Source organism: Levilactobacillus tongjiangensis (assembly GCF_003946345.1).
In the GTDB taxonomy this organism is placed as follows: domain Bacteria; phylum Bacillota; class Bacilli; order Lactobacillales; family Lactobacillaceae; genus Levilactobacillus; species Levilactobacillus tongjiangensis.
On record NZ_RHNY01000003.1, the window covers coordinates 1 to 115,343 of the forward strand.

Here is a 115,343-nt window from a genome sequence, read left to right on the forward strand (position 1 = left end):
TTTTTCCAGGCTTCAAACCGAGCCGAAGGACCGCTTTTCAGGCCGCAGGCGTTCCCCACAGCAGGCGGAATCTCTGAGCACCGCAGGTGGCTGAGTGAGACTAATTTTAAGTCTATAACGTCTGATTATTCTTGGTTCGATAATGGCTTTCGAACTTTCAACCTTTAATTCACTACAAAACGCACGGACACCAGCTAATCTTAGCGGTGTCCGTGCGTTTTTGTAGTGAAAATCGATTACTGTTTTCTCAAAAAGGGGGTGACAAATTCCAACTGAGTTTCGTTAGTAAGAGTAAGGACTAAATTTCCGAGATATCCATGGCGTTGATCCGACCGTGGCGGCGCGCGTAGAACAAGATGGCCATACCTGAGAATACCAAAGCAATCAGCAGGAGCACGCCTATTTCTGTTAGGGCGGAGTCTCCGATCATCAGCGTTTCACGCAACCCCGCGACTGAATAACTCATTGGCAACCAGGGATGAATGGCCTTGAAGAAACCGTTGGTCAACTGGAGGGGGTAGGTGCCAGCCGACCCGCCTAACTGGAGGACCAGGAGGACCATGCTAAAGAAGGCCCCTGGTTTACCAAAGACAAGATTCAGCCAGTAGACGATACTCATGAACGCGGCTCCGGTGATGACTAGCATCAGGAACGTTGCCCACGGGTGGATGGGGGCTAGACCATCAATGGCTGCCATGAGTCCTGTCATGAAGAGGGCTTCACCTAGAACAAAGGCACTCATGATGGACGCTTTGCCTAGCCACCAACGCCAACCGCTCCGGGGGTATTTACGTGGGGTGTACATGTCAAACATCAGGTTGAAGGCTAATGCGCCTACAAAGAGGGAGACTGACATCATATACGGGGCCATCCCCGTTCCGTTGTCTGGGGCGTCGTCGTGGTCACTGTGCTGGGTGGTGGTTGGCTTAGCAAATTGACGGTAGGTCAACCGGGACGGGTGCACGGCTGCCTTACGCCCCGCAGTGTTGAGTGATTTGGCCAGCTTCGCATTGCCCGCAGTGACCTTGGTAGCTCCGGTCGTGGCTTGACCCGCACCAGTTGCCAGTTTTTGCGCCCCCGCGGAGACTTGACCACTACCGTTAGCGACCGTTTGCAGGGCCACCGTCAATTGGGGCCCGCCGGTAGCCAACTTGGTGAGACCGCTGTTTAGCGTGGTCGCCCCGTCTGCCAATTGGGTGACGCCAGCGGTTAGGCGAGGGGTCTGGCCATTGAGTGTGGTGAGACCGGACGCGACTGAAGTAGCACCGTTGGTGAGGGTGGCATTTTGCGCGGTTAATTTTTGACTACCGTCTGTGAGTTGGGTGGCACCAGCCGCTAATTTAGCCGTACCAGTCGTCAGTTTCGAACCACTGCGATTCAGCTTCGCCGTCCCCGTGGCCAGGCTAGTTGCGCCGGTGGCAAGGTTAGCCGTGCCAGTGGCTAGGACGGGGGTTTGCTGGTGTAAGGTTTGGAGGCCATTATCCAGGCTGGTGAGGGCAGTGTTGGCCTTCTGCAAGCCAGTCGTCAGCGACTGGGCGTTGGTGGTCAGGGTGGTGATACCGGTAGTTAGTGCATCCTGCGCGCTAGTGGCCGTGGCCAGTGACTTTTGCAGCTGGACTGCGGCAGTATCGGTGTCCAGGTCGGTCAAATCACTGCTGAGTTGTTGGGCGGCCTTTTGTGCAGCACCAACAGAACTGCTAGTGCTGTCGTCAGCCGCTTTTAGCATGGCGGCCTTCTGCGAGGCGGTTAACCCTTGCGCATTAGCGGTGCTGGCTAATTTGGATTGGAGAGCACCGCTGTCCGTGTCTGCCAGAGTGGTTAGCGCGGCTTCAAGGGCGGTGGCGTCGGTTTTGACCGTTGCGGAGCTTTGGGAACTAGTGGCCAATTTTTCGGTAGCTTGCTTGAGGGCGGCCTGTTGTTCTTGCGACGTTTTCAATCCGGCTTGGACCTTCTGTAGACCGCTAGTGAGGGCGGCGGATCCGGTGGTGAGCTGGTCAAAATTGGTTGCCAGTTGCTGACTACCATCTGCTAATTGCCCCACACTGGTATCGAGCGTCTGGGTGCTGCCCGCTAGTTTTGTTAGATTACCCTTAAGCTGTTGGGCACCAGTGTTGGCAGTGTGTACACCAGCGACGTAGGTTTGCGTGCCGTTCTGCACGGTATGACTGCCCCGTGTGAGTTGGCCACTGGCAGCGTTGAGTTTGCTGGCGCCTTGCGTGTAGGCGGCCACTCCGGATGCTAAACGCTCGCTACCAGTCTTGAGTTGGCCGATACCACTTACGAGTTGGTGGGATTGGCTGAGTAACTGGTCGAGGCCGGTGCTGATTTTTTGACTGCCGGCTTGGGCCTGTTTTACGCCTGTGACGTAGGCGTCTAATTTGGTCGTGATGGTCGTTTCACCGTTGGTCAATTTGACGTTGCTGGTAGCTAAATTGTTGAGGCCCTGGGTAATTTTGCGGTCGGCACTGGTGAGCTGCTGGCTCCCGGTGGCCAGTTTGTGACTGCCAGTTCCGGCGGTCGAGAGCCCCGTGCTGAGGTGCTTAATGCTGGTAAAGAGGGTCTTGGCGTAGCTTTGGGTGACCACATCGCCGACGGACTGAGCGGCAGTTTTGGCAGCCGTGGTGGTCATTTTAGCGGCGGTGAAATTGTGGCCGGCACTGGTTTCATAGTGCAGGACCATCTTGTGTGGTGCCCGTTGCATCAAGGTGGTGGCGTTGTGCGAGAAGTTTTTAGGGACAGTAATGACCATGTAGTATTTCCCGTGTTGCAGACCGTGCTTGGCGGTGGCTTCACTGGCAACTGGGGTGAATTTCATGGCATCGGAGTCCGCTAAATTGTGAACCAGGCTTTGACCGGCAGCGAGGTGTTGCCCCTGATAGGTGACGGGGTGGTCCTGATTGACGACGGCAACGGGAAGGTCAGCAAGCTTGCCGTAGGGGTCCCACATGGATTTTAAAAAGGTGACTGCGTAGATTGATGGGATCAACATGATCACAATCAATACAATTAATAACAGTTTATGTTTAATTAAATAACGCCATTCGGCTCGAATCATCGGTAACTCCCCCCTGAACTGTGGTATGCTGTGAGCAAATATTTTATGCCTCACGTGTGGTTAAAGGATAAGGACTTGGGAACCAGCCGTCCACAACAAAAAGGGGCAACCTGAGGAGTAAACCACACTTCTGCCACATCTGGGGTCTAACTGGAGGGATACCATGACTGATCGACGCGTTATCAGAACTAACCAAGCACTGCGAGCGGCGTTTAGAAAGTTGGCGCAGCAGTATCGTTTTCGTGAGCTGACGGTGCAGCAGTTGACGGATGAGGCCAATATTAACCGCAAGACGTTTTACCTGCACTATGACTCGATCGATGACTTGGCGGATAGTTTTACGGCGGAGATTGCGGACCAATTGTTAGAGTTGCTACTGCGAGAACCGGCTAATCATGATCCGTTGCACCATCCAGGGGTCTGGTTTGACCGGCTGGACGCCTTCTTTGAGGAGGCCCCGACCTTCTACACGTTCATTCTAAATTCGGATGAGTATAGTTTTCTTTCGCGGCGGGTCAAATACCGAGTAGCAGCGGGGTTAGCGGCTAGTTTTGAAACGGACTACGGTCTGAATACGACGGATGCCAAACTCGCTGTGACCTTTTTGATCGACAATAGCCTCACCTTATTTCGGTTGTACATCACTGGTCAGTTAGACTTGTCAGTAGCGGCATTTCGCGAGCGCATCGTGACGCTTAATCTTCGGGGGATGCAGGGGTTCTTGGCGGAAGTTAAGGGCTAAAAGAAAAAGGTATGAAAACGATTACACAGATGGTATACTATCCCTAAATTAGTAAGTACGGGAAAACTATTATGGGGGTAATGATTATGCGTGGAAATTGGTGGCGTTTTATAATGATTGTTGTTGGAGTGTCGTTATTTAGTTTGATGGCAACGAACGAAATGCATGATGATGTTACAGCTAAGGCGGCTGACGTGACGGTTAGCTTTGATATTTATACGCAAGAAATGAATGATCCGGAAGACAAAGTGGCTGGTGGCTCAACTAGCGTAACCCTCCCGGAGGAAGATGTAGCCAGCTTGACTTACGGTGACGCATTTAAGCTAGCTAAAGATCAGGTAGGGTACGATTTTAGTGGGATGTTTGAGACCCTTTTTGGGGCTGTGAATAATGTTTTAACACCAGAAGAAGCTCTCGGACAGTTGACTCTTCAGTCAGGAATGACGGATTTGAGTCAAAGTCAGGTTGACGATGTAATTACGAAATATCAAGAAGCGTTTAAAAATTCATCAATAAGTTGGGAGACTTATCAGAAACGGTTGGCTCAGAATATCACCCCGCAACGCATAGGGGATAGTAATGATTATGAAGGGGAAGCCTTTTATGTGCCACTAGTTGAGAATGACGTTACCAACACCATCAATTACGTTCTTCCAGATGGTAAGACAGCAGCCAAGAGCCGACAAGTAACGGGCTACGCCGGCATGGCGGCTGTCACGATTAAAAGTCCGTCCGTTCCGGGATACGTTCCTAGTCAGTCGCAGGTGGCATTGAAGTTTACCAAGGCGGGAACTTACACGACAACGGTCAACTATGCTAAACCCAGTGTGGCTGACCAGGCGACGTTGACTGCAGACCCAACCGCAACGGTTACTGCGGGTGAAAGCGTGACGGCCGATACGTTTAACGCGCAGGCCACGAATGCGGATGGCGCAAGGATTCCGGTCAGCTTAGATTTGTCTCAAGCAAAGTTGAAAACACCGGGGACCTATTCTGTAGTCTTGACGGCGGCCAATGCCAAAAAACTGACGGTCACCCTGAAGGTTGTGGCGGCGCCCCAGGCAGTCGTGGCTAAGTAGCAGGCCGTTTATGGTAGCAAGACGTTGTACCTTTACCGCAAGCCAACGTTTACGGTGAAAAATCGGGTCGCCAAGTACGTAAAAACTAAACGCATCGACCGGCCCATGTTTGTCGTGACTGGTTACGGTCGGTCTCAAGCGGGGCGTCTGCGTTATCAGGTCCGCGATGTCAATCAACGTAGTCGAACGGCGGGGAAGACTGGCTACATCACGGCTAAGACCGGCTACGTTACGAAAGTTTATTATCAGAGGAAAGTTCAACGACTGACAGTCATTGGCAAATCTGGACTGAATGCTTATCAGACAGTGAGTCTGACGGGGAAGGTTCGTCACTATGCGCAGGGAACCAAGCTTAAGGTGGTGGGTATCAGCCATCACAATTTGACGACGCGATTCGTCCTGGAAAATGGTCATTATGTGACAGCGAATAAGAAGTTAGTTATGGCAGTTGCAAAATAAAAAAGACGAATCTGGGAAAAATCTCAGATTCGTCTTTTTATATTTGAAAGAGTGCGTACCAGAAGCCTGCTAGTTTATTTCTGATAGATAAAGACCAACTGATCATTAGTTGACCGCTGGGCATCAAACGCCCAAGCGGGATGATCAAACGTGGTGACATCCTGGATAGCGGTCGCGTGGTGTTCCGCCAAGAACCGAACCATTTCGCCCCGCGCCATCTTAGCTAGTGTGGCCTTGGTCTTCACGTGACCGTCGACCAGACTGCCGAAAACGACCGTAACGAGTCGCTGCCCTGGCTGGAGGTAGGGTCGAATAGTCTTGGCGTATTCCTGTGAGGCTAAGTTAAGGATGGGCTCCGTGGGCGGTGTTGCAAGCGCCTGATAAAGGCGGTCGCCCCAGAACGTGTAGAGGGTCTTAGCACCCGCCACCTGAAGTCGTGACTGCATTTCTAAGCGGTAGGGCACGATGCCGTCGAACGGCCGGAGAATCCCGTAAAAGCCGGATAGGATGCGTAGGTTGTGGCGGATATAATCCAAGGCTGGTGCTGTAAATAAGTCCGGAGCCATGTACTGGTACTGAATGCCGGAGAACGCTAGGATGGCTGGGGTGAGCTGGTGGCTCAAGTCGAGCTTTTGTAGCCAATCATAGTTGGGTTGCGCGAGCTTATCGCTGCAATGCCAGAGAGCCTTGGCTTCCGCGTAGGATAATTGCCGGAGCGCTGACAGAATCTGTTGGGTTTGGGCTAGGTATTGGGGGGAGCCGTCACAACCAAACGTGTCCGTGTCGACCACCGTTTTTTTGGCGGGAGCAATGATTATTTTCATGGTGCCGGGACCTTCTTTCTCAAGCTGCTTGTCCCATTAGTATACCAATAATTGGCCGAAAAACGCCCCAGCACGGTAGGAATTTCCTAACTGTACTGGGGCGACCGTTTAAGTTTAAAGTTTAGGCTTCGTTGACTTGGCCGAGTTTACGGAAACTGGGAATCGTCAGCATGACCGTGAAACTGATCAGGTAGAGCACGGAGAGGAAGCCCATGACCACGACCAGACTGTAGTGGTCCATTAGAAAGCCGATGGCGACGGAGGAGAAGCCCCCGATGGCTCGACCAACGTTGACGATGACGTTGTTGGCCGTGGAACGAATTTCCGTTGGGTAGAGGCGACTGATGACGGCGCCGTACCCCCCGAACATACCGTTAGAGAAGAATCCGATAACGGCGCCAGCAAGAACCAATGTGAACTGGTTAAAGGCGAGCGTGATGCTGAAGACGGCGATGGCGCTGGCAATCAGGAAGATACCAAATGCCCGCCGGGGACCGAAGTAGTCGAGGATACTCCCAAACGTTAGCATTCCAATGCTCATGCCGACAATCGTGGCAATCATCCAAACGGACGAGCCAGCCACCGTCAAACCAAGTTTTTGCTGCATGATGGCAGGTAACCAGTTCATCAGGCCAAAGTAACCGGCAATCTGAACGATCACCATGACCATCAGCGCCAAGGTTTGGTACGCCAGTTGTGGTGTCTTGAACAGTGAACGAATCTGAACTGGTTGACGGTCGGCCTTGGGGGCACGTTTGGCGGCTAAGAATTCATCGCTTTCGTGCAGGTGTCGCCGAATGAAGTAGGTCAGGGCGACTGGAATCAGCCCAAAGACGAAGAGGGCTTGCCAACCCAGCGTGGGGATGATGAAGGCTGCGGCAACGGCGGCGAGAATTGCGCCTACCTGACCACCAATGGCAGCGAGGGAGGTCATCTTACCAATCTTGTTGTGCGCAAAGTTTTCGGCAATCAGCGCAATCCCAACGCCGTACTCACCACCGGCACCGATGCCGGCGATGAAGCGGAACAGGTAAATCAGGTGAATATTGCTAGCGAAGGCCATGGCTGCGGTAGCGAAGGCGAAAATGAAGATGGTGTGCGAGAAGATTTTGACGCGGCCAAAGCGGTCGGCCAAAATACCAAATAAAATACCACCCACTAGCATACCCAGGTTCGTGATCGATGAAATCAAGCCAGCTTGGGCACCGCTGATATGTAAATCGGCGATGATCGATGAAAGTGCGAAGGATAGAAACATAACGTCCATGTTTTCCAAGGCAAATCCTGCTGAAGTTGAAGCGATGGTCCACTTCTGGTGGGTGCTAAGCGCGCGGTCGTGCATAGTGTTCTCCATATTCAATTTCCTCCAAAATGAATGTTCTCTGACATTCGTTATTTTTGCCGGTTTCCCGGGGTGTTGTTAGTATTGTGCCATGATACTTGCGAAAAAGCAACCGTTCGGGCGTTTATTAATTTAATTATACGGCTTGACGTTTTTACCAGTCTAAGGTAAACTCAATCAAAATCAACTTTAACTTAGCCCTGTGAGACTAAAAAGGTGAACGGATGACCGCCCTCAGTGGAGATACTGGGGATGGTTAAAACCGGGTAGCCCGCTGCAGGCTACCCGGTTTTTTTGAGAGAAAGGTGGATTCGATGCGACCCGTTATTATTGCGTTAGATTTTCAAAATCAGTCCCAAGTTTTCCAGTTTCTCGATCAATTTCCACACCAGGACCAGCTAATGGTCAAGGTGGGCATGGAAATTTTCTACGACGCTGGTCCCCAGATTTTACGGGAGTTGCAAGCCCGCCAATTGCGCGTGTTCCTAGACCTCAAGCTCTACGACATTCCCCACACGGTCGAGCAGGCAATGGTTCAGCTTGGACGACAGGGCGTGGCCATGGTCACGGTTCATGCAGCCGGTGGGGCGACCATGATTGCTGCAGCTAAACGGGGCCTCCTTCGTGGGAGTGAACTAGCGGGCGTCCAGCCAGCCAGTTTATTGGCCATCACGCAGCTGACCTCCACCTCTGAAACCCAGATGCAAACGGAGCAGTTGGTCACAGTGGATCTGACCACTGCGGTCACCCATTTAGCTCAATTAGCGCACGCCAACGGGGCAGATGGTGTTATTTCTTCTGCTCTTGAAGACGCGCAAATCCACGCGGCCACGAGTCCCGACTTTCTTTGTATCAATCCCGGGATTCGACTCGCAACGGATGACCCCAACGACCAGCAACGGGTGGTGACCCCGGCCCAAGCGGCTGCGCTTGGTAGTGATGGGATCGTCGTAGGTCGGTCCATCACTCAGGCCAGTGATCCAGTCGCAGCGTACCAACAGATTTTACAAGAATGGGAGCGGAAATAATGATAATTGACCAGCAAATTGCAACGGACCTCTTAGACATTCAGGCGGTCACCTTGGCCCCTAACCACCCATTTCTGTGGGCTAGCGGCATGCAGGCTCCCATTTACACAGATAATCGTAAGACGATTGCGTACCCACAAGTGCGCGCAGAGATTGCGGATGGGTTAGCAGCATTGATCAGGGAGCAATATCCGGAAGCGACGGTGATCGGTGGAGTCGCGACGGCTGGGATCCCCCATGCGGCGCTAGTTGCGGACCGGTTAAACTTACCGATGAACTACGTGCGCGCTAAGCCTAAGGACCATGGTAAGGGCAAGCAAATTGAGGGGCAGACTTCCGCGGAAGAACGGGTCGTCTTGATCGATGATTTGATTTCAACCGGAGGCAGTGTCTTAGCGGCTGCCAAGGCCGTGCAAGCAGCGGGCGCCAAGGTGTTGGGGGTTGTCGCCATTTTCTCGTACGAGCTGCCAGATAGTGTGGTCAACTTTCAACAGGCTGGCCTAACGTTGACGCCATTGACCACGTATAGCGCCTTGATTGCCGTCGCGCGCCAACAGGGTGATATGACACCAGCCGAGTTTGCGTCACTGCAACAGTGGCGGGAAGATCCTTGGGCTTGGCCGAAGTCAGCTCAGTAATGTGTATACCAAGCTAAGGGGCACGTCTTCACGAGGACGTGCCCCTTTTAAAAAAATATTTTAAAAAAAACAGCTAATTCTGTGACGAAATGGGTTCTAATATTTAGCATTTGCTAATGAGATTGATTAGTGATTAACGTATAGGGAGGAAATAGGATTGGTGACGGTAATTTGGTAGGAATTGCTCACTTTTTCTGACATAGATGGGATATTAGCACTTATGAATAATTGTTATATCATCGTAACTATAATCACATGCTTATCATTATGCTAAATTAAGCGTTTTCAAACAAGTTCAAGTCTTGTAGTATTGGAGGGGAAGTTTGTACATAGTAGGAGGAGTTTTCATGAAGCAACTAACCTTTCAACACGTTAAACAGCGACTTATTCTAGTAACGGCAATTGTGGCTCTGGTTCTCGGAGGAACCGGTGTCACTTTACCAGCTTTTGCCAGTGATACTGCGACGCCGACCGTTTCAACGGCTACGCCAACTGGGAGTCAGACGCTGACCCAGGCTCAGTACCAGCACGCCACGGCCACATAACTGGCCGAAATGGTACGTTCTGGCAAAGTGACTAGCCAACAATTGATTCAGTTAGCTTTAGCCAAAGTTAAACAGGACAATCCGCAACTCAACGCGGTCCTGACCATGCGGGAGGACGCGGCGTATAGTGAAGCCGCAGCCTTAAAGGATACCGGCCAGCCATTCTACGGTGTACCAGTCTTGATCAAGGGTCTGGCGCAGGAATTGAAAGGTGAACCCGCCACGCAAGGGTTACCTTATTCTAGTAATCGGGTGGCGAGCTACACGAAGCCATTTGTCACCAAACTACAGAGCTTAGGCTTCATTGTGATCGGGCAGACGAACTATCCTGAATTGGGATTGACCAATATTACGGACTCGAAGCTGTACGGTGCCTCTAAGAATCCTTGGAACACGAGTGATAATCCTGGCGGTTCGTCTGGTGGGGCAGCAGCTAGTGTTGCCGATGATATGGTGCCACTGGCAACCGGGAACGATGCTGGTGGGTCACTGCGGATTCCTGCCTCCTGGTCGGGAGTCATTGGGTTGAAGCCGACTGCGGGGATGATTCAAGGTGATGGTGCAAGCAGCAGTATGGCCAGTTTTGCGGAAACTAAGAGCATGCAGGACACCCAGACGCTCTTTGACAACATGCTCAGCGGGAATGTGACCGCTGAGGCTGCACCGCAGGATTTGAAATCAGTAAAGATTGCTTACTCAACGAAGTCACCCGTGGGCACGCCGGTGAGCCAGGATGCTGTGAACGCGGTGATGCGCAGCGTTTCGTTCCTGAAGGCTCAAGGATTCAACGTGGAACAGGCAGACAGCCCAGTGGACGGTAAAGCGTTGATGCAGGCTTACTACAAGGGAGCCACGTCCAGTGGATTTGCGGCGAATTCGTTTGCCCGATCCGCCTTCAAACGGGACCTAGAGCCAGATGACGGTAGTATTATGACTTACGCGTTGTTCGAGGCTAGTAAGAAGCTGGCCGCGGATAGTCAGAATCAGGCAAGCTATCAGGCGGAAATTGCCACGGCCAAGCAGCAGATGGCCGACTTCCATCAAAAATATCCGTTGTACCTAACGCCAACCACGGCGACTACCGCGCCTAGCAACACCGATCCGGCCTACTTACCGGAATACGTTGAGAAGATGCGTAACATTTCTTCGTTAGACAGTCAGGATCAGATGCAATTAATTTACGATGCCTGGTTGCATGGCTTGAGCAAGTCGCCATTTACGCAATTGGCTAACATGACTGGGGAACCGGCCATCAGCTTGCCAACCTACGTTAGTGGGAATCAGATGCCATTGGGGATTCAGTTTGAAGCAGCTACGAGTCAGGACCGCTTGCTCTTGGCGATGGGCGATCTCTTTGAAAAGCAGGGTCAACTGAAGTTTCTGGACGATCAAAAGCAACCGGCCACGACTACGCCAACGCAACCCTCGACGCCAGCAAAGAAGCCAGCCGTCACAACAACAACGAGTCCCGATAAGTCCGCTACCGTACGCTTTCCAACTCAGATATATGCTAAAACAGCGGTTAACCTCTATAAGGACGCCAATTTGACGAAACGTGTTCGGCATTATCGCGCTAAGCCACGGACTAAGAGTACAACGTTCAAAGTGTTAGGCGTCGCTTACTCTAAGCATGGGACGTTGCGCTACCGGGTCAAGGGTGGTTACGTGACTGCCAATTCGAAGCTAGTAGCGGCACTTTACTACCAGAAGAACCCCGGGAAAGTTCGGGTCATCAGCCGAGGTGGTCTTTACGAGTATCAACACCTGGCGTTTAAGCAGAGTCAACGGGTTAAACACGTTAAGCAGGGGCACGTGTTAAAAATCAAGTCAATTAAGGTTCATGGTCAACGGACCCGGTTAGTGCTGACAAATGGTCACGTCATTACAGGAAACAAGCAATTTTTAATTATGAAGTAGTGAAATAACGTCGATACCATTGGTGTGTCGGCGTTTTTTACGGTCTGAAAATAGACAAAAAAACAGCCCTACGCAAAGCGTAGAGCTGTCAGTGGTGAGGTGCGGCGACCTTCGGAATGCTTGCGCACCGATCGCGTACCCCCACCTTGGTTTGGCACCAGGAGCTAGTATCGCACGTGGCAAGAATGAAGTCAAGGATATTTAAGGATTGTTTCATGTGAAACATCCTGGCATGATATCTCCCCAAAGCACTGGCCGTGTGCGATAATTGGAGAAAATAGTGCGGGGAGATGGTGTCAAATGGAGTTAACCACAACGGTGTGGACGGCGGCAACTTATCAGGAATTCTTACAAGACTTACGGGATTTGGGGGATGACCACTTCCGGGATCGGAGCGCAAAGATTGTAGCGACCGAGCGACCATTGTTGAGAATCCCAATGAAGACGCTGCGGTCACTTGGGGTGGCGATTAGTCAGGGGATGCCGCGTGATTTTTTAGCAGTAGCTGGGACAGAATATTATGAAGCGGTTATCGTTCAAGGGTATGTGCTGAGCCGACTGCCGCTGGATGTTGCTTACTTTACGAAGCCATGCGACGCTTACATTTCCAACGCGGACAACTGGTCGGTGTGTGATATGGTGATTCATTTTAAACAGGTCAAAGCGTTTCGAGCGGAGTTTTTGACCGTGATTCAACGTTACCTACAGTCTGACAATCCATGGTTTCAGCGGACCGGATTGGTGTTTCTCCTGAAATTCTATCTAACACCCGAATTCACTGAGGTTGCCCTACAATTAGCGGTGAGCGTAGACAGCGCCAACTATTACGTGCAGATGGGCCAGGCCTGGTTACTGGCTGCGGCCTTTCCTAATCAACAAGCCACAATCTACCAGCTGTTGCGGACGAAATTTTCTCTGCCAGTTGTGCAACGGACCGTTCAGAAGATTAAGTCGTTGCGACACACAACGGCGAACGAGAAGGCTACGTTAACGGCTTTGTTGGCTGAGAAACGGACTGAGGCGAAACGAAGGGGCGGTTAAGCTTGAAGACGTTACAAACGAAGTTAACTGAATTGTTTCAGGTGCCGCTGCTGGTGGTTCAGCTGTTGGCGGCGTGGTGTGTTGCCATTTTGGTGATCTGCCTGTGGCTACTTGCGACGCATTTTTTCAGCGTGAACGTGATTACGGCGTTTGGCCTGACCTGGCCGTCGGTGCTTCATGCGACGTGGAGCGGCTGTAAATTACTATTTTGGTATGGGGCCTTTTCACTGATTCCATGGCAGTGGTCGTTGGTAATACCAGTCATGTGGAATTTAGCATCGCTGACTGGTGCTGGTTTACAATTAGTTTTGGCCCTATTACAGGGGAATTTAGCGGTAGCCATCCTGCGCTTAGCCTTTATCTTGGGGCTGGGCGTTGCCACGTTTTATCTAGCGTTGGTGGCTCGTAAAACGCAGCTGGCAGCACCGTTAAGTGCCAACGCGGTCGGTTACTTGCGTCGTTGGTGGCAGGCACTGGCGACTAACCTCAGCTTAAATTGGCGGTGGTTAGCCGGTGGCTGGGCACTATACGTGTTGAGTTTAGCGATTTTTAATCCGGGCCATCTATTCTAAGACTTTCTAGGATGTCAGTTCTAACACCTCTTTTGTTTTCTAGCATTCAATTTGTTATTAATAATAAATTCTGATTAATAATAAAGTGCTGTAGTCTTTAGGCGACGGGGTTCTCTTACGCCCCTCAGAATTGATCTAATTGATAACCCGTTGAAAGGTTAGCGGGGTTAGTTTAGAATGAGAGTGGTTAGGGGACAGAACCTTTTTATCACTTGAAATCGGAGGAGCGACAGATGAACATGAAACGGATGGTCACCTTGCTATTAGCCACGGTGACGGTGTCAACGGCGGCAGTTACACTAGGGACGCAGCAGGTAGAAGCAGCGACGACCCGCTACACAATCAGGACTTTTCCCAAACGAATGCGGGGAACGTGGTATACCTATTCAGGGGGCAGGTATTACCGCGTTAAAATTACGGCCAAGAAAATCAGTGGTGCAGCGGGTACTTGGCATTTGCACCCTAAGAAGGTCACAACGACCACTAATTTTCGCAGTCGGCGGCATCTTAATTGGATCTATGGGACGACGTTTAAAATTGCAGGCGAAAAGTGGACGTGGACGTACGGTTGGACCCAGGGAGCTGGCGCAGGGGACTACTATCGTGGCGTTGCCCATCGACTCGATGGTAAGACGTATCACACGCTGCAATTGGCAAGTGGTGCCGAGGCTTGGACCGATGCGTACGCCTATCACAGCAAGCGAGCCGCGAAGAAGTATGCTAACCGTTTCTTTGGGAATGAGCGGCTTCGCGATGATTTTTAAATAATTTAGGAGACGATATATAGTGAAGTTGAAAAAAGTATTCATGTTAGTGGCATTATTAGCGGGGGTTGGAATTGGACTGGGAATGCTACAGTCACCAGTGTCAGCTAGTGCTAGTCGGGCGATTCCACGGGCCTACCGGGGACACTGGTATGGCAATCATACGACGTTTATCGTGAAAAAACATTCGGTGTATTCGAATTACAATGGTGCTAAAAATACCCTTAAGGGGAAGCGACTTTACGTCTCTATTGGGAAAAATGTTTGCACTTGGGGAGTTAGCGGTACCGATGCGGTGTTGTCGAACAAACGCGTCAAGCGGACGATCCATGGCAAACGTCAGTCCGTGTTGATGAACTTTGCGGACGATTACAAGCCCGCTGCACCCTACTCAGTCCGATACTTTACGCGGCACAAGTCGGACCGCAATAAGAAACTGATGGGTCACGTGAATTACAGATTTTAACTGAGGAGAGAGTGTGGTAAAAGACGGTTAGTCAATAAGCATTAACGTCGATAGACGAATAATCCTGGTCTTGGATTGTTTGTCTATTGGGGGTAAGCGGAGTTGACTGTCTTTTGTCGCACGTTTCAACTATATATGTTTGAAGCGTAGAAAGGGGGTGAGACAAAAGTCTCAACCCCTTTCTACTTACCGGTTTTCGAGCATTCATAAGTTGTATAATGAGAACGGTAGGTTTATTAGGAATACATATCCTTGGAGTGATTTTTTGAAAAAAATAGCACCAATTTTTGTAGCACTGGGCGCCGTTAGTTTTGGAATTCCGGCGTCATTGTTCAAAATTGCGCGGCGAGAGGGCGTCGTCAACGGACCGCTATTGTTCTGGTCCTTTCTCAGCGCAGTCATTATTCTAGGAATCATCCACGTTGCGCGGCGGCACTGGTTACGATATCAACACACTAATTGGAAACAAATCTTGTTGGTGATTGCGGCAGGCACGGCCTCTGGCTTTACCAATACATTCTACATACAGGCGTTAAAATTAGTGTCAGTAGCTGCAGCAGCAGTCATGTTGATGCAGGCAGTCTGGTTGTCAGTTTTGCTGGGCTCAATTATTCATCATCGGTGGCCATCGCGCTTACAGGTTTTAAGTATCGTGTTGGTTTTAATCGGCACGGTTTTGGCGGCTGGGCTCTTCCCGATTGAGGGGGCCTTATCACCGTTGGGATTGTTCTTTAGTTTCTTAGCGGCCTGTGCTTACGCTTGTACGATGCAGTTTACGGCCAGTCTGGGCAATAACTTAGATCCTTTAAGTAAGACTTGGCTACTGTGTGTGGGTGCTTTTCTCTTGATCTCCGTTGTTTGGGGCCCACAGATTGCAACGGCACCAGTTACTGGAGATACGATTAAATGGGGAATTTTGATTGCCCTCTTCTCGATGGTCTTTCCGTTGGTGGCCTATTCGATTTTTATGCAATATTTGGAATTGGGAATCGGTCCAATCCTGTCATCATTGGAACTACCATCGTCCATTGCGGTGGCCTTTATCTTATTAGGAGAAACGGTCAGCGGTTTACAGATGGTTGGCGTCGTGATTATTATCTCAGCGGTTATTCTGCCCAATGTTTGGGGAATGCGTCGCCGAGAAAAGTTGAATTAAATACTGCTTGAATAGAGATAAAGGGACTTCAGTGACAAACATGTCGCTGAGGCCCTTTATGTGACGTGCTAATTTCGTCCGAAAGACATGATACAAACCGTTGTAAATAGAGCAGCAAAGCACGAAATGAATTTAGCCAACTGCAATCTCCTCCTCCAAAAGGTGACCGGTTATTGAGGCCATCATAGCATGAATCAAAGGGAAGCGGGCAAGAATCGTTTTACCCGTTAAGTTGATTGGTGGGTAGGATGAGGTGCCACTGGTCAATCGAGGTGCGAGGCCATTTAGGCCTACGATTATTTCCGGGATAGAATCATCGTGAAAAGTAAAGGCACGTGGTATTCTGGAACTAGAAAAATTGCTGGAGGGATTTGTATGCAAGCACCCATTACATATTTAGCTTTTAAAACGCAGACAAGAGAGGCATTAGCCTTCTACACGACCGTGTTTCCCGATACGAAAGTCTTATCCGTAACGCCGTACCCGGATCGACCGGAGTTAGTCTTAAATAGTCAACTGGAGATGCATGGCATTACACTGGGCTTGTTTGATATGGGAGCCGATGAACAAGCTCCCATTGACTGGGGCACTTCACTTTACATTGAGTGTGATTCGGTTGAGGAATTTTGGCAGCTTTTTGATCAATTGGAGGAGGGTGGCAAGGTCTTAATGGGTCCCATGGCCATGGCAGGTTTTGAACAAGTCACTTGGGTGACCGACAAGTTTGGGGTGACCTGGCAGTTAGTTGCGCATTAAAAAAAGCGTCTGATTGAAGTCAATCAGACGCCCGCTCGGTCATTATTTAGTATGGACAACCGTCGTTGTTGCGCGGCTTTCTGCCGTTGCAGTTTTGGTTAAAGCCACACCGGCCACTGCGCCCATTAACAGGATCGCCAGGATGAATTTAAAAAGTTGTTTCATTACTTGCGCCTCCTTAGGATTTTCTAAGGTTTAGTTTACCACGACGAATCTACAATGGCGGTTATCCAGCTTAATCATCAGGACAAGCAAACCCGTCGTAGCCAGGTTAGGTTGCGGCGGGTTTATGCTAAGCATTAATCGCTCACACCATCATAGCCAATGAAGGTGTAGTATTTGGTGCCGCCAATGGTATACAGGCTATCAAAGGTGCCGGCAATTCCCTTGGTGGGGTTGCCAGTAGTATGTTGGGGTGTGTGTAGATTCTTTAGCGTCAGACAGTATTGATAAACTCCAGACTGACTGACCCGTTTAGTGTTAACGCCCCTTAAATTGTGGCTAAAGTATAGTTTGCGATAAGGATCGTTAAAGTTGGTTTTGGTGATTTTTGCAATGCTGTATGGTTTTTGGGCAAAACCCAAGCCAGAATTGGCTTTATTATCGTATTTGAGGACTTCAACGTAGCCGTCTGGCGTGATACGAAGACTGGTTGTATGTGGTTCAATCGGGCTCAACGCCGCCTTGGCGCCACCAATATATAAATCACCATGACTATAACCTGGCATGTAGATGGGAGCTTTAACCCGCTTGAAGCCGGCTAATTTATCCGTGGCCGTAATTGTGGCTTGCGGGTCGTAAGCGCCAGCACCAGGATCCATGGTGTAGCCGGCTTTGGCACTATTTAGGAGGGCAGGGTAACTGAGGCGGGCTAAGTATAGCTGAAGGCTAGGCACCAAATAGCTGCCTTTTTTCGTTGTCGTTAGATTACCCGCTACCGTGATTCCGGCGGGCAACGTTAGTTTTTGCATGATAGCTTGACCGGTCTTGTAAGTTGGCAGGTAGGCAACCTTTACTGTGATCGGTTTAGTTGTCTTGTAGTAGGCACTGAGGTTTAAGAAGTCGGTGCTGGCGGTGTAGTCTCCGACCTTAACCAGAGCACTGGGCTTTTCAGTTTGGGCTTTAGCCAAGAGGCCACCGCCTAATGCAACGGCACTAATTGCTAGCAGGCTAAGGCCAGTTTTAAGAACTTTTCTGAGGATGAAGACCGCTCCTTTCTGAGATAAACTGTTACCTCAATTATACCTTAGAATATGTGAAGAAAAATGGAAGAACTGGGATTTGTTTCATGTGGAACAGAAAGATAACCCGGGTTATACATGTTGACTATCAAGTGTCTAACCCAAGCAGTTAACCTGGGAAATGTTTTTCAAAATGTGTGTGAATGAAGCTACTATTCAGCTTATGAAAGACAGCGTTTTATATAGCTGAGTCCTGTCGGGTCATTTAGAATCCACCTAAATCAAGCATTACCAGGACTGATTGTGAGACAGTGCTAAAGGGTGTGGTTCTCGCAAGCGTCCGTTTTTTAACGGGCGTGGTTTACAAAGGCCTGGTCCTGCAAATATGAGTATCTCGGCTGGTACCAACAATCCTAATATGAAACGGTTTAGTCGGTATGGACATTTGAGCTAACTGAATAGTACTTAGCTTTAACGGGTTGGTTATTGATGGTAAGCAGCATAAATGGGGTCATTAAAGAGCTTCATCGCGAAAAAAGAGATTGGGATATTTTCCCAATCTCTTCATGCTTTTAAGGGTCCTCAGCTATTTCTTGTAGAAGGTGCCGAAGCTCTTAAAATGTGTCATCTTAGTATTTGTCGGGTAACGTAGAATCATTTTCCGTTTTCTAGATAAAGAGGCTACTTGGTAGGTGACGGATTCACCGTTGCTGTAGCCGCCAAGAAGGTACGTGTTAGTGGCAACTTTCGTGTGAATGAGGCTGAAAACAATGCCGTAACCAGCGGAGTTGGTCTTCAGTTTTTTCTTCTTTGAGTAAATGAGATTGATCAAGTGAGACTGGCCCTTGAACCGGGTCGTGTATTGGATACGATAATAATAATGGTTAGTGGTAGGATGCTTGAACTTGTGGTATTTAGTGTACCAGGTACCATGCATCTGCTTGGGTGTGCCGGCGTACCAGGTCGCAGCATTAGCGGTCTGTGGTGCACTGTACGTGAAAAAGATGAGACTAAAGCCTATGACAAGTAGGCTGAAGGTGAATTTGTGACGGGTCATAAGTCGTGATACCTCCTCTATATAGCCTAGTATAGGACTCCTGAGGGTGGGAACAAGGGACGGAAATAGGGACGTGGACAAGCGCTAACACATATAGCCAGTGTGCGGATTACAATTTACTTCCGCCCGTTTCATTCCGTGGAATCTGTTGTATAATAACGATGTAAGCGTTTTAAAAAGGAGGAAAACTTTTGAAAGCAGAAATTTCTTGGCTGGATGATCCACAGACCTTTCGGGTCAACCAGTTGCCAGCACATAGCGATCACCGTGGTTACGCCACAGCCGCTGAAGCTGCTGAAGCAAAGAGTAGTCTGGTTCAGAGCCTCGATGGTAGTTGGGGTTTTGCCTTCTCCAAGGATCCCCAACATCGGCCAGTGGGCTTCTATGAACCCGACTACGATCGGTCAGATTTCGATCGGTTAGCCGTTCCGGGCCACATTGAGCTCGCCGGTTACGGTCAAATTCAATACATTAACACAGCCTACCCTTGGGAAGGGAAGCACTACCGGCGTCCCGCCTACAGCATGGGCGCTGATCATCCTGAAAAGGGTATGTTTAGCACCGATCCTGAAAATACGGTTGGGTCTTACGTGAAGCACTTTACGCTCAATCCTGAACTCCGGCATCAACGGGTCAGCATCGAGTTTGATGGTGTGGAACAGGCCATGTACTTGTGGCTGAACGGTCACTTTATCGGGTACGCTGAGGATAGTTTCAGCCGCGCTGAATTTGATTTGACGCCTTACCTCCAAGATGGTGAGAATCTCTTGGCTGTTGAAGTCTTTAAGCACAGTACGGCCGCTTTCTTAGAAGACCAAGATATGTTTCGTTTTTCCGGTATCTTTCGTAGCGTGCGGTTAGTGGCTAAGCCCGCCCTGCATCTGGAAGATATGACGATTCGTGCTGGGGTAGACGATGCTTTCGTAACGGGAAACCTCAACGTGAAATTGGCGTTGTCCGCTGCCGACAAGCTGGCGGGTGCCGTTAAGGTCAGCCTGTTTGATGCCACTGGTAACGTTGTGTGGACGGATGATGCCGAAGCTGCTGATGAACTCACGGTACAAACGACCGTTAACCACGTACACCTGTGGAATCACCATGATCCGTACCTCTATCGGTTGGAAGTTACCCTATTGGATGCTGATAGTCAGGTTGTTGAAGTCGTGCCTTACCCGGTTGGTTTCCGCCGGATCGAAATGAAAGACAAGATTATGCAGCTGAACGGCGAACGTTTAATTCTAAACGGTGTTAACCGTCACGAATGGGACGCCCATCGGGGTCGCGCCGTGACCGCTGCCGATATGGCTCACGATATGCAGGTGTTCCACGACAATCACATCAACGCCGTGCGGACCTGTCACTATCCTGACCAAGATGATTGGTACTACTTATGTGACCAGAATGGAATCTACATGATGGCCGAAAATAACTTGGAAACCCACGGAACTTGGCAGAAGATGGGTGTCGTTGAACCATCTTACAACGTGCCTGGTAGCCTGCCACAATGGCAATTAGCTGTCCTGGACCGCGCCAAGAGCAACTATGAAATGTTTAAGAACCACGCGGCCGTTTTATTCTGGTCACTTGGAAATGAATCGTACGCGGGCGACGACATTGCGGCCATGGATAAGTTCTACCATGACGCTGACCCAACGCGTTTGACCCATTACGAGGGTGTTTGTCGGAACCGGGTCTACGAGGACCGGATTTCCGACATGGAAAGTATGATGTACGATCCGCCTCGTGAGATTGAAAAGTACCTGCAAAATGATCCCGACAAGCCATTTGTTAACTGTGAATATATGCATGATATGGGTAATTCCATTGGGGGCATGAACAGTTACATTGATTTGATCGATAAGTATCCAATGTATCAGGGGGGCTTTATCTGGGATTACATTGACCAGGCGCTCTGGACCAAGGATGAAGTGACCGGCCAACCCGTTCTCCGCTATGGTGGGGACTTTGATGACCGGCACGCTGATTACGAATTTTCCGGTGACGGCCTGCTCTTTGCGGACCGGACACCGAAGCCAGCACTGCAGGAGGTGGACTACTACTATGGCCAACACGACTAAACTAAACGTTATTTATGGCGACGTGACGCTGGGACTGAGCGGTCCTGGTTTCCACTATATCTTTGCCTACGACCGGGGCGGCCTGGAGTCGCTCGTTCGTTACGGCAAGGAATGGTTGTACCGGACACCGAAGCCAGCCTTCTGGCGGGCGACAACTGATAATGACCGTGGGAACGGGTTTTCCACGAGTTCCGCTGCTTGGTTAGGTGCCGATATGTTTAGCGCCTGCACTAAGATTGAGGTCGCCGTTAATGGTCAGTCGATTCCGCTGCCCATTGCGCCGGAAAACAACAAATATTCCGACCACGAAACGGCTGAGACTGTGGCCATCAAATTTACGTACACCACGACGACGGTGCCAGCCACCACAGTCACCGTTGAATACGTCGTTGATGGGACTGGTAAAATGACCATCAACACCCACTACCATGGGGCTGCCGGTTTACCAGAGCTGCCCGTTTTGGGATTACGCTTCGTGATGCCAACGGCGGCTACTGGTTTTGACTACCAAGGCCTTTCGGGTGAAACGTATCCCGACCGGTTGGCCGGTGGTCGGCCAGGGACTTACCACGTTGATGGGTTGCCAGTTACGCCATACATGGTGCCACAGGAATGTGGCATGCACATGGCCAATGACTGGGTGAAGGTTACTCGGGCCACGACGCAAAATAACGCCGACCCGGATCACCAACCTTTTAGTCTGACGGTCAGTCAAAACGGTCATCCGTTTGCCTTCAGCTGTCTGCCATACACGCCTGAGGAACTTGAAAATGCGACCCACATGGAAGAGTTACCAGTTGCTCGTCGTACAGTATTGACGGTGTACGGCGCTACCCGTGGTGTCGGTGGTATCGACAGTTGGGGAGCCGATGTTGAACCGCAATATCACGTTGCCGGGGATATCGACCATGATTTCAGTTTTGAAATCAACGGTACTATGGAAGCTTAAAATATTAACGAAAATGTATGTAAAGGGTAGCCAGAGATGTGTCGTCTCCGGCTACCCTTTTTGCTTGGCCGAGATTAGCGGTTAAATACCTTGATGACGCGGCTTTAAGTCGCGGGCAGTGGTCGACCGATTAGGTAATAACATATGCTATAATGACCAGCAGATAAGTTAATGGTGTAAAAGGGTCGTTCTCAATAATTAAGTTGTTCAATGGAGGGAATCGGATGGTTTTAGCAGCGGAGCCGTCACCTAAAGACAAACTGGTGACGCAACTGACGACGACCGGCCGACTTGCGTTACTCAAGCCAGATATTTTCGTCAAGGGCCGCCCGTTACTGGGAGGTCTGGTCGGGTAAAGTCAGTTCGGAGGTTCTGTTATGGATATTGTCTTTTTAGTTTTATTGCTTTTGATTGCTGTGGTGGGTGGCAACGTTTTAGGGAAACATTTTCCCCGGGTGCCGCAGCCTTTTTTCCTGATAGTTTTGGGTTTGTTATTCGCCTTTTTCCCGTTATATCGGGGATTTCAATTCAGTCCAGATGTGTTCACCTTTGCTATTATTGCGCCACTTATGTACGATGAGTCCAAAAATGTTTCACGGTACTGGGTGGGTCGCGGAATCGTAAACATCTTCTCCCTGGCCATTGTATTGGTTCTCCTAACGGTGCTGGTGGTTGGGACGGCGTTGCACTGGTTGTTCCCACTCTTTCCATTGAGTCTAGCGTTTGCACTGTGTGCTGTGGTCACGCCAACCGATGCGTCAGCGGTCAGCGCCATTGCGCCTGAGAGCAAGGAGTATCGAGTCCCTCAAACCATCCTGCAAAATGAATCGTTGTTTAACGATGCTTCCGGCATTGTGGCTTTCGATGTTGCGTTGACCGCGTATATTTCCGGCCAATTTGCGTTCAGTACAGCCATGCTGGATTTTGGCAAAGAGTTCTTGGGTGGACTGCTCTTCGGGGCAATCTTAGGATTGATCACTGCGGCGATTCGGCAACAGCTGATTCGGTGGGGTGACAATTCACCGTTGGTGTTGGTGACAATCGAATTGATTACGCCGTTTGTCCTCTACTACTTGGCAGACCAGATTGGTGTATCAGGCATTTTAGCCGTGGTAGCCGCCGGATTGATTCAGGGAGGCGAACGAGAACAGCTTCGGTTGACGTCGAGTCGGATGCAGATGTTAAGCGCGAACGTTTGGGAGATTATTAATGGCATGCTGTCCAGCCTAGTTTTCGTTCTGCTGGGAATCTCGTTGCCCAGGGTGCTCACTGCAATTTGGCACAATCAGCAGATTCCGTGGTGGGAATTAGTTCTGGCCGGTGTCTTGGTTTACGTTCTGAAATTTAGCTTGCGGCTATTGTGGTCGCGTTACTTTGTGTGGACCCATAAACCAAGCAAGCATCGTTGGTCGGACAGTTGGTTGATGGCCTTAAGTGGTGCCAACGGAACCATTACGTTAGCCCTGGCCTTTTCGCTACCAATGGTCGTCAATGGTCAGCCATTTGCTTTACGTGGGGCGCTGATTTTTACAGCCACAGTCGTGATTCTGCTAAGTCTGTTGGTACCCACGTTTGCGTTGCCAATTTTACTTAAGGCCGGGCCTACGCAAGGTGAATCCGCTCTGAAATGGAGCCGGCACATGCGGTTGACGGCGATTCATCAGTTAGAAGCCGAAACGGATCATCCTAGTGAGGCCCAAATTGTCTTGGATGCGCTACGTCAGCAATTTCAATGGCGCCAGGTACCGCACCGTCGGCAGCAACGGCAGTTATTCAAGCAGGCGGATATGGCCGAAGAGGCGCAGATTGCGGAACTATTGGCAGACCAAAAGATTAGTCAACGGGAGCAGGACTATTACCGGCGCTTCCTGCGTTACAGTCGGTTCACGGTTGACCAACGGTGGTGGAAAAATCTGGTCTTACGTATTTGGTTCAGCATGCACATGGGCCATGCTTATCATGATGTACAGACCGCCCAGGATACGTTTATGACTTCGCCGATAGTGATGGAACAAGTATATTGGCAAGATAAATTCGCTCAGCTGGGGAAGGATATTCGGGTCTTGGAAAATGAAGGTTATCAGGCAGCGATGGCCAAATTAACCATGGTGCAAACGGCGGCAAACCGGACGGCTAATGATGTGGTTAAACGCTATTATCATGAACGCCACCGCCGATTAGCGGCAGAGAAGCCAGATCCTACGATTATCTACCAACTATTTCTCGCGGCGTTTCACGCGGAGTACGAGTTGGTTCAAGCGGAATTGGCGGCGGGCCGGATGACGACCGACGTTGCGAATACCCTTCAGGAACAAATTATTTTTGATGAGATGAGTTATATTCAGAATCAATCGGCATTTTTAGCTTAAGCGCAATCGTTATAGAAACAGTAAATACCACCTGAGGCAGTTCGCTCGGGTGGTATTTTTAGGTTGATTCAACGGTGACCATGGCGATAGGTGTTTGCCGGGAGCTAACAACGAGTCCAAAAGCGTTGGTAGCAACCTTTTTAAGTAGGTCAACTTGATAATTTAGACAAATAATATAATATATCATCTAAATCGTTAAATTATGATATTCTATATTTACAGGAGCTGATAACATGATTGACCAAAAATCCCTGACCATTAAGTTGAATCACGTCATTTTGATTGAAGGGTTTCAAAAATTATCAATGAGTAAACTGGCGGCGGCCGTTAACGTTAGTCGGGCAAGTCTCTATTTATACTTTAAAAATAAAGACGATATTGTGCAGGCAGTCGTGGCCCGTCACTTGAAATTCATTGCCGAACATCCAGTACCCAAGCATTTTACGGTCACGTCGTTTTTGCCGATCTGGTTGGATTCATTACTCTTAATGGGGTCGACGACCACGACGTTTACAACTGACTTGCAGAAGGCCTATCCAGCGTTATACCAAGAATTTATGGGGGCCTATCGGGCCTACTTTGAGGGCTTAAAAGCCTACGTTGCGGCTGGGCAGCAGGCAGATTTTATTCTGGACGTTTTCTCGGCAGATTACGTGCTGTTCCAAGCGCAAGCGTTGGTTAGAACGGTTCTGGACCAGGTTCGAGCGGGCCAACTTTCGTTGAATCAGGCTGAAGATTACGTAGCCGCCACGCTTCATTTACAGTTGGCGGGTTTGCTGACGCCAAATAGTCAAGCCAAACTGGATGTGCAGCAGGTGGTCGGCTTTGAGCAGACCGTGTTGAAAGAATTTCGAGAAACTTATGCGTTGATTTCTTAAATAAAAGACTGATGATGACGGCTGCTAGCCCATTAGTGATCTACTATTATTAGATTATATTAATAAATATTATCGTGTCGACTATGTTTAATTGAAATGACTGGTTTATTCTATTGGCTGAAATATTTTATATATAGAACTATAATGGTTTGAAAACGAAAGTCTGTCTGTCAATAAAAAAGGGTTATTGTTTATCTTCCTGGTTAGGTATAATGGTTGTGTACAACTCATATTTGGATTATCTAAAATTCAAGTGGTTGTGCGAATACTTAATTTTAGGGGGATTTTCTTGAAAAAAATATTTCTTTTGGTACTGTTTGTATCAACAGGGGTCGGAATAGTTGGGGGCACAATTGATGGTCAATCTTCAAAAAAAAGTTATTCGGTCCCAAAGGTTCTACATGGACGTTGGGAAAACCGATGGAAATTTGTAAAAATTCCAGGACAATATATTTATTTTGACAAAGGAAGTATTCGTGCTGGAATGCGAAAGTATAAAGTGACATACGTTACTGGTAATCAGAACAAGGGTTTTAAGATACATCTTAAGGATAAATTTGCGGGGGTTAAGGTATTAAAAATTAAATATAAATTAAGGGAAATTGCTAGTCATGGAAATGTTAAATCGATTAGTCTCAGTACTCTGAAATATGAAACAGCTGATGCAATATACTATAAAGGTAATTTAAGAGATTATTCAGCCAGCAACTTTGTTAACTTGACTAAACCAAGGGGGTTTGATACGTCATTAACAGGATATACTAAACCGTATTCTCAAGTCTCCATAGGAGGAGACGAAAACTTTAGTACAGTATCTGAGAAGAATGGCTATTTTAAAATAAACTTTGCTGGTAGTTTGGATAATTATCTAGACGGTGACAAATTGGTAATATGGTCAAAGGGACCAAATTCTAGTAAGTCGTTTAAAAAAACGCTTACTATTAACTTTGATGATCCTCATGAGTCTATATATGGATAATGAAAATTAAATGCTAATGGAATTAGATTATAGTAGGTTTGTATTTGTGAAATGTATGTTTGCTTGCGTCTAGGTAAAAAATGTTAGTGATTGTGAAAAAATTATGTTACAGCTAAAGCTGCAAGTCCGCTGGTAAAGGGGCTTGTGGTTTTATTAGTATGACGAATTGTCAAATCAAGTGTAACGTTTGCCCAAAGAAGACTTCTGCTGGAGACTTCCAGCAGAAGTCCTCGAATGGTCGATTGTCCAAGTTCGTGTTCTTTGGAAAGTATTCACGGATTAAACCATTAGTGTTTTCGTTTGTTCCTCGTTGCTGTGGCGAATGAGGATCTGGAAAGCAAACTGGAAGATCAATTTCATTTATCAATTCATGATGTTTCGCAAACTCAGTTCCTCAATCAGGTGTAAGGGTCTTGACTCGCTTCAGAGCTACTTCTGCTAAAAGGTTGAGGATAGCTTGATAAACAAATTGTGAATTGATCTTGGGAACACGTTGAGACGGAAGAAAACTAGATTTACGATCTACTATGGTTAATAACGCGAAACGCCCTGTTTTTCCACGAACAGTATCTCCTTCCCAATGTCCAAAACGACTGCGATTCTCAACTGATAATGGTCGGTCGTGGATTGAAGTGGCGTCGTTAAAAAGTCCACGATGTTTGTTGACCGTCCCTTTAACCTTACGTATTTTCCTATGATGCCGTAGCTTACGCGCAATCCCACGATAAATCGTGTTGTAGCTAATAATACAGCTACTATTCTCGTGAGATAATCGGCCTGAAATCTGTTCAGGCAATCAATGATACTTGATAATGCATTTTATAACGAATTATCGAACTCCTGAGTCACTTAAAATTTTTGGACGGCGACTCTTGATTCGCTGCTGTTGGCAGGCCTTCTGTGCTTGTACCACCGAATACTTTTCATGCCCGTCATTGCGCTGGATTTCTCTTGAAATAGTAGCTTTAGAACACCCAATTTCGGCTGATATTTCTTGGTATGATCGTTTTAATCTCAGTCCAACAAGTATGATTTCACGGTCTTTTAAGTTAAGATGTCTATATAGGCTCATAGTCTGAGTTCTACTTGTAAGTGGTGTTGTGGTGATCCCATTTTACAAGGATTCAGACTATGAGTCTTCTTTTATGTCTTCTGACTACCGTTGCACTTCAATTGTAAATTCGTCATTCAAAAAGACAACAAAATTTGAATTCGAAATGATTATTTTAAGATAAAAGTGCGTGTGATGAAGAGCTTATGTCTATTTCAATATAGAAAAAATATGTAAGCAACTTTCCACTTGCCTTGAAGTACACATGAAGGTTTAACCTAAGGTCATTCAAGTTTAAGCGTTGTTTTGAAAAACAGACCATCAGCGTGTCTAAACGTTGGTGGAATCAGATAAAGGAGTCTTTATAATGCGTAAAAATGTCATGATTTTAGCAGCTAACGGCCAGATTGCTCGGTTAGTTGAAAGCCGAGTTCTAGCGAAAAAGGAATTTGCTGATGTTGATTTAACCCTATTCTTGCGGGATGCAAGTCGCTTACAAAGTTTGCAGGATAATCCCCGCGTGACCTTGGTTGAGGGGGACATTATCGATGAAACAGCCGTTAGTGCTGCCATGGCTGGACAAGACCTGGTCTTCGTAGCCGTCGTTGATTATGATCAACAAAATCGGTTGACCAAAAACGTGGTGGCGGCCATGCAAACGAACCACGTTTCCCGGGTGCTCTTCACTAACGTATTGGGCATCTACAATGAAGTTGGCGGTGAATTTGGCCGTTGGAATCTCGAGATGATTGGGGCTGGCATGGCACCTGCACGGCGGTCCGATGCTCTGTTGGCTGACTCAGGCTTAGACTACACGACGTTGCGGTTGCCGTGGTTGAATGACCGGGGCATTGCTTACACGGTAACGACCAAGGAGCAACCTTACAATGGGGTTTCGGGTTCTCGAGCCAGTGTGGCTGACGTGGTCTTGAAAATGATTGCCGATTCCACTCGCTACAGTCGTGATAGTATTGGCATGGCTGATCCCACAACCGAGGGTCAGAATCGTCCGGTTTATTAAACGGGTTTTAAGGAGTTGAATCAGGATGAATATTAAAGAAGCTAGTGAAAAGACGGGGGTCTCCTCTGCAGCAATTCGTTACTATGAAAAGGAGTCACTGATTCCGGCCATTGACCGAACCCCCGTGGGCAATCGGGACATTGATGACCGCATTATTCGCCGAATTCGGTTCGTGACTCAGATGCGGAGTGCGGGGATGAGTGTTGAGAATCTGCGACGTTACATCCAATTGTTTGACGCGCAGGAGGACAACGCTAAGGAACAAAAGGCGTTATTACAGGAACAATTGGCCGTTATGGAAGAAAAACGGGACGACCTGCAGGCGGCCATTGATCATCTGAATTACAAGCTCAATCACTTCTATGACCACATGGAAGCCACCGAAGAGGAGCTCCGAACCTTGGAACGAGAGCATGCCGATAAGGTTACTAAACAGACGGATGATGATGACCGGAAACGATATTAGCCATGATTCACCAAGGTGTGCATCCGACCTATGGCGTAGCATAGTTCAAGCTGTTAATTGTTCTTAAATAAGCTTGAGATTTTGTTTCAGATTTGTTCGAAGATGGAAGAAATTAATAAGCCGTTATTCTTGTGATTCAGCTAGTAGATGTATATACTGAGATATACGAAATGAGGTGCGGTTAAAAATGATGAAGTCATCTGTAAATGAACATATAATTGGTGAATTTGAAACCAGAAAAATTGGGAATTCTTTAGTCTTAACCGTTCCTAAAAAGGCCGGTATTGGCGAAAGAGAGAAGTATTTGTTGGTTAAAAAAGTCGATGGCTCCTTAGAGTATCGACCAGTGGAAAAAAACCCATGGTTAGCTGGTGAGTATGCGGATATTGACTTTGAGGCCTTGAACAAAGATTTAAGTGGGTTTGCTAATGATTCATCAACCGGGCAGGAGAACGTCGAATGGTAACTTTGAAGCAAGGTGATATCATTTTTATTGATGCAGAACCACACGCTGGTCATGAAGAAGGCAGCCACAATCCGCAAGATGGAAATATTCGACGGCCACTGGTCGTTATTTCAAACGATGCTTATAATGCCCAAACTAAGATGATTGTTGGTATGCCAGTTACTTCTAAGCTACTTACTGATCGACGGATTTTTTTGCCAATTGCTGACCCAACTAGTGGGGTTAAAGGGTCAATTATCACTTACATGATTCCTAATTATGACTATATAGCTAGGCACGCTGAGGTTGTTGGAAAAGTTACGTCAAGTGTGTTGGCGGACTTATTACAGCGCGCACATAGTATTTTTTAGATGTCATTACTATGCCAAATTTAGTTAGTATGAAACGAATTAAGGGTAGTTACCTATCGGGTGGCTACTTTTTTCGATATGGCGACGCTAAACGATCATACCTGAGCCCAGCGAATTAAGCCCGTGTAATTGGATGGGTGACAATTTATTTTTAAAAATTTTCAAAGTAAAGGGGTGACAAATGACGGTTGGATTTCGTTAGTAAGAGTAGGCGGTCCAATTAATTCCGAAAATCCCTTGCCTTCAGCCTACTCGAAGCTTGTATGCTAGAGGTAACACGTTAGATAAAGGAGATCTTTATATGGCAGCAGTGTTAATTGTCGATTATTCGTGGTCTGGAACTACCGCTAAAATGGCGGCGGCTTTACAGCAGGTAACGGGCGCCCAACTGGTTAATTTGACGGTGGCGCCAACCACTTTTGGGTCGGATATGTACGCGACGGCCGACATTGCCAATCAACAATTGGCGAGCGGACAGCTGCCCCAGTTGACTAATTCATTGCCTGATTTGAGTCAGTTTGACACTATTTTAGTTGGTGGGCCAGTTTGGTCAGCGAAGGTCTCGACACCGGTCCGGACTTTCCTTGGTAAGTTGAAAAATTATAAGGGAACCGTTGCGCCGTTTTATACGGATGCTGGTACTCCTGGTGGGTACGAGGCGGATTTTACCAAGCTATTGCCACATGCGACGGTTAAGCCGGGCATCGGCATGACCATCCAGGATCTTCAGCAGGCGGACGCGCAATTGACTACTTGGTGGGAACGGACGCTTTAAACAAGTGCTCCAGAAAATGTTAGCCAATGTGTAAAAGTGTTTGCCTTGAAGTGAACTTTAAGGTTTAAGCTAGGTTTATCAGTTAAAAATTGGAGGATGAATTTATGAAAACAGCCGTGTTCGTTGAACCGGGTAAAGTTGAAGCCCAAGAGTTGCTTAAGCCAGAGGTGAAAAAACCGACCGACGCCGTGTTGAAAATTGTGCGCGCGTGTGTCTGTGGGTCCGATTTGTGGTGGTACCGGGGCATCAATGATCGTCAAAAGAATACGCCGGTGGGTCACGAAGCTATCGGTATCGTTGAAAGCGTGGGAGCTGACGTCACCAATGTCCAACCCGGTGATTTTGTGATTGCGCCATTCACCCATGGATGTGGTCACTGTGCGGCTTGTTTGGCGGGCTTCGACGGTAACTGTGAGAACGCGCGGACCGATGATGAAATCGTTGGTTACCAAGGAGAATACTTACGTTTCAAGAACGCTGACTGGGCCTTGGTCAAGGTTCCTGGCCAACCAAGTGACTACTCCGACGCACAATTGAATGACTTGTTGACGTTGGCTGACGTGATGGCCACGGGGTACCACGCTGCTGCCACCGCTGAAGTTAAAGCTGGCGATACGGTCGTGGTGATGGGCGACGGTGCCGTGGGCCTGTGCGGCGTGATTGCTGCCAAATTGCGCGGAGCTAAGCGCATTATTGCCATGAGTCGCCACGCTGACCGTCAGGCGCTGGCACAAGAATTTGGCGCTACCGACATCGTCGCTGAACGAGGTGACGAGGCCGTTCAACGAGTCATGGCGTTGACCGATGGCGCCGGTGCGGATGCTGTCCTGGAATGTGTTGGGACGGCACAATCTGTTGACACGGCCGTGAAGGTTGGCCGGGCTGGGGCCATAGTTGGTCGTGTTGGGGTACCGCAGAAGGCAGAAATGAATACCAATAATCTGTTCTGGAAGAACATTGGTCTGCGCGGGGGGATTGCTTCCGTGACGACGTATGACCGGGCCGTGCTGTTGGATGCCGTCTTAAAGGGCGAAATTCATCCAGGCAAGGTCTTCACGAAGCGCTTTGACCTCGACCACGTGGCCGAAGCTTACGCTGCAATGGATAAGCGTGAGGCCATCAAGTCATTATTGGTGATTAGTGACTAATAAGCTGACGGGGCGGCAAAAAATGTTGCAATAATAGTGCGGAAAACTCACGATGACAGCTGGAGGAAAGGACTTCATTTAATTGTCATTGTGAGTTTTTGAAGTTGATAGTTGTTTTCAAATAGAAAAGCAAAGCTTAAACAAGAAAATCTATAATTCGTAGAAAGCTCTATTTCAGAAATATATGATATAATTGTGATATGGAGAAGATAGTGTTTCAATCTTATAAGCGTCCCAATGGGCACGATGAGTTTATAGAGTGGCTGAGAAAACTACCTAAAAAAGACAGAGCAAAATTATTACAAACAATTGCCAAGATTGAAGAAAACGGTTTGCTCCCAGCTCAGCGTTTGCAATGGGTTAAAAAAGTAGATTTTAATTTATACGAAATAAGAAGCAAAATTGGTTCTAATATTCAGCGAGCGTTGTATTTTCATATTGTGCAAGGTAAGTATGTAATTACGCATGGTTTTACAAAGAAAACGCAAAAAACACCAGAGCACGAATTACAACATGCTAAAGACTTGCGGAAGGAGTGGCTTGAAAATCATGAAAATTGATGACTTGATTCAAGAGGAGTTAAAAGATCCTGAATTTGCAGCGGCATATCGTGATGAGGGTGAACTCTTAGATACGGCCATGGCACTTTATCATGCTAGGGAATCTGCAGGATTAACGCAAGCCGAACTTGCTGAACGTGCTGCAACTACACAAGCCACTATTGCTCGAATTGAGCGTGGCGATAATGTTTCGTTTACTAAGTATGCGCAAATTGCGCATGCCCTGGGGAAAAAACTGAAAGTTAGTTTTGAATAAACTGATAATTCATGATTTAGTCAGGACTCAATTAGTAATTAAAATACTGGCTTATTAGTAAAAAGCACGCTGATTGGCGTGTTTTTTTACTGATTTTAATTATTAGGTTATTAGTTAGTAAATAGTAGTTGTTAATAACCCTAGAGTGTAAACGTCCGCAAAACCTGTTGTCGTTGAGCCAACGACTTTTTCTCAACTTGAGCGAAGTTGTGCCACTTAAAGTGCCAGAGCCGCGTTTTCAGGAAGGTCCCCCGGAACAGGAGCTTGGCAAGTGGTGCCCCAAATAGCAGGCGGTAAGCCCAATTGGGGGTGCTCATGGTCGTGATAATGTCGACCTTAGGTTGCTTGGTCAGTTTGGTCTGCATATTATCGGCCTGATAGAGCTGGCCCTTGGCATAGACCTTGTCGAGAAAGCCCTTAGTCATGGCTGGCATGACTTCCCACCAGACTGGGAACATGAAGATGATGCGGTCCGCGGCGAGCAAGCGTTGTTGGTAATCGGCAACTTGGGGGTCGATTGGCTGGCCCCGCCGCCAGTTACTCAGGTCGTCCGCGGACATCACGGGATTAAAACCGTCCGCGTGTAGGTCGATGAGATCGACATCGTTATTTTCCTGATGAAGTTGGGCAGTAACTTGTTTGAGGAGGGCTGCTAAAAAGGAACGGTGGTGTGGCACGTTGTCGCCAGCGGTGGCGGTGTATGGGTGATCAAAGATAATGACAGTTTTCATAGTTAAGACCTCGTTTTTAGTGAATAAAGAGAGTATAAGTGAGGGGGAGCCCCGCGGCATTAACATTTGTTAATTGCGCAGATTGAAGGAGGAGACCGTGATGGAAATACCCGCATATTTAGCCCAAAAGTTACCAGAAATTGGTGAGCACTGGTCGGAACTTCACGACCTGTTCATCTCTAAGTCAATCCCGGCAGACACGACTTTGGTGGCGGAGGGGGACGTTGCCACCGAACTCTTTATTGTGACGAACGGGGCCCTGCGTCTCTGGCATAATAGCGATGGGCGGGATATCACCTTGCAATTTTTCTTTGAAAATCAGGTCGTCTCGTCCTTTGAAAGCTTTTATCTAAATCAACCCAGTGGTTTTTCCATTGAGAGTTTTGAAGATACGCAGGTGTTAATTCTGCCAAAGGCGGCGTTTGATCAGATTCGGCAGCGTTATCCTACGATTGAACCAGCCATTACGCGTTTTATTTGCGAGCGGTTCATCGCCTATCGCAACATCTTTTTTGACCAAATACAGTACTCACCAGCGAAACGCTATCAGCAACTAGTTAACGATGAGCCGGAGATTCTGGAGCGCGTCCCGCTGCGGTTGGTGGCGTCGTACCTGGGGATGACGCCGGTATCGCTGAGTCGGATTCGTACGCGGCTAAAGGAAAAGTGATGTAATGAGTTCATCTTGGGTACCTCTTAGGAATAATCAAACCGAGCCGAAGGACCGCTTTTCAGGCCGTAGGCGTTCTCCACAGCAGGCGGAATCTCTGACAACCGCGGGTGGCCGGGTGAGACCAATTGTAAGTCTATGACGTCTGTCTATTCTTGACTTGATAACGATTTTCGAACTTTCAACTTTTAGTGATTAACTAAAAACAACAACCAACCCACGGATTCAGTATGCAGAATCTGTGGGTTGGTTGTTGTTTTAATAATGGTCTCGGACTGAGAAGATATAGAGGGTATCCTCTGAGACTTGATAAATTAAGTGATGCTCACTGGTAATTCGGCGAGACCATTTACCAGTCAACTCGAATTTTAGAGGTTCAGGTTTTCCAATTCCCGAAAAAGGATGACAATCAACGTCTTTGATTACACGGTTAATCCGTTTTATCATCGCCTTATTTCCCGTATCATGCCAATACATATAATCTGCCCAGGCATCATCGGACCAAGTTTTATTCATGATCGGTTTCCTCGATTAAAGGATGGTTTTCAAACTTTCCGGCTGAGAGCTGCTGGTTGCCGCGCTTGATTTTATCCATAAGATAAGAATTAGCAGTTATTTTTGCGGTTTCAATGAGCGAATCGTATTCTTCGACGGATAAGACAACAACATCATCTTTAGAATCCTTGGTAGTCACGATTAAAGGCTCTGAATCGTCGTTAACACTTTTTAGATGGGACTTTAAATTTTGACGAAAATTCGAGTAATTAACAGCTTGCAAGTTTATCCCTCCTCTTATGTACAACAAACTGTACAACTGACTCGTTCGAAAAACAATTGTTATGCCTCACTATCCTATGTTGCACTTGATTTGACAATTGAGGGAAAATATTTTCCAAATATCCCTTGCCTTGAAGTCCACATGAAGGTCTAAACTCCTAATCATTCACTTAAAGACGAGGAGTAAAAATAATATGGCAAAACAAAAACGATTTGACTGGATTCTGCTAGACAATTTGATCATCTTCACGGGGACGGTCAAAATTGCTCAGAATTTGGACTTAAATCAAGCTACCCTTTCTTGGGTCAGTAGCGCCTATTCCCTGACCTTTGGTGGGTTTTTGCTTTTGGGTGGCCGTGCCGGCGATTTATTTGGTCGGCGGCGTGTCTTCCAGATGGGACTCCTGATTTTCGGGTTGGGTTATTTGTTGGTCGGCAATTATTACGGCGCGGGCCTTTCAAGGCATCGGTTCCGCTATCCTGGCGCCCCGTTGGCTATTCTGACGGATACCTATGAAGGCGCTGAACGGACTAAGGCCATCGCCTATTATGGGGCTATGGCCGGCATCGGAACTAGCTGCCTCTGTCGCACGTTTCAGCTATATAACTTTAGAAATAGAAAACGGACCTAGAAATTTATTCCAGGTTCGTTTTTTGGGGAAAAAGGTCTTGCCTTGAAGTTACTGCAAGGGACTAGAGTAGGGACAATCAGTTATTTCAAAGGAGCGTTCACAATGAATGAAGAAATTTTAGCTCTTTATCGGGCGTACAGCCACGAGCTGAATGGCTCAAGGAATTACGGCAAGGAACCATGAAATACTTTGCTTCTATTGAGGAGCACGTTGACGCTCAGCCAACGGCTACGGGCTGGCACTTGGTGGGACAAAATCGGGTGACGGCTAGCATTCATGGTGGTGGCAAATATGCCTGGCCACTGAATACCGAGATGGTGATTGAACGGGTTGCCGGTAAATGGCAGATTATGAGTGCTGTTGTTACAACTTATTAGTTAAAAAGAGAGTGCGATAAAAGGCGGTTAGTCAATGAGCATTAGCGTCGATAGCCGAATAATCCCGGTCTTGGATTGTTTGGCTATCGGGGTTAAGCGGAATTGACTGCCTTTTGTCGCACGTTTCGACCATTTACGTTCGGAGCACAAAAAAGGGCTTGAGACTGTTGTCCCAAACCCTTAGTAGCTAACTAGATAAATTGAATCAGTGACATCAGGACGGGAACCACGATAATGAATAACACGGTACTCGTCGTGACGATGTTGGTGGCGTATTCCACGTCACCGTGGGCCTCGTTAGCAAGGATTGGCAGTACCGCTAACATTGGCGTAGCGGATTGAACAATCAACGTTTGCGTGGCCAGGGTTGGGAAGTTGGCCCCCAGGTGACCAGCAGCCAGCAAGACGGCTACCATCAAAATAGGGGATAGAACGAACCGGCCCAGCAGGGCAACGATGGTGTCACGGTCAAAGTGAATACTCTTCAAACCGGCGTCGGCCAAGACAATCCCGATGTAGACCAGGGATAGCGGCGTTACCAGGTTCCCCACGTAGGTCAGTGTCGAGTTGATGAAGCTGACCTTTAGGACGGGGATGTTGAGCAGTAGGAAGACCAACGCTACCAGGAAACCAACCAGTGGCATGGGAATAACTTTCTTCCAGTCGATGTGGTTGTGGTGCTTTTCCTTGGGCTTGGTTGGGTCGTCATTTGAAATCAGGAAGACTCCGAATGCCCAGGTCGAGACGGTGTTCACGATATAGTAGACCAGGAAGTAGGTCATACTCTTATCACCAAACAGCGCGATGTTCAGCGGCAACCCAATGAAGATGGTGTTGGCGTTAACGATGGCGTTGATGAAGATTCCTTTACGACCGGGTTTAACGTGCATGATCCGGACCAGACCGAACGCAATCAGGTAGCCGATGATGACGGCGATAAACGCGTAACCCAGGTAACCGGAGAAGGAGACCAATTGGCCCCGCGTCAGGCGACTCAGCACCGAAACGAAGATGGATGCTGGCAGTGCGATATTCTTAATAAACTTTGAAATAGTCCCGCCGAACTTATCGTCGAACCAGCCTTGGCGGCGTAACACGAAACCAAGAATCATGATTAAGACAACGACGAGGACGCTTTGAATCGAATTCCATAAAACAGCCACGAGAGACGTCCTTCTTTCAAATAATGTTTTTATGTTGTGACGGTGGGTCGCTTACAGCCAACAGGGGCAACACAGTATTGCCCCTGTTGGCTGTAAGCTAAGTCACCAATTAGTGTTGGCTATGACAGGTGACGGTGACTTAGTGGGTGGTTGATAATTGATTGTGGATGGTAACCATTTGAACAGAGCGGGTACTGTTCTGACTTTAGCGATATTAACCGCCAGTATGAGCCGGAGGATGCCAGGAACCGCGCAGTGTCGATGTCCTTAGCCGGTGATTATCCGGCTTAGGACATGGGCCGAGCTTGGAAACTCACGGGTTAGGTGAGGTTTCAAGTCGCCCTGGAGACTCGTGATTTGTCGAGGCTTCAGGGTTGCCCCACAGCGCGGTCCCTGGCAGCCGCAGGCGGGCAACCACCACTCCAACTAGATGTTCTTGTATTCAGGAACCCACTTCATGTCAGCAACAGCTTGCTTGGCATCAGCAATTGGTTCCTTGTTGAGCTTCTGGTCAAGCACGCTTTGTGCCACGATTTCAGCCAATTTTTGTGAGAAACTGGTCAGCTGTGAAACGGGAGGTAAGACGGCAGCACCTGGTTGTGACGTGTCGACGATGCCACCTAAGGCGTGGCAAGCAGCGGACAGCGTTTCGCCGTTCAGGACCTTAGCCGTGGCAGCAATCAGACCGAAGCCTAATCCAGGGTACATCAAGGCGTTGTTGCCTTGGCCGATATGGTAAGTGGTTCCCTTGTAGTCAACGTCCTTAGCGGGAATTCCCGTGGCGATGAGGGCCCGACCATCCGTCCATTTAACCAAGTCTTCGGCAGTTGCTTCGGCCAGCTTGGTGGGGTTGGACAGTGGGAAGATGATTGGGCGGTCGGTGTGGGCAGCCATGTCCTTCACGATTTCTTCAGTGAAAGTACCAGGTTGTGTCGAAGTCCCAATCATGACCGTTGGGTGGACCGTCTTAACGACAGCAGCCAGGCTAGTCAGCTCGTCGGCATTATCAAATTCAGAACGATCACGCGTGAAATCGCGTTGGGCAGCGGTCAGGTCAGGGGTGTCGTTGAACAACAACCCTTGCTTGTCGACGGCGTAGAAGTGCTTCCGGGCTTCGTCTTCTGACAGGCCAGCGCGCTTTAACTCGTCTAAAATTTGGTTGGCGATTCCCATCCCAGCGGTACCGGCACCAAACGTTAAGAACTTTTGGTCCTTGATGTCTTCTTTGGAAATGTTCAGGGCGCCGAGAATTCCGGCCAGGACGACCATCCCAGTACCTTGGATGTCATCGTTAAAGGTGGCAAATTTATCTTTGTACTTGTCGAGAATGACTTGGGCGTTGGAGCGACCAAAATCTTCCCAGTGTAAGAGTGATTCAGGGAATAGCTTCTGTTCTGCGGTGACGAATTGATCGATGACGTCGTAGTATTGATCGCCATAGACCCGTTTGTGGTGGTTCCCTAAGTACAGGGGATCATCCAGTAAAGTTTGGTTGTTGGTGCCGGCATCAATGCTGACGGGGAGCACTTGGGCGGGGTCGATTCCAGCAGCGGCGGTGTAAACCATCAGCTTACCAACGGCGATATCTACACCGTTAACGCCCCAGTCACCCATCCCCAGGATCCCTTCGGCGTCGGTAACCACGACCAAGCGAATGTCCCGGTCGCCCGCAGCGTTCTTCAGTGAAGCTTCAATGTCAGCTGGATCATCAATTGAAATGAACGCCGCGTTTTGCGGGTCGGTGAAGAGGTGGCTGTATTGTTCAATGGAGTCGGCCACCGTTGGATCGTAGACGATGGGCATGAATTCAACGACGTGTTCGTCCATCAAACGGAAGAACAACGTCCGGTTTTCATTGAATAAGTTCATCAGGAACAACCGCTTTTCCAGGTTGTTTGGTTTGCTTTGGAATTGAGCGTAGGCTTGCGTAGCCTGTTCGTCCAGCGTTTGAACGTGACTTGGTAGGGTACCGACGAGTCCTAAGGCGTGGCGTTCTTCCTTAGTAAAGGCCGTACCTTTGTTTAAAAATGGGTTATTTAAGATTTCATCTGCAGTTTTCATTGATAGATTCCTCCAGTTCATAATTAACTTTACGAGACATACTATAAATGGTGACTAATTCTATAGTCAAATGTAGCACCTATTATAAATTTATTTTATAATAGGTGGATAAACGGTGATTTGAAGGTGATTCTAAATGAATATGAAGGACCTAGCCTATTTTAATCGGCTAATTCAAGAAAAAAACTTTTCAAAGGTGGCACTGGACTTTGGCGTGACCCAACCAACAGTCACGATGGCTATTAAGCGGTTAGAGACGGCATTCAAAACGAAACTCGTTGTGCGGGACCGCGTACACAATAAATTAGACGTGACCGCCAGCGGGCAACAACTAGCAGTTCACGCAGCCGCAATTTTGGGGGAACTAGACATTGCCCACCAAGAATTGGCCCACTTGGCGCAAGAACAGACGGTGCTGGGATTACCACCCATCATTGAAAACTATTACTTTCCGAAGGTGGCGGCTCAGTTACAGGCACAGGGGATGCTCGAAAATATTCGGACACTGGAGGGCGGCTCAGTTTGGTTGCGCAACGCGTTAAAGGATGGTCAGGCAGACCTAGCCTTGCTGGGTTCTGCAGAACCGTTAGCCTACCAAACACTCGTGGCTGAAGAGTTTGACCGGCAACCGTTTAACATTTTTGTGTCGGCGCACCACCCATTGGCCAATCGTAAACGCATCTACTTTAGTGAGTTGAAACGAGAAAAATTTGTGTTATTTACCAGTAGTTTTGTTCACAACACGGCGTTTAATAAGTTGACGCGCCGCAATCATTTTCGACCGGATGTGGTGTTCCGTGCCAGCGATACGCACGTTATTATGAATCTGGTGGCAGAAAATGTCGGTGTCACCTTTCTAACCGATATCGTGGACCAACACCGTGATGACGTGGTCCGGCTAGAGTTGTTGGACGACGAACAGCCCGAGTTTATCACCAGTATTGTCTCGCGGACCTCCCACGTGTTAACGCCAGCCCAGGAAACGGTGCTGCGGATTATGCGGGAGACTTTGGAGGATTAGGCCGGGTGTCGTTTTTGAGTGGAATTAGCTGTTCTACACTCAGTAATTAGCAAAGCCCCTGAGAATTATCTTCTCGGGGGCTTTTACGATGGTATTTATTAAATTCCTGGTGCAATCAAACACCACAGTCGTTCAAACCGGTCGGTATAATCGTCATCAAACCAGACTTCTTTGAAATTGGGTAAGGCAAAGACGGCAAAAGCTGACAGAATGGCATTGGCTTGTTCGTGATGGGGGTCTTGGTAACCCATGATGGTGTCAATCTGGCTAGCAGCTTCCTGTAGAACCTGTTTGAGCGCCCGGGGGTCGTTGTCAATATAGGTTGTGTTGAGGGCAAACATGCTGGGGTTTTGCCGGTAGGCGTTTCGCTTGGCGTTGGCGAAGCCCCACAGCCAGTCATGGAGCTGTTGTTGCCGACTGACGGTCTGAGAGACTGAGATTTTCGCAATGATATTTCGATGAAACCAGTCCTGGGCGACAGCCTGCCAGAGGCCCTGCTTATCGTCAAAGTAGCGGTAAATGGTGGCATGAGTGATGCCTAAACTGTCTGCCACTTGCGTGAGAGAGACGGTCGCTGAATGCGTCTGGGTAATTAGCTGGCCAGCCGCGTCAATAATGGCTTCGCGGGTTGTTTTCGTCATGGGTTAGGCCTCCTTATCTGTTTTTCTGTAGTGTAACATGAAATGACCAAAAGTAACAATAATTGAATTTTGTAATTTATCTGGTATACTGGCCTTAATAAATGACAGAACAAAAAACGTTACTTTGAAGGAGACTGACCAATGAAAGCTGCCCAATTAACCACCTATGCGAAAGATTTTCAGTTAACCGTCACCACGTTACCCGTTCCAGAAATTGCTGCCGATGAGGTGTTAGTCAAAGTGAAGGCTGCCGCCGTTAACCCCTTAGATCAGCTGATTGGTTCCGGGAGCTTACGGGTGTTGTACGGGTATGCCCGTCCCGTAACGATGGGCAACGAGATTGCTGGAACTGTTGAGCGGTTGGGTTCAGCCGTGACCGACTTTCAGGTTGGAGATGCGGTCTACGCTCGGTTAATTATTGCTAAGCTAGGTGGCTTCGCGGAGTACGTGGCGGTCCCTGCGCGTGCATTGGCAGCGATGCCCAGTGGTTTGAGTTTTGATCAGGCCGTGGCGGTGCCACTGACTGGATTGACGGCGTATCAGGCATTGCACGAAAAGTTGAAATTACCTGCTGGTGCGACCGTCTTTATCCCTGGCGGTTCGGGGTCCTTTGGTCAATTGGCGATTCCATTAGCTAAGGCGGCGGGGCTAAAAGTTATCGTGAGTGGTAATGCCCGTTCCAAACAGGCCTGCCTAGACTTAGGTGCAGACCGTTACTTGGATTATCGTGAGGAAGATTACTGGGAAGTCTTACACGACGTGGATGCGGTGATTGATACGTTGGGGGCACAAGAAATCCCCCACGAATTGGCCATCCTGAAGCGTGGCGGGCAATTGCTTTCGTTGAAGGCGGGTCCTAACCGGTTGTTTGGCCAAACGGGTGGTTTCCGTTGGTGGCAACGGGTGCTCGTCTCATTGGCCGGCTTGAAGATTGACCGGATGGCCCAGAAACAGGGCGTTACGTATCAATTTCTCTTTGTACGGCCGGATGGTCAACAGCTAGAGACTGTGACCAAGCTGGTTGAACAACTTCACATCGTCCCAGCCGTGGACATTCAGGTGTACGGGTTGGACGATGTGAATGCTGCGATTCAGGCAATGAGAACCGGTAAACACCGCGGGAAAGTCATCTTGCGGCTCGATTAGGTTTTACGGGGCCCCATAATTTTGGTATGCTAGCAGAAGTCGTTTCAAAATTTTAGCCTCATCCAGATTACGAGGCTTGAAGGAAAGTGAGCCGCTGTGCTAGCCATGTATTTACGGGGCTTACTCTTAAGTATTGCCCTGGTGTCGTCTATCGGCATGCAAAATTTATTTCTATTTAACAATGCCATCAATCAAAAATTATCGCGCGCGTGGCCGGTGACCATCATGATCTGGATTGCCGACACAGCTCTAACGCTGGCGGCTTTCTTCGGGATGGGGGCCATCATTAGCTCCCACGAACTGTTTAAATTAATTATCATGTTCTTGGGTGGTTTGTTAGTTATCTGGATTGGGTTTGGTATCTTGCGGTCGGCTGCGAGTTTCAAACTAGAGAGTGCGAATACGCCGTTACCCATGAAAAAGTCGTTGGTGAACGCTTGGGTCGTGACCTGGGCCAATCCGCAGGCGCTAATCGATACCAGCTTGATGTTTGGGGCCTTGCGGGGTTCACTGACTGATAGCCAGGTGACACCATTCATTACGGGAGTTATTTCCGCAACCGCTATCTGGTTCTTTGGAATCACGTTGTTACTGGGACTGCTCAAGGAACGGTTGCCGCAGAAGTTCTTGTTGTGGGTGAACATTCTGTCTGGAGTCATCGTGATGGGCTACGGTTGTTATCTGCTGTGGCAGGCGGCAATGATGGTTATTTAAAAGAAAATTTTGGTGGTATGCAGTCAATTCTCGAGTATTTTTGGGTGATTGCTATCAGGCTAAATGTATCTAAATACAAAAAAAGAGTGACGGTCGTGGATATTTCCAGGACCGCCACTTCTTTTGGCTAGTTCGCCAACTTAGTTACTGGCACCACTACTAGCGGCAGCTGCCATTCGCTTGACGTAGTCGATGGCAATGACTAGGCCCACGAGCAGAAGTTCCTGTTCGTCGTCGATGATGGTGATCTCATACTTGTCGCCAACACTGAACCACCGTTTGGTCACGCGTCCCACGACGGTGCCTTGCTGGGATACTTCAAAATTCATATCCCAAAAGTCACCGGTAACGGTGAGACCGGCTGCTGTCAGCTCATAGCGTGGCTTCAGTAGCGTCAGGCCTTTTTGAATAGTCGCTACCTGCTGGCCACCAATTTCCAAGAAAAATTTGGGTAGCCAACTAAGTGGTTTCTTGGTGACACTGGCTACGACGCGTTCGTTACGGTCGAGAATGTCAAAGTGTTTGGGAATTTGAAAGACGCTGCCAACGACTTGGTACACGGGTTGCTCACGTTCGTTGAGGACTGAAAACTTTTCTCGTAGCGAGAAGACCCGTTGATTTAAGAACAATTTGTGCATCGGTATTACCTCCAGGATTTATGGGATTAGGTGGTTATTAGGGTAGATGCTAGCATTAATTTTACATAAATAGGCAGTCCGGCATCGCTGTTGGCGACACATGACTGCCTAACTGAAGTCTTATTCTTCACGTGGTCGAAAGGGGATGACGTTATCCTTGCGTTGCCCCTGCTGCATCTCAGTGAAGACCTCGTTCATAAATCGGTCGAACTCTTCTTGTGAGTCGGGAGCGTCTAGGTCGAGGTCATCGAATGCACTGGTTTTGTAGATTTGATGGGACTTGGCGTATTGGATGATTTGATCCAATGCCGTCTGATTGGTTTGATAGGCGTAGAGAATGTGGGTGAGCTCAAGGTCATCAATGTACTCTTGCAGACTGTCCGCATTCACGTCGTTTTTAACTGATTTGAACTCGTCGTTGGGCACCAGTGAAATGTTGCGGTTGACCAGTGTGAGGTAGGTGACTTCACCCACGCTCTCAACTTCCCGCAAGTCGGCTAGCTTGATGACGAGGGTGTTGCGCTGGTCGCTCGCAATGTTCTTCACCATTAGCTTGACGGTGGCTGACGGCTTCAACAGGTGGGGCCCCTGGTCCTCATCACCGTGGGCATCAACGTCGGCTAGTGTCATTTTTAAAAAGGCAGCCCGGTCTGCTCGCGATAGGTGCAGCTTCTCCTGCATCGTTTGGATGACTAAGGCCAGGATGGCACTGTAGGCTTCAGGGTCGGCGTAGGTATCGGCTGCCGGCGTGACGTCGAGCCAGGCCCCGTCGTCGTCATCTAGACCAGCTTGAAACAATAGGCGATCGTTCTTCATGATTTCCCTCCCAAATGAGTACTCGTGGCCTCATTATACCGTTAAGGGGCGCAAGTTCATAGGTGAAAATGTAATCGCTGTCAGATATTTTCCAAGTGTTTCACATGAAACATTAAAGGAGAATTGCCAAACCGACAATGATAAATAAAACTGGTGAGAGCCTGGCGCCGAAGCGAGCAAAGAAATAGCTAGCTGGGGCCGATTTGGCTAGGTAATAGCTGATGGTCAACCAACCACCAATCATGACTAGAAAGATTAAACTGACCGCTCCAAACGCTGGCAAGGTGAGCTTACTAAAGTAGGGGATGTAAATACTGAGATTGTCCCCACCGTTGCCGACGGTCAATGACCAGACGACTGGTAGACTGACGGCACGGGTCAACAGGGATTTTAGCCCGCCGGTGTCACGGTGTCGTAACCAATTGCGGAGGCCCATGGTTCCCAGCAACAGGGGAATCACCCCCAGCCAGCGCGTCCAGTGGACCACATTAAAATGCACGACACCGCGACTGATGATCCACGCTGCCAGCATGAGGGTGATGATTCCTAGATACTGGCCAATAATTACGGAGCGGCGTTGTTGGGGCGTCTTGGCTGCTAGCCAAAGTAATAGGAGTACGATTAAGTCATCGGTATCCGTGACGAAGAAAATCCCGATGGCGGTGAAGATAAACGATAGTGACATGCGCCAATCCATCCTTCTCTAGAGGGTATGTTCTATCATACACTAATTGGGGGAAGTAGTACTATACTGGCCGCTTCCGGCCGCCAGGGAGGGTGCCTGCTGTGGGGACTGCTTCCGGCCTGAGGAGCGGTCCTCCAGCGCGACTTGAAATCACGCCAAGCCCGCGTGTTTCCAAGCTCGTCCCGTGGCCTAGACTCGGTCAGCCCGCCGAGTTAACGCCACCGACACAGCCGCCACCCTCCCTGGCGACCTCCGTTTACGGTAGTGAGTGAGGCTTCTGGCGGTGAGATGTGTATGATGGAAAAGAGAGCGTATTTTGTCTGGTAGAAGATAATTCAGACGGATAATTTGTTGGCCGCCTCTGATGGCCAGGGAGGGTGCCTGCTGTGGGGACTGCTTCCGGCCTGAGGAGCGGTCCTCCAGCGCGACTTGAAACCACGCTAAGTCCGCGTGTTTCCAAGGTCGTCCCGTGGCCTAGACTCGGTCAGCCCACCGAGTTAACGCCACCGACACAGCTGCCCCCCTCCCTGGCGACCTCCGGCTACGGTGGTGGGGCGAGTTTTTGTTGGTGGCTTGTGTACGAGTGATAGACTGAAACTTTGATATGAAATTGTCGTCCAGATGTTTTAGAGATAAGTCGGAGATTGATGAAATTTGAGATTTCTCACGAAGGCTGAGAAGCCCGTTTCTCAGGCTGAAGCGTCCCCACAGCAGGCCCCACTCCCGTCCGCCGGAGTGCGATGCCAACTGCTTCGACCACAAAAAAACACGCATCCCAGTGAACAGGGGATGCGTGCGAATTTAGTTGGTTAACTTTAATCGGCAGGGGCAGGTTGGTTCTTGAAGACCAACTTCTTGGAGACGAAGAAGTTCAGAACTAACGCGATGATGTGGCCGATGACCTTCGTGATGGTCTTGTTGGCGCCAATTACGGAAATTCCTAACCATAACAGTAGCGTTTCAATCAAGAAGGTAATGACACGGGTCATGTAGAACGTTCCCATTTCCTTCATTGGCTTGTTTGACTTGTGCTTGAACACAAATTGACGATCCAACCAGAAGGAAACTTGAACACTGATCAGCCAGTCAATGAAGTTGGCCAATTGATATTCGATACCCATTGTGTGGTAGAACAGGTAAAACAAAGTGATGTTGATAACCACTGAGACGGCACCGAATAAGAGGTAACGGGAAATTTGACCTTGAACTTTGTCTTCGACCTTTTTGAGTTCGGCGGCGTGTTCGTTTTCCGTTTCGGTTAACTCAGCTTCGTATTCCGACTCGGTAGTCGGATATTCATGATGACGTAATGGGGCCATAATCAATAAGAACCTTTCCGTAACGTTTTTTTAGCTGGGTCAACCGGCCGAGAAGCTTTCATCGGTTCACCTGAGTCATGAAAACGTGTAATTAAGATGCTATCTTAATTATAACGTTTCTCACTCTCAGTGCAATGGAACTTGTCCGTCAATTCGACTGAATTAATCGCCAACGTAGGCGTGCGTATAGTCTGCGCTACCGTTAAATTTATTGTAGACGACACCCTTTATCTTGGGGCTGACCAGAGTTCCGGTTCGACCCTCGTAGAGTGGGGTGACGGCTTGATCCTTGGCAGCTGTTTGGGCAGCCTTGACTAAATCAGTGTAACGGGCAGTGGACTTCAATGCATCACGACCTTCGGAGGCGTTCAGTGCTTGGTCGTAGGTCTTACTGTCGTAGTCGCCCATGTTGGAGTTGTTGGTCGATTCCAGAATCTGTAAGGATTGGATGGGATCGGCGTAGTCCATGCTCCAGCTGGTCAGGTTAAGCTGGAAGTTTCCCTTGGAAACGTTGCTGAGCATGGAGGTAAATGGCATGGCTTGTACGTGGACCTTCAAACCGAGCTTGCTACTCAGGGCACTTTGGATAAATTCAGCCATGTTTTGACTGGCATCATCGTCTCCGCAGGTGATCGTCACGCTGGCGGATTTTTTGCCCAATTGCTTCAGTGCTTGTTGGTACAGCTTCTTCGCGAGAGTAGGGTTGTAATCGACCGTGTTCTTCACCTTAGCATCGGCCGTAAAGTCGTTGCCAGTCTTAGGATTCTTCAACATGTTCTTGATGGCAAAGGTTTTGGCAGGCTGGGATCCGTTCTTCAAGACCTTGGTGGTCAACTGTTGGCGGTTGATGGCCAGTGAAATGGCGGTTCGTAAATCGCGGTTAGCGGCAACCTTGTCTTTTTGGTTGTACTGAATGAAGCCAATCCGACCTTGTGAAATGGACTTTAAGTCCGGATTGTTTTTGTTTTGGGTGGTTTGTTCACCATCGAGGGTGACGGCGTCCAACTTCTTGGATTGGTAAAGGTTGTAGGACGTGGTGCTCGACTTGATGACCTTGTAAGAAATCCGCTTCAGCTTGACTGATTTGGCAGCAGCATACGTGGCGTTCTTCTTTAAAGTCCACGTATCGCTCGTTCCGTTCCAGTTGGTTAGAACGAACGGCCCGTTGTAAACAGTGGTGGCAGCAGACGAACCGTACTTCTTACCATACTTGTCGACGGCCTTTTGGTTCAGTGGGTAGTAGGTCGTGCTGGCTAACATCTTCTTGAAGTAGGCGGCCGGCTGACTTAACGTGATCTTAAGTTGGTACTTACCGACTGCCTTGACTCCCAACGTTGCGGGTGCTTTCTTGCCGGCTGCGATGGCGTTCGCATTTTTAATGTTAGCGAATTGGTAGGTGAACTCCGACTTAGATTTCGGGTTCAGCGTCCGCTCCCAGGAATAAACGAAGTCCTGTGCCGTTACCGGTTGACCGTTGCTCCATTTGCCATCATGCCGTAGGTTAATGGTGTACTGGTGGCCGTTATCACTAACGGTCGTCTTGGTAGCCAGCGCATTCTCAGCTTCGCTATTGGCATTGAGCCGGTAAAGCCCTTCGCCAACTTGGCTGAGGGCGTTGCTGGAAACGCTATCGGTAATCTTGGCAACGTCGAGACTGGTAATGGGCGCCGTCTGATATAGGTTCAGGTCCTGGGAAACGGCGGTCTTCGTTGATTTCGAGTGAGCGGTGATGGCGAAGATGCCACCAACTAAGATAATTCCGCTACAAAGTAATAAGGCTTTCTTGTGGTTGCGTAAACTCATGATGTATTCCTCCAGATTTTTTAGTCGTGGTTGTTAGAAATAACACTGAGTTTTGCCATCGTTTGAACATAGGTGAAGCCCCCTTGGTTAAATGTATACAAAAAACCGTCCTCAACAGCCAATGTGTTAAGGACGGTTTTAACCGCGGTGCCACCTTAATTAGACGGGTCCCGAAAAAGAGACCGCGCCCCTCTCCACAGGAAACTAACATTTCCCTGACAACTGACGTATGTCGCACGTCTTCCCGTACTACGAAATGATTCGGGGAAGCCCTCGGTGGTCCATTTAACTACCTGCGTTCGGTCGTACTCTCAGCAACGACGACTCTCTTTACGTGCACGATAATCTTGATCTCCACTTCAATGGTTTGTTTCGGACGATTTATTGAATTGAGGCTAGTTTACCGCTGGGAAAATGATGTGTCAACTAGGAAATTCAAAAAGATTGCGTTTGATTAATTATTAATAATTATTTATTAGTAACAAGCTCATAACTACCATCGAGTAGTTGGAAGAGACTGTGAGCGTCGGTAGCTTGATTCAAAATGATGCTGATCCAATGTTCCTTATTCATGTGGTAGCCAGCTAAGTAGCCTGGTTTGTCACGCAGGATGCTGGCTAGTTCGGGGTCAACTTTAACGTCGAGAATATCAAGCTCGTCGGTTCCCGGGAGCCCCAACTTACTCTGAGAGACGTTCATGATGAGACCGAACCACTTACCCTGCCGATTTTTGAGAACAGCATATTTCGGAAAACTTTTGAACGGATAGACCGGGGTGATTCCAAAATTATCTTCGGTGTAAGTGAAAATATCTTGTCGTGTGACCATGTACGGATCCTCCTATGGCGTGCTGTAACTACCTTTAGTGTACGGCTAATCATAGGGGGATACAATGAGACTGGTGACGACTGATGCGGTGAACTGGTTGTGCTAGCTATTGCCAGACATTTCGGGCATACTGGGTGAACCGATTGACGATTTCTAGTTTCCGGAAACCAGGTGGCCTGACGTAGGTCTCGGTAGCAACTACTAGTCGCCAACTGCTCAAAAAAGCGTGCAAAGTTTCCCATCACAGGTAACGGTGCACGCTAGCTCGCTAATTTATTTTTTCGAAGGCTTCGGCGTCTTATCCACGAGGCCACTCTTCAAAGCCGCACCAATGGCGGGAATTTGACCCAAGTCGGCGATGTGATCATTGGGAACAACGACCACGTTGGCAGGGGATTTGGCCAGGTCACTGAAGGCGGAAATTGATTGGTTTTCGAAAAATTCTTTCGTGGCGGACTCCAGACTGGAATTGACCGTATCAATCCGGTATTTTTCAGCATCGGCACGGGTTCTAGTGGCGGTCGCTTCCGCGGTGGCCGTGGCCATGAGGGCGTCGTTCTTAGCCTTAGTGGTCAGTTCGATGGACTTGGCTTCCCCTTCAGCCTTGGCAATGGCGGCCACCCGTTCACGGTCGGCCGTTAATTGCTTGTCCATGGCGGACTGGATGGCCTTAGAAGGCGTTAATTCGTCAATGTTGGTCCGATCGACGTTGATACCGTATGTGTCGGTTAAATCACCAATGGCGGTGGCCAATTCTTGGTTGATTTTGGCAGTTGAGCCTAAGGCTTCGTTCAATTCCATGCGGCCAATAATGTCTCGTAAGTGGCCACGAACCAGTTGGGCCATGGATTCAACGGAGTCGGTGTTTTCATATTGGTATTTCACGGAATTAGTGACGTGATAGTTCAACGTCAGGCTAGCGGAGACATCCGCGTTATCCTTGGTGATGACGGAGTAGTTGGGTAGAGCCAATGGCGTCATGGCCAGGTTGACCGTCCGAATCTTCTGGATACCAGGAATGTAGAAATGAATTCCTGAAGTGACGCTGTGCTTGTATTTCCCCAACGTTTCAACTAAACCTTCGTTATTTTGACGAACAATCCGAATCCCAAGCATACTAATTCCCCCTAGATTTTTTTGAGCGTTAAGATGTTACCGTTACTTTCGGTAATGGTATAGCTAGCCGTTCGGTCCGGCTTTTCTGGCGCCTCGAGCAGGTAGCGATAGTAAATTCCCGCCACTAAGACTAAGCCAGATTTGGCATCTAATTCCTTGCCGGATAACGAGCGACCAATGAGCTGGCGTTGCTCCCAAGTCCCGTGTGGTGCCGCCCGGGAGAGCAATTGAACAATGTAGGCGTTGATGCTCCGACTATCGGCGTCCGCTGCCAATGATAAACGTTGAAAGAGATCCTCATCCATGCGTAATAGAAACCGTTTTTGTTTTTCCTTAGCCATAATAATGCCCTCCCTTGTGATAGCTTAATGATATCACTTTGATATTGCAATAACAATTGTTAAGTTGTTACGGAGAAGGTTAGGTCGCGGACAGAAAAAACCGGTGGATCCGTCTCTCGTACGGATTCACCGGTTCGATTAAACCAACGCTTTATTTGCCAGGAACGTAGCTATCATCAATGACCAGAACAGGCTTGATGGTCTTCCCAGAAACGGAGTCAGCGTTGGCTTCGTTGATTTGACTGAACTTGTAGAACTTTTCGGTCTTATCGAAGTCAAATTGCCCCAACTTGTAGAATTCAATCAGACGAGGAATATCAACTTGAGGAATTGAGTCACCCATGTTGACCCCAACAACCTTCTTATCGTTGACACAGAGGTCGTTCCAGGTATCCAGGTCGATGTGGTGGTTCGTCACAGCGATTGCGGCGGAAGTCCCACCTTGTGCCAGAGCGCTGATGGAGTTACTGATAACAGCGGCAACCCCAGTGGTATCAACGGCGTAGTTGACGCCATAGCCACCAGTCAAGTCTTGAACGGCTTTGACAACGTCGTCAACCTTGCTGCTGTTGATCACGTCAGTTGCACCGAGTTCTTTAGCTAATTCCAAACGGGAGTCCACGATGTCAATGGCAATGACTTTGGTGCAACCAGAGATCCGGCCAGCCATCATGGCAGCCAACCCAACGGCACCAGTCCCAAAGACGGCAATCGTGTCACCAGGCTTTGGCTTCAAAGTGTTCAGAACAGTTCCTGAACCAGTAACGTAGCCACAGCCCAGAGGTCCGAGCTTCCGCAGGTCTAAATCTTTGTCGACCTTAACGGCGTTCCGTTCACGAACAACCGTGGTTGAGGTAAAGGAGCTTTGGTCGAACATGTCGGCAACGTTATGGCCGGCTTCGGTGAAGTGGGCGCTCCCATCTGGACGAACACCGGATAGGTTATTTGCCGCGTAATTTTCACATTGGGTTGGGATACCCTTCAGGCAACTCTTACAGTTACCACAACCATAGAAACTCAGGACAACGTGGTCGCCTGGCTTGAATTGGGTAACTTCTGGGCCAACTTTTTCAACGATACCGGAACCTTCGTGACCTAACACGATAGGGTAGTCGATGACGGCAACCCCAGTCCGTAGAGCCTCATCGGAGTGGCAGATCCCACTGGCAACCATGTGAACCTGAATGTCGTCGGGACCCATATCGGCCAGTTCAACGTCATCACGAATATCAAAATCAGCATTTTGCTTATCAACAACTGCAGCTTGAATCTTCATAATTGGCACCTCGTTTTATTAGATATGTGTTTGTTTTTACAATGTTCATTATCACACAATGAGATTAAAAAGCAAACGCTTTCATTAATCGTTTCATGCCAAATATCCGTGTGTAAACTTGGCATGACTAACGTTCTTGATAATTAAAATTGTATTAGAAAACTTTAAAATAATTGTTTAATCAGTCACGTTCATAGAAAAACGATAACCCGAAAGTGGCTTATCGTTTTTCAACGGGTATTAACCTTGGGCTTTCTCTGGGTGGCCTTGCAGGTAGATTACATGGGTGTTCAGGAACTCTTCGATCCCGTGCTTCCCGTCATCACCGCCAATGCCAGATTCCTTCCAGCCGGAGTGGGAGCCGTTCATGGCTTCAAAGTTGAACCGGTTGATGTAGGTTTCGCCATCTTCTAGCTCACGAGAAGCGCGCATAACATTGTCGATGTTCTCAGTGAAGATGGAAGAGGTCAGACCAAAGTCACTGTCGTTGGCCATTTCAATGGCGTCATCCAACGTCTTAAAGGTCAAGACTGGCAGAACGGGGCCAAAAATTTCATCTTGGACGATTTCAGAGTCTTGCTTAACACCACTGATAACCGTTGGTTCAAAGTAGAAGCCCTTGGCAATCTTGACGACGTGGCCACCGGTTTCCAGTTTGCCACCGGCCGCAACGGCCCGGTCAACCATGCCAGATACTTTGTCCAGTGCGGCTTGGTTAATCAGCGGGCCCATGCCAATGTCTTCGTGAGCCATTGGATCGCCAACGGTGACTGCGGCCATCTTCTGTGCCAGTTCTTTCGTGAATTTGTCAGCAATGCTTTCCTGAACGTAGACTCGTTCACAGTTGTTGCAAAGCTGTCCGTTGTTATCGACCCGAGAATCGATGATCGATTGTACGGCCAAATCGATGTCGGCGTCCTTGCAAACAATCGCTGGCGCCTTGCCACCAAGTTCCAGGGAAACTTTGGCCATGTGGGTCGCTGCCGCTGCCATGACCCGCTTCCCGGAGTTGACGGAACCAGTCAAACTAATGATGCCGATCTTCTTGTTCTTGGAAAGTTCATCACCAATGACGGCCCCAGGACCGGTAACGATGTTAACAACACCCTTAGGAATGCCAACCTTTTCACAGATTTTACCAAATTCCAGTCCTAGGTTTGGTGTATCGGAACTAGGCTTCATGACAATGGTGTTCCCAGTTACCAAAGCTGGTCCCATCTTCCGCGCAATCAGGAAGAATGGGAAGTTCCAAGGCAAGATGCCAGCAGCGACGCCAATGGGTTGCTTGTCGATCATGATACTTTCGTTGGCGTTGTCGGATTGTAGAATTTCACCTTCGTAAGTTCGTGAAGCACTAGCCATGTAATCAAAGTAGTCAGCTGAGAAGAGAATTTCGGTGGTAGCTAAAGACTTGATTTTACCTTGTTCTTCCTGGAGCATTTCAATCAGGTGATCGGCTTCCTGCCGGATTTCTGCAGCAACGTCGTGCAGATATTGCCCACGGGTTGCGGCGGGAACTTTCTTCCAGGACTTCTGAGCTTCATAAGCGGCATCGATAGCCGCACGCGTTTCCTCTAATGTTGCACTAGGAACCGTAGAAATTGGTGCGCCAGTAGCGGGGTTGATCACGGTAATGAGATTGCCAGATGAAGAATCCTTGAATTCGCCATTGATGTACATTTGATAATGCTTTAAAGCAACAGAATTTTGAGCCATAGTAGGTCGTCCTTTCCCCAAATCAATAGACAGACTAACTTGATCCACAACACGTCATTGAATGACATTTATAAATGGCATGGTTAACACCAATCAATCATTTATAGGTGTTGAAATCAATACAATGTTAACGATTGAGCAATCGAGGATACTAATATATTACTGATATATCCGATTACTCGCCTACGTTATAACGCATTTATAGGAAGAATGCAAAATTATTCACAAGACAAGGCGACCACAAAATCTGGTGAGCTCTGCCGATCTTACTGCGCGTAGCGGTCGAAAATTTGATAATAGACTTGTTAAACTCAATGAAGAATTCAGTGGTCAAGGGTCTGCTTAGGACCGTTAATCGTTGATTTTTAAGAGTTAGAGGCATTAAAAAAGACTGAATCAACGAGAATTCAGTCTCATAAGAATCATTTTTGTAAAAAGTTGGGATGATTTTGTAGAAAACCTGCAGCACCGGCCCCAAGATTACCTCAGTTTCTGTCATGCGGTGTTCCTCCTCAGGTTAATTTCCTGGACCGTACAAATTGAGGATGACCACACCGGCAACAACCAGTACAATTCCTAAAACGCTTGCCTGATTAATTGGTTCATGCCAATAAGTCATGGAGATAAACGTAGTGATGACGATGCCAATTCCAGCCCAGATGGCGTAGGCAACGTTTAGATCGATGTTCTTCATCGCTAATGATAAGAAATAGAAGCATAGTGCATAGGCCCCTAATGCACCCAGGGCAGGAACGAAGCGGGTAAAGCCGGCTGCTGCCTTGAGTAAGTTTGTTCCAACAAGTTCTCCCATAATTGCAATGCCTAAGTACATGTACGGCATGGTGAACACCTCCTCATGTTTCGTGTGAAACCCAACTGTAAGATTTACCCTAACAGTTCACTAACGTTGGGGCAATTAAAAGCGCTTACAAATTCAAAAGCTGGTTAACTAACTAAGAAAAGACGACAGCGGGGGACCGGGGCAAAAGTCCCGGCCCCCTGCTAAAGATGGTCCTACTTGATTTTTTCGTTCGTGATGGCTTCGATGTCCGCTTTGGCAATCTTGGCCATGTGTTTCTTCAAATGTTTGACGTCGGTTTTATTTGTAATAAAACCAGACTCAACTAGACTGTAATCAATGCCCCGCTTACGCAGAACGTTACAGTTCCGAAGGTTCGTTCGGAAACTATAGCCATTGTAAGCGCGGTTTAAGCCAACGTATTTTTTGATGACTTTAGCCAGACGCTTATCACGAGCCGTTGGGTGCTTCTTGTGAATGATCACGTGACCCCCATGACCGGCTGGTGCATCTAAGTGGAACATGATAACGGTCGTTTTCTTATTAATCTTGTAGGAACCCTTGTGGTGATACAAGGTATCACTCACCAAGTTTTTCTTGGGATTATAGAAAGTGATTTCACTGTTTTTAACTTCCTTGGCATACTTTCGTAATTGTGGCAGCATGTGCTTCCGCAGGAAAGCTGCTTCGGTGGTGCCATTACCGCGAGCACCGGGATCGCCGGCACCGTGGCCCATGACAATCAGGTAATGTTTCTTGGCCTTAGTCTTGGGCTTAGTTTTAGTCGTGGTTGTTTTGGTAGCCGCGCTGGCGGTGGTTGTGGTCGTCGTTGCTAGCGTTAGTGGTAACAGTAACATGAGCCCCGCAACGAGACCGAAAGTCCATTTTTTCATATGTAGATTCGCTCCCTTAAAAGTGTTAAGGATGATGAGTCTTTAACTGCATTAAGCATACGCTAAATCCGCGAAAACGGGTAGACCTTTTTCCAAATTCGGCGAGAATATTTGATTGCTGCACCATTCAATCATCCAATTAATTGTTGATTGCGGTTTTCATTAGAGAATCAGGGTGCGATGCGCGTTCATCGCCTGGTATAATTAACATAATATTGTTTGGAGAGGGATGGACGCGTGTGGATGAGCAACGGGTCGTACAGATTATTCAACAGGTACCGGAATTGATGACCATTTTAAAAGTGATTGATCGTTGTCATCTGCGGCAGGGGGCCCTGGCAGCGGGCAGCATTCGTAACACGGTCTGGCAAGTGCTAAGTCACCAGCCCGTTCAGCTGATGAGTGACGTGGATGTTGTCTTTTTTGATCCGGACCGACCAGCTAGTGATGATTTGAAAATCTATGACCACTTAGTTCAGGTGGCTCCCCAGTTTAACTGGCAGGTTAAAAATGAAGTGTACATGGCGCATTACAATTTTGCGGATACGCCGGAGTTTACGTCAGTAGCGGACGCCATCGGCCACTTTGTTGAAGCCCCCACTTGTGTCGGGGCATATTTGGCAGATGGTGAGGTGAAGCTGATTGCACCACACGGGGTGACGGATCTCCTAGCGTTGCGGTGTCGGCCGATTCCCTTCTATCAACAGGATCAGCAGCATTTGGCCATTTTTCGTGAGCGCATGGCGAAAAAGCAATGGCAGCAGCGTTGGCCGCAATTACAGATTAGCGAAAAATAGAAATTAAAAACGACCATCAGATAATTCTGGTGGTCGTTTTTAATCTGCCTGGCGTGGGTCCATTAGCATAGAAAAACGCCGCAGCTATATCTAAATGATAGCGGCGACGTTTAGTTTAGAAATTAGTTTTCGATGGATTCTGGTTCAGCTGACGCTTCGGCTGGGGCGGTTTGCTTTTGAACGGCACCCAGGATGGCGCGGGCGATAGGCCCAACGATTAAAAGCTGTAAAGGTAAAGCCATGAAGAGGTTAAAGATCCAGGTGTGCAAGTAGGTCAGGAAGAAGTTACCACCAAAGTTTTGGGTAACGACCATCCCGAAGAGGGACATCAGGGTAACCATCCCGGCCACCATCATTACAGAAATGGTGAGGGCGATACGAATCTGCTTCTTTTTCATGTAATCGTTAATGATAAAGTGGAAAAAGATGTATTTAACACCGGGGCCAATGATTCCCAAGTCGCAGATTGCGGCGACAATCAGGGCCAGTGGATAGCCAGTCAGGACTTCACGAATGAAGTGATGTGAAAATCCATCGGCTAGGGCGATGTTGTAGCCAGCCATGACTAAGACCATGAGGCCTGCCATGACGGCAGTGAAAAGTAGTTCTTCTTTAAAATTTTTAGGCATTGTGTTGCTCCTCGTTTGAATTTCCCACGAGGTGCTAGCATACCACGTTTAATTTCACGGCGTAAGGATTATTTTTGAAATGGGACAATGTTTTCGAGAAAAACGCCAGCGTAGGTGTTACACGATTATAAATATCATTTATTGTGACTGAGTAATCGAAAATGGAAGAGACTAGTCTTCTTCAGCTGAATCCGTGGTGGTTTCTGCGGACTTATCCTTTGTTGGTAGCAGTCGTTCCATAATCTGATTAAAGTAATCAGATGCATAACCAATTAAGAAAATCCCCAGCAACATGGAACCGTAGAGTTGTCCTACGAACAGGGCCCAGTGATGGACGGGAACGTTGGTAATAATCAACATGGTCGTTCCCCAAGCAATCAGCCAAGCGGGCACAATCGTAAATTTCATAATCGTCCCTTGTAGGAATAACACGATGAACGTCAGGAGGCCAAACATGATGGCGCTCGGCCACAGCTGACCCATGCCTGGCACCTGGAGCAGGCGAAAGGCGATTAAGCCCCAAGCAATCCCCAAGGCAAGCTCACTAAGATATTCCAAATCTTATCTTTAGGGAAACCAGCGCCAAAAAAGTAGGAAACTGCAACGAAAGCGGCGGAGCCCATCCAGAGGGAAAAGCTGCCCATGACGACGCTATAAACAAGGGTGAACAATCCCACCCCAATTGAATCCAACCAGACTTTTTTACTAATTTTCATACGGAATCCCCTTTACTAATTAAACGCTTACACAGCTATTGTAATCAACAGTTTAAAGGATTCAGTTGATGGGCGCAAGGACTTTAGGTAAAACGTTATAACAAATATTTAAAATACCCAGAAATTGATAAAAATTTGGAAATGTACGCTAGTTGCTGTCAATTTTTTCTAAAAGATTAGCTACTTTGGATTTAGAGTCAAGCTAGTGACAACCGTTTCTGTCGGCGGTTGCATAAAGATTATCGTAATGGTCTTTACCAATCGTGTACAGAACGTTTGCAAATACAACACAATCCCTTGCTAATATCAATTCTTGTGATAAGCGCTGAACACTAATAATAACTATAAGCAGGGAGAAATAACATGCAAAGCTCAATTGTCAAGACTCTTAGCCTAGCCGGGGTCACACTATCATTAATGGGAGCGGGCGTTCCCAGTGTTGTTGCCGCAGCTGATGCCAATACTGCTGGCCAACCAACGGAACAAACGACACCTAAGCCTGGTGACAAAGACAAACCAGCTACGGGAACTGATACTGGTAAGCCGGTGACGCCACCGGTTACTACGCCAGCTAAGCCTAAGCCACAACCAATCAACCCCATTCCAACTGAATCATTGGGGAAATACTTGTTATCCGATCAATCTAAGGAAGCTGACCTTAAGCAACACCTAATTGCCTTCCATAAGACTAAAAACACGCGTGACATTGGTGGCTATCAGACGGCCGATGGTAAGTGGCAAATTAAGCCAAACAGTTTGTTACGTTCAGATGCGTTGAACAACTTGGACGCAGACGATATTAAGTTGTTTACGGACAAGTACCGGGTCAAGCAAGTTGTTGATTTCAGAACGCCTGGTCAAGCTTCAGGCAAGGGGACGGATAAGGTTATTCCTGGTGCCCCCAACACCAATTTATCAGTGCTGGGCGCGCACGCCTACGCTGATGGCCAAGGCGACGGTGCCTTCTACGTCCAACGTTTAGAATTTGGCTACCCAGCGGTTATGGGTTATCGTCAATTCTTGAACATGGTATTGAAGAATGAAGGCGGCGCATTCCTATACCACTGTACTTCAGGGAAAGACCGAACTGGGATTGCGACCGTTCTGCTGATGTCGATCTTTGGGATGGACAAGCAAACAATGGTCAATGACTTCATGCTCTCACAATACACGGGACGGACTGTGAAGATCGAATGGATCTCAGAATACTTCCGTGAAATTGAACAAAACTACGGCTCTCTTCAAAAATACATCAACGACGTTCTGGGCTTCACACCAGCCCAACAGGAACAACTGAAGGCGAAGTATCTGATCTCAACTGATGGCAAGAATACGCCATACGTGGATAAGACGGCGGTTAAGCCAACTCCGGCTCCAACTCCAACTCCAGCGCCAACAGCGCCAGTCACGCCAGCTAAGCCAGATAAGAAGCCAGAAACGGCAACGCCAGTTAAGCCAACGCCAGCCAAGCCTATTCATGGTGGCGCAGCTGACAAGCCTGTAAAGGGCAAGAAGGTCAAAATTCTTTCAACCAAGAAGTTGCATACGAAATTTACGTACAAGTTGAAGGCAAACAAAAAATGGTTTAAGGATGCCCTGTTAGCCAAGGTCTTTGGTAAGGGTCACACCCCTAAGCACTCTGCTAAGAAATGGCAGCTAACTAAGATTGAACATGTAAAAATCTCAGGTAAGAAGTACGCTTACTACCAAGTGAAAGATCACCAAGGTCATACAGCTTGGATTCTGAAGGCGCACGTGGTTAAAGTGCATAAATAGGTTAATAGATAAAGCAAAGGACCGGGCAAGTGCCCGGTCCTTTATGCGTTGAAACACTGAATTCTAACGTTTAAAAATCATTGCGCCGTAACTTTCATTTCCGGTGTAGTTGCCATGTAGAATAAGGAAATGTTTCCACGTTCTTTCAAAGTTAGGTGATGACCTTGGGACGATTCATGGTAAGCTGTTCTTGCATCAAGACGAAGACCTCTTTCATTGTTTGTGTGAGAACTCCAATGATACCTGAGATTTACGTCTTGGTGTATTTATTTTGTCCTAAATTCTAAGTGGCTAACTTGATTATAAAATTCGCCTAAAATTTAATAATCTACTTACTCAGCTTAAACAATTTTGTCTGATATTTAACATCCGCATGATTACTTAACCCACTAACTTTAACCGTATAAGCGTGGTTGACTTTCACCTTGCTCAGTGCTGGCTGGTAGGAAATACTGGTCTTAAACCAGCCATAGCCGGTCGCATCATTGTAGTTGGTCACATGGGTCACCTTAATCTTCTTATGCGTCGTATTATCAGTGACCTTGACGACTGGCTTGCTGGCCTTTTCTCCCGTCCCAATGCTGTATGAAAGCGACCAGACACCGCCCTCAACGGCATTGATTGGGAAAACACCGGCCTTAGGATAAGCAACTTCCTTAGCTAATCCAGCTTTAGGATCAAAGGCCCGGCATTTGGCGCCGCCCTCAAATACCTTGAGATCATTGTAAATACCGGCTTGACCGACACCAATTTCAATCGTGTTGCCTAGCAACCATTCGCGGTGACCGGGAACGTAGTCAGACTGTCCTGAATCTACCAGATAATTCAAAACGTTGTCATAGGGCTTAACCACGCCCTCACCAATATTGCTATAACCCGTGGCATCGACGCCCCGATTCCAAGCCGTCTTTGAAACGTATCCGGGCCGCTTGATACCCGTCAATTCATGTGCCAGCCCTTCATCCGCAGCGGCCATCGTGGCAGCACCATACTGCGCATCCTCATTCCACTGGGGATTAGCTTCAATTGTATTCAGGCCATACATTTGCCGGTAAAAGTTAACGGATTTGACCGTAGCGTTGATGTACTTTTGGCTCAGCTTGCCCGGTTTAAATGACTTCTTCAATGATGGCTTTTGCGCGTACATCCCCTTGGTGCTGTTAGAGATGCCTTTCAGCTGTTGCCGATAACCTTTGATGGTTGCCCGTTCCTGGGTGGTAAAGGCCTTCTTTTCGGTCGGTTCCTTAGCCTTGGTTTTCGCCGCCGCCGGTTGGAAACCTAATGCGCCACCAAACGTGACGGCCAAGAGGCCAAGCATAAGGGTGGTTGTTTTTTTCATGATGTGACTCCCTTTCTGTATGTATAACCTTAATCATACACGAGGGGCATGACACAATATGTCATTGAGCAACTTGTTCGTAAAATTTTCCGTGTGACTTATCGGCTAGCTAAGACACTCGTTGCGGCGTATGGTTCACATACACTTTTTGTTTTGGAAGATTTAACTAACGTGACGTTCAACACCGAGGACCTGCCTAAGTCCCTACGAAACAGCCATCGTTCCTGGTCTTTTTTCCAACTAGAGTCTTTCTTAACATATAAGGCTCAGGCCATTCAGAGTATCGTGGTGAAGGTCAATCCGGCCTTCACCTCACAACGCTGTCCCAAGTGTGGATTGGTTGAGAAGGCCAACCGGCATCACGATACTCATGAATATTGGTGTGCCCAATGCCAATATCGTTGTAACGATGACCGATTAGGAGCCATGAATATTGCAATGCTCGGCCAAGATTGGTTGAACTGTATCAAACATCCAAAGATTAAGAAGCTAACAACTATTGGGTGGATCCTGATAGTTAAACGGGTGACCGTCAATTACCCGGTGATGTTGCCACTATGAGTAGGAGTGCCTAACGGTTATGTTGGACTACTGTGTTGCAAGACACGTGAGCGACAAGCCTCTGAATTCATTCAGGGGTAATTGACCTCGTAATTATTCAAAAAACAGGATATTTTAACGCATCAATAAGACGTACTGCAATTTGAGCGTCCCAGCTTGTGCGCTACCAGTCAGATTGGTATTAATGGCATATTCTGAGGCGTTAGCGGCACGCAGCTGCTTTTCTAGGGTCCGGACCAGGCTGACCCCTAGTTGCCCCTTACCGGTCGTTTCGATAGCTAATTTGCCATGCTGTGGGTCGGCCAGCCGATTGAGATGGTGAACAGTCGGCTGATTGATCAGTGTTAAGTCGCGAGCGTTCAAGTTTTTCAGTTTGAGCGTTTTGATGACATCTTTGATGGTGTAATCAGCGAGGCGGTCATTGCCGGACGAGTAGTAATTGAGAATCATGGACAGCTGATTATTCAGCGGGTAACCGTCATGTTGGAGCCGTTGGTAGATAAAGCGGTCAAATTGGCCGCGGTCGTTAAAACTTACGGGTGAAGCCAACTTCAAGCCGTCATTTTTAACGGTTTCGCGGTAATAGCTGCCATCTTGTAAGTAGCCCCGCCAGACCCAACCAGCCGCACGACGATTGCCGCTAACGACGTAATAGTAGTGGGCGGTCGTGTTACCGTGGCTGAACCAGGCTTCGCGATTGACGTGCCAGGATGTATGTGGATAGTTACGTAGATTATGTAATTTACGGGTGTGCGTGTTGTTCCAGAGATAGTGCGTGGCGGCATTACGGTTGTGAAAGACCTGTGTGTAAGGCAAGTTATGACTTCTGTTTAACTGATAGCTACTTGCCTTAGCCGTTGTGACACCACTTAAGCAGATGCTGAGAATTCCCAACGTCAGGGTCAAACCGAACTTTTTCATAAAATCCCCTCCCAAGTCAGTATACCAGTTTGGCTAACCAATTTAAGGGCGAATTGGTACAGATCATTATGAGTTGCTTCGGCCAGCCAGACCCGGTATAGTTGGGCTTAACTTAAGATGACACTAGGGGTGCCAAGTGGCTGAGATGGTGAATGCCAATCCCTTTGAACCTGTTGAGTTAGTGCTCGCGAAGGAAAGTGTGCGGTTGGTTGGGGAAAGCCCTGGGCCCTCGTTTTGCGGTGAGTAAAACGGGGGTCCTTTTGGGTAAAAAAACTGGGGAGTGAGTTAGATGTCTAAGAAAGTTTATCCTATGACGTTAACGGCCATGTTAGTGGCATTAGGCGTGATTGGCGGCAGTTTGTTTTCATTTTCAATCGGGGTTGCCAAGGTGGCACCCGTGCAACATTTGATCAATTTAGTATCGGGCGTGTTATTGGGCCCGTGGTGGGCGGTCGCTCAAGCTTTTCTCACCTCGTTGATTCGTAATCTCATGGGTACGGGAACGGTTCTGGCCTTTCCAGGAAGTATGATTGGGGCCTTTCTCAGCGGCTGGTTATTTCGGCTGACCGGCAAGCTGGTGGCGGGATTATTGGGTGAGATGGTGGGTTCCGGAATCTTGGGCGCCTTAGTGGCTTACCCAGTGGCCGCGTGGTTAATGGGAACGACCGGAGCCGTCTGGTTGTTTTTACCGAGCTTCTTCATGAGCGCGATGGTGGGGGCGTTAGTGGGTTACGTCCTCTTGAAGAGTATGTGGTCAACCGTGATTGCGCCGCAGTTGACGAAACTGCGGGGTAAATAAAAAGACGCTCAAAAAACGGCGTCTAAGTGATTTCTATATCTTATTTTAATAACGCATGGCTGGCACGAGCATCGTATTTTAGGTGGGTAGCTTTGCTGGTGACGTGCTTGAAATGCTGGCCTGACTTACGTTTCCCGTATTTCTGTAAGGTGAGTTTCTTTCCGTCACGGCTAACTTTGGTGTAAGACCAGGATTTTTCTAGCGTGTCATACGCGCGTAGCCGATAAACGCCGTGGCTCTGGCGATAGACTAGGTGATTTCCCCCGTAATCGTGCCCACCAAAGTCAGTCATCACGAATAGCCACTTCTTGGTTAAGATCATGGCATTGGTTGAAACCTCGGTGTCGTGACCGCTGTGGTGGGATCGGTGCTGTGTCCAAGATCCCCTGAGCGCTTTAGGCGTCCCAGCCGTCCACTTTGACTTAGCTTGCGCAGTCGTGGTTCCCCAACCAAGACAGCCAAACAGACCCGCCGAGACAGCGATACTTGTTACAAATTTATTCATGTAAATCCCCTCCGATGGGAACAAGTATAGCAAATATTCGAGAGTGAGACAAAAGGCTGTTAGTCAATGAGCATTAACGTCGCTAGACGAATAATCCCGGTCTTGGATGGTTTTCCTAGCGGGGGTAAGCGGAGTTGATTGTCCTTTATCGCACGTTTTGGCTAGATATATTTGAAGCACAAAAAGTCTTGAGATTTTTGTCCCAGACTATTTAATTTGGATTTTCTGGTTTTCAATCTCTGAAAAAAGCTTTAAACTTTCAGCAGGAGGTTTTTCCTGTGAAAGAACAAGCAACCTTGTCACGTAAGACAATCTTACTAATGGCAGTGGTGACTGGGGTCATCGTAGCCAATCTAAACTTTATTCAACCCATTGAAAACTTGATTGCGGCGGACTTTGATTTATCGAAGGCTGTGGTGGGGATGCTGGCCATGGTGACTCAATTAGGGTATGCGTTTGGCCTGTTACTCATCGTTCCGTTGGGAGACATTTTCAACCGGTATCACCTGATTCAGTTCATGATGGGTCTATCGATTCTATCGTTACTCTTAGCATTTTGGTCGCCGAATGCAGGTGTTTTTGCGGTTGCCACCGCTTTGGTGGGAATTACATCGGTTGCCCCGCAGATTATCATTCCGTATGCGGGTTACCTGGCACCGTCCCTGCAGCGGGGCAAGGTGTTGGGCATCGTCTTGAGCGGACTTTTGTCGGGGATTCTATTGTCACGGTCGTTTAGTGGGCTCCTAGGCAGTGTCATGCCTTGGAAAAATATTTACTTAGTGGCGGCAGCAATCGATTTGGTATTTCTGGCGATTGTTCACTATCAGCTGCCACACGATGCCCGGGGGCACCAAAATCTGCGGTACTGGCCGGTGATTCGGATGTTGCCGAAGTTATTTACGACCCAAAAAGCATTGCGCGGGGCTGCCATCAATGGTTTCTGCCTCTTTGGCATGTCCAATGTGCTCTGGTCGACGCTGGCGTTCTACTTAGCAGCTCAGTATCATCTGGGTAGTAACGTGGCTGGTTTGCTAGGCTTACTTGGAGTCGCGGGAGTGATTGCCGCGCCCATGATCGGAACGCTGGTCGATCAACGTTCGCCTCGGTTGACCGTGGGCCTGGGGATGGTTTTTTCCGGCGTTGCTTTTGGTATCTTTTGGCTGGTTGGTCACTGGTTGCTGGGCTTGATCGTCGGCATTGTGTTGCTCGACTTGGGAACGCAGTTTAGCCAGGTTTCTTGCCAAGCAATTGTGCAGTCCTTGAACCGTCAGGAGAGTAGTCGGAATAATTCAGTCTTCATGTTTAGTTACTTTTTGGGTGGCTCAATTGGCACGCTGGCGGCAACTTGGGCCTGGAGTCACGCGGGCTGGAATGGTGTCTGTGGCGTTGCCGTAGTCTTCTTAGTGTTAGCAGTGCTCAGTCATTTTGTCATTGGCGAACCAGAGAAATTAGCAACGGATTAGGCAAATTTAACTAAAGGTTGAAAGTTCAAGAGCCGTTATCAAGCCAAGAATCGTAAGGAATTGTAGACTTAAAACTGGTCTTACCCAGCCACCTGCGGCAGTCAGAGATTCCGCCTGCTGTGGGGAACGCCTGCGGCCTGAAAAGCGGTCCTTCGGCTCGGTTTGAAGCCTGGAAAAACCGCCAGTCTCCAAACGCGTCCCACGCTGTAAGCCGAAAATCGGCTAACACCGTCGACACAGCTGGCTCCATCTCTGACCACCTCCGGTTAAACGGGTTCTTGGAAACTAATTTAGATTAAACACCTGAATAACAGCACTTACTCAATATTATTGGCGCTGCACTGGGTAGCCGAGAGTGAGTCAAATTTGGACTCAGCCGTGGAATTTTCAAGTGGTTTTCTTGAAAATGGCGACTTGAAGACGTGTTTTGCGGCTTCAAGCGAGGGGCAAGACCGCCCTTTGGCTTGTCCCGTCCTTCCCACCGCGTTCCAGTCCAAATTTGGCGAACGGTAAGGCGGCAATTATCCGCTATGTCTGACCAAATCAAAACCCTTGTTGTATCAGGCATAGTGGGTATTTCAGTGCTTTTAACCTTTAGAATTTTAACTTGAAGAGGTAGGGAATCGTCTGGTAGGTAATGCCGGACGATTTTTTTGTGTTCAGAGTTGACACCGTGTCACTCCCATGATACCATCCTTAATGGTGACACGGTGTCACTTATCCTGAAAGGAGTCTTAACAGTGCCTTCATCGACATTTAAAAATTTAGCATCAGATAAGCAAAAACGCATCATGTCGGCTTTGCTAACGGAATTTTCCAATCACAATCTAGCAGACGCGCAGGTTGCCAGAATTGTGAAGACTGCGGGGATTGCCCGGGGGGCCTTCTACAAATACTTTGATGATTTAACGGATGCCTATCAAACCTTATACCGACAAGCCATGCAGGAAATTCATCGCGATTTCAGTTCGCAAGGGGTGACACCGTTTTCTGAGGAGTCGTACTATCAAGCAGTGACGGCGTTTGTGGATCATTTCAGTGGCGGTCAGTACGATCAGCTGATTAAACGGCACTATGGGGAAAACGAAAGTCTCCTGCCGGAGGCACCAATTCCCGCTGATTTACCGGTGGTGGCCTGGGCAGCAATGACGCTGAGCCACGCGACAATCAAGGAAATCATGCTGGTTCCGGCGAACCGGGATGCCGCGTTGGATCGTTTCCGTCAAGCCTTACAACGTTTAGGAGATTAGGAGGAACGCCCGTGTTTTTAGCATTAAGAGAAATTCGCCACGAAAAGCTGCGGTATGGCTTAATCGTTGGCATGATCGTTCTGGTCACGTATCTGGTATTTGTATTGAGCGGTCTAGCTTACGGCCTCGCCCAGCAAAATACGCAAGCGTTAGATACTTGGAATGCGAGCAAGATTGCACTCAACAGTGATGCCAACGATAGCTTGTCGCAGTCATTGATTACGAAGCAGACGACCGATAAACTAAGTCTGACCAAGCATGAAGCCTACGTCGGTCAAGCGGGGGTGGTGGCCAAGGCCAAGGGGCAGGCCAAATTATCGGCTCAGTTTCTGGGGATTCAAGAAAACCAGTTTATCTACCATAGATTAACGACGGTCGCTGGTCATAAGCCGACCACCAACCATCAGATTTTAGTGGACGATAGTTTTAAGGACAATGGTTATCGGTTGGGTGATCAGGTGACTTTGAATTCGCTGACTGGGAAGTATCAGATTGTCGGTTTTACCCACAATGCTAAGCTCAGTGTGGCTCCCGTCGTATACGGGACGTTGCCGACTTGGCGAGCCTTGGCCCACGTAACGTCCGCTTACCAAGCCGGGGGAATCGTGTCGGAGCGGTCGACCTTTAAGGGGGCCGACAGTAGTTTGCGGACACTGAGTCTCAGCCAGTTCATTAATAAGTTACCCGGTTATTCCGCGCAAAACATGACGTTTAGTTTTATGATTGGTTTTCTGATGATTATTGCCATGGTGGTGATTGCCGTCTTCCTCTACATCTTAACGATGCAGAAGTTGCCGAACTACGCGGTGTTGCGGGCACAGGGGATTCCAGCGAAGGTACTGGTTACCACGACGATCACACAGGCCTTGCTGCTAGTCGTGGGTGGGTTGCTGATTGGGGCCGGGTTAACAGCTTTGACCGTATCAGTCTTGCCGTTCGGCGTACCACTGGCCTTTAACGTGCCGCTGTTGGTGGGGGTGACGGGTGGTATCCTGCTAACTGGGGTGATTGGCGCTTTGATTCCCGTCCGCATTATTTTGCACGTTGACCCCGTCAGCGTGATTGGAGGTTAAGAATGATGCCAACTTTAGCTTTGAAAAATGTGAATAAAACCTTTGGTCACGACACCAACGAGGTTCAAGTCCTGACTAACGTTAACTTTGAAGCCGTTGCTGGTGAAGTTAGCTTGGTGATTGGGCCGTCGGGTTCTGGTAAGAGTACTTTTCTGACGATTGCTGGTGGGATTCAGACGCCAACGTCGGGGGAGGTATTGGTTGAAGATCGGTCGCTGCTGGCTTTGACGGGGAAGGCCAGGGATGCCTTTCGTCTGAATCAGATTGGCTTCATTCTCCAAGCGTACAATTTGGTGCCATACCTGACAGTTGCGGATCAGTTTACACTGGTCGATCGGGTTAAAAAGCAGGGTAACCTGTCAGCCACAGAACTCGCAACCCTATTGGAACAACTGGGGATTGCAGAATTAATCCAGCAGTATCCCGGGGAACTCTCTGGTGGTCAAACTCAGCGGGTGGCGATTGCGCGGGCACTGTACCAGAATCCTGAAATTATTTTGGCGGACGAACCGACGGCCGCTCTGGATAGTGATCGCGTTAAGGTCGTAGGTGGCTTATTACACGACCTGGCTAAGCAACATCATAAGGCCATTGTCGTGGTGACGCATGATTTACGGCTGCAGGAGTTTGCGGACAAAACGTATACGATTATGGATGGTCACATGACTTTGTCCTAAAAAATAAAAATATTTTTAATCGGTTGTGCTAGTTTTTATGAAAAGTTTAGAAAAATTGGTCTAGTTTTTTGGAAAAGGGTTGCCTGTGGGGGCGGCCCTTTTTCATGTTTTCACGTCCTTTAATTGGTATAGACTAATTGTTTGGAATAACCGAAACTGGCTGTTAAGAATGCTCAACACGTCACGAAAGAAAGCGTTTACAAGGAAACGTGTAAGCGCTATAGTGTATTTGCTGATTATTTATGAAGGGTGAGGACGATTAACATGAATCGACATTTAAGTACTTTTTTCATATTCACATTCGGAGCGTTAGGTGGCCTGCTATTTGGGTTTGATACCGGGATTATTTCGGGGGCTTCACCATTAATCGAACACAACTTTAGTTTAAACATTGCCCAGACGGGATTCATTACCTCGTCCGTCCTGATTGGGTCTTCAGTCGGGGCACTGGGAGTTGGTCCATTGGCTGACCGGTATGGCCGGAAGCGGTTGTTGATTCTGGCAGCTATCATGTTCTTGCTGGGGTCATCACTGTCCATGGTCGCCGTTGGTTTCTGGTCCATGGTCATTGCCCGGATTATCTTGGGCTTGGCCGTTGGGTCTGCGTCAGCTTTAACACCAGCTTACTTGGCCGAATTGGCTCCCGCAGAGCGGCGGGGTTCGTTGGGAACGTTATTCCAACTGATGATCACCTTAGGGATTCTGTTGGCTTACGTTTCTAACCTGGGCTTCTTGCACCATAACCTGCTAGGTGTCCGTGACTGGCGGTGGATGTTGGGGTCAGCTTTGATTCCAGCCGCACTGCTGTTGATTGGTGGCTTGTTATTGCCTGAATCACCACGGTTCTTGGCTGAACAGGGTAAAAATGATGAAGCCTTAAGTGTTTTAAAAATGTTACGTAAAAGTAGTGGTGACGATCCTAAGAAGGAATTGGCTGACATCCAAGTCGTTGCCAACCAACCTAAGGGTGGCCTGAAGGAACTCTTCACAGTTGCTCGGCCGGCCGTTGTCGTTGCCGTCGGTATTATGTTGCTCCAACAGTTAGTTGGGATTAACTCTGTGATTTACTTCTTACCACAAGTGTTCATCAAGGGGTTCGGTTTCCCTGAAGGTAGTGCCATCTGGATTTCGGTTGGGATTGGGATTGTGAACTTTGTCGTGACCGTCCTGGCAACGTTTATTATGGACAAATTCAATCGGAAGACCTTCCTGATGTTTGGGTCGATCGTTATGGCAGTCTCATTGGGTATACTTGCGGTGATGAACTTCACCATGAATGTTCAGACTGCAGCCGTACCAACCATGATTTTGATTGCAATTTACATCTTCGGGTTCGCCATTTCTTGGGGACCAATTGCCTGGGTTACCATTGGTGAAATTTTCCCATTGAGTGTACGGGGAATCGGTTCCTCCATCGGGTCCGCTGCCAACTGGATTGGGAACTTCTTAGTTTCGCAATTCTTCCTGGTTATGCTGGCTTACTTCCACAACAATGTTGGGGGCCCATTCGCAGTCTTTGCCGTCTTTGCGGTTCTTTCCATGTTCTTCGTTCACTACTTGGTTCCAGAAACACGGGGCAAGTCACTGGAAGAAATCGAAATGGAATTACGGCACAACGATAAGCAAGCTGAAATGTCAGATAAATAAATTGTAGAAGAGTGGGACAAAAGGCGGTTAGTTAATGAGCATTAACGTCGACAGACGAATAATCTCGGTCTTGGATGGCTTGTCTATCGGGGTTAAGCGGAGTTGACTGCCTGTTGTCACACGTTTCGACTATTTACGTTTGGAGCACAATAAGGGTTTGGGACAAAAGTCCCAAACCCTTATTGTGGTTAGTCGGTGACATGGAAATCTGATATGACAGTCTTTGTAATTAGTTGATGAGGGTAGCCTAGTGCGGCAATGGCGTCTGTCTAACGCATTTTGAAATGGTTGACTGCTGCTATCCCAACTGGGCTAGTTGTGTGGTGAGTTCCTGACGGAGGGCTTGTTTAACGACAGCTGGTGCCAGTGTTAGCTGGGCTTCGTGCCCCAGGTAGAGACACCACCGGGCGAAGTCATTCAGCTGCTGTGGCTGGGTAACATCCACGGTACATTCGAGCTTGGCCGTTTGCTGAAAGGGGTCCAAAAACTGGAGTACTGCCGTGGGATGGGGATGTTGCCGAAACTGTTGAATGGCCGTGGCGCGGAGAAATAATGTGACGTTTGGTTTAGGACGCGCGGCTTTGATGGCGGCTGTAATTACTTGTGGATCCAACGTCTGAGCCTGGGTGACCGGTGTAATCTCACGAATAGCCGTCACGGCGATTTCTCGAAAGTGTTGGGTCGTTAGGTCCCAGGCGTCGACGTACCAGGCATCCTGGCGACTGTAGACGTGTCGGACCCAAATCGTGCAAGTGGCATCTGCCAGTTGGAATTGCAACTGTCGGTTGGTAAGGCACGCGTTGAGCAAGGTCTTGAGCATGGCTGGCGCAAAGTCGGTGAGCTCGGTCAGTTTGGTATTGGCGGGGTTGGTGTGACTGAAGACCAGCAGCTCTTGTAGTGTCAGGAGGTCATCCTGCTGCGTCTGGGAGGCAATTGCCACGAGCTTTTCGGTCAGTGTATTACGGTTCTGCAGGTAGGGCAACTGGGTGTTCAAGGTTGCCAGGAAGCTCACGAACAGGGCCTTGAGCTCCTCACTGTTAAATTGGACGGCCGGAAGCAGTTGATTCTGCATGACCGCGTATCCGCCATCGCGGCCGACATTTGCCGTTAGTGGCATGCCGAGTTCCTGGATATTATTTAGGTCGCGGATGACTGTACTGCGCGAAACGTGAAAGTGGGTCATCAGTTCACGAATCGTAAAGAACTGGCGATTATTGATATAACGCATCATTGTATTGACCCGAGCCGTTTTATTCATGAATTTTCCCCTAATGGTGTCAGTTTTTGAAACTATTAATTCGTATACTGAGTCTATCATCTTAAGGAGGCCACGACAATATGGCAAATTACACGATTGAAACGAAACCAGCATTCACTGTTTTAGGGTTAGACAAGGTCTTAACGGGCGGGTTCCCAGAAATGGGCCAACAGAAGCAAGACTTCTGGCAAAAAATTAACGCCGACCACGCGCTGGACCAACTGACTGGTATCAACGACTATCCATTCGCTGTCAACGAAGCCATTAATGGTGAATTTCACTACTATGCCGGTCGACAGGTTGCTGCTGACACGCAGGCGACGGCTGGGCAACGGTTGATTGAATTTCCTGCGGGGAAATACCTGGTGATCACCGGTACGGCTACGGATCAAATGAGCCTGTACAATTCCCTGGAAGGCCCAGCCTTCGGTGAAATTTTGCCACAGCTGGATGATTACGCCTACGTAGGTGGGCCTAACACGTCTTACGTGACGGGGACGGATGCTAATGGTGTTCACGGTGAGATGCTGGTTCCTTTGGTCGAGAAGTAGGCTAGGGAGGCTGAACCGATGAAACACGAATGGCGTAAGGCTGAAAAAGCCTGGTATCTGCCGAAAGAACCGCAAGTATTGACGTTGCCCAAGCTGAATTTCGTGACGATTACGGGGGCGGGAGATCCGAATCAACCAGCTTTCGGTGAGCACGTGGCGGCGCTCTATCCGGTTGCGTATGACTTGCGGATGGCACTGAAGCGCGGTGAGTTGGGCGAGCCTTACGAGTATACCGTCTATCCGTTAGAGGGGGTGTGGTCCACCAGTGATGGTTCACGGGGAACCACTCTCAACAAGGCAGCGCTGACGTATAAAATTATGCTACGTCAGCCCGACCGCCTGACTGCGGATGATTTTGCTCAGGCGCTCGCGCGGGTTCAACAGAAGAAAGACAATCCTTGGCTGTCGCAGGTGAAGTGGGAAACATACACGGAAGGGTTAGTCGTACAAACCATTCATCACGGGGCGTTTGACGATGAACCCGTAACCTTTGCGAAGTTACAGGCGGTGTTAAAAGAACGAGATTATCGTGTTATCCCCACGATGGGAGACTATTGGCACCGAGAAATTTATCTCACTGATCCACGGCGGACGGCACCAGAGAAGGCGAAAACGGTGTTGCGATACCGCGTCGAGCAGGTCACAGAGTAGTGATTGGTTAGTCAATTACGATACTAAAAAAGCCACCCAACCGGGTGGCTTTTTAGTAATACCAATCGTTTCAACTAGGGTAGTTATGTGCAGTGGTTGACTGCTAAAGCTATCCGGGTTAGCAAAGATTATTCAGCGTCGTAAGCAGCTTGGAAGATCTTGATAATGTCTTCCTTCGTCCCCTTACGAGGGTTAGAGAAGGCGTTACCGTCTTTCAATGCGTTTTCGGCCATCAGTTCGAAGTCTTCAGGCTTAGCCCCGATTTCCTTGATGGACTTAGGAATACCAACGTCTTGTGACATTTGCTTCATGGCCTTGATAGCCAATTCGGCAGCGTCGCGGGTTGATAAGCCGTCCGTGTTTTCACCCATGATCTTAGCTAGTTCGGCAAAGCGTTCTGGGCAAGCGATGATGTTGTATTCTTCTACGTATGGCAGAAGCAGGGCACAGCAGACACCATGAGGGGCGTCGTATTGGCCACCAAGTTGGTGAGCCATGGCGTGAACGTAACCCAAGTTGGCGTTGTTAAAGGCCATCCCGGCTAACATTTCAGCTTCGACCATCTTGGTCCGGGCATCCAGGTTGTGACCGTTAGCAACGGCTTCACGTAAGGAAGTTTCGATTAACTTGATGGCTTCGATACATTGTGAGTCGGTGATTGGGTTGTGGTCCACGGAAACGTATGGTTCGATTGATTGAACGAAGGCATCCATCCCAGTAGCGGCAGTTAAGCCCTTGGGAACGTCCAACATCAAGGTTGGGTCGTTGAAGGAAACTAGCGGAATGTTCCGCCATGAAACAACCACGAACTTCAAGTGGGTTTCTTCGTTCGTGATAACGGCGTGACGGGTCAATTCTGAACCGGTCCCGGCAGTCGTATTCACGGCGATCAGTGGTGGTAAAGCCTTATCGAGCGTTTCGATCCCAGCTAACTTGGTGATGTCGTCACCGTTAGTTAAGATGATTCCGGCACCTTTACCAGTATCATGGGCAGAGCCCCCACCAACAGTAATGATGGAGTCCGCACCGGATTCTTCATAAAGTTTTTTAACTTCTTTAATGTTACGGATCTTAGGGTTGGGTTCAACGTTGTTGTAAACAACGTAGTCCACACCGGCGGCCTTTAGTGAGGCCAACGTTTGTTGAACGGCACCGCCTTCAAGTCCTTCAAGGAACTTATCAGTAACGATAACGGGCTTCTTCATGCCAAGAGTCTTTGCACGATCACCAATCTTGTTAATAACGCCAGGGCCAAAAAAGTTGACACTGGGCATCAAAAAATCATAACTACGTTCAGCCATAAAGCAAATGCCTTCTTTCAGAAGTTTTGAAAATCATTAATATCAATTTCACAAGGTAATTATAACCGAAATACTTACAGTTGACAACCGGTTTGCTAAAAAGATTGTTAATTTGTTTACAAAACGTCGTCAACCTTGATGTTAAGGCTTTTCAGTTAACAGCTAAAATTAAACTGTCTGATTTCAAGTTAACCACCCTGATTATGAAAATTATGATGGATTTCACGAACACCCGCAGTTTAGCGAATAAATCCCTACCCTTAAGACCGGCATCTAATGAAAAGAAAAATATTAATCATGTGATTTATATTTTGCGTTAGCCATTGTAGTTATTGACTAGATAGCTTAAAATTAACTTATTGAGATATCATTTATACATAGAAAAGTTTTATGCGGAGGTAAGATAATATGAAAGTGAGAAAACACTGGCTCATTGCAATTGTGGCACTGTTAGCCATTGGTGGTTTGGCTGGGTGTTCATCCGGTGTGAACGACCAAGCTAAAAATGCTGATCAAGCAAGTTCAAGCAACTCATCCAATGCCAAGACGGCGAAGGACGAGTCCATCTTGAAGGACGCCCAAGAATTAAACGCGGATGGTAAGTACAAGAAGTCCAACCAAAAATTGAGCACCATTGACCTGGCTGACTTAAACAAGAAGGGCTTTGGCACGTTGAAGACGGAATTTTTCAACCTACAAAAGAGTAACGATAAGTTCTTGTTGAAGAAGAGTCAGTCCGGTAGTAAGACCACTACGACGAACAATGGTGGGTCAACAACGTCTAATGCCACGCCAACGACCAACAATAGCTTTGATAGCTATGGGAAGTTCACGGGGGATTACTACTTCTACAACGATGATGATGGTGACCGGCAACAATCCAGTCTGACCATTAATTCTGACGGTACTGTGATTCAAAACAACAACGATGGTTCCGCCTTCCACGGTTCAGCTACTGTGAAGAGTTCCGGTGAGAGGGGCGTGTTGTCCTACGATGTAACATCAGACACGAACGATACCAAGAGTATTAATGCTAACGTTGAAGTTGATGTCGTTTGGAGTAACGGAGAACACGAAACCTACTATGGCTACATGTCATACGATGGTGATTCCGTGCTGACTGATGGTAAGAGTTACGATGGCGACCTGGTCAACGAAGTTTGGGTTCACTATTAAAGATTAATAATTAAGCGATGCACGGGGATTCTCTAATAACTGAGGACTTACCGTGCATTTTTTAATCAGTTTGAAGGGAGTCCCTTATGAAAAAATGGGTATTAATGGGTCTAAGCATGATGGCCGTCGTGGTCTTGGTAAGCGGCTGTCAAAAAAAGGCGACCAATAGTGGCAAGGAGTCAGCGAACCGGGCGACCCGGTCAAGCACGAAGTCGAAGTCATCCAGCAAACGAACGGGTAGGCCTGTCAGCAAACAGCAAGCGACACCAGGTAAAACCAAACAGTCATCGCCGTTTAAGCCAATCGTGACGCAAACCATGGGCCGCTTAAAGGGTCAGAATGCCGTCTACGTTCAACAGATTGGGCACGATGCCTATCAGTGGCACGTTAAGTCGCAGAAGGCCGCGAGTGATATCAAACTGTTTATCCTAGCCACTGTGTATCAACAGGTTCAGGCGGGTAAGTTTAATTTAACTGCCACTTACACGTTAAAGGATGGTGACAAGGTTGGGGGGACCGGGAGCCTACAGGGGATGGCAGCTGGCACTACCTTGACGAACCAGGAACTATTGAAGTATATGATGACGGTGAGCGACAACACGGCTACCAACGTGGTGATTCGTGAGGTTGGCGGCTTTGATGCTGTTAATCGCGAAATTAAGCGTCTGGGGGCCACACAGACGGTTCTCCAGCGAAAGATGATGGATCAAAAATCGTTGGCAGCAGGCAAAGATAACATGACTTCTGCCCGTGACTTGGGGCAATTGTTAGCGAAGTTGTGGCAACACCAGTTGATTTCAAAATCGGCCGATATGGCGATGCTGAAGTTAATGGCGGCCAATACCAATCACAGTAAGCTCCCCAAGTTGATTCCAAGTGATCGACAAGTTTATAACAAGACAGGTGAGTTTGATACTTACGGGGTTGAAAACGATGCCGCAATCTTTGCGAAGGGTAAACGGGCGGTCGTCGTTGTGGCTTTGTCACAGGGAGGTCCGTTGGCCGAACAGGTTGCGGCCATGAACCAGTTGGGTAAACAGGTCGATGCGGCTACCTTTAAATAAAGGGCTTAGGCAATTCGAAGATTGTTGCACAGTTGGTTAAAGAACTCGCTATAATAAGGGTTAAGTGCTTAATTTTAATGGGGTAAGAAGGGGTACAGATGAAAGACATAGATGCCCACCGTCAAGCTGAACAGGCGGTATGGGCTGAACGTCAGCAACAAGAGTTACAGAAGCTTTACGGGGCCCAACGCCACTTGTATTTAAACGTGGTGGCCTACGTATTGATTTCGGTGATCGAGTTTTACTTGGCCATTGTGGGCCATTCACAGACCTTGCGTGCGGATGCCTTTAATAATCTGTCCGGGATTATCTCGACCGTCCTCTTATTAGTCGGCATCTACATTGCCCGGGATATTCACGATGATGATTTGATGGGCCAGCCGCTGCCTGAGGAAGATGGTAATGGTAGCCAACGTTTACAACTGACTCGGTTTCACTATGAAACGGTCTTCACGATGATTACTGGAATCGTCATGATTGCGATTGCAGCCAGTGTTATCTATGGTGGGGTTCGGGGGTTGATGACTCCTGCAACTCAGGAAGTACCGAAGGCTATTACCCTAGTGGGTGCCGGGATTGCGACCGCAATTATGGTCGGTGTCTGGTGGTTGAACAAGCGGGCTGGTCGGAAATTACAAAACGCTGCGTTGACTGCGGCTGCCCAGGATAGTTTAAGTGATGCGGTTACCAGTTTAGGAACGATGTTAGCCATTGGCGGCGCCTTATGGTTTAAGGTTAGCTGGCTTGATGGCGTGGCCAGCATTTTGGTGGGTATCTACATTCTGATGGCTGGCGTCCGGATCTTTCGGGAAAGCAGTTTGAATTTGGCAGACTACTTTGATCCAGAAGTAGAAGATAAGTTCCGTCAAGCCGTTAATGAGTTTGCGGCGGTTCAAGAGGTGGCGGAACTCAAGGCCCATTACAATGGGAACGTGGTTACCTTAGATTTGGTGATTGTCGTGGATCCTCACATGGAAGTTCGGGACAGTTATCAGTTGGGTGAAGAAATTGAGGCACGGATGCGCCGCCAATTTGGGATTGTCGATACTGATGTGATGGCGATTCCTAGCAATTGAGTAGATTTTAACCAGAAAAAGGGAATTCAGATTGTTGTCTGAATTCCCTTTTTAATTATTAAACTATTATTAATAATTAAAAGCTAACGCTATGGCTAGTAACTGAATTCAGTCAGTCACAAGGACGCCGAATTGATGGTTACTAAAAAGTGCCTACTACCCAAAATAGCAGGTATCAATTAAAATAGGTAAAAAGACAAGGAGGTCTTCTCGTGAAGAAGTCGTATAACAATGGGGTTGAAGCAACGTTGGGCGTCATCAGTGGTAAGTGGAAACCGCAACTACTTTGCTATCTTGGCCAGCGGCCCCAGCGGACGTGTGATCTTCGCCAGAACCTCCCGGCCATTTCACAGAAGGTCTTGACCCAACAGCTGCGGGAGCTGGAGCGGGATGGCATCATTTCTCGCCAAATTTCTGGTGACCGGGCACCGTTTAAAGTGACGTATGCTCTGACTGAGCTGGGTCATTCGCTGGGAGAAATTCTGGTACAGATGTCGTTGTGGGGCGAGCAGCGGGCAAATCAGGTTCCCGACATGGAAGTCACTCACGACCATGAAGGCTTCACCCAACTTTTACAAAATTCTTGAGGAGGCACTTTTAAGTGCCTTCTTTTTTTATGGTCGGATGACGGTTATGCTGAATTCTGTTGAGGAGGTGGCTAATGAAATCGACCATAAAAGGACTTAACACGATGCAGGCTACGGTGACGCAGCCCACCCAATGGCACCTGTTGCTGGTACTTGCAACGGGACCGCGGACGTCATTGGCGTTGTGGCAAGCGGTTCCGTGGCAACAGAAATGGCAGTGTTTAAGCGCGTTGGCTCGACTTCAACGCCACCAACTCGTGATGTTTCACATGAAACATCACTGTTGGACGTTGACCGCTGCCGGTGAGACGTTGCGGCCCGTTCTGCGTGCCATTCAAAAATGTTCAGAAGTGAAGGGAGAAAATCCAAATGACGTATAATTTTATGCAACCATACACGTTTGCCAATGGTTTAACCTTAAAGAATCGCGTGGTCATGTCACCCACGACCACGATGTCTAGTTTTTACAATGGTCGGGTAACTAACGATGAAATTGCTTTTTATGGTGCCCGTTCCGGCGGTCTGGGTCTGATTATCGGTGAAGTAGCCAACGTGATTGCCAGCGGTAAAGGTTTTGAAGGAGAGCTGTCAATTGCTGATGATAGCGATATTGCTGGTTTGAGCGAGTTAGCCCACGCTATGAAACGCAATGGTACCAAAGCAATTCTTCAGATATTCCATGCTGGTCGAAAGTCAAACGACAGTATTCTACGGGGCGAGCAACCCGTTAGTGCCAGTGCCATTGCAGCGGCCTACCCTGCCGATTCTCAGGAACCCCGGGCACTGACTGCCGCTGAAATTGATGAGATCATCGTCGCTTTTGGCGCGGCAACTCGTCGGGCCATTGCCGCTGGGTTTGATGGTGTGGAGCTTCACGGGGCGAACACTTACTTGTTGCAACAGTTCTTTTCTCCCAACTCTAACCGGCGGACGGACAAGTGGGGCGGCGACCGCGAGGCACGGATGGGCTTTGCTAAGGCCGTTATCGCGAGCGCCCATGCAGCCATTATAGAAAATGCTGATCGACCATTTTTGCTGGGGTACCGTTTCTCTCCAGAAGAAATTGAAACACCAGGGATTCGTTTGGCTGACAGTTTAGCTTTTGTGGACATGTTAGCGGAAACGACAGTCGACTACGTTCACGTGTCGATGGGGTCAGCCCATCGGACGTCCTTGAACGATAAGATGGATCACGAGCCAATTCTGACCAAGGTCGTTCAGCAATTGGCGGGTCGTAAGCCACTGATTGGTGTGGGTTCGGTTGAAACACCGGCCGATGCGGATGCCGTTTTAGCAATGGGCACTGATTTGGTTGCCATGGGCCGTGAAATGATTCGTGAACCGGAGTGGGTAGAGAAGGTTGCGGCCGGCGACGAAGCCAACATTCGTTACCAGTTAGCACCGAGTGAAATGTCGGCGCTTAAGATTCCACGTGCCATGCAGGATTACCTAAAGGGCGCCTTCTATTCGGTCATGCACTTTACGGATGATCCCGCTACGGTTGAGGATTATCAGAATCAAGCAGCCCCCATGGAAGGGTTCGAAAAGAAGCTATAAGTTCCAACAAAATTATTGCTAAAAATCAGGTAAAATGGGCGTCTAGGATGAGAGTTCCTAGACGCTCTTTGTGTCGGTTAGTTCGTTATCCGGACTTGACCAGAGCCACTCGAAATCGTCAGTGGGTGGGCACCGGGCAGACTGGCCTGTTGATTATTGCCAGCCCGCTTATGTCCGTTTAATTTAAACTGACCAGTCTTAACACTGACCTGCAGCCCGGCCGTCTTGAAATGGGTCAACGTGGTGGTCCCGTTTTGTTTGCGGAGCTGACCACCCGCAGTAACGGTGAGGTGGTCAGCGTTGGTCGTACCATTCTTGTGGTCGATGGCTAGTCGTTTAGTGGTCAGATCATTGAGCTGTAAGGTGCCGTTGAGTTGGTGGATGGTCATGTTGGTAAACGCCGCAGGTTCAGCGACGGTGAGGGTGATGACGGCCGACTTGCCCAACTCAATATGGTGGTCCCTGGCAGATTTTTGAAGCAGCGTCAGGTGGTTATCTTTGGTGGTCACGGCAAATTGTTGTGGCGCAACGTTGGTCAGGGTTAGTCGGTTGACTCGTCCGCATTTGATGATGACCTTCGCTGTGCGGACCGCAATATTTAGGCTTTGTGGCCGTTTTGTTAGTTGGTGTTGTTGGGTCTTGAGTGGTGTGATGGTCAGGGAATTGACGTCAATTCTTTGATGATGAGTTGTGGCCCAGATGACGGTGCCACCTAAGACAACGGCGAGAACGATAAGCATAATTAGAATACTGAACAGTAATTTTTTCATGAGCTACTCCTTTTTGAATGAACGTATATAATATTCATTCATTTTTGATTAATAAAAATAACCGTTGGGGGTTATTTTAAAATAACTGAGAGGATACCATCGATTAAGTCGTTTAGTAGTTGATAGTAGTCATCTGTTTGAATTTCACTCTGATGGAAGTCCACGACGGTCAAGGCGTTAAACAGACTGATAATTCGGTCCTTGGTGAGACCATCCTTTATTAGGCCACGTTCTAGCCATCGATCGATCAACCGCATCAAGGTGGCGTAGACGAGGCTCTCCTCAACAGCATTTTGATTGGTTTGCGCAATCAAAGCGTTGAGCTTGGCATTGTTAAACCACTCCTGAAGAATTTGATTGCCGTCTGATAGTTGGAAAATTTGTTCAACGACGGTGTGGACCAAGTCGGCTGGTTGCGCGTTCAGGTCGAGCCGATTCATAATTTCAGTTTTGATTTGTTCATTTTCGTGGTTATAAACCTGAACAAAAATATCGGCCTTGGAGTCGTAAAAGTTATAAAAGGTACCAACCGCGACATTAGCTAGCTGGGCAATATCGGCGATACTGGTATGTTTGAAACCTTGTGAGATAAACAGGTCATGGGCCGCCGTAAATAAGCGTTGCTGTTTTGGTTCCACCACTAGAACCCTCCCTTTCTTTTCGAATGAATATTATCTCAATTCATTCAGTTTGTCAATTCATTCGTTGATTATTCCAGGTCGAAGTGGCGTGTTTGGCGTACAAAAAGGGTTTGAGACTTCTGTCCCAAACCCTTCTTAAAATCCGAATGAGTTGTCACCTAATTAGTAGTCGAGTCGGTTAGCTGAGTGGCCTGTAGCTGGGCATCGTAGTGCCGAACCGTTGGCATTAGTAGCATCGTGAGGCCACACAGCAGGGAGCCCATGCTTCCAATAATGAACAATTTTTCAACACCGATGACGTCGGCCAGGGGCCCCGCAAAGATGAGGCCCAGAGGTCCAGCAATACTGGTGATTGAATTCATCACGCCTAGGACACGGCCCAGATGTTCTGGAAGGAAGCTTTGCTGAATCATAGCCATCATGAGGGTGCTAAAGAACGGTGTGGCCATACCAGCTAGGGCGTTAAGAATCACGAACAAAATAAAACCGCGTTGGGTACCTGGTAGAAACCCACTGGCCCCAAACGTCAGCCCCATGGCCAACATTGACCAGAGGATCGGTTTCATGCGATTACGCCAATTACCGAATATGCCGATGATCGTCCCACCGGCTAACATACCAACCGAGTACACGACCTCAATCAAACCAGCTTGCCCTACGGTACCGTGGAAGTAGCCCATGGTCATTAGCGGGTACAGGCTGGCGGCAGGCATAAACATCAAGGTGAAGGCGGCGCCAATCAGCGTGAACGCCCATAACCCAGGTGTATTTCTGAGCTTATCCAGGCCGAATTTTGCGTCGGTCAGGAGGTGAACGGGTTCATCAATTACCGGATGTTCGGGAATGCTGACAAACAGTAACAGGGCAATCCCAATGACCGCCCCCACGACGTCGAGCAGAATCAAAAAATTAATGGGTACGATGGCAAAGAGAAAGGCGCCTAACGCTGGTGCAATAATCATGTTGGCGGATTGCACCATTCCCAGCTGACCGTTGATCTTCGTCAACTCCTCGGTCGGCACCATAGTGGGTAGAATCGACTGAATCGTTGGCATTTGAAAGGTCTGAGCAATGGCCCGCACGAGTAGGGAAATAAAGATTAACCAGAGCGGGAAGGTATCCTGAAGCGTGCCGACTACTGAAAGAATAATGGCAAAGATTGCGGCAATAATATCCGGGACGATCAACAGGCCCTTCTTATTGAGGCGGTCGACGAAGGGACCGACAAACGGACTGAGTAAGGCCATTGGCAACATCCCAAGTAGTGTGGCCAGACTGAGCACAGTCGCTGAACCCGTTTGCTTGGTGAGGTACCAGATAATGGCGTACTGGACGACCATGCTAGTAATACCGGACAAGAATTGACTGGTTAAAAACAAATAAATATTGCGCCGCCAATGCGGCAACAGTGAAGTCTCCAAGGTCAGGCCTCCTTTATAAAAATATGCTTAATACCCACACAGGCTTATTATATTAACAAATTAGTAAAGGGGGTGCAAGAAGAACGAATCGTAAAAAATAGCGATATTGTAACGGTCAATTGCCAGTAGCTTGGGTGGTTGAATAGATCAGTTTCAGGTCGGAAATCATCAATATTACTAGCCAGGCGGGCACCAAAAAAGCCACCAGTAACATCGAAGTTAGCGGTGACTTTCATTTGGGTTAATTCTAGTTGGTTGATGTTAGTGGAAATCGGTAAATCTAGGAAGACTGGTTTAACTTTTGTTCCCGAATATTAGAGGGGACAAAGAAATCTGATTCATGATTCTTAACGATAGCAGCGTAGTGGTCAACCTTGTAGTTGATGGTCTCCAGGTGCTTCTTAAGTTCATCAATCTCAGTTAAGGTGCGTTCTTGCTGGGCTTTGACCATTTCGTAGCGTTCGGTAACGGTGCATTCACCCTCTTGGACAAGGTCCAAGTAATGCTGGATGCGTTCTACCGGCATCCCGGTCTTGCGGAAGCAAACAATGATGTTTAGCCATTCAAGGTCAACGTCATTGAAGACCCGGTTGTTGTTTTCATCACGCTGCACGTAGGGTAACATGCCATGATCGTGGTAATAACGGATACTATAAGTAGAAATTCCCATCTTTTGGGCAACTTCGTGGATGGTGTAAGACATCGGGTCTCCTCCTAAATAGTTAGTGTTCGACTAACTCTAAGTAATACCAATCATCTTACGCGTTCATGAATTAAACTGCAACAATTTGTGCTTCATAAGTGCTGAAACGACGGGAATCGTGGCTGTAAACCGCCTATTTAGATAAATTGGTTGCCTTCTACCCGCTCTAATGCGGTACACTCAATGGAGAAATGAGGGGGTGAGCGGTGTGAAACAGTACAATGTTCAGGTGCATGGCGCAGACTTCGTCCCAGAGTTGCCATGGTCAGCGGATTCAACTGATAGCGTGCGCGCCTTAGTGGCCAATGATCAACGAGACTTGTTGGTGTTGGATGACGATGAGGATCTGATGGAAATTGTGCCACAGGCAACTCCAGAAGTTGTGATGCAAAGACTGGAACGAACGCCGTTTGACCGCCTGTTTTCTCAAATGACAAGTGCAAATGAAGAACCGGGGGATGCCGCGACGCAAGCCAGTTGGTACTTATTACTAGATGTTGCGGCGTTGAGTCACGCGGACCTCCTGAGCACGGCGGCCGCGCTAGTGGGCTTGACGGTTGCCCCGGATTCCCCCGCCGCCCTGGCGGCAGCCCAGCAGGCTTTCTGTTGGTTATGGCAAACCCAAGTGACCGCGCATCAGTTGCTTCAACCGCAAGGAGTACCAGTTCTCCAACGCTTACTACGACAGCTGCGGGAGCCAATGGCTGTGGCTGAATTTCAAGAACCAGAGAGTTGTGGGCAACGGAGCCGCCGTCTGGTTCATGAAGTCTTGGCATTGGATCACCAACGAGTGAATGTCCTGCGGCTACCAGCTTCCTGGCAACTTATTCGCTTGGCGGTTATTGAACGACAACGTTTAGTAACCACAACTAATCATGACTGAATTTATAATGTCACCCGACCAATGTTGGGTGACATTTTTTTGTAGCTAAACTATACACGAATTTAATTACGAATTTTATATAAATAGTTCGTGAATATAAATAAAATAGATAGACAGGCACCTAAAAATCACGTATGATTAGCCATAAATACGAATTTGACAGTTATCAGCCTTTGCAAATGGTCGGTGGCTGTCTGAGATTGTTGACATAGTAACTGGCACAGCAGTGGACACATAGGGGGGAACGGATATGCATTGGTTAGCTGATCTGTTAGCGGCCATCGGCGTTGTTTTGAACGGTATTCCACAGGGAATCATGGCCATGTCATTAGGATTTGCCATTTTTCCGACCATGTTTTCTTTTATTTTTGCTTCCGCGGTCAACGGGGCCTTTGGCGCCGTTGCACCGCTATCGTTTCAGGCGGAGTCGTTAGCACTGACCGGTAAATTGGGCCGGAACCTACGTGAACGAACATCCATTATTTTGGGTGGTTCAATCATCATGTTACTGATTGGGGTCACGGGAACACTGACTAAGATCGTTGCGATTTTGGGGAATAATATTATGGCAGGAATGATGGCTGGTGTTGGGATCATGCTAGCCAAGATTGCTTTGGGAATGGCAAAGGATGAACGATTGACGGGTTGGTTATCCGTTGGTCTGGCGGCCATCACTTATCTGGTAACCAAGGACCTGGTATGGACCATCGTGATTTCCGTCGTAGGGTCTAGCTTGGCGGCGGTATTTATCGAACATTACCGGGCTGAGTTGCCGGAACATGTGACGGCACGGCGCTTCATCTTCACGAAGCCGACCATCAGCCTGCGGGTAGTTCGTGGCGCGTTGAGTCTGGCTTGCCTGAACATTGGCGCCAACATTTCGTACGGCCTGATCACCGGTCAAATGACCGGGCAGAAACCCAATCCAGTCGACCTGAACCTGTTAACGGGGACGCAGGCGTTGGCGGATATGGGAACTAGTCTGTTGGGCGGGGCGCCAGTAGAAGCCATTATTTCCGCGACGGCCAGTGCACCGGAACCGGTCGTTGCCGGCGTCATGATGATGTTGATCATGGCGGCCATTTTAGCAATTGGCTGGTTACCGAAGTTGGGTAAATACGTGCCGAGTGCGTCGATTGCGGGCTTTCTGTTTATTTTGGGAACCGTCGTGATTTTTCCAGAGAATGCGACTGCGGCCTTGCATGGAGCAGATGGGACTGTTGCAGCAATTACGCTCGTGGTGACGGCGGTAGCCGATCCGTTTGCCGGCTTGTTATCGGGAGCCGCGTTGAAATTTATTCTGCCGCTCATTGGACTGGGGGTCTAGGAACGTATGGAAACGTATGAACTAAAAGTGGGGCCGTTAACGCGGCAGTTACCAATTGTCCCAATCAGTGACGAATTGGCCATCGCTTCGTTTGTGCTGTTGGGTGATGCTGAGCTAACGGACTATGCCGCTCGGGCTTTGGCTAAACAGGTGCCAGCTGATTTCGACTATTTGGTCACAATGGAAAGCAAGGGGATTCCACTGGCTCAGGAACTAAGTCGGGTGACGGCGCACCCGCAGTTCGTTGTTTTACGGAAGTCAGAGAAGGATTATATGCGTGACCCATTGAAGGTGCCAGTGACGGCCATTACGACCAGTGCACCCCAAGAATTGGTATTAGATGGTGCCGATGCAGACCGCTTGGCCAATAAGCGAGTCGTGATTGTTGATGATGTTATCAGTAGTGGCGGTTCTTTGACCGCCGCTCAGGCCCTGATTGAAAAGGCTGGGGCCACGGTGGTTGGGCAGGTAGCGGTGCTGGCCGAAGGAGACGCAGCCGCCCGGACTGACATCCAGTACTTAGCAAAACTACCATTATTTCCTTTATAGAAAGCGATTATGCCAGCGTTGTGAATGATTTATTCACAACGCTTTTTTGTCGTTACTTCGGACAGATTGGAGCAGTTGAGAAACGACAAATCAAGAGCTGAACTTGCGTCAAATCAAGCTTTGTCCCTGCAAAATAAAAACGTCTTGTCTTATTAACAATGTTGAACTATATTTAATTTAGTTAGTTTAATCAACAATTGTTTCGGAAAGCAGGGGAAGCGGATGAGCATTAAGAGATTGCTATTTGGTTTGGCCGGCGTCGTTTTAGGCGGTGCATTGCTAGCGGTGCCAGCTCAGGCTGATACGCTACCGACTCAGTATCAGGGGACTTGGTACGGCTACATTAGTTCTGAAAAGAGTCACCACGTTCGGCGGTATTACTTCAATCAGGTGACGATTAAGTCCAATCACATTAGTTACGACTATCAAAACACGATTAACCCCCGGTTTAAGAATTTAAAATGGACCTGGGGAGCTTCAGCGAAGGCATCTTACCGTGCTAAGGTTGATCGGAAAGGTCGCCAGATTTATCGGATCTTCACGGCTCGCACCGATGAGGATGCGCTGGGAAAGATTCGGTTGGGTAACGTTAAGGGTGTTGGTATTGACCGGACGGCGCTTATCTTGAACGTGGGGTACGAGAACCTCTACCTCTTCCGTCAGCCGACCCGTAGTCACGCCTGGGGTGAAGAGTACGAAGATTCGTTTGATATTTATGAGTGATCCAGAGAGGGTGTGAGTGGGGATGACACAAATGAAACGACATATTTTAGTAGGCGTGGTCAGTCTGGGACTCACGTTATTGGCCGGTGGGGTCACTGCTCAGGCGAAGAGCCAGTTACCTAAGAGTTATCAGGGAACTTGGTACGGGTACGTGTGCTCGGAAAAGGTGGATTACGTGAGAACGTACAACGTGGTTAAAGTGGGCTTTACCCGTAATCGGTTTGACTACGCGTACTTGAAAACGACTCACAGCGATCTCAGTCAGCTGGACTGGCAGTGGGAAGAACACACGCTAACGAGCTATAGTAAAAAGGTCAACAAGCACCATCAAACGTACTACACCATCTCCACGGCGGGGTTCGCTGACGACATCAATCGCATGCGGTTGGTCACGGTTAAGATTAATGGTCAACGGTTGCAGGCACTGAAGATGACGGCACAACCGGATACGCTCTATGCCTTCCGTCAGCCGTTACGGACGCACGCTTGGGGTTGGGATTTTGAAGACTTTGCGCCAACAGATGTCTAGAGAGGATACCTAATAATGAAGAAATTAATGTTCTTAGGGTTAGCCGCATTGGGACTAGCCTTGGCCAGCAGCGTACCAGCACAGGCGGCCAGTCAATCGGCCAAGTTGCCGGCAAGTTATCAGGGTGTGTGGTACGGGTACGTTGGTAAGACGAAGCAACATGGTAAAACTTACTATGAAGTCGATAAGATGACGATTACCAACACTCGGCTCACGGTTGCCGATATGTTTTCGTCGAACCAGAATTTAACGCATCAGAAGTGGCAATACAGTCTGGTTGTGCCACTAGTTATCACGAAAAAGGTTAACCAAAAGGGTCATGAACGCTACATTTTACGGGCCAATGCGGTTAAGTTTGACAGTTCAGGTTTGCCAACGTTGCGGCAAAAACGGGTCAAGGTCAATGGTAAAAAGACGACAGCGCTCTGGCTGCGGGCAGAGGGAGACAACACCTATGCCTTCAGACGACCGCTACGCACCCATTCATGGGGACCTGATAGCTACTTCAATTAAGGAGCGAATATGATGATCAAAGCAGGATTTAAAGGGATAGTCTTAGGGATTGCCAGTGTTGGTTTATTTCTAGTTGGGACCACGGCTCCTGTTCAGGCGGCCAGCAAAACGGTCAAACTGCCTAGTAGCCTCAAGGGAAGTTGGTACGGTTACTTAGGAAAAGACGAGAATGATTGGCATCGTTACGGCGTGGTCAAATTATCCTTGACCAAGAATTTTACGCTGCGGACTTATACGAGTAAGAAAAAGTCGCTCAAGCCACTTCGGTGGGAAATGACCACCAAGGTACCCGTTACGTATACCAAAAAGGCCAAAGGCGTTTATCGGCTCTATTCACGGAATAAGGCGGATCTGGATTCGCCAGTATTCGTCAGCCGGAAGCGGGTTAACGTAAAGGTGTTAGGAAAGAAGAAAATGGCGTTGAAACTGCGGATGAATGGCGAAAATGTCTATCTTTTCCGGCAGCCATTGCGGAGTCATGTTTGGACGTATAGCATTTAAACTGGTTGTTACTGCCGTCTCCGGTGGTCCGGGCTGACCCACGCTGTGGTGACCGCCTGCGGCCTGAGAAACGGTACTTCGGCTCGACTTGAAGCCGCGCCAAGTTCGAAGAGTCTCCAAGCTCGTCCCACGTCATCGATTGGTCAATTCTGTCAAGCGATGACGTTAACGCTGCGTGAGTCAGGCCGGACCATCTACAATTTCTGTTGATGAGTTAGCGTAACTTAGCTTTCGCGGTGCACTGTGGTCGTGTCGGATATGGCCGTTGGTTGTGGTGTGGATGGAGATAAACGTTTACTGCTCGTGGTTTGAGTGATTAGTAATCTCGCAAATGAACCAGTAGTAACGTCTGTAACCTGTTGATCCGTGTAGGATTGTTGGTCTATCGTAGCCGGAGGTTGCCGGGGCGGGGGCCGGCCGAGTCGGTGTTATCTGACCGGGTTTTTGGTCAGATAACACGGGACGAGCTTGGAGACCCGCAGGGGTTTTAGCGGGGCTTCAAGTCGAGCCGGAAGCCCGTACTTTGGCTGCAGGCGGTCCCCACAGCAGGCCCCCGCCCTGACGACCAGAGGCGGCCATTCACCGGATTTTTCCTTGATTCTTAAACCAAATACAAACTAAAAACAGGTTCCAACTACGCGCACTTCAAACGCCAGTTGGAACCTGTTTCTTCTATATTAATATGTTTATACAAGAGGGGGGAGTTAGAGACTGAGTCGAATCGTTTGGTAGTGGTCGGCGATTACTTGGCGATATAAGTCGTCTTGAAGTCGTAAGGTACACCGGCACCGTTGTACACGATGCTCTTGACGCTGCTACGTAACAGTTGTGATTTAGCAGCTTGGTACAGTGGAATCGTTCCTTGGTCGTTGATCAGCACCTTTTCAGCTTTGACCAGCTTGTTCCAACGCGTCGTTGGCTTGTTGCCATCTTGGTTTTCAGCTTCGTCGAGGAGCTTATCGAATTGGGTGTTCTTCCAACCAGTCGTGTTGTAGCTAGAGTTGGCTTCGAAGACGTCCAAGAAGTTGATTGGGTCGGCGAAGACAGATTGCCAGCCGGCTAAGGTCAGTTCGTAGTTCCCGTTGTTTTGTTGGGTAATCAATTGTACGTAAGGCACCGTCTTGATGGTGACCTTCACGTTTGGTAATTTTTCGAGAGAACTTTGAACAAATTCAGCGGTTTGCTTGCTGGTATCGGTGTCGGAAACGGACAGGGTCACGTCGAGCTTCTTGTCACCAGTTTGCTTCAAGCCTTTGGCTAACAGGCTCTTGGCTTGCTTCAAGTTGTAGGAAACGCCAGACTTCACGTAGGCCTCTTTGTTGAAGGCCTCACCAGTCTTAGGGTTGTTGCCCATGCCGGCTGGGACGAAGCCCTTGGAAGCAATGGAACCATCTTGCAGAACGTCGTTGACCAATTGGTTGCGGTCGATGGCTAAGGAGAGGGCCTTACGAACGTTGGTGTTCTTAAAGGCGGCAACTTTCTTTTGGTTCAAATCTAACCGTTGGGAACCAGTAGGGAGGCGTTTAACGAAGTCCTTACTGTTCTTGTTGTTCTTGATCTGTTGACCACTTAAGAGGGTTTCATCGGTCTTCTTAGCATTGTACAGGTTGTAGCTGGTCGTGGTGGATTCGGTCACTTGCTCGTTGATTTTATCCAGGTGAACGGCTTGCTTGTCCCAGTAAGTCTTGTTCTTAGCCAATGTCCAGGACTTGCCGGTTCCGTTCCACTTGGTCAAACGGAATGGGCCGTTGTAGACCGTGGTAGCGGAGCTAGTCCCATACTTCTTACCAAATTTATTGACGGCACTTTCGTTCAACGGGTAGAAGAGGGGCCAAGCCAGTAATTTCTTGAAGTAGGAAACGGGTTTAGTCAGTTGTACGGTCAGCTTGTATTTGCCATCGGCCTTGATACCTAAAGCACTGAGCGACTTCTTTCCCTTGTTGACGGCTTCAGCGTTCTTGACTTGGTAGAGGTAGAAGGCATCTTGTGAAGCGGTCTTGGGGTCCAACGTCCGTTGCCAGGAATAAACGAAATCTTTGGCGGTCACGGTGTCACCGTTGGACCACTTGGCACCCTTGCGCAGGTTGAAGGTGTAGGTCTTGCCGCCGTTAGTGACCTTGGTGCTCGTGGCCAGGGCGTTGGCAGGAACACCTTTACTGTTCAGGCGATAAAGCCCTTCTTGCGTGTTCTGCAAGACCGTGAAACTCAGGGTATCGGTAGCTTGGGCCAGATCAGAGGAGGCGAGTTCGGAAGACTCCGTCCAGTTCAACTCCTGTTTGGCGGCATACTTACCATTGGAACTACTACTGCTAGACTGGCTCCCACAACCGGCTAACGTCAATCCAATAACTGCTGCAACTGCTAAAACTGTTCCCTTTTTCTTCATCCCAAAACATCTCCTAAAATAAAAATCGTCCTTATGTAATCTCTACATAAGGACGATTTCACTCGCGGTGCCACCTTGTTTTATGGGGGACTCGCGCCCACCATCTCCGTAACTTCTGTTGCCAAAAGTCGGAAGCGGTAACGGGCTTCATGTCGAACAACCGGCTTGCACCAGCTGTTAGCTACCAGGCTCATCTTCGCTGCTCAGTTGTAAGCCACCTTTTCAGCTACCGGTGGTCTCTAGACTTAGCGTGAACAGCTACTCTTCCTGGTGATGCGTTCGTGTATTTCTAATATGCCTCTAATAATAGCGAGGGGGCTGTGCTTTGTCAACCGTTGAATTGAAATTAGTTAAAATCCGGTATTACAGTATTTATAAAGGGTCTATAGAAGGAACTTGGGTGAAGTGGTTGGGAAATTGTTTTGTGAACTCATGGAATACTCATAATTTATATGGAAATTAGCTATTAGCATAATTACTTAATAGGCGGTGGCATTTGGCGGTTTAACAGACTATGAACAAGGGGAGTGTTTGAGAAATTAGGCGTAAAAAATAGAGACTTATCTGCATCTGAATGGATGTCAGAATAAGTCTCTATATGATTTAAGGATGGATTACCCAGCGCAGTAAGGCACCGGTTTACTATAAAAATATCCCTGTGTCATCTGAGCATCGTACTGTTGGGCCAGGGCGACGTCATCTTCATTTTCAACGCCCTCGACGGTCAAGTCTAGCTGGTACATGTCGGCAATTTTACGCCAAGCTTTCAGGCTGTCCATGAGGTCTGCCTGCCGGTGCTGTAGCCGGAAGTTTTGCATGGCAAACTTGATGCTGTCCATAAACGGCAATGCTGCCTGAACCGCCGGACACCATTGGTTATCAGTGCCCACGTCATCTAGGCTCAATTGGATATGGAAGACCCGGTATAGTGGCACGTACCGGTGTAGCTCTTCCAGTGATGGCGTTTCCGTCAATTCAATGGTCAGGTGGAGATGCTTGATTGACTTTTTTAGATGGATCATGTGCCCAATAGTCTGGGGATCCGTAAATTGTTTGCGGTTTAGGTTAAATGAAATTTCGGGATTGTTGTGATGGTCCTTCAGGATGTTCGTAATCTCTTGATAGGATAAAGAGACTTGCTGGTCCATCGGTAGGGCCGTGAAATCAGTTGGTGTGACCCAGTAGTCGTGGCAGTACGAACGCAATAACAGTTCGTAGCCCGCTAATTTTTGTGTGACCGCGTTAATTTGCGGCTGAACGAAGAATCGATACATTTAGAATAAAACCCTCTTTCCCGTTGCACTCTAGGGCTAAACGGTAGAACCCAGTATACAACATTGCTAAATTTATTTACAGCCCAAACGGTATAAGTCGTCCCTTATTTTGTCCGTCAATTTACTCGAACTGTCCCCTCGTTTGCCCAAACGTGAGTTTTTTCACTGGCTATTTAGGCACTTACATAAGTTACATTACTTACAAAACTTTCGATATGTATATTAATGAGCAAAAGGACGATAATATGGAACTATCATATAGATTAATCATGGAGGCGACAAGAATGAGCGTGCTTAAAGCAGTTGAATCTACGTTCACAAACGCAGCAATTATTAGTTCCATTACTTCTACCATTTTCATTATCCTATTAGGGTTCTTCCTCCGTCGGCGGGGAACCTTCGGCGAAAACTTTGGGAAGGTTTTGACCAAAGTTGCCCTGAGTGTGGCTATCCCAGCTCTGGCCTTTAATTCATTCATGCAACCCATGGATGGCGATGCCTTCAAGCAAGGTATGGGCGTTTTAGTTTGGGGGATTGTGATTTATATTCTTTTGATTTTCGTTACCCCATTTATGTACCAACGTTACGTTAAGGGAGAACGTGAAGTCTTAGCTATCTTAACCACTTTCGGTTCAACCACTTTCTTCGGTATTCCTATCGTTGGGGCCGTTTACGGTGCCAAGGGTGTTATGTACAGTTCTATCTTCAACATTGGTTACCGGATCTTCCTTTACTCTTACGCCTACATCAAGATGTCTGGCTTGAAGATGGAAGGTAAGAACATCAAGAAGATGTTCGCCAACCCAATCGTTATCGCCACTTTCGTAGGTCTGTTCATGTGGCTCGGCCAACACTTGGTTCCTCAAGTAACGGTTCACGCCGCTATCAACGGGGTTCAACAAACTGGTATGACGACCGTGGCTTTCTACCGAATCGACCAAACGGCCCTTTGGATCTACAAGCCACTGACTTACTTAGCTAACTTGTCTTCACCATTAGCTTGGTTGGCAATTGGTGTTACTTTAGGATCAATTTCCTTCAAGGACGCTGCCGAGGACAAGACGCCTTGGTACTACGCCTTCAACAAGGTTATCATCGTCCCATTATTGAACCTGCTTCTACTTTGGGTGCTCGACATCACGGGTATCCTGCCACTGAGCTTCACGGCCGTTGCAACGATCGTTGTCATGATGGCAACGCCAACTGCCGCCGTTGCTTCCGCTTACGCTATTAGCTTTGACCGTGAAGCCGTTATGTCTTCCAACGCGTCCTTCATCTCGACCATCTGTGCCGTGGTAATGATGCCAATCTGGATCGCTATCTTGACGGTTATCAACGGTTTAGGTATTTTCCACTAGAAGTTTAATAAAAGAAAAGGAGTGCTTTTAAAATGGTAAAAATTACGTCCTACGGTGTTCGGCCAATTGAACGGCCTTACTTTGATGAATTAAACAAGTATGACTTTGAAATGACCTACGTTGAAGACCTCTTAACTCATGACAATGCCGAAGCATCTAAGGGTGCTGACGCTGTGTTGGTTCGTGGGAACTGTGTTGCCGACCGTCAGAACTTGGAAAAGTTTGCCAGCTGGGGCATCAAGTACGTTTTCACCCGTTCCGTTGGATTTAACCACATGGACCTGCAGGCTGCCGCTGATTTAGGCATCGAAATGGCTCGAGTACCAGCCTACTCCCCATACGCCGTTGCCGAATTAGCCTTTACCTTGGGCATGACCCTTTTCCGTCACGTAAACTTGGGCATTAGCCAAACGCGCCAAGCCGACTTCACTATTTCTCCAGCAATGTTCAGCAAGGAAATCCACACAGCCACCGTTGGTATCGTTGGTATCGGCCGGATCGGTTACACGGAAGCTAAGCTGTACAAGGCTTTAGGTGCCAAGGTTGTGGCTTACGATCCATACCCATCTGACGCTGCCAAGGAATTAGCCGAATTGATGGAACTGCCAGACTTGCTTAAGCAAAGTGACATTGTTTCCATTCACGTGCCTTACTTCCCAGGTAAGAACGAAAACTTGGTCGACGAAACCTTCGTTTCTCAAATGAAGAAGGGCGCCGTCTTGATCAACACCGCGCGTGGTGAATTGTCCAACATTCCAGCCATTCTAAAGGGCTTGAACGATGGTCAAATCGACGGTTACGGTGCCGACGTCGTGCAGGACGAAGTGAACATCTTAGGGAAGAAGTTCGACAGCGTTGACGCTGTGCCTAACCAAGAGGTCCAAGACCTGTTGCGGGCTAACCCTAAGGTGCTGATTACGCCACACGTTGGTTCTTACACGGAACCAGCTCTGCAAGACATGATCAGTATCAGTTACGATAATTTCCACGATATTTTGACGACTGGTGCTACTAAGAACGCCATTCACGCTAAATAAGCAATTACCATTAAACGGGTGCGGAGAATCTTCTTCCGCACCTTTTTTGGCGTTATTACGCGGTTTGATGCAGGTGGTGATTGCGTAACTAAACCAGTTACCCCTAAACGTATCCGGTTGAAAGGGGATTAACGACCACCGTTTCGACTGGCCTTAACAGTTGCCTAACGCAACCGATTTCAGTATATTAGGAGGAGTGAGGGGACATTGCTGATGAAGTTTTTCAAAAAACACCTGCCATTTTGGGCGATGGTGATTGCTATCATGACGTTAACGATTGGGGTTTCCGTGGCAACCACCGTTTTCCTGATTCACCGGGATACGGTGGCAGAGAATAAACAGGCCATTCAGAGCCGCATTCTTAAAATTGCCAAGTCGACCGCAAAGATGCCGGAAGTTCAACGCGTCATTGAATCATCCAACGCGGGGTCGTCTGCCCACCTACAGGCCTACATCAAGCCATTGGTCAAACGGGACGACGTGGACTTTATCGTGGTCATGAACCATGACCTGATTCGGCTGTCTCATCCACATAGTCAGGACGTGGGTCACCATTTTAGTTCGCTCAGAGATCCCGCGCCGGCCCTGCAAGGGCAGACGCGCTATTCTACTAAGCCTGGTGTACTGGGTCCCGAATACCGCGTCTTTTACCCGGTCAGAGCTCACGGCAAAATTATCGGGGTCGTCTGCGTGGGGGTTACGCAGCAGAACCTGAATCAACAACTCCAACATAAAACGCGGCCGATCCTCATTGGGGGTCTGCTCGGTTTATTGGTCGGTCTGGTACTTTCCGTTTTGCTCGGCATGTATTTGCGCTACTTATTACTCGGCATGGAACCCAGTGAAATTTCCGAGCAAACCGCCCAACAGGCGTTGATCGACAATTCGTTGCCTGAAGGCGTCATTGCTATCAACCGCGACGGTGTGGTCATCTCCGCTAATCACACGGCCCAATCCTTGTTCGGCCAAGAGTTGGTCGTGAACCAAGCCTTGCCAATGGACTTGCGGGAAATCCTTTTTACTGGCGCCGCAGTGACTCAGGCCGCCACCGGAGGCATCGAAGCCTCTTTTCGTGACAAGCAACTGTTGTTATCCACCAATGACTTGCTGGTCCGAGGCAAACAAATCGGTCAGGTTTGTCTGATTCGCGATATGTCCGAAATTTCCGGTCTGATCGATAAACTTGCTGGAACCGAACATTATGTTTCCTCATTACGGGGGCAGACGCATGAATTTATGAACCAACTCCAGGTGATCAACGGATTACTGGAGCTAGAAGAATACCCTCGCGCCCTAGAATTTGTGGGCCAGATTACCGATAATTATCATCATGATATTGGTTACGTCACGGATAAGATTAAGTGGCCGGCCATGATTGGCCTGATCCTGGGAAAGAGCAAGGAAGCTAAGGAGCAGGGGATCACGTTTAAGGTAGCTGAGGACGCCTCTGTGCCCCAGGCAACCTTTGACGGGAAGGTCGAGGTGCTATTACTCCGTATCGTCTCTAATCTGCTGGATAACGCGATTGGGGCCATTCGTCAACCCGATGACCAGAGCCTGATTAGTCTGAAATTAGTCCTGACCGGGTCCCAACTACAAATCGTGGTGAGTGATACCGGAAGTGGTATCGCACCCGATGTGCGTCAGCAGATGTTTACGCAGGGCTTCTCCACCAAGGGGCCTCATCGTGGGTACGGGATGGGCATCATTCATGCCGCTGTGACAGCGTTGCATGGGCAATTGACCATTACCGATAATCAGCCATATGGAACCGTTATGACCGTTTTAGTTGAAACCAAGGAAGCGTTGAAATGAAGATATTAATAATTGAAGATGATCCCATGGTCCGGCTGATCAATCACAAGTTTTTGGACCGCATTAGCCAGTTAGCCAGCGCTACGGTCACCGAGTGTGAGAGCGCGGTGGTGGCTTTAGACCTGGCAGATTTGGACGAATACGCCCTGATTTTACTGGACATGTATTTACCACAGGTGAGTGGGACCGAGTTCTTAGCGGAACTGTTGAAACGCCAGCTACATCCGCAGGTTATCATGATGACGGCCGCCAACGACCAGCAGACCCTAAAGGAAGCCGTCAACTATGGCGTTCTGGATTTCTTGATCAAGCCGTTTTCGTTTGACCGATTTGAACAGGCGATTGCGAAGTTCACTCGGCTACAGGTGGTCGATGACAAGCACACCGTCTCGCAGACAGACTTGGATAGCTTGTTTCAAGGAACGACGGCAACGCTACAACCGGAAACGAGCCGTGACTTGCCCAAGGGGTTAGCCAAGCTCTCCCTCCAACGGATTGTCCAGACGCTACGCCAATTTGATTCCGAGTTTTCCAATCAAGACGTTGCGGATCAGACGGGGTTATCCCGGGTGTCGACAAAAAAATACGTGGATTTTCTTACGGAAATTGGTTTCCTGGGTTCACGTATCGTGTATCAAAACAGCGGTCGCCCTTTAACCAAGTTTCGGGTCGATGGCCAGGGTGAGGCTACTTTAAACGAATATTTATCATGATTGAGACCGTAAACGGCCCCGCCACGTCACCAATGGTTGGTGATGTAACGGGGCCGTTTTTATCGCTAAAATATCGGTTAGCTGGTAGTCGTTAAATTCAGTTCATACGCCCGGCGGACACCGTTAGCGTTGACCAAGCCCCGGTACTGGTACCCCAGGTTAGTCGCTAGCGCCTGCATTTGTTGATTCATGGCGTGGGTGTCGACGCGAAAATTACGGACGCCGGTCTGGTAAGCCACACTTAGTAGATTCGAGAAGAAGTAGTGGCTGAGATGTTTGCCCGTGAAGCCAGCGCCGAGGGCGATGCGGTGAATCGTGGCGTAGGGGTCCGTGGTGTTGGCCCAAGCGCCGTCAATTTGATGATAGTTGGGGTCGTCACCGATAATTAACGCGGCGGTTCCGGCAATTTGACCGTCGACTAACAGAACCCAACTATTCTGCTGATCAATGTCGGTTGCAATGGCTGACTCGTTGGGATAACCGTCTTGCCACTGGGGACTGCCGCTGGCCTTTAGTTGGGCCTTGGCGTGCGCAATGATTGGCATGATGGCGGGAATATCGGCCGGTTGTGCTTGGCGAATGTAAATCAAACTCATGAGTAGTGCCTTCTCTCTAATATGTTTGGTGTTGGTGTAGTACGTGATTGACTAACTAATAAAAAAGCCACCCCGCGAGGTGACCTTCCGCTTTACCAGCCGCCAGCACATATCTGGCGGCCGCTCGGCTTACACAGTATTTGACGGTTAACTAATGTGCTATCAGTTAGTCATCATGAATGATGTACGTAAACCTTTTGCGGTGGTGATGCTAAACAGCCATTAAAGCTGGCGGAATCCCTGGCCTCCGGAGTACAACCAATTTAGTTTAGTAACCTGAATAGGTATCGATGGCATCACCGAGACTGCTCAGAGGCGCTTCAGTAAAGAGCCCCACCAGCAGACCCACAATGATAATAATGACAAGCAGTAAGCAGGATGCTAGAATCCAAGTATAAAGTGGGTCTAGCCGAGGTTGCGTCACGTCGCGAATAATTGTGAGGTAGTAGCCGAGAACCAGAACAGCAATGCTGGGCACGAAGATACTCGTTGCCAGAATGGCGTAGTGCAAGGCTAACGACCCCAGGTCAGTAATCGTGGCAGCGTTGATCACTAGGATGGCGGCAACCAGGAAAGCCACTAGGTTAATTGCGAGAATCGAACTCGTCGCACCAAAGAAGTGGTTGGTGAACTCGAAGAAATTCAGAGGCTGATGGGCGTTGATCAGACGACGTAAACCATAGGCCGCACCGACCACCAGCGCATACAGCGCGAAAACACAGATGAAGAAGTCCATCCGCACAGCGGTCATCAGCGAACCACCATTGATGGCGTTGCCGTCAGAACCAATCACGCGTAAGGCCACCGTGACAGCGTGTTGCATGAACATGGACAGAATAATCGTGTTTAAGAGGACTTCGAGGAAGACTGTCAGAACACCAAACCAGTGATTGGCATTTTCAACTGGTGACAGGGGATGTTTGAAAGATTCCCACCACCAAGAGAAGTAGTTGCGACTGGCCAAAGTACCTGTGGCTAGCGCTTGGCGTTGCGGTGTGGTGGTTGTGTCAGCTGCTGGGGTTGGTTCTGGTGCGACTGGGGCCGGTTCACTAGCTACTGGTTGGGCCAACTGGTACCCACAATTGGGGCAGAAGCTGGAGCCAGCGGGAAGGGCAGTCCCACAATTTGGACAAAAATTAGTTTCGTTGGACATTGGTGGACTCCTTTCCTAAAGCGTGAATGGGAACAGACGCAGCGCGTTTAACAGGTTCACTAGAATCGTGATCCCCAGGCCCACAACAATCTGTCCCAGCAAAGCGGCGTAGAGCTTATCAAAGCGGGGTGTCTTGATATTGTGAACCAGGCTGTAGATAAAGCTGGCGTTCAGAAGTAGAAAAACAGGAACCAAGAAGGACCGGCTTGCATCAATAAAAGTGCCATAGGTGCCATCTTGAAAGAAGCTGATCACTAACATCAGAATACTGACGACCACTGCGGGAGTTACCGTATGGCCAAACTGGTTCACGTATTCGAGGAAGCTATTGGATGTTTGGTCACGGTCTAATAGCCGACGCGCACCAAAACCAATCGCTACGACAACTAAAACAATCAACCCTTCTGAGAGGGCGGTAATCGCTGTGAAGCGTAGCGTGAGACCTGGAATTCGCTTGAGATACGCTGGATAATCACTAAACCAGTGAAGGTAGCGATTATCCATGGAGGCAATCATAGCCGTATTGACAATGACCATCAGGACTAGATTCAAAATGCCAAATAGATTGGTGCTTCCAGCGACTGGTTGTCCCGGCCGTTTCAAAGAAGTCCACCACCAGGAAATAAAGTTCGTAGTGGCGGGCGACGTTGTAGTTGCCATCCGCGTGGTCGTTGGAGTTGCTTCTGGCTCTACGGGGATGTCGGTTGCGGGTGCATTGCCGCTTAAGGCATACCCACATTGCGGGCAAAACTGTGTGTCCGCGTGTAGCGCGTGGCCACAGTTGGGACAGAATTTTTGTGGTTCGTTCATACGTGGCCTCCTGAATGAATGCTAGTCATCGTTATCGTGGTAGTCGCTGATCTTGGTTGCGGGTCCGATGGAGGAAATGACGTAGCCCAGATCAGAGCCATTAGAATCCTTAACGGTCGCAGTGTATTGCAAGACCTGAACGTGGGTGTAGTCGGCGTCCTCTAACCAGAAACCGTACTTCACGTTATATGTGACTAGGCTCGTGCCATTTGGACCAGGTTTAACGTCCTTAATGGTGGTGGTCATATCGGTAGAGTCGACGTCGGCATCGTTGGCGTACCCCTTGGCCATGGAGACTAACTCGGAGTAATCGGAGTTGCTACTGCCGTTAGTGAAGAAGTCAGCCAAATCGTCATCGTCCCCGTCAGTAGCATCGCTTAAATCACCTTCGTCGGTAATCCCGTCAACGGCTACGAATAAATTGCTAAAGAAGTCATCAGCGTCACTGTTAGAAATAACGTCAGGGTACTTCAAGTCGACACTGCCTTGATCATCACTGTCGCTCAGCTTGACCGTGTTGGTCGTTGCCTTACCGGCAGTCGAGGAGTATTGCGCGTAAACGGCCATGTCAGAGGTCCAAGGTTCATCCTTCAGACTGTAGGAACCGTTATTATCCGCGGTCCCGAGCTTCTTGCCGTTTAAGTAGATGGCAGAGCCGGGAACGGTGTTAAATGACAGGGAAATCGTCTTCAGCTCCAGATTGTAAGTCTTGCTGGTGGTGATGTGGTAGTCGCTACTGTTGGCCAGTTTGTGACCACCTACCGTACCAGAGGCTTCCAGGTGGTATTCACCGGGAACCATAGCGTCTAATTTCTTGGTATAGCCGTCAACACTAGCCGTGGCAATTTTCTTGCCATCCAGCTTGATGACGTTGCCAGAATGGTTGGTTTTGACGGTTGGGTAGACCGGACTCACGTTGATTTTGTAGCGGGGGAAAATCAGAAAATGATGGCCACTCTTTTCAAAGGTCATGGTGCCATCATCGCTGCGGCCGTTACTGTCCAAGGCCGACTTTAAATCACTCAGCGCTTGGCCGTGGTCGCTGTAATAACGGTTCACGGGTAGCAACGCCTGATTAGACAGCTTCAAATCAGAACTGGCGGTGGTGAAGTAAGGGGTCATATTCTTACCACTCTTAATGTGACTGATGGTCCGGTCTAACGTGGCCGAGCGGGAGTAGTGGGTGCCGCCCCAGATGAAGAAGCCGGCGACTGCTACGATGGCAACGGCAATGCCGCCCCATTTGAGTTTCTTTTTCTTGTCCCAGGGTTTGTGAGGCTTGCGTACTCGGGCAGGCTTAGCTGGTGCAGTAGTCTGCGTTGGTTGAACGGGTGTCGTCGGCTGGTCGACTGAAGCCTGACCAGTATTGAGGTTGTACCCACAGTTTTGGCAGAAGGTGTCCGTTGGCGCAACGGGCTGGCCACAGTTGGGACAGAAATGTGATTGGCCGCCGGGTTGATTATCTGCGGGAGCCATGAATGGTGTTAAATGCATGGGTTAAACCTCCAGAGTTAGTGTTGGGAATCGTGAACTAAAGCTTCACCATACAGGCAAAGTTGGCCGGGAGACATAGGTTCGGCCTGAATGGTGATGCGGGCAGCACCAGCGTAGCCCTTGGCTAAGAGTAGGGCGTAGAGGTGCTTCATCATGTCCTCCCAAGCGGCTTTAGCGCCAGCCCGGGGAGCAACGTCACTTTCGGCGAAAATCATGCCAACAGTCCGGTAACCCGTCGGAATTTCGGTGTCTTTAGTAATGATAAAGGTCTTGGTCTGAGCAACTTCGTCGGGCGTCAGTTCCAGGTCAAAGAGTGGGAACGATTGGTCAGCGGCGTGGGGAATCATGGCGTAGTCGTCAGCCGTGGTCAGCGTGGTCCCACACTTGAGGCAGAAGTTGGCGTCGGCACTATTTTGGTTGCCACAGTTGGAGCAAATACGGTAGTAAGTCTGTTTCATTGGGAGAATCTTCCTTTCGGGAGTGAGATTTAACGGTCAGTAACTTTGTCGAAGAGGCCAGTATCAGAGTTGTAAATGGCCAGGATGTCGTTTGCTTTATCGTAGCGGAACGTGTCCATGTGGTCACCGTCATCATCGTCGTAAACTTTAACCTGAATGACGTTGTCATGGGCTTGCGTGGTGGTGTAATCGTAGTCATCGATGTCGTCCATGTAGTCGGTGGCGTCGTAAATTTGATCAACGGCGTCTTGACCATCAGAGGATAGGTCGTCGTAGTCCGAGTATGTGCGACCGTTTCCTTGGTCATCACCATCTGAATCGTGGGTGTTGGTACCAGAGGTGTTGTCATCATTGGCTGTGGTCGTGGCACCAGTTGAATCGTCATTGGTATCGTTAGTGGTGTCCTTGGCAGTCTTGGCAGCCTTCACACTCAGGTTAACGTCCTTAGTCATATCACTGCTGGAAATCAGGTTGACCTTGACGCTCTTGTTGGATTGGCTACCAGAAAGCTTAAACGTATAGTGGCCAGGGAACAGTGGACCCGCCTTGTAGCTGTAGTGGTCATTCTTGGACGTGGCCAGGGCATCGCCGTTTGCTGTAATCGTGGCGTTGGCGACGTTGGTGGAAATGGTGGGATGCATGGTTGTGACCTTCAATTTGTAGACGGGGAAGAACAACATCGTATGGCCCGACTTGATCAAGGTAAACGTGTGATCAGCGGATTGCCCGTTCTTTTGCAGGTCCGTCCGCATGTTGGTAACGTAATCCTGATGGGTGCGCGCGTAGGTCAACAGAGGTTGCACGGTGTCACCCGTGATTTTCAGGTTAGGATTATCACTAACCAATAGTTTGGCGAGGTCGTTGCTTTGGTTATCACTGATCATATCGGTGATGTTCGCAATCTGCTTGTCCTTACCAGCCTGTTTGTTGTAGAACGAGGCCCCTAAAACGATAACGATAATGACCGCAATTCCAATGACAGCCCAGACACTGCGCTTGAACCACTTGGACTTCGGTTGCTTACCGGGTTTTGCGGTAGAATTCTTCCGCCGACGTCCCAACCGCTTCGCCTTGGTCTTTGGTTGTGCGGCAGCTTCGGTGGTTGTCTGGCGCAGGTCGTAGCCGCAATGCTCACAGAAAATGCTGTCAGCTGCGACTTCTTGATGACAATTAGGACATTTCTTCATAATTTCTCTCCTTAAAAAGTGGGTAGGTACGAAAAAAGGCTCTAGCCCCGCGTTCATGACAACCCTTCGCGTTAGCTGAAGCCGGTTCGAATAAATGACGTGATAATTATGTATGGTATTAAATGCACGAAAACTGAAAAAGTTGCGTATCGCACACGACCTAAATATTAAGTTTTTACCATATTGTTATTATACGCTAATGGAAGGTAAGTGGAATAACTATTTTCACAAATTAATTGACAAGTTGTGGACGAGAGGTTTACGATAACAAGATTGAAAATTGACTGATGGTCATTTTAGAAAGAAGGAATCTTTCGTGGTCAACGTTTTAAGCCGGGACCAAAAGTCCGCTAAGGCGCAACGGATTGCGGCCGCAGCCTGGCAATTGTTTTCTCAGTATAGTTTCAACGATATCTCGATGACCCAGCTGGCTGAAACGGCAGGGGTCGCCAAGGGAACGCTCTTTAATTACTATCAGACTAAGGAAAGCATCTTTATGACGGGACTACTGACCGGGTATCGGACGTATCTGGCGGATCTTACGCAAAGATTGGTGGCTCAGCCAGTGCACACGCCAGCGGAGCTTAAGGCGTGGCTACTTACCGAGACCCGGACGTTGATTACCGACCACAGTACGCTAGTTCGGCTGAACGCCTTGCGGGGCCCAGTATTAGAGGGCCACGCCGACCGACAACGTACGGAGCAGGACCGCCAAGCACTTTATACCGTAAATACCCAACTAGGGGCCGTCCTGGCACAGCAGGTTCCCGGTTTGTCGGTAGAAACTGCCGCTCATCTCTTTGTGATTCAGAGTGCCATCGTCAGTGGTCTCATGAATCTGGCCGGTCTCAATCAATTTGATCACCAGACTCTGTCGGCGGATTTTCCCGCTTTTCAAATCAATCTCGAAGCCGAGGCCTGCCGGGTCTTTGGCTATTACCTTGACGGCATCTTTCAGGAGGAAATTCATGGAACAATCTAACGTTCGTAATTTTGCTATCATTGCCCACATCGACCATGGTAAATCGACCCTGGCCGACCGCATCATGGAACAGACTCAGACCGTCAGTGACCGTGAAAGTAAGGCCCAGTTACTGGATGACCTGCAGGTTGAACAGGCTCACGGGGTGACCGTGAAGTCACGGACCGTGCGGAACTACTACCAGGCCGATGACGGTCAGGAGTATACGTACAACTTTATCGATACCCCAGGGCACGTCGATTTTACCTATGAAGTCTCCAAGAGCCTGGCTGCCAGTGACGGTGCACTGTTGCTGGTCGACGCCACTCAGGGCGTCCAGGCCCAAACGGTGGCCAACTTGCGTCTAGCTGAGGAAAACCACCTAACTGTGATTCCGGTGATCAATAAGATCGATGCAGCCGCGGCCGACGTTGACCGGACTGCCGAGCAGATTCGGGCGTTGTCACCAGACTTTGCCGACGGAGAAATGTTGAAAATATCCGCTAAGACAGGCCTCAACGTGCACGATGTCATGGAGGCCATTCATACGCGAATTCCAGCACCAGTGGGCGATGAGCAGCAGCCGCTAAAGGCGTTGGTCTTTGACTCCCAGTACGACGCCTTTAAGGGGATTATTGCCTACGTTCGGCTGGTCGATGGTGTGTTGAATGCCAACGATAAACTGACATTGATGGCAAATGAGCAGGCAGTCACCGCTAATGAAATTGGGATTTTTGCGCCGCAACGGGTGGCTACTAAAAGGCTACAGGCTGGCGATGTCGGGTACGTGGTGACTGGGCTGAAGGATCCGCAAGCTTTGCGCGTGGGGGACACGTTGACAACTAGCGCCAATCCCACTGCGACCGCCTTACCGGGGTATGAGCCATCACAATCCATGGTCTTCGCGGGATTCTATCCGCAAGGCGACCACTACCACGACTTACAACTAGCTGTGGAAAAGTTGGCCTTGAATGATACATCTTTTCACTACCGGCCAGAAAGTTCGGACGCCTTGGGAGCCGGGTTCCGCTGTGGGTTCTTAGGTATTTTCCACTTGCAGATCATTCGCGAGCGCCTGCACGATGAGTACGGGTTGGACGTCCTGACGACGGCACCTAACGTTACGTACCAGGTGCACTTGAAGAATACGGCGGACCCCGTGGTGGTGAATAATCCTATTAAATTCCCAGATTATTCGCAGATTGATTTCGTGGAGGAACCGTTGGCCACCGCGACCATTACAACTACTAGTGACAGTCTGAGCGACGTCATGAAATTAGCGACCCAACATCGCGGTGAGCTCCAGGATATGCGCAACCAGGGTGACCTGGTGGTCTTGGTCTATCAGCTGCCGTTCGCGGAAATCGCTTATGATTTTTTCAACGCGCTGAAGTCCGTGTCCCACGGGTACGCCACGTTGACGACGGCACTGGCGGGCTACGACATCGCTGACGTGGTCAAGATTGAAGTCCACGTCAACTACGCCAAAGTAGACGCCTTATCCTTTGTGGTTCACCGGGAGGATGCGCCCAAAGTGACCCAGGAATTGGTCCACAAGTTGAAGTTCGTGATTCCGCGTAAACTCTACCCCATGCCCGTTCAGGGAGTTGTGGAAGGGAAGGCGCTGTCTCGCGTAGACGTACCACCGTTGCGGAAGAACGCCGCGGTTAACGGAGAGAAGCGCAGCACTGCTAAGAAGCAAGCTCTGTTGCGGCGTCAAAGCGTGAACAAACGGCAGGCTGCCCACAGCGATATTGATTTGCCACAGGAAGTGTTTAATGCGGTTTTGGATTTAGAGAAGTAGACGTTAAACTAGTCAGACAATGATGAAAAATTCAAGTGGCTTTTTACTGGATAATTAAGTCTTGTTCTAAACATAAAAGAAGTCGCTGACCCACTTGGTCAGTGACTTTTTTAGGCAGAAATGTAACTCACGCTATTTGCAATTAGAGCGATGTCTTGCCTTAAAGCATCGGCATATCAACGCAAATAAATTAAAAATATAAAATCTACTATATAAAGTTTCTACATTAATTGATTAACGGCAGCAAATAGGCTATACTCGAGGCATCTTATAGGTAAAGGGGATTTTCAGATGACTGAAAAGAAAGAACCAATTCGAAATGCAGACCACACAGGTTGGATTGATGATGGCCCCCGGAACTACCAACGGGATCAGCAAAATCCCGATCTGTTAGTTCCACCCGCAACCGATCACGGTACTGTGGCAAACTTACGGTTTAGCTTTTCCGACGTACACATGCGATTGGAGGAAGGTGGCTGGACCCGTGAAGTTACTAATCGTGAGTTGCCCGCTTCCCACGACTTGGCTGGCGTGGATATGTGTTTGAAGCCCGGCGCGTACCGTGAAATGCATTGGCATCAACAGGCTGAATGGGCCATGATGTTGAAAGGAAATGCCCGTGTGACAGCCCTTAATGAAAAGGGCGAAAGCTTCATTGACGATATTGAAGCCGGTGACCTCTGGGATTTTGAGGCAGGAATTCCACACTCCATTCAAGCGTTAGATCAAGGGTGTGAATTTTTGCTCGTCTTTAGTGAACCAGACTTTTCCGAAAATAATACATTCTTATTGACTGACTGGTTAGCGCACACGCCTAAAGACATTATTGCGGCCAACTTTAAGGTTGATGAAGCGACGCTAAAGCCGTTACCAGATCATGAAAAATACATTTTTAATGGTAACGTCCCTGGACCTATCGATAGTGTGAAGAAGCCTGGAACCCCTATGCATACGCCATTAACGTTGCACATGAAAGATGTGCCAGCGAAGAAGTTTGAGGCGGGCAAGGTGTGGATCATTGATGAATCCGTCTTTCCAGCGGCCAAGACGATTTCTGCAGCAATTGTGGAGGTTGAACCAGGTGGCATGCGTGAATTACACTGGCATCCGAAGTCAGAGGAATGGGATTACTACATTCAGGGCCAAGCCAAGGTCGGCGTCTTTAATTCCAATACGTTAGCCCGTACGTTTAACTTTACGGCCGGGGATGTTGGCGTTATTCCCAAAGAAGCGGGTCATTACATTCAAAACATTGGCGATGAACCGCTGATTTTCATTGAATTGTTCAAGAACCCCGTTTATTCAGACGTTTCACTCAACAAGTGGCTGGCCATTTCACCATCACAAATGGTTGCCGACCACTTGAATCTGCCCGTTTCAACGGTTGAAAACTTTCCAACGGAAGAAGCAGCGGTCGTCTGGTATCGCGACGCTACAACACCGACGCAATCAGTGGCACCAAGTTCACCTGAGAAGAGCAGTGCCAGCGACGTTTTTAGTGAATAGAAGTGAATGCAGATGAATAGGTTTGATGTGATTGTGATTGGCGGTGGCGTTGGTGGCGCCGGCATCGCAGTAAAGGCCGCTTCACACGGACAATCCGTGGCCATCATTGAGCAACGTGATTGGGGTGGGGCAACCGTGACACGTGGCAGTACGCCCAAGAAGGTTCTGCTAGCTGGAACTGAAGCCCATCAGCAATTTCGTCAGCAAAATGGGGAAGCGGTCCCTCCAGTTAATTGGCAGCGGTTGGCGGCCCACCGGGATGCGGTGGTGAGTCAAACGCAGGAACGTTTCAAAACACGCTTTCAGACGGCGGGTATCCGGACGTTTGAAGGCCACGCGCAGTTCGTAAATGATCGCCAAATTCAGGTCAACGGTCAGTTGCTGACAGGGACGCACATTGTTCTGGCGACAGGCGCACGACCACGGGAACTTACCATTCCCGGCAGCCAATGGATTCAGCATTCAGGTAGTTTCTTTCGCTGTCACCAATTACCACAGCGACTCACCATTCTAGGAGCTGGCGTGATTGCTTTTGCGATTGCTGGCATCGCCAGTGAGGCGGGTGCTCAGGTAACATTGCTTCAACGAAACCACGTGGCTTTACGTGGGTATGATTCGGATTTTGTTGCTGAACTGCTGGCCAACTTGGCCCGGCAGAACGTCCGAGTTGTTTTTGACGATGGTTTGGCGGAGTTGACTCGTGAGTCGACAGGTATTCAAGTCCTGACGAAACAAGGCCTGCGTTGGCAAACGGATGCCGTTTACAGCGCATTGGGCCGCGTTCCTAACGTTGAAGATTTAAACCTACCAGCTGCTAACGTGATTACTACCACGCATGGCATTCAGGTGAATACGTACCTGCAGACGAATAATCCTCGCGTCTATGCTGTCGGGGATTGCGCGGCGACGGCGACGCCTAATCTGGCCAATTACGCCATTTATCAGGGAAAATATTTGGGCGACCTATTCACGGCTGCGCAGGCGTTCCCAATTACCTATCCGATGATGGCGAGTGCGGTTTTCAGCGCGCCCAGGTTGGCCCAGGTGGGGTGTTCAACGACTATCGCTCAGCAATCGCCCGCAACCTACGCGGTGGTTCGCCAGGATTTGAGCCAATGGCTGACCTACCAGCGTGATTACGACGAGTCGGCCCAGCTAAAATTAGTGGTTCACCGACAAAGTGGGCAGGTCGTTGGCGCAGAGGTAATCAGTCAGCAGGCAGATGTGTTGATCAATTATTTAGCCTTACTGATCCAACAAAAAATTACGCCTGAGCAACTGCATGACACGTTCTTTGCGTATCCGTCGGCCGCGGCTGATTTATACGGTATTTGGACGTAGACGTCGGTGCTGTCCGGCTCGACCGGACTTCCCCCAAGCGCTGATGATATAGTTGATGCAATTAGGTATAAACGACAACTGAGTAAGGTTAGAGATAGGAAGAGCGCCTGGGATTTATCATCCACAGGCGCTCTTTTTGATTTAGGATTGTTGTTTGACCTTAGAGTGATTAGTCCCCAAAGTAAGCCTGAACCGCTGCCAACATATCAGTGGTCTGTTGATTCAACAGGGGTGGTAGGTCATTTAGCGGGAAGTATTTCAGGTCGAGGGTTTCATCGGTGGCTGTTTCTAGCGTGTGGCCGCCAACTGGTTTGACTAGGTACAGTTGAGAAATGACCTGGGTGACGTCACCGTTGGGGTATTTGGTGAATCCTTGATCGAAGATCCCCAGCGATTTGACGAGTTCGACGTCGAGACCGGCGTCTTCCTTGTACTCCCGGACCATAGCTTGGTCGAACGTCTCACCGTATTCGAGGTAGCCACCTGGAAGACTCCAGTTGTGCGTGTCGGTCCGTAGGTTAAGCAGAACCTCATGCTGGTCGTTGGTGACGACCCCAGCTGCAGCGTTAAGAATCAACGGCTTATGGCCGACTAATTCGCGAATTTCTTTAATGTAATTTGCCAATCGTATCAAACCTACTTTCTACGTGAAGGTATCTTTAGTATACCGCTAAATGGTAAGCAAAGTTGGCCCGACAATGGTAGTAACGCTTCAAAAAGGACGATCCACGTGTCGCTGTTTAGCGAACGTGAATCGTCCTTTGTCATTACTTGTTTAACCGGTGATAGTTCTCGTCAAAGTATTTCCCGGCACGAATGTCGTCGGGCAGACTTGGATAAGGGGCTTCACTGATGACGTCTTCGTTATTTTGGCCAGCATCACCCATGTAAGTGATCTTAGCAAATTCAGGAACGACCAGTTTAGGGTAAGTATCGTACTTTTCCCGAGCGGCTTCCATCACGTCGATGTGTTCGTTTTGGTAGGTGACCGTGATTTCAGGGTGGTCTTGAACCCACTTAGGGAAGAAGATGGTCCCATTTAACTTGCCTTCGTTGGGCACGAAGTCCAAAGCGACGTCTGTTCCGGTTGGTTCGGTCCAGGCGATCTTGTAGATGCCAGGAACCAGCATCACAATGTTGGCCTCCTGGTCAGTGACCCAGCGGCCGGCGACCATGCCACCGTGAATGCGGTAATCAACGGTGTGGTCGTTCTTCGCGTACCATTCGTATTCCCAGCCATTATCGTAGGTGTAAATGAAGTGCGTCCCTAAAAAGTCATCCAGGGTTTTAAATTCTTTTGCCATAAGTCGGGTGCTCCTTTTAATTTCAGATTGGATTAGGCTCTATTCTGCCGGATTAAAACATGTAATTAATTACATGTTTTAATTTACTTGATTACTATAAATCGTTTGGCTAGCAGTGTCAACAATTTTGTCAGCCGTGTGGGTTCAGTTACTGATGATTTAAGCGATTGACGCTTGATGTTTACGCGGGGAACTGGTTCAATGAAGACACAAGTAATTTCACGAAAGTAAGGGGGATGGCAGCCATCGGCCAGCGTAATCGACTACAGTACATTATTTTGGGTCTATTGAACCAACGCCCCCAGACGGGCTATGACCTGACCAAGGCGTTTGAAAATGAAATCGGTGAGTTTTGGCAGGCCAAGCATAGCCAAATCTACCCCATGCTAAAGCGACTCGAAGCGGCAGGAGAGATTACCCATGAGGATACGGTGACTGGCGAAAAGCTGGCGAAAAAGCAATACTCACTGACGCCAGCGGGCCACGAGAAGTTGGTCGCCTGGGTCACGGAACCGTCGCCCGAGTTGACAGCCATTAAGGATGAATTCATTCTGAAGTTGTACTTTATCAAGACAGTTGATGATCCGCGGCTACAGCCAATGTTGCAGGAACAGGCGGCACTGCATCGCGCCCAACTAGCCCATCTGCGTCAGCGACAGACCACGGTGTTTCCAGATCAAGGGGCAATTGACCAGGCGTACGGGCATTATCTGATTTTAGACCATGCCATTGAACGTGAGGAGCACTACGTTGACTGGTTGGAGAAATACTTAGCCCACTAGGTTGATTATTAGCTAAAGGTTGAAAGTTCAAAAATCGTTATCAAGCCAAGAATCGTCAGGCGTTATAGACTTGAAATTAGTCCCACGCAGCCACCTTCGGTTAAACGAGTTCCTGGAAACTAAACTAGCTTTAGTGTCTGAATGTCAGTACTTACTCAATATTATTGGTGCTCCACCGGGTAGCCAAATTTGGCGAACGGTAAAGGCGGTAATTTCCCACTATGTCTGACTAAACCCCAGTACCCAATCCTTGCTGTATCAGGAATAGTGGGTATTGCAGTGCTTTCAACCTTTAGTAAGATAGTCTGGAGGTTGCCGATAGTTTTGTAATCATTAATAGGTGGTTTTAATAATAGCTAGTTTCGAGAGGGCTGGAATAATAATTCTAGTCCGTTTTTATAACCAATAATTCTTAGCTGAAATACAGGGCGGCAGGCAGATACTTTTAAGGTCAATACTGTATACTGGCTATGAATAGGAGGAGATTACATGCAAAAATGGGGAAAATGGTGGCTCGCCGCTTTGCTGGGGTTAGCCGCAATCGGCGCTAGCGGGGTCACGGCCCACGCGGCGACTAGCCAATACTTAACCGGGAATACGGGTTACGTGCGGACTAGAAAGGCCATGTACGTGGGTATTTATCAGAAGAAAAATGGCAAGTATCACCAGGTCAAGGTGAAGAAAAATACATTGCTGAACGCTGAGGGTACCATGTCAACGGGGGCGGCCAGCGGTGACGTGAAGACGACGGCCCTGTTCACCTATGGTGTGGTGAACTATGCGCGGGCTAATCAGCTGAAGTATAAGGAACGGGCCACGATTCCGTTTACCAAGGCAAATTTCAAACGGGTCAGCTTGAAGGCACCTATTCGCACGCAAATCTTTAAGGTTGGAAAAGGATACACTGCCAATAGTGACAACACCAATGCTGCACCCACGCCCGGCTTTTTCCTGACGCTGGATAACTACTTGCAGTACTATAGTAAGGCCCAGATGGCTAAAGATTCCGGACTCATGAGCCAACGCTGGGCGGTCACGAGTCAAAACTACAAGCCGACGCGTTCTGTGAAAGCGTCGAAGGTCACCGTGAAGGGCAACACGACTACGGTTGACTACGCTAAGGCATTGAAGGGACTGCCTAACAAAAAGGTCGGCAAGCACCATTACCGCCTGACGATTACAAATAAGAAGACGACTGGCAACTTGGGGATGCTGCCAATGGACGATGTTTTTGATCTGTACGGTACTTGGACCAACTACACCGTCAATGGTAAGCCCTACTTCTTTGGCGAGTTAGAATACGGTGACTAGGGGATTCACTCGCAAGTGCTGGCAGACGTTATTTATTGCCGGTAATCAGAAAATAAATGGGTTCAAGATTCCAAAATTTGAGAAGTTTTAAAATGCTACTGTAACTGCCATCGAGGCTGTTGCAGTAGCTTTTTTAAGCCCGTTTAAGTGAATAAGTCAAATTTAGCAGCATTCTCAACGAATTTTGAACTTTCACCAGTATTAGGGTGACAAATCTCTGGCGAATTTCGTTAGTAAAAGTATCAGGACGCTTCCTCGACCGACTGGTTAGAAATGACAGTTACTTTTAATACTCAGGTAATGATTAATAGTAAACGGTTGAGAGTCACCAACATTGATAATTAGAAATAACTGATGCTGAAATAGTCGACTAACGTAGCCGAAGGTTGCCAGGGTGGGTACCGGCTGTGTCGACGGTGTTGACGGGCGTTCTGTGGCCGTCTACAGCGTGGGGCGGGCATGGAGATTCGGTGGGCTGCCGAAGCTTCAAGCCGAGCTGGAGGACCGGTTCTCAGGCCGGAAGCGTCCCCCACAGCGGGTGCCCACCCTGGCGGCCGCAGGCGGCCATTCATTACAGCCATTTATCACAGCCCAACAAAAAGTTAGGTTGGGTAACTAATGAAGGGCCTAAACACTGGTCTGGCAGATAAAATCGATTATGATAGAGTCGACGGCAAAGGTTAACTTGACGGTTGTTAAGCAATAATCTTGTCAGTTGTTGGTAGGTTAGAAAAGGTAAGTGGGTAGTTAGATATGTGGATTATCAAGTTACCCAGTTTTAGGTATGCTGTACCTGTAAGCGGTTACAAGAATGTGTGCAATTATTTAAACTTTGGGGGAGGTTTTTATCATGAGTAAGCTTCAGTTGTGGAAACAGCGTTTCTTCTACGGATCAACTGACTTGGCCGGAAACTTGATTTGGCAAATCGTTGGCCTGTACCTGTTGTTCTACTACACGACGGTCATGGGAATTTCACCAGCCTTCGTGGGAACGTTGTTCTTAGTCGTTCGATTCATTGATGCCTTTGATGGTGTGGTCTATGGATTTTTAATCGACCACACGCATTCCAAGTATGGGAAGTCACGGCCATACTTCCTATGGTTCGGGATTCCATTAGGGATCTTGACCATGGCCCTGTTCTTTAATCCATCATTTGGTGGTAACAAGACGTTCCAATTAGTTTGGATCTCCGTTGTGTACACGCTGTTCAGCTTGGTCTACTCCGGTGCTAACACGCCAATTACGGCCATTCTACCTAGCCTGACGAAGGACCCTGACGAACGGACGAACTTAGCAAGTGCCCGGATGGTCATGACCAACATTGGGACCGCCGTTATTGGCGCAATTTCACTGCCAATGGTGGCCTTCCTGGGTGGTAAGAACGCCGAACGTGGTTGGTCGATCTGGGGTGTCATCATTGGGGCATTAATCATCGTGCTCTTCTTAGGTGCCTTCGCTAACCTGCGTGAACAGGAAACGGAAGAAACACCAGATGGTCCAGAAATTAAGAGCCATCTGTCGGTTAAGGAATCGCTGAAGGGGGCCGCGAAGAACAAGCCGTGGGTCATCTTAAGTGTCAGTTTTATCCTGCTACAAACGTTCTGGGTAATGCGGTTACAGGTAGCCGTTTACTACTTGACCTACGTTTACAAGCGGACAGACTTAGTCGGCCTGTTCAACGGATTGGTTATCTGCGCGGTCATCGGGAACATTTCAATTCCATTCCTCAGCAAGTTTATGAAACACAAGAGTGTGATGGTACTGGCAATGCTGACGTTCGCTGTGGGTGAAGCTATGATGGCTTTCAACAGCGTCCCACTGTTATTCGCTGGTAACGTGATTTCCTTGATTGCTATGGGGGCAGCGTTCTCCATTGCCTTCGTTATGATTGCCGACACGGTTGAATACTCACGGTCAGAACTGCACATCGATGAACCCGGTATCTTGTCCTCCGTTCCAATGGTTGGGGCAAAGCTAGGAATGGGCTTCGGTGGCGCGTTAGCCGGTTGGATTCTGGCTTGGGGTGGCTTTGATGCCGCTGCGAAGGTCCAGAGTGCCCATGCTCAGACGGCTATTGGAACCGCGTTTATCTGGTTACCTGTTATCTTCGCCGTTCTGATTGCGGTGATTCTCAAAGCCTACAAGCTAGATGAAGACGAAGTGGCATCTGCGAAGGCAGCCAAGGACTCCGCCGACAAAGCTGCGCAAGCAAAACTACAGAATGATTAAGCATAAATTTGTTTGCGGCGAACCGGACTTTCCGGTCACCGTGACGTTCACCCAACCGGCCGCCATTGCTGACTTTCACGTTCAGCCGCGGCGGCCGTTGGTGATTCTATTGCCGGGTGGTGGCTATCGATTTTACTCGGATAGAGAAAATGAAATAGTGGCGCTTCAATACTTGGCACAAGGGTTCGCCGTAGCGGTCGTCCAATATCGGTTAGTGACAAATCCACCGGTGTTACCGACAGCGTTGATTCAACTGGGAATGGTCGTCGCCGAATTTCATCGGCACGCGGCCGTCTACGGTATCAGTCCGGATCACATCCTGGTGGCCGGCTTTTCGGCTGGTGGGCACCTAGCAGCTTTGTATGCAGACCTCTGGCCGTTGCTCAGTTGGGATTGCCACGTGGCAACGTCGAATCTAAAAATAGCGGCACTGGCCTTGGCGTACCCGGTGATTGGGTTGCGGTTAGGCTGGCCGACTGATGAGGCGACTAGAGTTGCCATTACAGCTAAGTGGCCCGCTCACGAGGCGGACCAACTGGTGACACCACAGAATCCACCGACGTTCATTTGGACAACGGCAGACGATGAAACGGTGCCGGCAGACAACACGGAACGCTATACGGCGGCACTTCAACGAAATGGCGTCCCAGTCACCAGCAAACTATATCCTCACGGCCCCCACGGACTGAGTCTAGCCCGGGCGGTCACGGCGTTTCCCAGAAAGTCCGCTTCAACGGGGGAGCAGTTCATTCGGCCGGACGTAGCGGAATGGTTTACCAACGAAATGGCCTGGTTAGATCACCTCTGGCACCTGAATGAGTTTTGGTTGAACCAGGGTGGATGAATGATTTACTCGGGAATCTTGGGTAGGAGCGTTATCTCAGGTTGAATTTGGGATAATTGTTCGGGTCAGTTAACACTCTAACAATGAAAACGGATTAGCTTGGTCATGACTGATAACGGTGCTGACCGTTAGCCGTGAGGTCGGTAAATATGGGCTCAGCCGTGGAACTGCCTTAGCACGGCGGGGTTTCCGTGGTAAGGCAGAGCCGATCTTCAAGACCGCACTTTGGCTTGAAGTCGCGTTCACAGCGTTCCAGCCCATATTTACCGACCGGTAAGGCGCCAACTTAAACAATCATAAAGAGCGAGTACCAATGAAGAGAGGGGTAATCAAGATGTTGAATGATACGACAACCAAGCAGTCCTTGGGGTACAACGAAGAGTTGAAACGACTGCGAAGCATCAAGCCGACTAGCAAAGTGGATGGCGTCACCAGTTGGATCAAGGAACGCGACCCCATCCACACTTTTGAACCACTGGTCTGGGAGACCGTGGCGGGGATTGATGAGAATCCACAATTGCCGACCGATTTATTCAGTCTACGGCAAGGGACCGAGACGAGCGGCCAACGTGATTTGACTAGCGTGGAAATGAAGGTTGAAATGCAACAAATCGTGTCCATGAACCGGCGGGTCCGCGTCGTGCGAATTGCCCGGATGGACCATTTGACCGCGGATAAGGCCTTGATTTACTTCCACGGTGGCGCCTATTACGGTGGGACACCGGAAGACGTCCTGTTGGCGCTGAAGTTTGTGGCGGAGCAGGCTAACTGCGTGGTGTACAACGTAGACTACGCGTTGGCACCCGAACAACCTTATCCGGCCGGTATTCTGGATGGTTTGGCAGTGGTAGCGGCCATGGTCAAATCCTACCGGCACATCTGTGTGGGGGGCGACTCCGCCGGCGGTTCGATTGCTTTAGCAGTCAGCCAGCTGTGTAAATCAATGGGTATTTGCACGATTGAAAGTCACCTATTGTTCTACCCAACCGTCATTCAAGGCTCTGATTTGAACGGCTCCCTGTGGGACGACCACAGTATTGACGTGGTTCCCGAGCAGCGAGACGCGCTGCATCGCAGCTATCAGTTATTTGAACAGCTCGACACCATTATGAGTGGTTATTACGTGGCGGATCAGCCGGTTGATTTGACGGCGCCGCTACTCTCACCACTCCTGGCTGACCCAGCAACTTTTAAGAACGTCACGTTGCTGGTCGGCGAGTACGATCCGTTCCGACTACAAGATGAGGTCTTCGTCCAGCAGGCCGGTCAGGCTAACGGGGACGCCCACTACTTCAGATACGGCGGTATTAGCCACGCTTTCTTAAACTTTACCGGAAATGTGCCGGCAGTGGAGGACGCACTGGCTATGGGGGCCAAATTGATTTAAAATAGCAGCGAAACGGGGGGATTATTGTGACTTTACGCGATTATCATTTGACGTTACACGACGTGGCCGACCATCAACCGGAGTATTTGGAAACCATCTTTTCACTGGCCAATGGCCACTTCGGGGTTCGCGCCAACGACCCAATCAGCGGCAATCCCATCACTGGGACGCTGATCAACGGTTTCTACGAGACATCGCCAATTACCTACGGTGAAGCGGGAATTGGCTACGCCCAACAACATCAAACTATTCTAAATCTGTCGGATTTACGGCACATTCACGTGACGACCGACAGCGGCCACCGGTTCACCAGTAGTGAGCGGACGGTGGTCGACCTGGACTTGACGACCGGGGAATTGACTGAGCAATTTGTTTTACAAACGCAACAGGGTGAGACCATCACCATGGGCATGAAGTCCGTGATTGGGCAACGCCAAACTAATTTTTGGGCGGCCAGCTACAGCTTTACCGCTGGTAACTATACCGGCGGGCTGCTGGTCAGCAAGTCGATTGCCGTACCCGCTGAGGCGGAATCGATTCCGTCAGTTGACCCCCGGAAGACTCGGATGGCGGGGCTTCCCATCTGTGAAACGCAGTTTGTCTCGCGGGGACTCCAACGCTATCACGTGAAGACCCGGCGTACTAAGCAAGCCGTGACCATTTACTTGGGGATGCTCGATAAAACGGCCAGTCTCTTGCAGCAGCCGGTCGACCTGAGTGATGGCGCGGCGCATAAGCTAGAGTACGAGGTTTACGTCGGTGAAATTGGCGAGCAGAACACAATTGATCCCGCCGCACCATTTCTGGCGAACACGGTCTCAGCCTTGCAGGACGATAGCCGCCAATTTTGGCAGGACGTCTGGCACCGCAGTGAGGTCACCGTGGGGGGCAACGAGGAGTTGAACCTCGCTATCCATTACAACATTTTCCAGCTGAATCAAGCGGCTGGTCGGGATGGGCGGACGAACATTGCCGCGAAGGGCCTTAGTGGGTCCGGTTACGAGGGCCACTACTTCTGGGATACGGAAATGTACATGTTACCGTACTTCATTTACACCAATCAACAGATGGCACGGCAACTCTTGCTGTACCGCTACCAAACGCTACCCAAGGCGCGGCAACGGGCGCGGGCTTTAGGTGTTGGTCAGGGGGCACTTTTTGCCTGGCGGACCATCAACGGTGAGGAGGCCTCGGCCTATTTCCCAGCCGGGACCGCACAATATCACATTGACGCCGACGTGGCTTACGCTGTGGGTAAGTACTATGAAATCACCCGCGACATCGACTTCATTGAGCAGTGTGGCTTTGAAATGGTCTTGGAAACGGCCAACTTCTGGGAAGCTTTTGGTGGCTGGCACCAGGTGGGCACTGAGAACCGGTTTGAGTTTCACACAGTCACGGGACCCGATGAGTATACGGCTCTGGTCAACAATAATTACTACACGAATCGATTGGCTAAGCACAATTTTGAATTAGTGATCTACTTAGCCAAGGAGATATTAAAAGAAGATCCCCACGGGTTAGAGA

116 protein-coding genes, 2 pseudogenes and 1 riboswitch (1 of these 119 running past the window's edge) are annotated in these 115,343 nt (G+C 48.8%); of the genes and pseudogenes, 71 read left to right on the forward strand and 47 right to left on the reverse strand.

The features are described 5' to 3' along the window. Positions 1–298: 298 nt before the first annotated feature. Complete coding sequence (locus EKM75_RS01955) at positions 299–3,055, reverse strand: YhgE/Pip domain-containing protein (protein WP_125691616.1); 2,757 nt, start codon at positions 3,053–3,055, stop codon at positions 299–301. Positions 3,056–3,218: 163 nt separating this feature from the next. Here EKM75_RS01955 and EKM75_RS01960 point away from each other — a divergent pair, with 163 nt between their 5' ends. From EKM75_RS01960 to EKM75_RS01970, 3 genes are all read left to right on the forward strand, one after another. Next, a complete protein-coding gene (locus tag EKM75_RS01960; protein ID WP_125691618.1) occupies positions 3,219–3,797 on the forward strand; it encodes a TetR/AcrR family transcriptional regulator in 579 nt (192 codons plus the stop codon). 113 nt (positions 3,798–3,910) lie between these two features. Further along, positions 3,911–4,876: a hypothetical protein gene (locus EKM75_RS01965; protein WP_125691620.1), complete on the forward strand. Its 966-nt coding sequence runs from the start codon at positions 3,911–3,913 to the stop codon at positions 4,874–4,876. 24 nt (positions 4,877–4,900) lie between these two features. Then, complete coding sequence (locus tag EKM75_RS01970) at positions 4,901–5,335, forward strand: DUF5776 domain-containing protein (protein ID WP_125691622.1); 435 nt, start codon at positions 4,901–4,903, stop codon at positions 5,333–5,335. 74 nt (positions 5,336–5,409) lie between these two features. Here the strand turns inward: EKM75_RS01970 and yaaA are convergent, their stop codons facing one another. Both yaaA and EKM75_RS01980 read right to left on the reverse strand, forming a co-directional pair. Further along, entirely contained in the window at positions 5,410–6,159 is a 750-nt protein-coding gene (gene yaaA, locus EKM75_RS01975) for a peroxide stress protein YaaA (protein ID WP_125691624.1), read from the reverse strand. Positions 6,160–6,280: 121 nt separating this feature from the next. Further along, positions 6,281–7,513, reverse strand: coding sequence for an MFS transporter (locus tag EKM75_RS01980; RefSeq protein WP_125691626.1), 1,233 nt, complete (start codon positions 7,511–7,513; stop codon positions 6,281–6,283). Positions 7,514–7,815: 302 nt separating this feature from the next. Here EKM75_RS01980 and pyrF point away from each other — a divergent pair, with 302 nt between their 5' ends. The 10 genes from pyrF (at position 7,816) to EKM75_RS02025 (ending at position 16,384) form a co-directional block, all read left to right on the forward strand. Continuing rightward, positions 7,816–8,529 (forward strand): orotidine-5'-phosphate decarboxylase, encoded by a 714-nt coding sequence (gene pyrF, locus EKM75_RS01985; protein ID WP_125691628.1) that lies wholly within the window; start codon positions 7,816–7,818, stop codon positions 8,527–8,529. Next, the gene (gene pyrE, locus EKM75_RS01990) at positions 8,526–9,167 is read left to right on the forward strand and encodes an orotate phosphoribosyltransferase (RefSeq protein WP_164508709.1); all 642 of its coding nucleotides are present in this window, start codon (positions 8,526–8,528) and stop codon (positions 9,165–9,167) included. The genes pyrF and pyrE overlap by 4 nt, the downstream gene beginning before the upstream one ends. A gap of 347 nt (positions 9,168–9,514) precedes the next feature. After that, positions 9,515–9,712, forward strand: a complete 198-nt coding sequence (locus EKM75_RS12850) for a hypothetical protein (RefSeq protein ID WP_225426628.1) — start codon at positions 9,515–9,517, stop codon at positions 9,710–9,712. A gap of 9 nt (positions 9,713–9,721) precedes the next feature. Further along, positions 9,722–11,629: an amidase family protein gene (locus EKM75_RS01995; RefSeq protein ID WP_225426629.1), complete on the forward strand. Its 1,908-nt coding sequence runs from the start codon at positions 9,722–9,724 to the stop codon at positions 11,627–11,629. A gap of 300 nt (positions 11,630–11,929) precedes the next feature. Next, on the forward strand, positions 11,930–12,670 hold the full coding sequence (locus tag EKM75_RS02000; RefSeq protein ID WP_125691631.1) for a DNA alkylation repair protein: 741 nt from the start codon (positions 11,930–11,932) through the stop codon (positions 12,668–12,670). A 2-nt stretch (positions 12,671–12,672) separates the two neighbouring features. Then, complete coding sequence (locus EKM75_RS02005; RefSeq protein ID WP_125691633.1) at positions 12,673–13,242, forward strand: hypothetical protein; 570 nt, start codon at positions 12,673–12,675, stop codon at positions 13,240–13,242. 233 nt (positions 13,243–13,475) lie between these two features. Then, entirely contained in the window at positions 13,476–14,006 is a 531-nt protein-coding gene (locus EKM75_RS02010; protein WP_125691635.1) for a hypothetical protein, read from the forward strand. 22 nt (positions 14,007–14,028) lie between these two features. Beyond that, positions 14,029–14,472, forward strand: a complete 444-nt coding sequence (locus tag EKM75_RS02015) for a hypothetical protein (protein WP_125691637.1) — start codon at positions 14,029–14,031, stop codon at positions 14,470–14,472. Positions 14,473–14,737: 265 nt separating this feature from the next. Beyond that, positions 14,738–15,628, forward strand: a complete 891-nt coding sequence (locus tag EKM75_RS02020; RefSeq protein WP_125691639.1) for an EamA family transporter — start codon at positions 14,738–14,740, stop codon at positions 15,626–15,628. A 375-nt stretch (positions 15,629–16,003) separates the two neighbouring features. After that, entirely contained in the window at positions 16,004–16,384 is a 381-nt protein-coding gene (locus EKM75_RS02025) for a VOC family protein (RefSeq protein WP_125691641.1), read from the forward strand. A gap of 42 nt (positions 16,385–16,426) precedes the next feature. Here the strand turns inward: EKM75_RS02025 and EKM75_RS12975 are convergent, their stop codons facing one another. From EKM75_RS12975 to EKM75_RS02035, 3 genes are all read right to left on the reverse strand, one after another. Beyond that, positions 16,427–16,549: a hypothetical protein gene (locus EKM75_RS12975; protein ID WP_263853483.1), complete on the reverse strand. Its 123-nt coding sequence runs from the start codon at positions 16,547–16,549 to the stop codon at positions 16,427–16,429. Positions 16,550–16,683: 134 nt separating this feature from the next. Next, a complete protein-coding gene (locus EKM75_RS02030) occupies positions 16,684–17,514 on the reverse strand; it encodes a hypothetical protein (protein WP_225426630.1) in 831 nt (276 codons plus the stop codon). Positions 17,515–18,151: 637 nt separating this feature from the next. Next, on the reverse strand, positions 18,152–18,622 hold the full coding sequence (locus EKM75_RS02035) for a hypothetical protein (RefSeq protein ID WP_125691645.1): 471 nt from the start codon (positions 18,620–18,622) through the stop codon (positions 18,152–18,154). 191 nt (positions 18,623–18,813) lie between these two features. Between EKM75_RS02035 and EKM75_RS02040 the strand changes: the two genes are divergently transcribed. From EKM75_RS02040 to EKM75_RS02060, 6 genes are all read left to right on the forward strand, one after another. Beyond that, a complete protein-coding gene (locus tag EKM75_RS02040) occupies positions 18,814–20,700 on the forward strand; it encodes a glycoside hydrolase family 2 TIM barrel-domain containing protein (protein ID WP_125691647.1) in 1,887 nt (628 codons plus the stop codon). Next, entirely contained in the window at positions 20,684–21,649 is a 966-nt protein-coding gene (locus tag EKM75_RS02045) for a beta-galactosidase small subunit (RefSeq protein WP_125691649.1), read from the forward strand. The genes EKM75_RS02040 and EKM75_RS02045 overlap by 17 nt, the downstream gene beginning before the upstream one ends. A gap of 224 nt (positions 21,650–21,873) precedes the next feature. Next, complete coding sequence (locus tag EKM75_RS12980; protein WP_263853484.1) at positions 21,874–22,005, forward strand: hypothetical protein; 132 nt, start codon at positions 21,874–21,876, stop codon at positions 22,003–22,005. 21 nt (positions 22,006–22,026) lie between these two features. After that, positions 22,027–24,018 carry a cation:proton antiporter gene (locus tag EKM75_RS02050; protein WP_125691651.1) on the forward strand — a complete coding sequence of 664 codons (1,992 nt, stop codon included), beginning with the start codon at positions 22,027–22,029 and terminating at the stop codon, positions 24,016–24,018. 233 nt (positions 24,019–24,251) lie between these two features. After that, on the forward strand, positions 24,252–24,896 hold the full coding sequence (locus EKM75_RS02055; protein ID WP_125691653.1) for a TetR/AcrR family transcriptional regulator: 645 nt from the start codon (positions 24,252–24,254) through the stop codon (positions 24,894–24,896). A gap of 289 nt (positions 24,897–25,185) precedes the next feature. Beyond that, positions 25,186–25,875, forward strand: coding sequence for a hypothetical protein (locus EKM75_RS02060; RefSeq protein WP_125691655.1), 690 nt, complete (start codon positions 25,186–25,188; stop codon positions 25,873–25,875). 169 nt (positions 25,876–26,044) lie between these two features. Here the strand turns inward: EKM75_RS02060 and EKM75_RS13045 are convergent. Continuing rightward, positions 26,045–26,947, reverse strand: a pseudogene (locus tag EKM75_RS13045) (IS30 family transposase). Positions 26,948–27,293: 346 nt separating this feature from the next. Between EKM75_RS13045 and EKM75_RS02070 the strand changes: the two are divergent. From EKM75_RS02070 to EKM75_RS02105, 8 genes are all read left to right on the forward strand, one after another. After that, positions 27,294–27,947 carry an NAD(P)H-binding protein gene (locus tag EKM75_RS02070; RefSeq protein ID WP_125691657.1) on the forward strand — a complete coding sequence of 218 codons (654 nt, stop codon included), beginning with the start codon at positions 27,294–27,296 and terminating at the stop codon, positions 27,945–27,947. Positions 27,948–27,972: 25 nt separating this feature from the next. Continuing rightward, positions 27,973–28,413: a MerR family transcriptional regulator gene (locus tag EKM75_RS02075; protein ID WP_125691659.1), complete on the forward strand. Its 441-nt coding sequence runs from the start codon at positions 27,973–27,975 to the stop codon at positions 28,411–28,413. Positions 28,414–28,600: 187 nt separating this feature from the next. After that, entirely contained in the window at positions 28,601–28,879 is a 279-nt protein-coding gene (locus EKM75_RS02080; protein ID WP_125691661.1) for a hypothetical protein, read from the forward strand. Continuing rightward, positions 28,873–29,229, forward strand: a complete 357-nt coding sequence (locus EKM75_RS02085; RefSeq protein WP_125691663.1) for a type II toxin-antitoxin system PemK/MazF family toxin — start codon at positions 28,873–28,875, stop codon at positions 29,227–29,229. The genes EKM75_RS02080 and EKM75_RS02085 overlap by 7 nt, the downstream gene beginning before the upstream one ends. Before the next feature lie 301 nt (positions 29,230–29,530). Next, the gene (locus EKM75_RS02090; protein ID WP_125691665.1) at positions 29,531–30,004 is read left to right on the forward strand and encodes a flavodoxin; all 474 of its coding nucleotides are present in this window, start codon (positions 29,531–29,533) and stop codon (positions 30,002–30,004) included. Between the two features lie 104 nt (positions 30,005–30,108). Next, complete coding sequence (locus tag EKM75_RS02095) at positions 30,109–31,152, forward strand: zinc-dependent alcohol dehydrogenase family protein (RefSeq protein ID WP_125691667.1); 1,044 nt, start codon at positions 30,109–30,111, stop codon at positions 31,150–31,152. Between the two features lie 200 nt (positions 31,153–31,352). Then, entirely contained in the window at positions 31,353–31,712 is a 360-nt protein-coding gene (locus EKM75_RS02100) for a type II toxin-antitoxin system RelE/ParE family toxin (RefSeq protein ID WP_125691670.1), read from the forward strand. Then, complete coding sequence (locus tag EKM75_RS02105) at positions 31,702–31,968, forward strand: helix-turn-helix domain-containing protein (RefSeq protein ID WP_125691672.1); 267 nt, start codon at positions 31,702–31,704, stop codon at positions 31,966–31,968. The genes EKM75_RS02100 and EKM75_RS02105 overlap by 11 nt, the downstream gene beginning before the upstream one ends. 140 nt (positions 31,969–32,108) lie before the next feature. Here the strand turns inward: EKM75_RS02105 and EKM75_RS02110 are convergent, their stop codons facing one another. Then, positions 32,109–32,699 carry an NAD(P)H-dependent oxidoreductase gene (locus EKM75_RS02110; protein ID WP_125691674.1) on the reverse strand — a complete coding sequence of 197 codons (591 nt, stop codon included), beginning with the start codon at positions 32,697–32,699 and terminating at the stop codon, positions 32,109–32,111. A gap of 100 nt (positions 32,700–32,799) precedes the next feature. Between EKM75_RS02110 and EKM75_RS02115 the strand changes: the two genes are divergently transcribed. Further along, the gene (locus EKM75_RS02115) at positions 32,800–33,369 is read left to right on the forward strand and encodes a Crp/Fnr family transcriptional regulator (RefSeq protein ID WP_125691676.1); all 570 of its coding nucleotides are present in this window, start codon (positions 32,800–32,802) and stop codon (positions 33,367–33,369) included. A 258-nt stretch (positions 33,370–33,627) separates the two neighbouring features. On the opposite strand, the gene EKM75_RS02120 is transcribed toward EKM75_RS02115, so the two are convergent. Continuing rightward, positions 33,628–33,885 carry a Txe/YoeB family addiction module toxin gene (locus EKM75_RS02120; protein ID WP_125691678.1) on the reverse strand — a complete coding sequence of 86 codons (258 nt, stop codon included), beginning with the start codon at positions 33,883–33,885 and terminating at the stop codon, positions 33,628–33,630. After that, positions 33,878–34,147, reverse strand: coding sequence for a type II toxin-antitoxin system Phd/YefM family antitoxin (locus tag EKM75_RS02125; RefSeq protein WP_125691680.1), 270 nt, complete (start codon positions 34,145–34,147; stop codon positions 33,878–33,880). Before EKM75_RS02125 ends, EKM75_RS02120 begins: the two co-directional genes overlap by 8 nt. Before the next feature lie 193 nt (positions 34,148–34,340). On the opposite strand from EKM75_RS02125, the gene EKM75_RS02130 reads away from it, so the two are divergent. After that, on the forward strand, positions 34,341–34,778 hold the full coding sequence (locus tag EKM75_RS02130; protein ID WP_382338916.1) for an MFS transporter: 438 nt from the start codon (positions 34,341–34,343) through the stop codon (positions 34,776–34,778). A 179-nt stretch (positions 34,779–34,957) separates the two neighbouring features. After that, positions 34,958–35,155 carry a hypothetical protein gene (locus tag EKM75_RS02135; protein WP_125691682.1) on the forward strand — a complete coding sequence of 66 codons (198 nt, stop codon included), beginning with the start codon at positions 34,958–34,960 and terminating at the stop codon, positions 35,153–35,155. Positions 35,156–35,346: 191 nt separating this feature from the next. Here the strand turns inward: EKM75_RS02135 and EKM75_RS02140 are convergent, their stop codons facing one another. Both EKM75_RS02140 and EKM75_RS02145 read right to left on the reverse strand, forming a co-directional pair. After that, complete coding sequence (locus tag EKM75_RS02140; protein ID WP_125691684.1) at positions 35,347–36,318, reverse strand: AEC family transporter; 972 nt, start codon at positions 36,316–36,318, stop codon at positions 35,347–35,349. A gap of 426 nt (positions 36,319–36,744) precedes the next feature. Next, positions 36,745–38,379 carry a malolactic enzyme gene (locus EKM75_RS02145; RefSeq protein WP_125691686.1) on the reverse strand — a complete coding sequence of 545 codons (1,635 nt, stop codon included), beginning with the start codon at positions 38,377–38,379 and terminating at the stop codon, positions 36,745–36,747. Between the two features lie 136 nt (positions 38,380–38,515). Between EKM75_RS02145 and EKM75_RS02150 the strand changes: the two genes are divergently transcribed. Next, complete coding sequence (locus EKM75_RS02150) at positions 38,516–39,400, forward strand: LysR family transcriptional regulator (protein WP_125691688.1); 885 nt, start codon at positions 38,516–38,518, stop codon at positions 39,398–39,400. Between the two features lie 98 nt (positions 39,401–39,498). On the opposite strand, the gene EKM75_RS02155 is transcribed toward EKM75_RS02150, so the two are convergent. Continuing rightward, entirely contained in the window at positions 39,499–40,041 is a 543-nt protein-coding gene (locus EKM75_RS02155) for a TetR/AcrR family transcriptional regulator (RefSeq protein ID WP_125691690.1), read from the reverse strand. A gap of 141 nt (positions 40,042–40,182) precedes the next feature. On the opposite strand from EKM75_RS02155, the gene EKM75_RS02160 reads away from it, so the two are divergent. Then, positions 40,183–41,187, forward strand: coding sequence for an NADP-dependent oxidoreductase (locus EKM75_RS02160; protein ID WP_125691692.1), 1,005 nt, complete (start codon positions 40,183–40,185; stop codon positions 41,185–41,187). Between the two features lie 105 nt (positions 41,188–41,292). Then, a complete protein-coding gene (locus tag EKM75_RS02165) occupies positions 41,293–41,901 on the forward strand; it encodes a LysE/ArgO family amino acid transporter (RefSeq protein ID WP_125691927.1) in 609 nt (202 codons plus the stop codon). A gap of 140 nt (positions 41,902–42,041) precedes the next feature. Here EKM75_RS02165 and EKM75_RS02170 read toward each other — a convergent pair whose 3' ends face one another. The 13 genes from EKM75_RS02170 to EKM75_RS02230 form a co-directional block, all read right to left on the reverse strand. Further along, positions 42,042–42,539, reverse strand: a complete 498-nt coding sequence (locus EKM75_RS02170) for an LURP-one-related/scramblase family protein (RefSeq protein ID WP_125691694.1) — start codon at positions 42,537–42,539, stop codon at positions 42,042–42,044. 120 nt (positions 42,540–42,659) lie between these two features. Further along, positions 42,660–43,355 carry a hypothetical protein gene (locus tag EKM75_RS02175; protein ID WP_125691696.1) on the reverse strand — a complete coding sequence of 232 codons (696 nt, stop codon included), beginning with the start codon at positions 43,353–43,355 and terminating at the stop codon, positions 42,660–42,662. Positions 43,356–43,467: 112 nt separating this feature from the next. Beyond that, positions 43,468–44,040, reverse strand: a complete 573-nt coding sequence (locus tag EKM75_RS02180) for a cadmium resistance transporter (RefSeq protein ID WP_125691698.1) — start codon at positions 44,038–44,040, stop codon at positions 43,468–43,470. 815 nt (positions 44,041–44,855) lie between these two features. Next, positions 44,856–45,359, reverse strand: a complete 504-nt coding sequence (locus tag EKM75_RS02185; protein ID WP_125691700.1) for a GtrA family protein — start codon at positions 45,357–45,359, stop codon at positions 44,856–44,858. A 162-nt stretch (positions 45,360–45,521) separates the two neighbouring features. Next, a complete protein-coding gene (locus EKM75_RS02190) occupies positions 45,522–47,162 on the reverse strand; it encodes a peptide ABC transporter substrate-binding protein (protein ID WP_125691702.1) in 1,641 nt (546 codons plus the stop codon). 468 nt (positions 47,163–47,630) lie between these two features. Then, positions 47,631–47,990, reverse strand: a complete 360-nt coding sequence (locus EKM75_RS02195; RefSeq protein WP_125691704.1) for an MmcQ/YjbR family DNA-binding protein — start codon at positions 47,988–47,990, stop codon at positions 47,631–47,633. Between the two features lie 273 nt (positions 47,991–48,263). Beyond that, positions 48,264–49,106 carry an SPFH domain-containing protein gene (locus tag EKM75_RS02200; RefSeq protein ID WP_125691706.1) on the reverse strand — a complete coding sequence of 281 codons (843 nt, stop codon included), beginning with the start codon at positions 49,104–49,106 and terminating at the stop codon, positions 48,264–48,266. Between the two features lie 11 nt (positions 49,107–49,117). Further along, entirely contained in the window at positions 49,118–49,447 is a 330-nt protein-coding gene (locus EKM75_RS02205) for a toxin-antitoxin system HicB family antitoxin (protein WP_125691708.1), read from the reverse strand. 151 nt (positions 49,448–49,598) lie between these two features. Next, on the reverse strand, positions 49,599–50,723 hold the full coding sequence (locus EKM75_RS02210) for an NAD(P)-dependent alcohol dehydrogenase (RefSeq protein ID WP_125691710.1): 1,125 nt from the start codon (positions 50,721–50,723) through the stop codon (positions 49,599–49,601). A 240-nt stretch (positions 50,724–50,963) separates the two neighbouring features. Further along, positions 50,964–52,439 carry an aldehyde dehydrogenase gene (gene aldA / locus EKM75_RS02215; protein ID WP_125691712.1) on the reverse strand — a complete coding sequence of 492 codons (1,476 nt, stop codon included), beginning with the start codon at positions 52,437–52,439 and terminating at the stop codon, positions 50,964–50,966. 199 nt (positions 52,440–52,638) lie between these two features. After that, complete coding sequence (locus EKM75_RS02220) at positions 52,639–52,938, reverse strand: hypothetical protein (RefSeq protein WP_125691714.1); 300 nt, start codon at positions 52,936–52,938, stop codon at positions 52,639–52,641. 18 nt (positions 52,939–52,956) lie between these two features. Next, positions 52,957–53,280: a DMT family transporter gene (locus EKM75_RS02225; protein ID WP_125691716.1), complete on the reverse strand. Its 324-nt coding sequence runs from the start codon at positions 53,278–53,280 to the stop codon at positions 52,957–52,959. A gap of 173 nt (positions 53,281–53,453) precedes the next feature. Continuing rightward, a complete protein-coding gene (locus EKM75_RS02230; protein WP_125691718.1) occupies positions 53,454–54,131 on the reverse strand; it encodes an N-acetylmuramoyl-L-alanine amidase in 678 nt (225 codons plus the stop codon). Between the two features lie 287 nt (positions 54,132–54,418). On the opposite strand from EKM75_RS02230, the gene EKM75_RS02235 reads away from it, so the two are divergent. After that, a complete protein-coding gene (locus tag EKM75_RS02235) occupies positions 54,419–54,928 on the forward strand; it encodes a nucleotidyltransferase family protein (RefSeq protein ID WP_125691929.1) in 510 nt (169 codons plus the stop codon). A 122-nt stretch (positions 54,929–55,050) separates the two neighbouring features. Here the strand turns inward: EKM75_RS02235 and EKM75_RS02240 are convergent, their stop codons facing one another. Next, on the reverse strand, positions 55,051–55,557 hold the full coding sequence (locus EKM75_RS02240) for a DUF2798 domain-containing protein (RefSeq protein WP_125691720.1): 507 nt from the start codon (positions 55,555–55,557) through the stop codon (positions 55,051–55,053). A 171-nt stretch (positions 55,558–55,728) separates the two neighbouring features. Continuing rightward, positions 55,729–56,273: pseudogene (locus EKM75_RS02245) on the reverse strand (DUF1097 domain-containing protein). 363 nt (positions 56,274–56,636) lie between these two features. Between EKM75_RS02245 and EKM75_RS12990 the strand changes: the two are divergent. Continuing rightward, positions 56,637–58,049 carry a tyrosine-protein phosphatase gene (locus tag EKM75_RS12990; protein ID WP_125691722.1) on the forward strand — a complete coding sequence of 471 codons (1,413 nt, stop codon included), beginning with the start codon at positions 56,637–56,639 and terminating at the stop codon, positions 58,047–58,049. 328 nt (positions 58,050–58,377) lie between these two features. On the opposite strand, the gene EKM75_RS02255 is transcribed toward EKM75_RS12990, so the two are convergent. Beyond that, entirely contained in the window at positions 58,378–59,388 is a 1,011-nt protein-coding gene (locus EKM75_RS02255) for a CAP domain-containing protein (protein ID WP_125691724.1), read from the reverse strand. 48 nt (positions 59,389–59,436) lie between these two features. On the opposite strand from EKM75_RS02255, the gene EKM75_RS02260 reads away from it, so the two are divergent. Next, complete coding sequence (locus tag EKM75_RS02260) at positions 59,437–59,949, forward strand: zinc ribbon domain-containing protein (protein WP_225426633.1); 513 nt, start codon at positions 59,437–59,439, stop codon at positions 59,947–59,949. Positions 59,950–60,063: 114 nt separating this feature from the next. Here the strand turns inward: EKM75_RS02260 and EKM75_RS02265 are convergent, their stop codons facing one another. After that, the gene (locus EKM75_RS02265) at positions 60,064–60,870 is read right to left on the reverse strand and encodes a hypothetical protein (RefSeq protein ID WP_125691726.1); all 807 of its coding nucleotides are present in this window, start codon (positions 60,868–60,870) and stop codon (positions 60,064–60,066) included. Positions 60,871–60,985: 115 nt separating this feature from the next. Further along, a riboswitch (TPP riboswitch) is annotated at positions 60,986–61,083 on the forward strand. A gap of 76 nt (positions 61,084–61,159) precedes the next feature. Between EKM75_RS02265 and thiW the strand changes: the two genes are divergently transcribed. Next, complete coding sequence (gene thiW / locus EKM75_RS02270) at positions 61,160–61,669, forward strand: energy coupling factor transporter S component ThiW (RefSeq protein ID WP_125691728.1); 510 nt, start codon at positions 61,160–61,162, stop codon at positions 61,667–61,669. Between the two features lie 40 nt (positions 61,670–61,709). Here the strand turns inward: thiW and EKM75_RS02275 are convergent, their stop codons facing one another. Then, positions 61,710–62,174 carry a hypothetical protein gene (locus EKM75_RS02275; protein ID WP_125691730.1) on the reverse strand — a complete coding sequence of 155 codons (465 nt, stop codon included), beginning with the start codon at positions 62,172–62,174 and terminating at the stop codon, positions 61,710–61,712. Between the two features lie 278 nt (positions 62,175–62,452). Here EKM75_RS02275 and EKM75_RS02280 point away from each other — a divergent pair, with 278 nt between their 5' ends. The 5 genes from EKM75_RS02280 to EKM75_RS02300 all read left to right on the forward strand — a co-directional run bounded on the left by EKM75_RS02280 (position 62,453) and on the right by EKM75_RS02300 (position 68,284). After that, a complete protein-coding gene (locus tag EKM75_RS02280) occupies positions 62,453–63,637 on the forward strand; it encodes an MFS transporter (RefSeq protein ID WP_125691732.1) in 1,185 nt (394 codons plus the stop codon). Positions 63,638–64,377: 740 nt separating this feature from the next. After that, positions 64,378–64,887 carry a TetR/AcrR family transcriptional regulator gene (locus EKM75_RS02285; RefSeq protein WP_125691734.1) on the forward strand — a complete coding sequence of 170 codons (510 nt, stop codon included), beginning with the start codon at positions 64,378–64,380 and terminating at the stop codon, positions 64,885–64,887. An 11-nt stretch (positions 64,888–64,898) separates the two neighbouring features. After that, the gene (locus tag EKM75_RS02290; protein ID WP_125691736.1) at positions 64,899–65,960 is read left to right on the forward strand and encodes an ABC transporter permease; all 1,062 of its coding nucleotides are present in this window, start codon (positions 64,899–64,901) and stop codon (positions 65,958–65,960) included. Between the two features lie 5 nt (positions 65,961–65,965). Beyond that, entirely contained in the window at positions 65,966–66,637 is a 672-nt protein-coding gene (locus tag EKM75_RS02295; RefSeq protein ID WP_125691931.1) for an ABC transporter ATP-binding protein, read from the forward strand. Between the two features lie 264 nt (positions 66,638–66,901). Further along, entirely contained in the window at positions 66,902–68,284 is a 1,383-nt protein-coding gene (locus tag EKM75_RS02300; RefSeq protein WP_125691738.1) for a sugar porter family MFS transporter, read from the forward strand. A 298-nt stretch (positions 68,285–68,582) separates the two neighbouring features. Here the strand turns inward: EKM75_RS02300 and EKM75_RS02305 are convergent, their stop codons facing one another. Next, on the reverse strand, positions 68,583–69,542 hold the full coding sequence (locus EKM75_RS02305; RefSeq protein WP_164508701.1) for a helix-turn-helix transcriptional regulator: 960 nt from the start codon (positions 69,540–69,542) through the stop codon (positions 68,583–68,585). Positions 69,543–69,622: 80 nt separating this feature from the next. On the opposite strand from EKM75_RS02305, the gene EKM75_RS02310 reads away from it, so the two are divergent. Beyond that, the gene (locus tag EKM75_RS02310) at positions 69,623–70,093 is read left to right on the forward strand and encodes a GyrI-like domain-containing protein (RefSeq protein ID WP_125691742.1); all 471 of its coding nucleotides are present in this window, start codon (positions 69,623–69,625) and stop codon (positions 70,091–70,093) included. A gap of 18 nt (positions 70,094–70,111) precedes the next feature. After that, positions 70,112–70,744 (forward strand): GyrI-like domain-containing protein, encoded by a 633-nt coding sequence (locus tag EKM75_RS02315; RefSeq protein WP_125691744.1) that lies wholly within the window; start codon positions 70,112–70,114, stop codon positions 70,742–70,744. A 128-nt stretch (positions 70,745–70,872) separates the two neighbouring features. Here EKM75_RS02315 and EKM75_RS02320 read toward each other — a convergent pair whose 3' ends face one another. Then, positions 70,873–72,045, reverse strand: coding sequence for an iron-containing alcohol dehydrogenase (locus tag EKM75_RS02320; RefSeq protein ID WP_125691746.1), 1,173 nt, complete (start codon positions 72,043–72,045; stop codon positions 70,873–70,875). A gap of 408 nt (positions 72,046–72,453) precedes the next feature. Here EKM75_RS02320 and EKM75_RS02325 point away from each other — a divergent pair, with 408 nt between their 5' ends. The 6 genes from EKM75_RS02325 to EKM75_RS02350 all read left to right on the forward strand — a co-directional run bounded on the left by EKM75_RS02325 (position 72,454) and on the right by EKM75_RS02350 (position 77,505). Further along, positions 72,454–73,221, forward strand: a complete 768-nt coding sequence (locus EKM75_RS02325) for a hypothetical protein (RefSeq protein ID WP_125691748.1) — start codon at positions 72,454–72,456, stop codon at positions 73,219–73,221. An 86-nt stretch (positions 73,222–73,307) separates the two neighbouring features. After that, positions 73,308–74,285, forward strand: a complete 978-nt coding sequence (locus EKM75_RS02330) for a serine hydrolase (protein ID WP_125691750.1) — start codon at positions 73,308–73,310, stop codon at positions 74,283–74,285. A gap of 98 nt (positions 74,286–74,383) precedes the next feature. Next, positions 74,384–75,361, forward strand: a complete 978-nt coding sequence (locus EKM75_RS02335) for a cation diffusion facilitator family transporter (protein WP_125691752.1) — start codon at positions 74,384–74,386, stop codon at positions 75,359–75,361. 212 nt (positions 75,362–75,573) lie between these two features. Further along, positions 75,574–75,948 (forward strand): winged helix-turn-helix transcriptional regulator, encoded by a 375-nt coding sequence (locus EKM75_RS02340; protein ID WP_125691754.1) that lies wholly within the window; start codon positions 75,574–75,576, stop codon positions 75,946–75,948. A gap of 74 nt (positions 75,949–76,022) precedes the next feature. Beyond that, positions 76,023–76,328 (forward strand): hypothetical protein, encoded by a 306-nt coding sequence (locus EKM75_RS02345; RefSeq protein WP_125691756.1) that lies wholly within the window; start codon positions 76,023–76,025, stop codon positions 76,326–76,328. Further along, a complete protein-coding gene (locus EKM75_RS02350) occupies positions 76,318–77,505 on the forward strand; it encodes an NADH-dependent flavin oxidoreductase (RefSeq protein ID WP_125691758.1) in 1,188 nt (395 codons plus the stop codon). Before EKM75_RS02345 ends, EKM75_RS02350 begins: the two co-directional genes overlap by 11 nt. A 77-nt stretch (positions 77,506–77,582) precedes the next feature. Here EKM75_RS02350 and EKM75_RS02355 read toward each other — a convergent pair whose 3' ends face one another. The 4 genes from EKM75_RS02355 to EKM75_RS02370 form a co-directional block, all read right to left on the reverse strand. Further along, entirely contained in the window at positions 77,583–78,275 is a 693-nt protein-coding gene (locus EKM75_RS02355; RefSeq protein ID WP_125691760.1) for a DUF4097 family beta strand repeat-containing protein, read from the reverse strand. 71 nt (positions 78,276–78,346) lie between these two features. After that, positions 78,347–78,913: a TetR/AcrR family transcriptional regulator gene (locus EKM75_RS02360; protein ID WP_164508702.1), complete on the reverse strand. Its 567-nt coding sequence runs from the start codon at positions 78,911–78,913 to the stop codon at positions 78,347–78,349. A gap of 161 nt (positions 78,914–79,074) precedes the next feature. Next, a complete protein-coding gene (locus EKM75_RS02365; RefSeq protein ID WP_318531117.1) occupies positions 79,075–80,337 on the reverse strand; it encodes an MFS transporter in 1,263 nt (420 codons plus the stop codon). Between the two features lie 280 nt (positions 80,338–80,617). After that, positions 80,618–81,040 (reverse strand): MerR family transcriptional regulator, encoded by a 423-nt coding sequence (locus EKM75_RS02370; protein WP_125691766.1) that lies wholly within the window; start codon positions 81,038–81,040, stop codon positions 80,618–80,620. A 208-nt stretch (positions 81,041–81,248) separates the two neighbouring features. Here EKM75_RS02370 and EKM75_RS02375 point away from each other — a divergent pair, with 208 nt between their 5' ends. From EKM75_RS02375 to EKM75_RS02405, 7 genes are all read left to right on the forward strand, one after another. After that, complete coding sequence (locus tag EKM75_RS02375) at positions 81,249–81,923, forward strand: hypothetical protein (protein WP_125691768.1); 675 nt, start codon at positions 81,249–81,251, stop codon at positions 81,921–81,923. Between the two features lie 250 nt (positions 81,924–82,173). Continuing rightward, on the forward strand, positions 82,174–83,250 hold the full coding sequence (locus EKM75_RS02380) for an NCS2 family permease (protein ID WP_125691771.1): 1,077 nt from the start codon (positions 82,174–82,176) through the stop codon (positions 83,248–83,250). A 6-nt stretch (positions 83,251–83,256) separates the two neighbouring features. Beyond that, on the forward strand, positions 83,257–83,799 hold the full coding sequence (locus EKM75_RS02385) for a phosphoribosyltransferase family protein (protein WP_125691773.1): 543 nt from the start codon (positions 83,257–83,259) through the stop codon (positions 83,797–83,799). A gap of 222 nt (positions 83,800–84,021) precedes the next feature. Next, positions 84,022–84,522 (forward strand): hypothetical protein, encoded by a 501-nt coding sequence (locus tag EKM75_RS02390; RefSeq protein ID WP_125691774.1) that lies wholly within the window; start codon positions 84,022–84,024, stop codon positions 84,520–84,522. Positions 84,523–84,553: 31 nt separating this feature from the next. After that, entirely contained in the window at positions 84,554–85,051 is a 498-nt protein-coding gene (locus tag EKM75_RS02395; protein WP_125691775.1) for a hypothetical protein, read from the forward strand. Between the two features lie 15 nt (positions 85,052–85,066). Beyond that, positions 85,067–85,564: a hypothetical protein gene (locus EKM75_RS02400; protein ID WP_125691777.1), complete on the forward strand. Its 498-nt coding sequence runs from the start codon at positions 85,067–85,069 to the stop codon at positions 85,562–85,564. Positions 85,565–85,576: 12 nt separating this feature from the next. Further along, a complete protein-coding gene (locus EKM75_RS02405) occupies positions 85,577–86,065 on the forward strand; it encodes a hypothetical protein (protein ID WP_164508703.1) in 489 nt (162 codons plus the stop codon). Positions 86,066–86,807: 742 nt separating this feature from the next. Here EKM75_RS02405 and EKM75_RS02410 read toward each other — a convergent pair. Next, positions 86,808–88,451, reverse strand: a complete 1,644-nt coding sequence (locus EKM75_RS02410) for a peptide ABC transporter substrate-binding protein (protein ID WP_125691780.1) — start codon at positions 88,449–88,451, stop codon at positions 86,808–86,810. Between the two features lie 614 nt (positions 88,452–89,065). Continuing rightward, on the reverse strand, positions 89,066–89,725 hold the full coding sequence (locus EKM75_RS02415; RefSeq protein WP_125691782.1) for an EAL domain-containing protein: 660 nt from the start codon (positions 89,723–89,725) through the stop codon (positions 89,066–89,068). A gap of 284 nt (positions 89,726–90,009) precedes the next feature. On the opposite strand from EKM75_RS02415, the gene EKM75_RS02420 reads away from it, so the two are divergent. The 4 genes from EKM75_RS02420 (at position 90,010) to EKM75_RS02435 (ending at position 94,648) form a co-directional block, all read left to right on the forward strand. Continuing rightward, the gene (locus EKM75_RS02420) at positions 90,010–91,083 is read left to right on the forward strand and encodes an AEC family transporter (RefSeq protein WP_125691784.1); all 1,074 of its coding nucleotides are present in this window, start codon (positions 90,010–90,012) and stop codon (positions 91,081–91,083) included. Positions 91,084–91,115: 32 nt separating this feature from the next. After that, positions 91,116–92,120, forward strand: a complete 1,005-nt coding sequence (locus tag EKM75_RS02425) for a 2-hydroxyacid dehydrogenase (protein WP_125691786.1) — start codon at positions 91,116–91,118, stop codon at positions 92,118–92,120. Between the two features lie 213 nt (positions 92,121–92,333). Further along, positions 92,334–93,935, forward strand: a complete 1,602-nt coding sequence (locus EKM75_RS02430; protein WP_125691788.1) for an ATP-binding protein — start codon at positions 92,334–92,336, stop codon at positions 93,933–93,935. Then, positions 93,932–94,648 carry a response regulator gene (locus EKM75_RS02435; protein WP_125691790.1) on the forward strand — a complete coding sequence of 239 codons (717 nt, stop codon included), beginning with the start codon at positions 93,932–93,934 and terminating at the stop codon, positions 94,646–94,648. The genes EKM75_RS02430 and EKM75_RS02435 overlap by 4 nt, the downstream gene beginning before the upstream one ends. A gap of 77 nt (positions 94,649–94,725) precedes the next feature. Here the strand turns inward: EKM75_RS02435 and EKM75_RS02440 are convergent, their stop codons facing one another. The 6 genes from EKM75_RS02440 to EKM75_RS02465 all read right to left on the reverse strand — a co-directional run bounded on the left by EKM75_RS02440 (position 94,726) and on the right by EKM75_RS02465 (position 100,346). Next, complete coding sequence (locus tag EKM75_RS02440; protein ID WP_125691792.1) at positions 94,726–95,244, reverse strand: GNAT family N-acetyltransferase; 519 nt, start codon at positions 95,242–95,244, stop codon at positions 94,726–94,728. A gap of 268 nt (positions 95,245–95,512) precedes the next feature. Then, complete coding sequence (locus tag EKM75_RS02445; protein ID WP_125691794.1) at positions 95,513–96,397, reverse strand: zinc ribbon domain-containing protein; 885 nt, start codon at positions 96,395–96,397, stop codon at positions 95,513–95,515. 15 nt (positions 96,398–96,412) lie between these two features. Further along, complete coding sequence (locus EKM75_RS02450) at positions 96,413–97,207, reverse strand: zinc ribbon domain-containing protein (protein WP_125691796.1); 795 nt, start codon at positions 97,205–97,207, stop codon at positions 96,413–96,415. 21 nt (positions 97,208–97,228) lie between these two features. Next, positions 97,229–98,701 (reverse strand): zinc ribbon domain-containing protein, encoded by a 1,473-nt coding sequence (locus EKM75_RS02455; RefSeq protein WP_125691798.1) that lies wholly within the window; start codon positions 98,699–98,701, stop codon positions 97,229–97,231. Positions 98,702–98,718: 17 nt separating this feature from the next. After that, positions 98,719–99,159, reverse strand: coding sequence for a zinc ribbon domain-containing protein (locus EKM75_RS02460; RefSeq protein ID WP_125680905.1), 441 nt, complete (start codon positions 99,157–99,159; stop codon positions 98,719–98,721). Positions 99,160–99,188: 29 nt separating this feature from the next. Continuing rightward, on the reverse strand, positions 99,189–100,346 hold the full coding sequence (locus tag EKM75_RS02465; RefSeq protein WP_164508704.1) for a TcaA second domain-containing protein: 1,158 nt from the start codon (positions 100,344–100,346) through the stop codon (positions 99,189–99,191). 316 nt (positions 100,347–100,662) lie between these two features. On the opposite strand from EKM75_RS02465, the gene EKM75_RS02470 reads away from it, so the two are divergent. The 4 genes from EKM75_RS02470 (at position 100,663) to EKM75_RS02485 (ending at position 105,958) form a co-directional block, all read left to right on the forward strand. After that, positions 100,663–101,328: a TetR/AcrR family transcriptional regulator gene (locus EKM75_RS02470; protein WP_125691802.1), complete on the forward strand. Its 666-nt coding sequence runs from the start codon at positions 100,663–100,665 to the stop codon at positions 101,326–101,328. Continuing rightward, complete coding sequence (gene lepA / locus EKM75_RS02475; RefSeq protein ID WP_125691804.1) at positions 101,315–103,111, forward strand: translation elongation factor 4; 1,797 nt, start codon at positions 101,315–101,317, stop codon at positions 103,109–103,111. Before EKM75_RS02470 ends, lepA begins: the two co-directional genes overlap by 14 nt. Positions 103,112–103,402: 291 nt before the next feature. Beyond that, complete coding sequence (locus EKM75_RS02480) at positions 103,403–104,617, forward strand: cupin domain-containing protein (RefSeq protein WP_125691806.1); 1,215 nt, start codon at positions 103,403–103,405, stop codon at positions 104,615–104,617. Positions 104,618–104,629: 12 nt separating this feature from the next. Further along, positions 104,630–105,958: a dihydrolipoyl dehydrogenase family protein gene (locus tag EKM75_RS02485; RefSeq protein ID WP_164508705.1), complete on the forward strand. Its 1,329-nt coding sequence runs from the start codon at positions 104,630–104,632 to the stop codon at positions 105,956–105,958. 169 nt (positions 105,959–106,127) lie between these two features. On the opposite strand, the gene EKM75_RS02490 is transcribed toward EKM75_RS02485, so the two are convergent. Then, the gene (locus tag EKM75_RS02490; RefSeq protein WP_125691810.1) at positions 106,128–106,583 is read right to left on the reverse strand and encodes an NUDIX hydrolase; all 456 of its coding nucleotides are present in this window, start codon (positions 106,581–106,583) and stop codon (positions 106,128–106,130) included. 142 nt (positions 106,584–106,725) lie between these two features. After that, positions 106,726–107,262: a phenolic acid decarboxylase gene (locus EKM75_RS02495; RefSeq protein ID WP_125680917.1), complete on the reverse strand. Its 537-nt coding sequence runs from the start codon at positions 107,260–107,262 to the stop codon at positions 106,726–106,728. Between the two features lie 245 nt (positions 107,263–107,507). Between EKM75_RS02495 and EKM75_RS02500 the strand changes: the two genes are divergently transcribed. The 6 genes from EKM75_RS02500 to EKM75_RS02525 form a co-directional block, all read left to right on the forward strand. Then, positions 107,508–108,044 (forward strand): PadR family transcriptional regulator, encoded by a 537-nt coding sequence (locus EKM75_RS02500; protein WP_191988785.1) that lies wholly within the window; start codon positions 107,508–107,510, stop codon positions 108,042–108,044. Between the two features lie 489 nt (positions 108,045–108,533). Next, positions 108,534–109,355 carry a hypothetical protein gene (locus tag EKM75_RS02505; RefSeq protein WP_125691814.1) on the forward strand — a complete coding sequence of 274 codons (822 nt, stop codon included), beginning with the start codon at positions 108,534–108,536 and terminating at the stop codon, positions 109,353–109,355. 850 nt (positions 109,356–110,205) lie between these two features. Further along, positions 110,206–111,585: an MFS transporter gene (locus tag EKM75_RS02510; RefSeq protein ID WP_125691816.1), complete on the forward strand. Its 1,380-nt coding sequence runs from the start codon at positions 110,206–110,208 to the stop codon at positions 111,583–111,585. Continuing rightward, positions 111,578–112,429, forward strand: coding sequence for an alpha/beta hydrolase (locus EKM75_RS02515; RefSeq protein WP_164508706.1), 852 nt, complete (start codon positions 111,578–111,580; stop codon positions 112,427–112,429). The genes EKM75_RS02510 and EKM75_RS02515 overlap by 8 nt, the downstream gene beginning before the upstream one ends. 334 nt (positions 112,430–112,763) lie before the next feature. After that, positions 112,764–113,816 carry an alpha/beta hydrolase fold domain-containing protein gene (locus tag EKM75_RS02520; RefSeq protein ID WP_125691820.1) on the forward strand — a complete coding sequence of 351 codons (1,053 nt, stop codon included), beginning with the start codon at positions 112,764–112,766 and terminating at the stop codon, positions 113,814–113,816. A 26-nt stretch (positions 113,817–113,842) separates the two neighbouring features. Continuing rightward, on the forward strand, positions 113,843–115,343 hold the 5' portion of the coding sequence (locus tag EKM75_RS02525; RefSeq protein ID WP_125691822.1) for a glycoside hydrolase family 65 protein. Its footprint extends 704 nt past the window's final position; only the first 1,501 of its 2,205 coding nucleotides appear in the window; its start codon is at positions 113,843–113,845; its stop codon lies beyond the right edge, outside the window.

Coding starts and splice junctions, on each gene's coding strand:
- EKM75_RS02435 (WP_125691790.1), top strand. CDS start 93,932: ATGAAGATATTAATAATTGAAGATGATCCCATGGTCCGGCTGATCAAT.
- EKM75_RS02045 (WP_125691649.1), top strand. CDS start 20,684: ATGGCCAACACGACTAAACTAAACGTTATTTATGGCGACGTGACGCTG.
- EKM75_RS12990 (WP_125691722.1), top strand. CDS start 56,637: ATGCAAAGCTCAATTGTCAAGACTCTTAGCCTAGCCGGGGTCACACTA.
- EKM75_RS01960 (WP_125691618.1), top strand. CDS start 3,219: ATGACTGATCGACGCGTTATCAGAACTAACCAAGCACTGCGAGCGGCG.
- EKM75_RS02275 (WP_125691730.1), bottom strand. CDS start 62,174: ATGAATAAATTTGTAACAAGTATCGCTGTCTCGGCGGGTCTGTTTGGC.
- EKM75_RS12975 (WP_263853483.1), bottom strand. CDS start 16,549: ATGAAACAACTTTTTAAATTCATCCTGGCGATCCTGTTAATGGGCGCA.
- EKM75_RS02295 (WP_125691931.1), top strand. CDS start 65,966: ATGCCAACTTTAGCTTTGAAAAATGTGAATAAAACCTTTGGTCACGAC.
- EKM75_RS02495 (WP_125680917.1), bottom strand. CDS start 107,262: ATGGCAAAAGAATTTAAAACCCTGGATGACTTTTTAGGGACGCACTTC.
- EKM75_RS02090 (WP_125691665.1), top strand. CDS start 29,531: ATGGCAGCAGTGTTAATTGTCGATTATTCGTGGTCTGGAACTACCGCT.
- EKM75_RS02160 (WP_125691692.1), top strand. CDS start 40,183: ATGAAAGCTGCCCAATTAACCACCTATGCGAAAGATTTTCAGTTAACC.
- EKM75_RS02190 (WP_125691702.1), bottom strand. CDS start 47,162: ATGAGTTTACGCAACCACAAGAAAGCCTTATTACTTTGTAGCGGAATT.
- EKM75_RS02210 (WP_125691710.1), bottom strand. CDS start 50,723: ATGAAGATTCAAGCTGCAGTTGTTGATAAGCAAAATGCTGATTTTGAT.
- EKM75_RS02100 (WP_125691670.1), top strand. CDS start 31,353: ATGGAGAAGATAGTGTTTCAATCTTATAAGCGTCCCAATGGGCACGAT.
- EKM75_RS02225 (WP_125691716.1), bottom strand. CDS start 53,280: ATGCCGTACATGTACTTAGGCATTGCAATTATGGGAGAACTTGTTGGA.
- EKM75_RS02000 (WP_125691631.1), top strand. CDS start 11,930: ATGGAGTTAACCACAACGGTGTGGACGGCGGCAACTTATCAGGAATTC.
- EKM75_RS02370 (WP_125691766.1), bottom strand. CDS start 81,040: ATGTCTTACACCATCCACGAAGTTGCCCAAAAGATGGGAATTTCTACT.
- aldA (WP_125691712.1), bottom strand. CDS start 52,439: ATGGCTCAAAATTCTGTTGCTTTAAAGCATTATCAAATGTACATCAAT.
- EKM75_RS02485 (WP_164508705.1), top strand. CDS start 104,630: ATGAATAGGTTTGATGTGATTGTGATTGGCGGTGGCGTTGGTGGCGCC.
- lepA (WP_125691804.1), top strand. CDS start 101,315: ATGGAACAATCTAACGTTCGTAATTTTGCTATCATTGCCCACATCGAC.
- EKM75_RS02480 (WP_125691806.1), top strand. CDS start 103,403: ATGACTGAAAAGAAAGAACCAATTCGAAATGCAGACCACACAGGTTGG.
- EKM75_RS02220 (WP_125691714.1), bottom strand. CDS start 52,938: ATGACAGAAACTGAGGTAATCTTGGGGCCGGTGCTGCAGGTTTTCTAC.
- EKM75_RS02445 (WP_125691794.1), bottom strand. CDS start 96,397: ATGTCCAACGAAACTAATTTTTGTCCAAATTGTGGGACTGCCCTTCCC.
- EKM75_RS02105 (WP_125691672.1), top strand. CDS start 31,702: ATGAAAATTGATGACTTGATTCAAGAGGAGTTAAAAGATCCTGAATTT.
- EKM75_RS02440 (WP_125691792.1), bottom strand. CDS start 95,244: ATGAGTTTGATTTACATTCGCCAAGCACAACCGGCCGATATTCCCGCC.
- EKM75_RS02115 (WP_125691676.1), top strand. CDS start 32,800: ATGGAAATACCCGCATATTTAGCCCAAAAGTTACCAGAAATTGGTGAG.
- EKM75_RS12980 (WP_263853484.1), top strand. CDS start 21,874: ATGGTTTTAGCAGCGGAGCCGTCACCTAAAGACAAACTGGTGACGCAA.
- EKM75_RS02130 (WP_382338916.1), top strand. CDS start 34,341: ATGGCAAAACAAAAACGATTTGACTGGATTCTGCTAGACAATTTGATC.
- EKM75_RS02395 (WP_125691775.1), top strand. CDS start 84,554: ATGAAACGACATATTTTAGTAGGCGTGGTCAGTCTGGGACTCACGTTA.
- EKM75_RS02450 (WP_125691796.1), bottom strand. CDS start 97,207: ATGAACGAACCACAAAAATTCTGTCCCAACTGTGGCCACGCGCTACAC.
- EKM75_RS02330 (WP_125691750.1), top strand. CDS start 73,308: ATGAAAAAATGGGTATTAATGGGTCTAAGCATGATGGCCGTCGTGGTC.
- EKM75_RS02170 (WP_125691694.1), bottom strand. CDS start 42,539: ATGCACAAATTGTTCTTAAATCAACGGGTCTTCTCGCTACGAGAAAAG.
- EKM75_RS02235 (WP_125691929.1), top strand. CDS start 54,419: ATGACCATTTTAAAAGTGATTGATCGTTGTCATCTGCGGCAGGGGGCC.
- thiW (WP_125691728.1), top strand. CDS start 61,160: ATGTCTAAGAAAGTTTATCCTATGACGTTAACGGCCATGTTAGTGGCA.
- EKM75_RS01995 (WP_225426629.1), top strand. CDS start 9,722: ATGGTACGTTCTGGCAAAGTGACTAGCCAACAATTGATTCAGTTAGCT.
- EKM75_RS02180 (WP_125691698.1), bottom strand. CDS start 44,040: ATGTCACTATCGTTTATCTTCACCGCCATCGGGATTTTCTTCGTCACG.
- EKM75_RS02465 (WP_164508704.1), bottom strand. CDS start 100,346: ATGAAGAAATGTCCTAATTGTCATCAAGAAGTCGCAGCTGACAGCATT.
- EKM75_RS02025 (WP_125691641.1), top strand. CDS start 16,004: ATGCAAGCACCCATTACATATTTAGCTTTTAAAACGCAGACAAGAGAG.
- EKM75_RS02055 (WP_125691653.1), top strand. CDS start 24,252: ATGATTGACCAAAAATCCCTGACCATTAAGTTGAATCACGTCATTTTG.
- EKM75_RS02135 (WP_125691682.1), top strand. CDS start 34,958: ATGAAATACTTTGCTTCTATTGAGGAGCACGTTGACGCTCAGCCAACG.
- EKM75_RS02150 (WP_125691688.1), top strand. CDS start 38,516: ATGAATATGAAGGACCTAGCCTATTTTAATCGGCTAATTCAAGAAAAA.
- EKM75_RS02165 (WP_125691927.1), top strand. CDS start 41,293: ATGTATTTACGGGGCTTACTCTTAAGTATTGCCCTGGTGTCGTCTATC.
- EKM75_RS02400 (WP_125691777.1), top strand. CDS start 85,067: ATGAAGAAATTAATGTTCTTAGGGTTAGCCGCATTGGGACTAGCCTTG.
- EKM75_RS02390 (WP_125691774.1), top strand. CDS start 84,022: ATGAGCATTAAGAGATTGCTATTTGGTTTGGCCGGCGTCGTTTTAGGC.
- EKM75_RS02035 (WP_125691645.1), bottom strand. CDS start 18,622: ATGACCCGTCACAAATTCACCTTCAGCCTACTTGTCATAGGCTTTAGT.
- EKM75_RS02335 (WP_125691752.1), top strand. CDS start 74,384: ATGAAAGACATAGATGCCCACCGTCAAGCTGAACAGGCGGTATGGGCT.
- EKM75_RS02265 (WP_125691726.1), bottom strand. CDS start 60,870: ATGAAAAAGTTCGGTTTGACCCTGACGTTGGGAATTCTCAGCATCTGC.
- EKM75_RS02085 (WP_125691663.1), top strand. CDS start 28,873: ATGGTAACTTTGAAGCAAGGTGATATCATTTTTATTGATGCAGAACCA.
- EKM75_RS02380 (WP_125691771.1), top strand. CDS start 82,174: ATGCATTGGTTAGCTGATCTGTTAGCGGCCATCGGCGTTGTTTTGAAC.
- EKM75_RS02120 (WP_125691678.1), bottom strand. CDS start 33,885: ATGAATAAAACTTGGTCCGATGATGCCTGGGCAGATTATATGTATTGG.
- EKM75_RS01965 (WP_125691620.1), top strand. CDS start 3,911: ATGATTGTTGTTGGAGTGTCGTTATTTAGTTTGATGGCAACGAACGAA.
- EKM75_RS02520 (WP_125691820.1), top strand. CDS start 112,764: ATGTTGAATGATACGACAACCAAGCAGTCCTTGGGGTACAACGAAGAG.
- EKM75_RS02455 (WP_125691798.1), bottom strand. CDS start 98,701: ATGCATTTAACACCATTCATGGCTCCCGCAGATAATCAACCCGGCGGC.
- EKM75_RS01955 (WP_125691616.1), bottom strand. CDS start 3,055: ATGATTCGAGCCGAATGGCGTTATTTAATTAAACATAAACTGTTATTA.
- EKM75_RS12850 (WP_225426628.1), top strand. CDS start 9,515: ATGAAGCAACTAACCTTTCAACACGTTAAACAGCGACTTATTCTAGTA.
- EKM75_RS02255 (WP_125691724.1), bottom strand. CDS start 59,388: ATGAAAAAAACAACCACCCTTATGCTTGGCCTCTTGGCCGTCACGTTT.
- EKM75_RS02300 (WP_125691738.1), top strand. CDS start 66,902: ATGAATCGACATTTAAGTACTTTTTTCATATTCACATTCGGAGCGTTA.
- EKM75_RS02315 (WP_125691744.1), top strand. CDS start 70,112: ATGAAACACGAATGGCGTAAGGCTGAAAAAGCCTGGTATCTGCCGAAA.
- EKM75_RS02230 (WP_125691718.1), bottom strand. CDS start 54,131: ATGAAAAAATGGACTTTCGGTCTCGTTGCGGGGCTCATGTTACTGTTA.
- EKM75_RS02240 (WP_125691720.1), bottom strand. CDS start 55,557: ATGCCTAAAAATTTTAAAGAAGAACTACTTTTCACTGCCGTCATGGCA.
- EKM75_RS02145 (WP_125691686.1), bottom strand. CDS start 38,379: ATGAAAACTGCAGATGAAATCTTAAATAACCCATTTTTAAACAAAGGT.
- EKM75_RS02515 (WP_164508706.1), top strand. CDS start 111,578: ATGATTAAGCATAAATTTGTTTGCGGCGAACCGGACTTTCCGGTCACC.
- EKM75_RS02510 (WP_125691816.1), top strand. CDS start 110,206: ATGAGTAAGCTTCAGTTGTGGAAACAGCGTTTCTTCTACGGATCAACT.
- EKM75_RS02195 (WP_125691704.1), bottom strand. CDS start 47,990: ATGGTCACACGACAAGATATTTTCACTTACACCGAAGATAATTTTGGA.
- EKM75_RS02095 (WP_125691667.1), top strand. CDS start 30,109: ATGAAAACAGCCGTGTTCGTTGAACCGGGTAAAGTTGAAGCCCAAGAG.
- EKM75_RS02310 (WP_125691742.1), top strand. CDS start 69,623: ATGGCAAATTACACGATTGAAACGAAACCAGCATTCACTGTTTTAGGG.
- EKM75_RS02405 (WP_164508703.1), top strand. CDS start 85,577: ATGATCAAAGCAGGATTTAAAGGGATAGTCTTAGGGATTGCCAGTGTT.
- EKM75_RS02205 (WP_125691708.1), bottom strand. CDS start 49,447: ATGGCTAAGGAAAAACAAAAACGGTTTCTATTACGCATGGATGAGGAT.
- EKM75_RS02505 (WP_125691814.1), top strand. CDS start 108,534: ATGCAAAAATGGGGAAAATGGTGGCTCGCCGCTTTGCTGGGGTTAGCC.
- EKM75_RS02175 (WP_125691696.1), bottom strand. CDS start 43,355: ATGAAGAACGATCGCCTATTGTTTCAAGCTGGTCTAGATGACGACGAC.
- EKM75_RS02460 (WP_125680905.1), bottom strand. CDS start 99,159: ATGAAACAGACTTACTACCGTATTTGCTCCAACTGTGGCAACCAAAAT.
- EKM75_RS02155 (WP_125691690.1), bottom strand. CDS start 40,041: ATGACGAAAACAACCCGCGAAGCCATTATTGACGCGGCTGGCCAGCTA.
- EKM75_RS02325 (WP_125691748.1), top strand. CDS start 72,454: ATGAAAGTGAGAAAACACTGGCTCATTGCAATTGTGGCACTGTTAGCC.
- yaaA (WP_125691624.1), bottom strand. CDS start 6,159: ATGAAAATAATCATTGCTCCCGCCAAAAAAACGGTGGTCGACACGGAC.
- EKM75_RS02260 (WP_225426633.1), top strand. CDS start 59,437: ATGACACAATATGTCATTGAGCAACTTGTTCGTAAAATTTTCCGTGTG.
- EKM75_RS01980 (WP_125691626.1), bottom strand. CDS start 7,513: ATGGAGAACACTATGCACGACCGCGCGCTTAGCACCCACCAGAAGTGG.
- EKM75_RS02350 (WP_125691758.1), top strand. CDS start 76,318: ATGACGTATAATTTTATGCAACCATACACGTTTGCCAATGGTTTAACC.
- EKM75_RS02070 (WP_125691657.1), top strand. CDS start 27,294: ATGCGTAAAAATGTCATGATTTTAGCAGCTAACGGCCAGATTGCTCGG.
- EKM75_RS02415 (WP_125691782.1), bottom strand. CDS start 89,725: ATGTATCGATTCTTCGTTCAGCCGCAAATTAACGCGGTCACACAAAAA.
- EKM75_RS02110 (WP_125691674.1), bottom strand. CDS start 32,699: ATGAAAACTGTCATTATCTTTGATCACCCATACACCGCCACCGCTGGC.
- EKM75_RS02355 (WP_125691760.1), bottom strand. CDS start 78,275: ATGAAAAAATTACTGTTCAGTATTCTAATTATGCTTATCGTTCTCGCC.
- EKM75_RS02080 (WP_125691661.1), top strand. CDS start 28,601: ATGATGAAGTCATCTGTAAATGAACATATAATTGGTGAATTTGAAACC.
- pyrF (WP_125691628.1), top strand. CDS start 7,816: ATGCGACCCGTTATTATTGCGTTAGATTTTCAAAATCAGTCCCAAGTT.
- EKM75_RS02430 (WP_125691788.1), top strand. CDS start 92,334: ATGAAGTTTTTCAAAAAACACCTGCCATTTTGGGCGATGGTGATTGCT.
- EKM75_RS02425 (WP_125691786.1), top strand. CDS start 91,116: ATGGTAAAAATTACGTCCTACGGTGTTCGGCCAATTGAACGGCCTTAC.
- EKM75_RS02075 (WP_125691659.1), top strand. CDS start 27,973: ATGAATATTAAAGAAGCTAGTGAAAAGACGGGGGTCTCCTCTGCAGCA.
- EKM75_RS02420 (WP_125691784.1), top strand. CDS start 90,010: ATGAGCGTGCTTAAAGCAGTTGAATCTACGTTCACAAACGCAGCAATT.
- EKM75_RS02345 (WP_125691756.1), top strand. CDS start 76,023: ATGAAATCGACCATAAAAGGACTTAACACGATGCAGGCTACGGTGACG.
- EKM75_RS02320 (WP_125691746.1), bottom strand. CDS start 72,045: ATGGCTGAACGTAGTTATGATTTTTTGATGCCCAGTGTCAACTTTTTT.
- EKM75_RS02410 (WP_125691780.1), bottom strand. CDS start 88,451: ATGAAGAAAAAGGGAACAGTTTTAGCAGTTGCAGCAGTTATTGGATTG.
- EKM75_RS02010 (WP_125691635.1), top strand. CDS start 13,476: ATGAACATGAAACGGATGGTCACCTTGCTATTAGCCACGGTGACGGTG.
- EKM75_RS02305 (WP_164508701.1), bottom strand. CDS start 69,542: ATGAATAAAACGGCTCGGGTCAATACAATGATGCGTTATATCAATAAT.
- EKM75_RS02200 (WP_125691706.1), bottom strand. CDS start 49,106: ATGCTTGGGATTCGGATTGTTCGTCAAAATAACGAAGGTTTAGTTGAA.
- EKM75_RS02385 (WP_125691773.1), top strand. CDS start 83,257: ATGGAAACGTATGAACTAAAAGTGGGGCCGTTAACGCGGCAGTTACCA.
- EKM75_RS02050 (WP_125691651.1), top strand. CDS start 22,027: ATGGATATTGTCTTTTTAGTTTTATTGCTTTTGATTGCTGTGGTGGGT.
- EKM75_RS02185 (WP_125691700.1), bottom strand. CDS start 45,359: ATGGCCCCATTACGTCATCATGAATATCCGACTACCGAGTCGGAATAC.